Genomic DNA, 115,343 nt, shown 5'->3' with positions numbered 1-115,343 from the left:
TAAATGTTAGTTGCATGGGAATGGATATTACGGTCAACTTATATGAATTGTGTAAATAAAAATCCTACTCTCATGCAACATTGTATAATTATTTTATGAAAAATTCAAGTCATCATACAGCATATTATACAGCTTTATTGACCCAAATAGAAATAAATCAATTGGCTGATTCAAATTCATTAAGGAAGCGTACGTCATTTTCTGAGAACATTCTCAAATCCGCAACTTGGTATTTCAGGTTCGTTATGCGTTCTACGCCTAATCCGAATGCATAGCCACTGTAAACCTTGCTGTCTATGTTGCATGCTTCAAGTACATTGGGGTCAACCATTCCGCATCCGAGAATCTCAACCCATCCGGTGTGCTTGCAGAAGCCGCAGCCTTTACCTCCGCAGATATGACAAGATATATCCATTTCGGCGCTTGGCTCTGTGAACGGGAAGTAGCTCGGACGAAGACGGATACGCGTGTCGTTTCCAAACAGTTCTTTCGCAAATGTTAAGAGAACCTGTTTTAAATCAGTAAACGATACGTTCTTGTCAATATAAAGACCTTCTATCTGATGGAAAAAGCAATGTGCACGTGCTGATATCGCTTCATTGCGGTAAACCCGTCCCGGACATATCACACGAATCGGCGGTTGCTGATGTTCCATCACACGGCTTTGGTCGTTGGATGTGTGTGAACGAAGGATTATATTTTTTGTTACATCTTCTTTATTTGTTTCTATAAAGAACGTGTCCTGCATGTCGCGCGCCGGATGGTCTGCGGCAAAGTTCAGCTTTGTGAAAACGTGCAGGTCATCGTCTATTTCCGGTCCTTCTGCAATGCTGAATCCCATGCGCTGGAAAATATCTATGATTTTGTTCCTTGTAATTGTCAGCGGATGGCGCGCTCCGAGTTGTATCGGATAGGCGGAACGTGTCAGGTCTATATCATTTAATGTGTCATTGCCTGTATCTGCGTTATCTTTCAACTCATTGATTTTCTGTATGGCAAGTTGCTTAAGCTCGTTTATTTTTATTCCAACAGTCTTTTTATCTTCCGGTGCAACATTTCTGAAATCAGCCATAAGGTTGGTTATTTCACCTTTTTTGCCGAGATATTTCAGACGCAGAGATTCTATTTCTTCTGCGTTTTTTGCTGAAAGATTGCCTATCTCGATAATAAGTTGGTCTATTTTGTCCAATATCATAGTTATTGTGTTGATTGTGTATGTCGCTTATTGCAGACAGGCATTATGGCTCATAAAGGGTACTTTGGCTCATTATAATATCATGCCTGACTTTTTAAATCATTGCAAAGGTAATATTTTTAGCTTAGAATAAGAAATATATAGAAATAAAGTTGTACTTTTGCTAAAAATTTGAGGAATGGCAATGCCTGAACTATGTATATGAAAAGAAGTGTTGTTTTTATTATACTGACATTGATAGCCAGTGTAATATGTTTTTCTTCAATGGGCTGCTCTGAAAAAAAGAACATTATGGCAGATTCTGTTTCTATTGTTGATTCTTTGACTGTGGACACAACGGCGACAGATACGATGGAAACAATTATTGCGCAAACTCCAATGCCACGAGCTGCTGATGAGCTGTTTGACGACTTCTTTTTTAACTTTGCAGCCAACAGTAGATTGCAGAAGAAACGTATAAGATTCCCCCTGCCGGTAATCCGTAGAGATACAACTTTTATAAAGTCGAAGGCTTGGAAAACCGAACATTTCTTTATGCACCAGGATTATTATACGTTGATATTTGACGATTTGAGGCAGATGGATGTTGTGAAAGACACTACGATTCATCATGTGGTAGTGGAAAAGATATATCTTAAACGCAATATGGTTAAGCAGTATCTTTTTGACAAGATGCACGGACTTTGGACGATGACATCCATAAAGTATGAGGGAATACGGAAAAACCGGAATGCTTCATTCCTTCGCTTTTATGGAAAATTTGCGACCGATTCTGTTTTCCAGCTTAACAGTATAAATGACCCGTTGGATTTTTCCGCTCCAAGTTCTGATGACGAGTTTAATATAACAAGTGGCTTTCTTGCACCAGAACAATGGTTATCATTTGCTCCTGAACTTCCTGCCGGTGTGATTTATAACATTCAGTATGACTGTGAGGCAAGGGCTGACAGAAATCAGAGGATATTCGTTATACGTGGTATATCCAATGGACTTGAGACAGAACTTACTTTCCGTAAGAAAGACGGAAAGTGGATGCTAATAAAGCTGATAGTATGATAAAAGATTCTTGTAATTATAATCTGCTTAGACATAATACATTTGGCATGAATGTCAAATGTGCAAGGTTTTTGGAATTCAGCACAATTGATGACTTGCGCGAGATTACGTCACAAAGAGATATTGTTGACAAACCTATGCTTATTTTGGGCGGAGGCAGCAATGTCTTGTTTGTAGGCGACTTCCCAGGTACTATACTTCATTCAGGAATTAAAGGTATTGAGCTTATCCGAGATGAGGATACAGCCTGTCTGAGATGTGGCTCAGGAGAAGTGTGGGATGATGTTGTTGATTATGCAGTGTCAACAGGTTTGTATGGAGCTGAAAATCTTTCAGCCATACCTGGAGAAGTCGGTGCTTCAGCAGTACAGAATATAGGAGCTTATGGTTCTGAAGTGAAGGATCTTATTGTGAATGTTGAGGCTGTGGACGTTATGACGGGAGAGACGTGTGAGTTTTCTCCTGTTGATTGCTGTTATGGTTACAGAGACAGTAAATTTAAACATGAATGGAAAAACCGCTATATAATAACATATGTGACGTACAGATTTTCCAAGAAATTTGAACCTAAGTTGGACTATGGCAACATAAAGTCTTTTTTGTCGTCAAACGGGATAGACAATCCCACCGCAAGATGCCTTAGAGACGCCATAATTTCCATACGAAATGCTAAATTGCCAGATCCGGGCATTCTTGGAAATGCGGGCAGCTTCTTCGTTAATCCTATTATAAGCATGGAAAAATATTCAGCTTTAAGTGCGGAATATCAGAATATGCCTCATTATCTTTTGGATGACGGACGTGTTAAAGTACCTGCAGGGTGGCTTATCGAGCAATGCGGATGGAAAGGTCGTTCGCTTGGAAACGCAGGAGTCTATGAAAAGCAATCTCTGGTGCTTGTAAATAGAGGTGGAGCTACGGGAGAAGAGATTCTCGCTCTTTGCGAAAGAATATGTTCAGATGTAAATAAAAGATTTGGTATAGAGATTTTCCCGGAGGTTAATATTATACGGTAGTTTCAATTATTTGTAAAATTATGAAAGTCACACTGCTTGGAACCGGAACGTCAGGTGGAGTACCCTCATTGGGCTGTAATTGTAAGGTGTGCCGTAGTACTGACCCTCGTGACAGACATTTGCGCAGTGCTGCGCTGTTGGAGACATCTTCCACCCGAGTGCTTATTGATTGTGGTCCGGACATACGAGAGCAACTGCTCCCTTTCCCTTTTGGTCGTATAGATGCTGTACTGCTTACTCATTGTCATTATGATCATATCGCAGGCTTGGACGACTTGCGCCCGTTTTGTGTATTCGGAGCTATTAACATTTATGCTGACAATGCAACATCGGAATGCGTTAAGCGCATTATGCCATACTGTTTTGGTGATAATCTTTATCCTGGTGTGCCGTTAATAAATTTGCATGTAATAAAACCAGGCGATACTTTCAGAATAGGTGATATAAGTGTTCAGCCAATAAAGGTCATGCATGGTGAGATGCCGATATTAGGATATCGCTTTTCTGATTTTGCGTATATCACAGACATGAAAACAATAGATGATTCTGAGCTGGAAAAACTTATTGGTGTAAAGAAACTTGTTGTCAATGCCTTGCGGTTTTCAAAGGAACATCATTCACATCAGTTGGTGAAAGATGCTGTGAATTTTGCTAATAAAATAAGGGCAGAGGAAGTGTTTCTTACACATGTCTGCCATCATATAGGATTATATGCAGAGGCTTCTGCCATGCTTCCTGCCGGTGTATATCTTGCATACGATGGTATGACAATTAACGTCTCTTCTTTTTGAATAATAAAGGACGGTTGCCCTTGAACTTTCTGTATATTTTCCATCCAAGGATGATGCCGTCTATCAGTCCGGCTCCCATGTTAATCATGTTAGACATTCTTTGTACCGGAGTTGCCGGTTCCTGTGTTTCCTTTTTATAAAACAAATTACTCCATAAGGAGGATATCTTTTCTTCATCTGCATAAATCTCATTCCGCAGTTGGTCCTTTCTGGCACGTATGTCAGCCAAAGAACAGAATGTCTGTGTATTCTTATCTGTTACATTCATAGTATCATTCTTGCATTAATATACTTGCCAGAAATTTAACCAACGGACGCTCAATCCACTGCTTTCTGAAAGCGAAGCATAATATCAGTGCGATAAAATATGTTCCCGCAACAACACAGAATGCGGCTGCCGCACCTATGAAAGGCTGCAGGGCAAACGCAGCGGCAAACGATGCGTAGATAAGCATAAGCATAAGCAAAACAGCAAGTGTAATCATCATCACAAAAGCTGTAAGCAGCCGTACTATCTTTTCAATTACATCGAGCTTCGCGTATTTTGTCTGAAGCCCGATGTAATGACGTATCGCTTCAATAAGCTGTCCTATGGTTTCTATGTTCTTATCACTTGAAAACATACTGACAGTTTATCCGTTTGCCCTTTCTGTTGCATCCTTGATGTCGTCAACAAGATCCTCAACCTCGTTGCGGCTTAGCTTGATGTTGTGTTTCTTGCAGAAATCGTCTATTGCATCTCCTATTTTTGTACGAGTCTCACTGCCTTTTTCTGGTGCCATAAGAATTCCAAGCGCAGCTCCGGCAATTGCACCTCCTAAAAATGCGCCGATATAACCAAGTGTTTTCATTTTCGTAAGTTTTTAATTCAACAATATTATTCTAATTATGAGCAAATATAGAAAAAAGATGTGTAATATGCTATGTTTTAATTGCCATTTTTTGTTAAAAAGGCACGCTTTTGGGCATTTAACAAACTTTATGTGCCTAATCTTCTTATACTTATAATATATTTTGTAATTTCGCACAATATTAAGTCTTGACGAATTTATAATTAATAACTAATATGAAAATGAAAAAAAGTGTGGTTTTGTGTGCCGGGCTATGTGCCGCATTGGCGCTTACAGGATGTAAGTCGAGTGAGAGTGCTTATAAAAAAGCGTATCTGAAAGCGCAGGCACAGCAGGAAAACCAGCAGGCAGAAGTGGCTCAGACCGAGACACCAGTGGTAGCTCCTATCGTAGAAAAACCTGTTGCGCAGACAACTGTTGTAGACAACACAGATAATGCTCCGGTCCGTTCCGAGAACGTTACTCTTGTAAGTGGTGCCGGACTGAAGGCTTACAGCGTTGTTGTCGGCTCTTTCTCTCTCAAGGCAAATGCCGAAGGTTTGCAAAGCACTTTGAAACAGGCAGGATACGACGCACAGATAGTATATAATCCATCAAACAATTTCTACCGCGTGGTTTCCGCAACATTCAATCTGAAATCAGATGCGGTGAGCTCTCGCGACCAGTTCCGTGCAAAGTATCCGGACGCATGGTTGCTTTTTAAGAAATAAATTCATTGTGGCTCGCATATTATCCATAGATTATGGAAAAAAACGGACGGGGTTGGCAGTTACCGATCCATTACAAATAATACCTAATGGGTTGGCGACTGTTGACACTTCCGCTTTGTTTTCTTTTTTATCATCTTACGTAGGCCGTGAAGAAGTTGAGCGGATTGTAATAGGTGAACCGAAGCAGATGAACGGTGAGCCGAGTGAGAACCATGCGCGTGTCGTTCAGTTTGTTGAAAGATGGCGCAAGGCTTTTCCGAATATTCCGATAGAGCTATATGACGAGCGTTTCACCTCAGTGCTTGCCCACAGGACTATTATAGACAGTGGCATAGGCAGGAAGGCGCGGCGTAACAAAGCATTGGTCGACGAGATTAGTGCCACAATCATTTTACAGAGTTATTTGGACTACATACAGGATAAAAAGTGGTAAACGGTGTTCTGTTTATAACTGGTTTAATAAAATTCTATTTCTAAAGTTAGATGATTCTACCTATCTATATTTATGGTAATCCGGTGTTGAGAAAACAAGCGCAGGAAATAACACCTGACTATCCGGATTTGCAGACTCTTATAGAAAACATGTTCGAAACCCTTACTGAGAGTGACGGAGTGGGACTTGCCGCGCCTCAGATAGGACTTGACATTCGCCTTGTTGTTATAGATCTTGACGTACTGAGTGAGGATTTTCCGGAGTATAAGGACTTCAAAAAGGTTTATATAAATCCGAATATTGTGGAATATGATACCGAGGGTCCTAAGGACACGATGGAAGAAGGATGTCTCTCTCTTCCCGGAATACATGAGAACGTAACTCGTCCCAAACGCATACACGTCACATATCAGGATAAAGACTTCAATATGCACGATGAATGGGTGGATGGTTATCTTGCCCGTGTGATGCAACATGAGTTCGACCACCTTGACGGGACAATGTTTGTGGATCGCCTTTCTCCTATGCGTAAACAACTTATACGCAATAAGTTGAAGTCTTTGCTGCAGGGACGTTATCGTTGCGGATATCGTACAAAACCAGCAAAGAGATGAGAAAAGTACTGTTCTTCATATTGGTGATTCTGCCGCTGGGGTTATTTGCACAGTTCAATACCGATCGTCTGATGGTGACCGGCCGCAGTGCTCTTTTTTATGAAGACTATGTACTTTCCATACAGTATTTCAACCAGATTATCAATGTCAAGCCATATCTTTACGACGCATGGTTTTTCAGAGGGGTCGCTAAGTTCTATCTTGACGATTTTGTAGGAGCGGAAAAGGATGTGACGGAAGCAATAAATTTGAATCCGTACATATCTGATATATATGAGCTCCGGGGATTATGCCGCATCAACCAGAAAAATTTTAAGGGCGCGATAGCCGATTACGACAAATCTTTAGAGTTCAATCCTTGGAATTATAATGTATGGTACAACCGTACGTTGTGCCGTATTGAAGACAAGGAGTATGAGCGGGCGCAGGCAGATCTTGATACGATGGTGAACAGATGGAAAACCAACGCCAAGGCTTATTCGCTTAAGGCTGAAGTTTTCCTTATGCAAAAAGACACGACAAAAGCTGATGAATGGCTCGGTAAAAGTCTTGACATTGATCCCTACAATGCGGACGCATGGTCGGCAAAGGCGATGATAGGACTGTCGCGTTCGGAATGGAGCGAAGCTGCGGCATGTCTGGACAAGGCAATACACCTGAAGCCCCAGAATGTCCCTAATTATGTCAATCGTGGTTTGGCAAGATACAATCTGAATAATCTGCGAGGAGCAATGGCTGATTATGACAAGGCTATAGATCTTGACCCTAACAATTTCATGGCAAGATATAATCGTGGATTGCTCGGCATGCAGCTTGGAGATGACAACAGGGCTATAACAGATTTTGATTATGTCATCAGGATGGAGCCGGACAATGTGATGGCTATTTTCAACAGAGCTTTGCTGCACGACCGTACAGGTGATCTCAAATCTGCCATAAAAGACTACACCACTGTCATCAATCAGTTTCCTAACTTCTGGACAGGTCTTGCGCGGCGTGCCGCTTGCTACCGGCGTTTGGGGATGACGGCAAAGGCTGAACTCGACGAGTTCAAAATATTGAAGGCGCAGATGGACAAGCATCAGGGCAAGCAGCCGCGCTGGAGTGCGTCAAAAACAAAACAGATGCGTAAGAGAAGTGACATCGATCCTGAAAAATACAATCAGATAGTCGTTGCCGATGAAAACAAGGTGGAGCATGAATACGAGAGCGATTATCGCGGACGTGTGCAGAACCGTTCTGTGGAGCAGTCGTTCAGACCGATGTATTTCCTTGCTATGTCGCCATACGATAATGGTGTGAAGAGCTATCAGGCTTTCTCTGCGGCAGTAGACCGGTTCAACAGCAATGCCCGTGACGTACGTCACATTTATGTCAATTGTATATCCCGCCAGCTCGATCAGAAAACGTCGCAAGGTTATTTTGAATATGTGGACAGTCTGTCTGCCGGCATTGACGCCTCACGCAACATCTCTGATGTCAAGGCAGATGTGCTGGTTCGTTCGGTTGTCTATTCTGCGTTACAGAACTATGATGCTGCCGTATCAGATCTCACAACATACTTGTCCATAGACTCTCTGTCACCGCTCGGCTATTGGCAGCGTGCCTTCTGTCTTTCCAAGATGAATGAGTTCAATGCGTCCGGAGGTACCGATGTGCGTATTGCAGCCGAGAGGGCAATGGCTGACATGAATCAAGCCATCAGACTCGATTCGGACAATCAATATCTGTTTTATAACCGTGGCAACATGTATGCGGCTGGCAAAATTTACGATAAAGCCATTGCCGATTATACCGAAGCCATACGTCTCGACGCGAATCTGGCTGAAGCATATTACAACCGTGGACTGGCACATATAAACAATAAGAACGTCAGCGCAGGTATAGCCGATTTGAGCAAAGCCGGTGAACTCGGTCTGTATGATGCCTATAGTCTGATAAAGAAATATCAGCAGGCAAACAAGAAGACAGGTTGATAAAAATCATGCTGTAATTGTGCTTTATTGAAAGAATATATATTAATTTTGCAATATAAAAAGATTAAATACTAATTTGTTATGGTAAAAATCACTTTTCCGGACGGTGTTGTTCATGAATACGAACAAGGCGTGACCGGTTTGCAGATTGCAGAGAGCATTTCGCCTGCTCTTGCCCGTGATGTGGTATCTTGTGGTGTAAACGGCGAAACAGTGGAACTCAACCGTCCTATTTTGGAGGACGCTGATTTTGTTCTTTATAAATTTGAAGACGAAGAGGGTAAACATACTTTCTGGCATACATCGGCTCATCTGCTCGCAGAAGCCCTCCAGGAACTGTATCCGGGCATACAGTTCGGTTTCGGACCGGCTGTAGAGAACGGTTTCTTTTACGATGTAATGCCTCCTAAGGGTGTTACAATAAGCGAGAACGATTTCCCCGCCATCGAGGCAAAGATGAAGGAACTGGCAAAGAAAGACGAGCCGGTGGTACGCAAGGATGTCACAAAGGCTGACGCATTGGCTGAATTCAATGCCGACGGGCAGACTTATAAGTGCGAACATATTGATCAGGATCTTGAGGATGGCACAATCTCCACTTACACACAAGGCTCATTCACTGACCTGTGCCGTGGTCCGCACCTCATGAGCACCGGTGCCATAAAGGCCATTAAGCTTACGAGTGTGGCTGGAGCATTCTGGCGCGGTGACGCGAAGCGCGAGCAGATGACTCGTATATACGGCATAACGTTTCCGAAGAAGAAGATGCTTGACGAGTATCTTCTCATGCTTGAGGAGGCAAAGAAGCGCGACCATCGTAAGATCGGACGTGAGATGGAGCTTTTCATGTTTTCGGAGCGTGTGGGCAAGGGACTTCCAATATGGCTTCCGAAAGGAACGGAGCTGCGCCTGCGTTTGCAGGACATGCTGCGTAAGATACAGAAAAACTATGGATATATGGAGGTCATCACTCCTCACATAGGAAGCAAGAACCTGTATGTCACGTCCGGTCACTACGCACATTATGGTAAGGATTCGTTCCAGCCTATACATACTCCGGAGGAAGACGAGGAATATATGCTGAAACCGATGAACTGCCCGCATCACTGTGAGGTGTTCGCGTGGAAGCCGCGTTCTTATAAGGATCTGCCCTTACGTATCGCTGAGTTCGGAACAGTTTATCGCTACGAGATGAGCGGCGAGCTTCACGGTCTTACACGTGTGCGCTCGTTTACACAGGACGACGCGCACATCTTCTGCCGTCCTGATCAGGTGAAGGACGAGTTCCTTAGAGTGATAGACATTATCCAGACTGTTTTCTCAACATTCAACTTCACCGATGACAACGTGGAGGCACAGATATCTCTGCGCGATCCTGACGACCATGAGAAGTACATCGGTTCCGATGAGGTATGGGCATCTGCCGAACAGGCTATAATTGAAGCATGCCGTGAAAGAGGGCTTAAGGCAAAGGTTGAGTATGGCGAGGCTGCGTTCTATGGTCCGAAACTCGATTTCATGGTCAAGGATGCCATAGGCCGCCGTTGGCAGCTCGGTACGATACAGGTGGACTACAATCTGCCGCAGCGTTTCAAGCTTGAGTACACTGATGAGGACAATACGAAGAAGACTCCGGTCATGATTCACCGTGCGCCGTTCGGATCAATGGAACGCTTCTGTGCTGTACTCATAGAGCATACGGCTGGACATTTCCCGTTATGGCTTACACCCGACCAGGTGGCTGTGCTGCCAATCTCCGAGAAATACAATGACTACGCAAAGAAGGTTTGCAGGTATCTTGACAATCAGGGCGTGCGTGCTACTGTCGACAGCCGTAATGAGAAGATAGGACGCAAGATACGCGACAACGAGATGAAACGCATTCCTTACATGCTTGTTGTAGGCGAGAAGGAACAGGCAGACGGAACTGTAGCCGTGCGCAAGCAGGGTGGGGGCGAGCAGAGCGTGATGTCTATGGAGGATTTTGCCGCCAAGATTAATGCCGATGTGGCAGAGATGCTGAAGGCAACAGAGATTCGCCCGGAATAAGAGTATTGTAATTATTCAATATACAATTAAGAAAAGCGATGCAGGATGACGTGCTGTTCATTTCCCGCATCGCTTTTTTTCAATGTCTGCTGTCATGATTCGCTTTAGCTTTCTTTTTCCTGTTTAACCTGACGCGGTCATTATATTTCATATGTATTTTCGTACTGCTGTCAGTCATATCGTTTTCTGCTTTTATCGAAGATGTTGCGTACTGCACTTGGAGAATGTGTAAGGCAAAAGGACGGCATCAGTGTGTAATATGGATGAAGAAGTCAGTAGTCAGGTAAATAAAAAGTTTTTACGGACCAATTACCGCTTAATGTTTGATCCGAATCGCTGTCATCCGGTATTAACATATTGGAAGTTTACAGGTCTGTTGCAGTCCATGGTCATTATGAAATGAATGTCCGTTCCAATGCCCGTTCTTCCGTTAGAAAACAGTGGCGTCGGGCGCAATGAGATGTTTCTCCAGTATTGTCTGGCGCGGTCTCTTTTCACATAAGAACATTGTGTCAGAACCGGCTGTCACTCGTCCGATAGGTCGGATACCATTTTCCTGTACATGCTGAAAACTCTTGTCCGTGAGATGAATCCGATGAGCTGGTTGTTTATGTCTACAACAGGCAGATAACTGGTGTTTTCCTTTTCAAAGGTCTTCATGACGTTTCCCATCGAGTCGTTCAGAAGCAGTTTTGCCTCCACTGGTGTCATTATCTGACTGACGGTGAATCTGTTGTACAGTTCTGTACGGAACATGATATGCCTTATCTTGGTGATGTCAATCTCACCGAGCAATATCCCGGCATTGTCGAGCACCGGTATGAAACTCGTGTTGCTCTTGCTTATGACGTTGACAAGCTGTCCGAGCGACATGTCCGCATTCACCGACACAAAGTCCCTCTCAATCACGCTGTCAAGGCTCATGAGCGTCAGTGCCGCCTTGTCTGTGTGATGGGTTATCAGTTTGCCTTCTTTTGCGAGACGCATTGCATAGATGCTGTGCGGCTCGAATATGCTGATTGTCATTACCGCGCATATGCCTACAATGATAAGCGGCATGAACAGGCTGTAGCCGTTTGTTATCTCGGCAATGAGGAAAATGCCGGTGAGCGGAGCGTGCATCACTCCTGCCATCACTCCAGCCATGCCGAGGAGAGTGAAGTTCTTCTCAGGCAGATGAACACCTATGCCGTTGATGTTCCACAGTCGCGCGAAAAGGAATCCGCTGAATCCTCCGATGAACAGTGACGGTGCGAATGTTCCTCCGCATCCTCCCGCACCGTTTGTGGCGGATGTGGCAAACACCTTGGTCAGTATCACGAGGGCTATGTAGAGTATCAGCAGATTGCCATGACCGTAGAACAGCGAGTTGTTGAGCAGTTTTTCCCAGTCTGCGCCTGTCTCTCCGTTGAGAAGTATGTTTATGGCGTTGTTTCCTTCACCGTATAATACCGGAAAGAGAAATATCAGCGAGCTGAGTATCACCCCTCCTGTCAGCAGCCGTGTGTATGGCTTGTCTTTCATGCGGCTGAACATGTTCTCGCACATTCCCATGGCACGTATGAAGTACAGGCTCACCAGTCCGCATGCCACTCCAAGCAGTATGCACGCCGGTATGCGTTCTATTGTCCATTTGTCGTCAAGGAAGAATGTGAAAAGCGAGTCGCTTCCGACGAATATGTATGTGAAGCAGGTTGCCGTGACACACGAGATGAGTATGGGCAGCAGTGAAGCCATGCTGAGGTCTACCATGAGCACCTCGAGCGTGAACACGAGACCTGCGATGGGAGCCTTGAATATTCCCGCGATGGCGGCTGCCGCACCGCATCCCACAAGCAGCATGAGCGTCTTGTTGTCCATCCGGAAGAGTTGCCCGAGATTAGAGCCTATAGCCGAGCCCGTGAGCACGATAGGAGCTTCTGCTCCTACAGAACCTCCGAACCCTATGGTTATGGCGGAGGCAATCACCGATGACCAGCAGTTGTGGGCTTTAAGGTGTGAGCGTTTGGTGGAGATGGCGTATAGTATGCGGGTGATACCGTGTGAGATGTTGTCTTTCACGACATACTTCACGAACAGCATCGTGATGAGTATACCGATGACAGGAAACAGAAGGTAAAGCCAGTTGTACGACTCCAATGTGAATTTAGATGTCAGCAGCCATTGTATCTCTTTGATTATGGAATGCAGTATGAAAGCAGCCACAGACGCGAAGAATCCTATGAGGAAGGCAAGTATCAGAGTCATCTGCCTCTCTGATACGTGGTTGTTCCAGTTGTGAAGTATGTTTGTGGTTATTCTTAATGTTTGTGCTTTTATTGCTTTCATTTTTCGTGTTGGCTTATTCTGTTATCCTCTGTAGGAGTGTGTGGCGGTATGGTCAAGGTCTTATTATTGTGACGACACCTTCGTTTGTCAGTTTTATGATGCTGCTCGGTGTGTGCGGCTTGTGTTCCTGACGGCGTGTGTGGCACACATAGTCCACGGCGTCGATCAGCTCTGGCGACAGGTCACAGTAGTTTTGAGCTGCCGGTTCACCGCTTATGTTGGCGCTTGTGCTTACAATTGGTTTCTGGAATCTGTAGCACAGCATCTTTGAGAACGGTTCTTTTGTGATGCGCATGGCAATGCTTCCGTCCTCAGCTATGAGGTTAGGGGCGAGGTTGACAGCCTGATCAAATATTATTGTTGTGGGTTTGGTTGCAAGTTCCATTAAGTCCCACGCCACGTTCGGCACGTTTCTGACATACCGCTGAAGGCGCGCGTCGGAGTCTACGAGGCAAATGAGAGCCTTCGAATCGTTGCGTTTCTTTATCTCATAAACTCTCGCCACAGCTTTCTCGTCTGTAGCGTCACATCCTATTCCCCAAACAGTGTCCGTAGGATATAGAATCACTCCGCCTTTGCGCATTACGTCAATGGCGTTTTTAATGTCATCTTCCTGTGTCATTTTTATTGTAATTATGTTTTTTGTTTGACAAAGATATTGCAAACGAGCGGCAAGAGAGCTTGCTCTTATTTGTCCGAGTGCAGTTTATCTTATACAAAGATATTGCAAGGCTAGTGCAACAGCAAGGCGGGAAAACAGAGTTTTCCCAGACTTGATACTGCCGAGCCGTAGCTTATCTTATACAAAGATATTGCAAACGAGCGGCAAGAGAGCTTGCTCTTATTTGCCCGAGTGCAGTTTATCTTATACAAAAATAATAAAAAATGTAGAATGTAGCAAAAGGTTCCTGTATTCATAATCATTTTTTTGTGTTACTCTGTTTGAATAATTGTAAGTTTATGCAAATTTACATATGGCGGGATGCATCCTTATTAAGGATAACTTCGTATATATGCTTTATTTCCGGACGAAAGTAAATATGAACGCAAATCCATGAATTTTCAGAGGCTTTAATAATGCTCTGGCTACCAGTGATTTATGTTTTGCAGTTAATAAATTTTACGTGTTCCGGCTTGTTGAAAAGCCTTTTCTGTCTGCCCGAAAAGCCTCTTCCGCATTCTGATGCATGCTATTCTGTTGCATGAAAAAGGCTGTATTGCATCCCGGCAAAGGCTTTATCGCATGTTTCATTAATGTGTTGTGACACATCCGATGGTTGGTTTTTCTTGTAGGTTTATATATTTATACCGCTTCACTCTCTGTTTCATCAAAAACGGTTGTAAAGATTTTTTACTGTCATGGATGAATAATTATACATGAACAATGGCTGATGGGATTTCTTTCACAAAGGTTGTCTGCGTATGTTTATTTATAATGAGAATTTAAAAAGTGGCTATATATATTCGTTTAATAGTGTTATTTGAAGTATCTTTGTCAAAGATATGCTGCACTCGGGACATGAAGAGCAAGCTCTCTTTCCCTCCCGCCTTGCGTTATCTCGGCATGTATGCCTCATATTTAATGTCACTGTCTGTTCTCTGAAAAAGCGTATGGCATGGCAGGACGAGGTTGGTGTATTTACAAAAACAAACGGTTTTGATATGGATAAAAAAGATTTGCGTATAGTGTTTATGGGTACTCCGGAGTTTGCGGTGGAGTCTCTAAAATGTCTCGTGGAGGGCGGATACAATGTTGTGGCAGTGGTGACACAGCCCGACAAGCCTGTTGGCAGGCACGGCTCTGTGCTCTGTCCGCCAGAGGTGAAGAAATATGCCTTGTCTGTGGGACTGCCTGTGCTGCAACCGGTAAAGATGAAGGACCCTGCGTTTGTTGAGAGCCTTGCCGCATATAAAGCCGACCTGCAGGTGGTGGTGGCTTACCGCATGCTGCCTGAGATAGTCTGGGCTATGCCGAGATTCGGCACGTTCAACGTGCATGCGTCACTGCTCCCCAAATACCGGGGCGCCGCGCCTATAAACTGGGCGGTGATAAACGGAGAGACGGAGACGGGTGTCACCACATTCTTTCTTGACCATGAGATTGACACGGGACGTATAATAATGCAGAAAAGGTTTCATATTCCGGATGACGCGGATGTGGAATATGTGTACGACGGACTTATGAGACTTGGAGCCGAGATATGCAGGGAAACTGTTGATATGGTCATTTCGACTGAAGGAAATGTCGCTTCCCAGCCTCAGGACGAGACGCTGGGGCTTTGTCCGGCTCCGAAGATATTCAAGGAGACATGTGAGATTGACTGGAGTAAGACGGCGAAGAGGGTCTATGACTTCGTGCGCGGTCTTAGTCCTTATCCTGGAGCCTGGTCTGCTTTGGAGGTGGATGGGCAGAAGCCATTGACCGTGAAAGTGTACGGAACGCAGCGTACCGGCACTGCTTGTCAGGAGCCATTCGGGCATGTGTCTGTAGACCACGGCAGACTGTATGTAGCCGCTGCTGACGAGTGGGTGGAGATAACTGAGCTGCAGATAGCCGGAAAGAAGCGTATGGATGCGCGGAGTTTTCTTAACGGATTCAAAGCTGCCAATGGCGGTGAGCTGAGAATGGTGGGCTCCGGTAAGCAGTCTGTCTGATTTGCCGGTGCCGGACAGGCGGACGATATGCATGCCTTTAACCCCAATATGCCATTAGAACTCTGATTATGCATTTAAGTTTTATAGTCAGCTCTTTATATTTCTTCCGCACTGCTGCCGTCATTTTTTATAGCGGTTTTTCCGGCATATTCCGCCATATCTATGTAAGTAGTGGGAACAAACAGGCTGACAGCTGTGCGGGATGCGTATTAAGGCTTACGGCATATTCAGGTGGAAGATAAGAGACGGCTGTCTTTCAGATGTGTATAATGGCAATATCGTTATGAAAACACATGTTTTATGCCGATAATAAAAAAGATGCGGAAACTGAAGTTTCCGCATCTTTTTTTGCTTGTCACCAGACCGTTGACCGTCTGAATCACCGCAACGGTCGGCGCGTATTACGTATAAAGGTGAATTGATTATTCGCCTTTTTCCATTTTAGCTTTCAGTTCTGCCAAAGCGTCAAGGTCGCCAAGAGTTGTGCTTGCGGCAATATTGTTTATTGCAGGAGCAGTCTCTTTCTTTGCTGAATGCTTGCGTGACGGCTTTGTATCTTCCTTAGCCTGCTCGAAAGTACGGCTGTGAGAAAGGATGATGCGCTTTGTATCCTTAACGAACTCGATAACCTTGAATGGGAGCTCCTCGCCAAGCTGTGCCTGTGTGCCGTCTTCCTTAACAAGGTGCTTAGGTGTGGCAAAGCCCTCACCGCCCTCATCAAGTGTGATGACTGCGCCTTTGTCCATCATCTCGGTAATCTTTCCGTTGTGTACAGAACCCGGTGTATAGATTGACTCGTAAGCGTCCCAAGGATTGTCTTCGAGCTGCTTATGACCGAGGCTGAGACGACGGTTCTCCTTGTCTATTTCGAGAACTACAACATCAATCTCGGCACCTACCTGTGTGAACTCTGACGGATGTTTTACTTTCTTTGTCCAAGAGAGGTCGCTGATGTGAATCAGACCGTCAACACCTTCCTCAAGTTCAACGAAGATACCGAAGTTTGTGAAGTTGCGTACTTTTGCTGTATGCTTGCTGCCAACAGGATATTTAACCTCGATTGTCTCCCACGGATCTTCCTTAAGCTGCTTGATGCCGAGAGACATCTTGCGCTCGTCTCTGTCGAGAGTAAGGATGACTGCCTCTACCTCGTCGCCTACGTGCAGGAATTCCTGTGCACTGCGCAGGTGCTGGCTCCAGCTCATTTCTGATACGTGAATGAGTCCTTCTACGCCCGGAGCGATTTCAACGAATGCGCCGTAGTCTGCTATCACTACAACCTTACCCTTGACACGGTCGCCAACCTTCAGGTCTGCGTCGAGTGCATCCCATGGGTGCGGAGTGAGCTGCTTGAGACCAAGAGCTATGCGCTTCTTCTCATCATCGAAGTCGAGAATAACGACATTGATTTTCTGGTCGAGGGCTACTACCTCGTGCGGATCGCTTACGCGGCTCCAAGAAAGGTCTGTGATGTGGATGAGTCCGTCAACACCGCCGAGGTCAACGAATACACCGTATGAAGTGATGTTCTTGACGGTACCTTCGAGAATCTGACCTTTTTCGAGCTTGCTGATGATTTCTTTCTTCTGTGCTTCAAGCTCGGCTTCGATGAGAGCCTTGTGTGAAACAACCACATTGCGGAATTCCTGATTGATCTTGACAACCTTGAACTCCATTGTCTTGCCTACGAATACGTCGTAGTCGCGTATAGGATGAACGTCTATCTGGCTTCCCGGCAGGAATGCTTCGATGCCGAATACGTCAACAATCATACCACCCTTAGTGCGGCACTTGATGTAACCCTGGATAACCTCTTCGTTGTCGAGGGCTGCGTTGACGCGCTCCCAGCTCTTGCTCAGGCGTGCCTTCTTGTGTGAGAGAATCAGCTGACCTCTTTTGTCCTCCTGGTTTTCAACGTAAACCTCAACGACGTCGCCAACCTTGAGGTCCGGATTGTAGCGGAATTCAGAAGCCGGGATGATACCGTCGCTCTTGTAACCGATGTTAACAACAACTTCTTTCTTGTCAACAGAGATTACTTTTCCTTCTACGACCTGCTGCTCTGACACTTTGTTCAGTGTCTCGTCATAGGCTTTCTCAAGTTCCTGCTTGCTGACGTTTGCACTGTTGCCATTCTCAAACTCGTCCCAATTAAAGTCTGCCAATGGCTGTACGTTCTTTAAATCTGACATAAAATTAATAATAAGTGTTTTGAATTAATAAAGTTAGACTTTATGTAAATAATTAAAAATCGTGCAAATTTACTAATTTGTAATGATATACTCACTTTGAGAGAAAGGAAACTTGCCGGTTCCCTTGTTTTTTAACAATATTTATAAAGTCGGCATGCCGGACTTGAATATAAACTGTCTGTCAGCAGACTTTTAACCAAAATGACATCGTGCTTCATAAGTCCCAAATGCCGTTGTCACACGGATGGGTAGACGCTTCTCTCGTAAATGTGGCGTTCCAAACAGCATAAAGCGGGAAAACGGAATTGTGCAGGCAGTACAGAATGGAGATGACGGGCATCCGGTCAGACATGAAAGCGGTATGTGCGGAATGTTGACCGGTTGTGCTTAAAACGGCAGACCTACCGCGAAGTGAAATGACACGTCACGTCTGAAGTTTGGATCTATTATAGGGTAATGCTCCTTTTTCGTTGTATATGCCGGGTTTATTGCCTTGACTCCCATGTCTAATCTCATTATGAAATAATCGAGATTGAGCCTTATGCCAAGACCGTATGAAACGGCTATCTGCTTGTAGAATTCGTCAAACTTAAACTGTCCTCCAGGTTGCTCGGCATATGAGCGTAGTGTCCATATATTACCTGCGTCAATGAAGAACGCTCCGTTGAATTTCCAAAACAATGCGGTACGGTATTCAATATTGAAGTCAAGTTTCATGTCACCGGTCTGGTTTATGAAGTCAATGCGTCCGTCAGTGCCCTTGAACTTTCCGGGTCCGAGCTCTCTGACATTCCATCCTCTTACTGAATTGGCGCCTCCGGAGAAGTAACGTTTCTCAAATGGCAGTATTTTACTGTTTCCGTACGGATATGCTATGCCGAAATCGAAGTGCAGGGCAAGTGAGTTGCGCCAGTCGAATGTGAAAAGACGGGTGTAGTCGAAATCAGCCTTCACATATTGTGCGAATGCTATATTAAATAAGGTGTATTGTCCATCGCCGTTTTTTTTGAAGTCTGATATGCCGGATATTGCGCCCAACAGGTTTCCGGCAGTCTCGATGTTTGCCTTTATGGCATGCACACCGTTGTTGTAAGTCATGCCGAATCCCATCTTCATTATGAAAAGGTCCTCATAGTTGTATCTGAGGATGGCGTTTCTGTTTGAGTCGTCATCAAGATAGTCTTCCTTGAATTTTTCCGATATCCATGGCATGTACACATAGTTGAGATCAATGAGATCGAAACGGTAGGTGGAGTTATGCTTCGGAGCGTTCCAATGATATGTCCATGCGGATGTGAAGACTCTCCGGTGGAATTCGGGGCGGTTCTGAAGATTGTAGCTCACAGACAGCTCGGAGTGTGCGTTGCTGTTCTTTCTGAAGTTGTCGGAAAGGAACGGTGCGATAAAGCGCGGAAACATAAGTTTTCCTTCAATATTATACTCCTCGTAGTCTTCTGCCTTGTAGCCTTCCAGACCGGTTATTGCCTCGAATGCGGCGCGCAGCTGTATGCTGAGCAGTTCGCTGCCGCGGAAAAGGTTACGGTTCTCATATGTCAGTGATGCCGCGGCTCCCAGATTGCCTGCGGTGTTGGTGCCTTCCGGTTGGAATGATATTGTGTTAGGTTTGTTGGTACTCAGCTGTATGTTGCAGTTCAATAGAGATGTGTCCGGAAGTTCCTCAAACTGTATGTTTGTGTATTTCACAGCTTGAAGTCTTGCAAAATTGCTGTAGGTCTTCTGCAGGTCGTGTTCGCTGAACGGTGTTCCTTCCCTTATTGCGAGATTGTCATCGAGGACGCTGCGTCTCAGTTTTATGTTTCCTCCATCAGCTCCTGTGAATGTCACCTTGTTGATGTAATAGCGGTTGTGGTTCTTTTCAGGACTCTTGCTGTCAGCCCTGTATTTCATCAGTTTCAGTTTAACGTCAATTGAGTCGTTGCCTTTGGTGGAATCAGCCTCGTAAATGATATAGTCCTTGTTGAACTTATAGTATCCGCTGTCAGATAATATTTTTGTTATCTTTTTGCGTTCGTTCTCCAGATTGTCTATTGAAAATAGCATGCCGCTTTTTAGTCCCCGGTTAGCCTCATTGTCCATATCAAGAATGTCTGCGATGTCTCTGTCGAGGATGTCATACTCGATGTTTCCGATGAAATATGGTTTGCCGGGGTACAATGTGTAGATGGCTTTTATCTTTTTGTCCTTTACTGTAGTCGTCAATTTCGCATCAGCCTGCAGATATCCCATGTTCTGCATTGCAGTGCGAAGGTTTTTGAGTGACATGTCTGCTTTTAGCGTATCGAATAGTACCGGCTTTTCTCCAAGTCTTCTCAGTATCTTATTAATCCATTTTGTGGTGTCACGCCCTGACAGGTTGTATGTGCCAAGTGGAATCTCAAACAATGAGAACCATTTTGTGTTGGCCTGCTGGCTTACGTAAGGTTCCATCTGGGATGTGTTGATGCTGTTGTCATCGCTTTCTATCTTGACGTCTGTAAGCAGATATTTGCCATCAGGTACGAACTTTGTGGACGAGCATGATGCACACATGAGGATAGCTGCCGCGCTGAAAAAAAACAGGGCGCATACGTGTGTGTGTATGAGTCGGGATGATATGTGTTTAATTATATTCAATATGCTTTAATTTGTCTGCAAAGTTACGAAATAATTGATAAATATTGCTATCTTTGCATAAGATAAGGCTGCACTCAGGAAATAGAAGGCAAGCATTCCTTTCCTCCCGTTTGCATTGTCTTTGTCTGAGATCGCGTCTGTGCCCATGGTAATATTGTTTATATTAATATCCGTGTATAAAGAGGCGTGGACTTGTTGTATGTAAAATAATGATAAGCAAATCAAGAATAAAATATATCAAGTCGCTTGGACTCAAGAAAAACCGCAATAGCGAAAATGCATTTGTTGCGGAAGGTCCTAAGGTGGTGGGCGATTTACTTGAGCGCATGCCGGCGAGGATGATTGTGGCTACAACAGAATGGTTGAAGGTCAACCGGCACAGTTGTGAGAATACGGGAAGCGAGATTATTGAGGTGAGCGATGAGGAACTCCGTAAGGTGAGCTTCCTGCAACATCCTCAGGAGGTTCTGGCTGTATTCAAAAAGATGGAAAACCTTTTCAGAACCGATGATGTCGGGCGGAACCTTGCATTGGCTTTGGATGATGTTCAGGATCCTGGTAATCTCGGTACAATAATACGTATAGCGGACTGGTTCGGAATAACGGACGTAATATGCAGTCGCGGTACGGCGGATGTCTATAATCCGAAAGTAGTTCAGGCTACTATGGGATGCATTGCAAGAGTAAATGTATTATATACGGATCTTTGCGAATTCATCGACAGTTTACCGTCTGATATTCCTGTGTATGGAACCTTTCTTGACGGTGACAGTATATACGGACAGAAACTCTCCGGATACGGACTGATAGTCATGGGTAACGAGGGCAATGGAATATCGCGGGTACTAAGTGAAAAAATAAGCAACAGGCTGCTTATTCCTAACTATCCTCCAGAGAGAGCTGCGACAGACAGTCTTAATGTCGCGGTTGCAACGGCAATAATATGTTCTGAATTCAGAAGGAAACAACTTAAATTCGACTTATGATAGAGAACTTTTTATATAAGGATCGCAGTTACTCAAGCTGTATACATTCAGCTTATGAACTGATGTTTAATAATTTTGCAACAATATTCCGCAGAACATGGCTGGCAGCTTTGGTATGTTCGGCAGTAATCAGTGTTTCTGTATTCTTTGACGCATTGCCATGGATGCAGCTTGTGCTTTTGATTCCATCAATATTTGCCGTAAGCTGGCTTGGAACATCCGTTATGTCACTACTTAATGAAGAATCACGCAAACGCAATTATATATATTGTTTGCAGGCTGTCTTGTCGATGACTATTCTGGCTTTCATTTTTGCGGTTATAATGATTGTTGCAGGGACAGTAATACTTTTATTGCTCGGGAACGGGAAGTCTCCGGAGCATATTGATACAGTTTATGCCATCTGCATGGGAGTGCTCACGGTGTTGGCTGTTGTTGCAGCCATTCCGCTATGTTATTCTGTGATGAAATATCTGTTTGAGTCAAAATCAAGAATATGGTCTGTCTTTGGTGCTGCATATCGTAACGGATGGAGATATTGGGGATTTATTGCTCTGGTTCTGGTATTATGTGCCATTATAGTTGCGGTGTTATATGTGGTGATAGGAATGCCCCGTTCTGTAATGTACATTGCGTTTCAGAATAACGCATATGGCTTGACTATAGGAGACCCGAACGGTCTGCCTGAATACTTCAATATATTGGACTATATTGTGAGTGTCGTGGTTTATTTTATTGCATTATACATCAGTATGTGGATGTTTTTTGTAATGTATTATGTATATGGACGTATAGAAGTACGAATAAGAACAAAACAGAATAACATTGAATTGAATGAAACCGCAAAGACTCTTGTTCATAGATCGTGACGGAACATTGATAGAAGAGCCGGCAGATGAACAGATAGATTCATTTGACAAGTTGAAATTTGTAAAAGGAGCATTAGGTAATCTTTCTTTTATATGCAGCAGGCTTGATTTCCGGTTGGTTATGGTAAGCAATCAGGACGGATTGGGAACCGATTCCTTTCCAGAAGAGACGTTCTGGCCTGTACACAACTTCATTATGAAAACTATGGAAGGGGAGGGAATTGTATTTGACGAGCAGCTGATTGACCGGCATTTCCCTGAGGACAACTCTCCTATGCGCAAGCCCGGAACAGGGATGTTGGCAAAGTATATGCACAACCCGGAGTATGACTTGGGCAACAGTTATGTAATAGGTGACCGTGATACCGACAGGATGCTTGCAGAGAATTTGGGATGTAAGGCTCTTATATTGGGCAATAATGGTATAACGTGGGATAAAATCGCGGAAATTCTGTTTGCAGGAGAAAGAATTGCGGAATACAGACGAAAGACGCGTGAAACAGACATTTATGTGAGTGTTAATGTTGATGGAACCGGAAAGTGTGACATAACGACAGGCTTAGGTTTTTTCGACCATATGCTGGAGCAAATAGGCAAGCATGGTATGATGAATCTTACCGTACATACTCACGGAGATTTGAATGTTGACGAACATCATACAATTGAGGATACGGCAATTGCCATAGGGGAATGTCTGCTTAAGGCTTTGGGGGATAAGCGTGGAATAGAGAGATATGGATATTGTCTTCCAATGGACGACTGCATGTGTCTTGTAACCTTGGATTTCGGAGGAAGACCTTGGATAAACTGGCACGTCGACTTCCATAGAGAGAAGATTGGTGATGTGCCTACAGAGATGTTCTTTCATTTCTTTAAGAGTCTTAGCGATACTGCGAAGATGAATCTTGAAATACGTGCGGAGGGTATAAATGAACATCACAAGATAGAAGGTGTATTTAAGGCTTTTGCAAGAGCTGTAAGGATGGCTGTAAGACGTGACATATTCCATTACGAACTTCCAAGTACAAAGGGATTGTTATGACGATTCCATATGTTGTTAATTTTCTCATTACTGTAAATTCAATTACTCAATAGAAACGCTAACAGGTTTTGTCTACCAGCTGTGGATTTATGTTGCAGAGACGTGCTTTACGTGCGGTTTTGTCGCGGTCATGCCTGCCGTCGTCTGTGAGAAAGGCTGTGTGGCGTAAGGAATGTATGGGGATACGGTGGGAAAGCGAAGTCCGGCAAGACTGTATATATTGCAATCCGAGGCTGTGGGGTCTTGATTTGAATCGGTGGTGAAGGCTATGTGTGAAGTAAAAAATATTGACAAAATTTTTCAACAAAACAGATGTAATGCACTGATACATCCATCCCGTTCATGCTGTATTTTCTATTACGGATATCACAACAAACCGCATATGATACGGTGTTGTTCATACAGAACGCACGGATTCTGTTCTTTTCGTGAACAGTCGGGTGCTGTTTCCTCTGTCATAGATGAAATATACCGGCTCGGAAAAGACTGTTCCGGCATGCCATATGGGCTTTTTCACGCGCTCATAGAGCCTTTCCTGTGCGACGGAAGAGCCTTTTCTGTAGCGCGGAAAGTTGACTTTACTGATACTGTTCGTGTAATTCGCTGATATTCAGTGTGCTGTGCTGTTGCTTTAAAACCCGTGTATCGTTGCTTTAAAACTCGCGTATAAGCAGTCAGTCGGATGTGTGTCTGCTTCTGCACGATTCTCAGCCATTTGACGCTATACGTATATTCCTTTCCGTTCATACATATTGTGCGGAGCGGCTATTTTGTCTCCGCCACTTGAGAATCCTCTTTTTTATACGTTTTCTCAGGCGGATACCGTCTCTTTTAATGTGATAAACGCATGTTGTTTTTTCGAGAACATAACTGTGGCAAAGACAGTAAATCTTGGGTGAAACGCGCAAATGCAGCTTTTCTGATTGGTTTCTTATCCATAAGCGGAGTCTTTTTTTAAGAATAATGCCAATGTTTTTCATATGTATAATTGCGTTTATCTCGATTTTTTTCACTAATCTTGCAATACTATTATAAATGATATGTATTTCTGATTAAAATTATGTTCCAGCAGAAAACAGGCTGCACTCGGCAATCAGCGAGCAAGCTCCCATTGCGCTCGCTGGCACTGTTTTTTTACTAAAAGAGCATAACAACGCGTAAATAAGTATTTATATATGATGACATTATTAGAAGCAATATACGCGCGCCACAGCGTGCGACGTTACATCAGCAGACCATTGGAGCGTGAGGCCGTTGACTGTCTGCGGGCTAAGATAGACGAGTGCAACAGTAAGGGCAACCTCCACATACAGCTTGTGCTCAATGAGAGGAAAGGGTTCAGCGGCATGTTGGCTTACGGTTCGTTCTCGGGTGTAGAGAATTATATTGTAATGGCGGGACGCAGGGCAGACGATTTGGATGAGCGTGTTGGCTATTACGGTGAGCAGATTGTGCTGCTGGCTCAGCAGCTTGGACTTGGTACATGCTGGGCTGGTCTGTCATACAGGAAGGTGAAAGGAGCTTACGCTCTGGATTCCGAAGAGAAGGTGGCATGCATGATTTCGCTCGGTTATCCTGACGATGCGGGCAGGAAACATAAATGCAAAAGCGTGGAGGATGTAAGCAACGCGGGTGTTTCCACGCCCGAATGGTTTGAGCAAGGAGTGCGCGCGGCACTGAAGGCTCCTACGGCTGTGAATCAGCAGAAGTTCTACATTGAATATGCGGGAGTGAAAGACGGCAGGCATTGTGTATGTGCCAGACGCCTTTTTTCTATGGTGGGCTATACCAGTATGGATTTGGGTATTGTGAAACTGCATTTCGAAATAGGGGCAGGTAAGGATAATTTTGAGTGGGTGTGACGACATCGCACTGTCGTTCTTGTCCATAGGTTATAAGTTATCATTGTTTTATTTTCGTCTTTTCAGTGTTTCAATTGTTAACGTTTTAAAATACGTCCCGTTTATCGTTAAATAACGATAAATATCCTCAGTATTTTCAACAAAAAGCCCGGGATTGTTTTTATACATATATATGTCGTTTTTTATTTACTAAATTACTAATATGAAAAGGGCTTTACATACTTTATTACTATTTGGTGTCCCGTTATTGTTATCAGCCTCTTATGTTCCTGTAGGATTAAAAGGGTATAATGCGGACATTGTACTGACACCGTACGAGGACGGCAATGACTCGTTTCTTGATGACGGATGGTGTTTTTATTCCGATAATAGGACTGCGAGGGGAGGTCTGCCGGAAAAAATCAGGGGACTGTTTTCTGATGTGCCGTATAGGTTTAATGACTTCAATGATAAGTGCGCGTTTTGCCTGTCATCGATAGTAAACGACCAGACAGCGTTGAAATATGGAAGAAGCATAACCATAGATTTCAACGAGCCGCAATCTGCAAGAAGTTTGTGGATTCTCGGCACCTCCGGTGTCGGAAACGCCGAGCTCTCAGTTACAGTAAACTATTCTGATGGGACGTCTGACGACACACAGCGTCTGACGATAAGCAATTGTGAGACTGCGGACTGCAACGGCACGGCTTTCTGGCAATTGGGAAGAATAGACAAATCGGGAAACATCGACCAAAATTACAACCACGCTTTGTACGAGAATTCGGTATCTGTCACTGGCACGGATAAGGCAGTGTCGTCCATTACAGCAGAATTGCTGAGCGAAGATGCGTCGGTTGCGATAATGGCTGTTACCGCAAGTGACGAGCCCGTACCCGCAGAAGTGGCTGACAGGAAGTTGTTCTTCATATCAAACTCACATCTGGACACGCAATGGAACTGGACCGTTAAGGAGACGATAGGCGAGTATATAAAGAATACGCTGGAGCAGACTTTCGATCGGTTTGAGGACAAGGCGTCGCCCAATTTCGAGTTCAATTTTGAGGGAGCCATAAAATACATGTGGGCAAAGGAATATTATCCTGACAGTTATGACCGTCTGAAGGAATATATAAAGAACGGCAAGTGGCATGTGGCTGGAGGCTCTGTCGATGCCAATGATGTAAACATCGGGTCGGCAGAGTCGCTGATAAGGAATTTCCTGTATGGACAGACTTTCTTCCGCAACGAGTTCGGAGTGAGAGGAGGACGCGACATAATGCTTCCTGACTGTTTCGGTTTCCCGTGGTCTCTGCCTACGGTCGCGTCGCACTGCGGCATGAAGTATTTCCATAGCCAGAAGCTTTCATGGAACTCGGCTTACGCATACAATAAACTGCCGCGGTTCGCAAGATGGATAGGAACCGACGGCTCAGAATTGCTTTCTGTGCTGAAACTTAATCCTTATGACGCGCATGAGGAGTTCAGAAAGGATATGTCTTATGACACACAGATGCAGAATGAGGTTTCTGACAACATTGACTCTTACGGCATTCCTGCGACTATAAAATATGTAGGTCCGAGGAGCGACAGGGGAGGAGGGCTTGACAAAGAGACTGCCGACTGGCTGTCAAAAAGTGTGGACAGTGACGGTCCGTTAAGTGTCTCGCTCGGTTCGACAACTGAAATGCTCGACCAGATCTTTCATATGGGATATGACAAGATTCCCACGATAGAACACGGATTGCCCATGAGGGCTCATGGAGTGGGAGGATATACGTCGCGCACCATGTTGAAATATTGGATGCGAAAGGGTGAGCTGCTTGCCGACGCGACGGAAAAGGCTTCGGTCATGGCTGACTGGCTCGGCACGTTGCCTTATCAGAAGAAAACCATAGACGACGCCTGGGTGCGTCTATTATGGCATCAGTTTCATGACGACATCCCGGGAACGTGCATAAACCAGGCATACAAATACTCTGTAAACGACCAGGTGCTTAACCAGCTTGACTTCTCACGTACGCTTAACAATGCGGTTGGCGGTGTCGCCTCATGTCTGAACACGAGCTGGTGTGAGAATACGCCGTTGGTGGTTTACAACCCGCTTTCGCAGGACCGCACTGATATTGTTGAGGCTACGATGTCTGTAGCCGATGACGTTTCGTGTCTGAAAGTCACAGATTCGGAAGGAAACACCGTACCGTCGCAGATATTGGAGAACGGAAACGGGACTGTAAGGTTCATTTTCCTGGCTACCGTTCCTTCGCTCGGGTATGCCACATACAATGTCGCACCGTCCGTATCTGACAGTGAGCCGGAAACCGGTCTTGTGATAAACGAGAAAGGAATGGAGAACGACCGGTACAGACTTTCAATTGACAGCAACGGAGACGTAAGTTCTATCATTGACAAGAAACTCGGTAACAAGGAACTCCTGTCGGCTCCGATACGCCTCGCTATGCTGTACGACGAATCATTGTCGTGGCCATCATGGGAGATACATGGTGACCAGTTGCAGAAAGCTCCAAGGGAATATGTAGACAATGAAGGCATCAATGTTGAGGTGGCGGAAAACGGACCGTTGCGTGTGAGTCTGAAAATCACACGGACGAAAAACGGTTCCACATTCTGCCAGTACATACGTCTTTCGTCCGCAGGAAGCAATAACAGGATTGATTTTGTGAATGAGGTGGACTGGCAGACACGCGAACGGTTGCTGAAAGCCACATTCCCGCTTACCGCGTCCAATCCGTTGGCAACATATGACTTGAGCATAGGCGCTGATGTGAACAGTAACAGTACCTCATACAGTACGGATGCAAACAACACTGACGCACATTGCGAATTCCTCGGACACAGATGGGCTGATGTGACGGATGAGGACGGGACGTTCGGTGTATCGATTCTCAACGACTGCAAATACGGATGGGACAAGCAGAAGGATAATGAGATAAGACTGACGCTAATACACACTCCTAAAGTGGGCAGCAACTATACATACCAGGGACGTCAGGATTTGGGGCTTAACAAGTTTACGTATTCGTTCTTCTCACATTCCGGCAAATGGAGCGCGGACACGCAGTGGGAGGCTGACAAACTTAACCAGCCTATGCTTGTCTATCAGACAACACGGCATGACGGAGCGTTGGGCAAGGAGTTTTGCTTTGCCAGCGTAAACAACGGGAATGTGGCGGTGAAGGCACTCAAAAAGGCGGAACAGTCAGACAAGACCATCATCAGGTTTTACGAACTTACGAATGAAGGTCAGGATGTGGAGGTGGAATTCGCGTCCGACATCCTTTCGGCAGAAGAGGTGAACGGTGTGGAGGAACATCTTGGAAATGCGGATTTCTCTGGTAAGAAACTCAGATTCCATATAGACAGATTCCACCCCAAGACATTTGCCTTGCAGTTTGCGGGCAACTCTGTCGCTTCAGGGCAGAGCAGTTCTCCGTCGTCTGTCGCTGTGGAAATGGCATATAACATAGACGTAATGAGTACGAACAGTGATAGGGCTGACGCCGATACTGAATATGCATATCCCGCGGAGCTTATTGAGGACAACATAACGGCTGACGGCATAACGTTCTGTATGGGAAGCAGGGATGACGGTCAGAAGAATGCGGTAAGGTGCGACGGACAGTCCATAGAGCTCCCGTCGTTGCCAAACGGCAGGAAACTGTATGTTCTCGCATCGTCGTTGAACAAGGACGGAAGTATGGCGGACTTTCTCGTCGACGGCAAAAAACATACGCTGAGAATAGAAAGCAACAGCGGAAATGTAGGAGTATGGAGCAACAGCAGTGACATAAAAAAGGAATACAGATTGGAAAACACGGCATTCACTGCCACTCACTCTCATGTCACCGGTGAAAACAGAGACGGTATATACGAGTTCTTATATATGTATAAGTATGTTATCAATGTCGACGCCGGGTGCAAGACGCTCACCCTTCCGACCGATTCTGACATTATCATATATGCCATAACATTGTCTGATAATGTAAATGATGACACACGTCCGTTGTCAGAGGTTATAAAGGTTCTGAATCATACGGATACTGAAGATACATATAAAGAGGTGGAACACGCGGATCCTGTGATTACGCCAGTTGCCATAAAAGCATCTTCATATACAAACAACTCCGAGAGACCTGAGATGGCTGCTGACGGTGATGAATATACAAAATGGTGTGACAACAGTTCACAGGTGAAATGGATAGAATACAGGTTTGATGCTCCGAAGGCTGTCACAGGATGGCGCGTTATGAATGCCGGAATGGAGTCTGAAGATTACATCACGTCTGAATATTACTTGCAGAGATATGTGAATAACGGATGGGTTGATGTTGAAGGTGTGTCCGAAAACATTACAAACACCACCGACATAGTGCTTGACCGTCCTTTCGTCACGACAGCAGTGAGACTTCGGATTGTATCTGCTGAACAGAATAAAGGCGGAGCAGCCAGAATATACGAATTCAGTGTGTACGGTCATGAACCCACAGAAGAGGATGAGAGTCTCACGCAAATAATCAGCAGGCGTCCGACTTATGGCTACGGAAAGCAGGTTGCGGGAATATATGGGTCGAGTGGAATGGTGAATGAGTCTGAGTCACCGTACAATATACTTGACTCGGACCGTACAACAAAATGGTGTTATAACGGCAGCACCTCCAAGCCGTATGTCATTGTTGAACTTACTGATATATATAATGTGGACCGTTTCGATATTTATGATTCGAGGACAATGGAGGATTTTGATAACTCCGATGAATATTCGATATCTGTAAGTATGGACGGAAGTGTGTTCACAACTGTGGGATATGAGAGCGGTGTCGCGTCTGAGTCTTGCCATACGTGTATATTGCCGGAACCGGTCAGTGCAAAGTATGTCAAGCTGGAGATTGGCAAAGGAGGCGGCAACGCTGTGAGAGTGTATGGATTCGACATATGGGGAATATTGGCGGAAAAGGACGAATCTCATAATGCCCGGATTCCCGTAAGTCGCAAAAAGACTATTCTCGGTTCGTATAACATCAAAAACTTCAAGGAAACTGCGCTTAATCTGATTGACGGAATAAAGGACAATACCGCACTGACGTGGAATTTCAATAATAACGGCGCGTCTAATCCGACAAATTGGATGGTGCTTGATCTCGAAAAAACATATAACATCAGAAGGTTCGTTATTTATGATTCGCGGACATATGGTGTGACTGACAACATAAGTGGATATCGCATTTATGTGTCTGATGAGGCTCCTACGGATGATGAAATGGCAACTTTCCATAAAACAACGGGCGGAGCGAAATGGACAAAAGTCACGGCTGTAACATCTGACGACAGCAATATTAAAACGTATGAGCCTGACGTTCCTGTCACGGCACGTTATGTTAAGCTTGAGATTCCTTATTCATGCGTGACCGACTCCGCACAGCTATACGAGTTCGAGGTTTATGGCGAGCCCGTCTCTACAGGGATTTCAGATGTCAATGAGGATGATGGCATTAGTGTCTATCCGAATGTGGTTGACCGTGGCGACGACATAAATGTTATTGCTCCTTCAGGTTCCACTTATATGATATGCAATCTTGGAGGCAGCGTAGTCGGTCGTGGAAATACGGATAACGGGCGAATCTCAACATCTGCTATGCCGTCAGGGATATATATTATAACAGTAAAATCGGAGGCTGAAAACAAATGTGAGAAGATTGTCGTGAGATGACTTCGGTCGCATAATCCAATTTTTACAAGTATATGTTCTGAATTGATTGCCGTCAGATGGTGCGCTGTCCGGACTGCGCATTCAAAAGTCAGAAGAGGAAATGAAACTGGTTGTACGAACGATGAGACTTTTGAATGCTGCCGGAAAGGCAATGCAAGCGAGGGTAAGGACAACTTCCCATCGCTTTGCGGAGCGCAACCGGCTTTATCCAAAAAGCGTTCGGGATGATGACATCGGCACAGATGGCATATGAGTGATTTTATTGTATAGTTTATTTTGAATATCCGCTTATATTATATTATTGGTGTCCGTAAATGCAGACGGACACCAATAATTGTTTCCGGAGGCTGCGTTAAAATATACAAAAAAGTCCGTATCTCCTTTTTTTTATATACTTTTGTAGGTATATGGTGCACGCTTGCATTTTAGTTATAAACTAAGTATATTTTCCTGTTATAATTTTCAGTTGGTAATAAATGAAAAGATTGTCTCTATTCATCATTATATATACAGTGCCATTTGTCGCTGTGTTTTCACAGATACGTCGGAATTCAGTCTATCAGACTTATATAGATTTGTATAAGGATCTTGCTATTGAAGAGATGGTCCGGCATAAAATACCTGCCAGTATAACGCTTGCGCAAGGACTGCTTGAAAGCGCAGCCGGGCGTAGTGAGCTTGCGCGTAAGGGCAACAACCATTTTGGCATAAAGTGTCATGGCTGGACCGGGCGTCGGGTATATTACGATGATGATGAGAGAAACGAGTGTTTCAGAGCCTATGACAATGTGTCTCAAAGTTTTGAGGACCATAGTATGTTCTTGTCAAAACAGAACCGTTACTCCAGATTGTTCAGACTTTCAATGACCGATTATAAGGGATGGGCGCGTGGATTAAAGGCATGCGGATATGCCACAAATCCAAGATATGCTGACAAGTTGATAGAAATTATCGAACTGTATGAGCTGTATAAGTTTGATAACAAGAAGCATTATGACAAGTTTATCTCAAAACACAGAGCGGAAAGCGATGTATCTGAACGGTTGCATCCTATATACAAATATAATAAGAATTATTATGTTATAGCCCGTGCCGGCGACACGTTCAAATCAATCGGTAAAGAGATAAATATTTCATACAAGAAAATCGCAAAGTATAATGAGCGTGATCGGGATGACAAACTTGTACCCGGAGAGGTCATATTTTTGAAAGAGAAACAGAAAAGGGCGGACAAAGCCTTTAAAAACCGTTTCCATATAGTCAAGGCAGGAGAAAGTATGTATTCTATTTCACAGTACTATGGCATCAGGCTTAAATATCTGTACAAGAAAAATAATCTTACAGATGATTATGAGATTAAGGTAGGCGACAAATTGCTTGTCTATTGATTTTAATACAACCTTGCCATTGTCTGATACTTGAACGGCGTGTCTGGCGGATTGATGGAGACGGTTCTGTGGGGTGTCGGATAATCAGACATGGATTGTCTGTGCCTGTAACTGGTGACCGGTGAAACTTTTTCTTATAAAAATAATGCCAATGCTTCATACAGGCATGGAGTTTGCTATATGGTAATAGAATTGACAGTTAAATTGACAAAAAGGAGGATTGATTATGGCATTCATTGATTATTATAAAATATTGGGTGTCGATAAAAATATTGATCAAAAGGATGTGAGAGAGGCTTACCGTAAAAGGGCAAAGCAATTTCATCCTGATTTGCACCCTAATGACCCTAAGGCAAAGGCAAAGTTCCAAGCTCTTAATGAAGCCTATGATGTGATAGGAGATCCGGAAAAGAGGAAGAAATACGATCAGTATGGAGAGAAATGGAAGGAGGCGGATGCCTTTAACAGAAGTGGAGGCGATAGTGGAAAAGGTGGGTTCTATTGGGATAATGATGTGAATTCGCCTTTCGGAGACTTCAACTTCAGCTCTTTCGGTAACGGACAGAGGTTCTCCGACTTTTTCCAGGACCTTTTCGGACAGGGCTCACGTACAAGAAGGACTTCAAAAAGTACGCAGCATTCTGGAGAGATGAACGCAACTGTTAATATTGACCTTTATACCGCGCTTTTGGGTGGAGAGGTCATAATACAGCTCGGTAACGGAGATAAGGTTAAGTTGAAGGTTAAACCCGAGACTCAGAATAACACGAAAGTGCGTCTAAGGGGAAAAGGATATAGTAGGGGAGACGGCTCTTTTGGAGACCTTATCATTACATATAATGTCGTTTTACCACAAAATCTCAGCGAACATCAAAAGGATCTTATAAAACAGATGCGTGACAACCGGATATAAGCCAATGACCGGTCTCCGATGTAATATATGACTTACAATATTCATTTCATAACAGCTGGTATTAGCTAAAAGGCTTTTACAGGTTTGTAATTACCGGATACCGGTAAACTGTTGAAAGGCATCTTGGCTGACGCCATAAGTGTAAATGGATGTTAAATAGTGTAATATTTACAATTATGTTTTGCTTTTAAATGGAAATAAATTACTTTTGCAGAAAAATAAAATATGTTTGAAAAAGAGGCATACAACAGATTGGTGCGGAATGGAGTCAAGCCTTCTGTACAGCGTATGGCGATAATGCAGTATCTGCTGGATCACAGAACGCATCCTACGGTGGAAGATGTCTACAAGGATTTGTACCAGAAAATTCCTACACTGAGTCGCACTACGGTGTATAATACATTGCGTTTGTTGTCAGAAAACAATGCGGCTCAGATGATAACCATAGACGAGCACCGGGTATGTTATGACGGTGAGACAAAGCCTCACGTCCATTTCTACTGCAAGAAGTGTAAGTCTATCATGGATTTGGAATCTCAGGATATGGCTGAATTCAAGGCAGAAACTTGTGGACATCGGGTCGACAGCGTTCAGGTGTATTATAAAGGCGTATGTTCCGAATGTTTGAGAAAAGAAGACAATGATTGATTACAATAACATTAACAGAATTTAAAAAGCAGTATTAATTATGAAGAAAAAATTTGTTTGTACGGTTTGTGGATATATCCATGAAGGTACTGAGGCTCCTGAAGTTTGTCCGTTATGCAAGGCTCCAAAATCAAAATTCAAGGAGTTGGATGAGTCTGACAAGGCTGAATTCGCAACAGTTCACACATTAGGAGCAGCCCGTAAGGAAGACGCCAACGAGGAAATGATAAAGGATTTGAACAATCATTTCAACGGAGAATGCTGTGAGGTGGGCATGTATCTGGCTATGAGCCGTCAGGCTGACAGGGAAGGTTATCCTGAGATAGCTGAAGCGTTCAAGCGTTACGCATTTGAGGAGGCTGAGCACGCAAGTAAATTCGCAGAGTTGTTGGGCGATGTTCTGAAAGACACAAAGAGCAATCTTGAGGCTCGTATAGCAGCTGAGCGTGGAGCATGCGAAGACAAGTTCCGCATTGCCAAGAATGCTAAAGCAGCCGGAATGGATGCAACTCATGACACAGTACATGAGATGGCAAAGGACGAAGCACGCCACTGCGCCGGATTCATGGGACTGTATAAGAGATATTTCGAGAAATAAATATTTGTCAGATTTATTACTGTCCGCAAATAAATCTTTTCAAGTGAAATAATAATGGCTGGTTTCCGGTAATGGAAATCAGCCTTTTTTATGGGTCAGTAGAAATTTAGTGGGGATAAATTTGTAAGAAAATCGAAAAGTCCTTTACTTTGCAGTATGGAAAAAGATTATTTGAATATGTTGGCCGGTATCGTACTGCCCACACAGATATTGGATTACTTTTCGATAGTTGGCATTGAGCAAACCACCGGAGAGATACACATNGGGTCAGTAGAAATTTAGTGGGGATAAATTTGTAAGAAAATCGAAAAGTCCTTTACTTTGCAGTATGGAAAAAGATTATTTGAATATGTTGGCCGGTATCGTACTGCCCACACAGATATTGGATTACTTTTCGATAGTTGGCATTGAGCAAACCACCGGAGAGATACACATCAGCCTGGACGAGAAGATGAATCCGGAACTAGGCAATGACGCGCACTTTGAGTCCAAAGGTTTTATGGAAGCCGTCAGCGTGACGGATTTCCCGATACGGGACCATAAAGTAATTCTGAAAATCCGTCGCAGGCGGTGGACAGACACACGTACGGGCAAGAGTTTCAGCATTCCGATAGACCTTGACGTTGTGGCCAGGGGCACCCGTTACTCCAAGGAATTTGGAGCTTTTTTAAAAGAGACGTATGGAGACGTCCCCTGTGACCTGCCATACGCTTGAGGAGTTCTATCACATAGACGGGCATACGTTCGAGAAGCAATACAAGGAAGTGCTGAGCGGTTTCCGACAGTGGGAGCAGTTGGAACATGCGGATGAATGGCTGCTGTTTCCGGACAATATCGGCCCTTGTCTGGCCATCGACGAATCCTCGCTTTCCAATGGTGAGCTGTACACGTTTGTAACCAACCGTGAGGCTCGCACGCGGGAGCAATCCCTGGTCGCCGTCGTTGCGGGAACAAAAGCCGAGGACGTGATTGCCGTCCTGCAACGGATTGACGAAGAGCGTCGTAATGCCGTCGAGGAGGTTACGCTTGACTTGTCGGACTCCATGCGCAAGATTGTCCGGACGGCATTCCCCAAGGCCAGCCGTGTCATCGACCGCTTCCACATCCAGAGACTGGCTTGCGATGCCGTACAGGAGCTGCGCATCAAACACCGTTGGGATGCCATACAGCAGGCTAACGATGAAATGGAGGAAGCCCGACAAAACGGCAAGGAGTACATCCCGTACCGCTATCCCAATGGAGACACACGCAAGGAGCTGCTTATACGCTCCCGATACCTGTTGTTCAAGTCTGCCGACAAATGGACAGACAGACAAAAGCAGAGGGCTGCGATTCTGTTTGAAGAATACCCAGACATCAAGACGGCATACGGACTGTGCCATTCCCTACGGATGATCTTCGCCAAAAACACAATCAAGGATGCCGCACGCCTGTCCATGGCACGATGGTACAACAAAGTGGAGGAAGTAGGATTCCACTCATTTGATGTTATCGCAGCCACCTTCTATGAGCATTATGATGAAATCCTCAACTTCTACAACAACCGTTCATCAAATGCGCTCGCTGAATCATTCAACGCTAAAATCAAACTCTTCAGAGCGAATCTCAGGGGAGTTGTTGACAAGAAGTTTTTCTTATTCCGTATTGCTAAACTGTATGCCTATCCCCACTAAAAATCTACTGACCCNGAAGTAGGATTCCACTCATTTGATGTTATCGCAGCCACCTTCTATGAGCATTATGATGAAATCCTCAACTTCTACAACAACCGTTCATCAAATGCGCTCGCTGAATCATTCAACGCTAAAATCAAACTCTTCAGAGCGAATCTCAGGGGAGTTGTTGACAAGAAGTTTTTCTTATTCCGTATTGCTAAACTGTATGCCTATCCCCACTAAAAATCTACTGACCCTTTTTTATTGTTGCAAACGTACACCGATGGTTTTGTTTTCCACCATTATATCAATCCCATGTGTATAATTTGACATAAAAAAATATGCGACCATAAAATATTATGAGTCGCATATTATCTATTATTTTACATTTTCTTATGTTATGCTTCAGCCGGAGTTTCTTCCGTTGCAGCTTCAGCCTCAGCCTTTGCAGCTGCCTGAGCGGCTTTCTTCTCTGCCACTTTCTTTGCTATAGCCTCATTCACTTTCTTTTCTGCGTCAAGCTCTTTTGCTGCTGCGTCCTTCTTGCTCTGCTCCTCTTTCTGACGTATAGCATCGTTTGTCTTCTGTTTGTCAGCTTTCCAAGCTTCAAATTTTGCCTGTGCTGCAGCCTCGTCGAAAGCACCTTTCTTAACGCCGCCACGAAGGTGTTTCATAAGATACACTCCTTCTGACTTCAAGATATTGCGTACAGTGTCTGTCGGCTGTGCTCCAACCTCAACCCAATAAAGTGCGCGATCGAAATCCAAATCAACTGTAGCCGGATTGGTGTTAGGGTTGTAAGTACCAATTTTCTCAGTAAATCTACCATCACGTGGTGCTCTTGAATCAGCGATGACGATGCGGTAGAAAGCATAACTCTTGCGTCCGCCACGCTGCAATCTGATTTTTGTTGCCATTATAATTATTTTTATGTTTGTACTAATGCTATCAGCTCGTGATAGCGGCTGCAAATTTACACCATTTATATTTAACATTGCAGTATGCAATGCCAATTTTATAAATTATTAACTATACCGTTTCAAAAAGTGTTAGAATAAATAAAAAGAAAACAGTGCTCCTGTAAGCCGGGTTCTGTTCCGTTCGTAAAAACGGCATCTGTCATTTATCTAGTCCATAAGTCGCCTCATGGATCAAGCGTTCTACCCTCCGTCGCCAAAATAACTTTGTCAGACGGGCAATCTTCAAACGACGGTATACGCGAACTTGCAGTTTCCAGGAGGCACAGCCCGATAGTCACCCATCGGCTGGTAGTCTCTTACACTACCTTCTCACCCTTGCCTTATGATAATTAATCATCTGTCAGGCGGTTATTTTCTTCTGCCTTACCCTGCTGTTGCCAACAGCTTCTATTTTCAGAAGTGGAATGCCCTACACTGTCCGGACTTTCCTCCCGCATCGAGTTGATGCCGGCGACAGACCGGAGCACTGTTTTCATTCTGCAAAGTTAACAAATAAGTGTGTTATTATAAAAGAAAATGTCACAAAGTTTCATAGCCGATGTCATCGGAGTGGCTGTAAGCACTGTTTCGTGCGGGATTCCGTTCACTGTCATTTTTCTTGCGTGTCCCTCATCGGCAGGCTGCTCTTTCATCATTCACGTCGATAAGAAGCCCTCACCTTACAGTCTACGTTAGCTGAAAAAATCAGTCCGCATTGTCTGTTTAAAGACATTGCGGACTGTTCTTAGCTTCCATATGCCTGCAATAAAAGACCTATGGAAATAATTTTAGTACCTTATAATATATGATTAATTCCGAGGATGTAAAGCATCAGGTATCCTAACGACATACCAATCACACCTATTGTAAGTCCTATTTTTACCATTTCATTTTGTTTTACGAGTCCCGTTGAGTGGGCAATTGCATTAGGTGGAGTGCTTATCGGGAGTGACATTGCCATGGATGCTGCGATTGCAATACCTATAAGTACGGTTGGAGTTCCGCCAATACTGTCAAGAGACGGTCCCATACCTTTGCATACTACAGCCAGAATAGGTACAAGAAGAGCTGCCGTGGCTGTATTTGAAATGAAGTTGGATAAGATGTAGCATATCAGTCCCGATGTAATCAATATTGCGACAGCAGACCATGAACCGAACGGAATGCTTTTGATTACGTTTTCAGCTAAGCCGGACTCATTAAGTGCAAGTCCAAGAGCGAAACCTCCGGCAACCATCCAAATAACACTCCAGTTTATTTCCTGTAAGTCGCGTGCTTTCACTACTCCGGTGAATGCAAATATTGCAATAGGAACCATTGCTACCGTATTGGCTCCGACGCCCGTCCATCTGTCAAGAACCCACAGCAAGACTGTCAGGATAAAAGTAACGGCGACGACCGTCGTGCGCCAGTTGTGTTTCACTTCTCCTTCTATTTCCAGATGGATGGTTTTCTTTTTGAAAGGGAAGAATGTTTTCAGTAAGTACCATCCGATTACAAGAAGTATAAGTGCAAACGGCGTCATTACCATCATCCAGTCTCCGAAGCCTAATCCCATGTTAAGTCCGTTCGGGTCATTCAGATACTTTATTGCAATGGCGTTCGGAGGTGTTCCTATTATTGTTCCCATGCCACCGATATTTGCCGCCACAGGAATGGCAAGAGTCAGTGCTACACGTCCTTTGCCTTCAGGAGGAAGAGCTTTGAATACAGGAGTCAGAAATGTAAGCATCATTGCTGCTGTTGCAGTATTGCTGACAAACATGGAAAATATACCTGTTATGAGCACAAAGCCCAATAACACGTTTTCGCTCTTTGTGCCGAACGGTTTTAACAGTGTGCGTGCCAGCAAAACATCAAGTCCTGATTTTGTGGCGGCAATGGCAAGAATGAATCCGCCCAAGAACAGTATTATTATCGGGTCTGCAAACGTTGCCATAAGTGCTTTGTGATCCAATAATTCACTTTTGTCTATATCTGATATGAGAAACCTGAATGCGTTGTCTGATGTTGTCAAAAGGAGGATGCCTATTAATGAAACGGACGTCGCCCACGACGATATCGCCTCCGTTACCCACATAATGGTCGCGAATGCAAAGATTGCGATTATACGTCTTTGAATTACGGTCAGACCGTCAATGCCGAAGGCATCGAGCGGCATGTTCCATATTATTACCGTTACTATGACGGCGATTGCAAACAATATAGCTTTCTTGATTCTAAAGCTACCGTCAAGAGTGTACCTTTTTTCTACTGCCATGTTGTTGGTTTTTTAATTAGGTTTAAAAATATATTTATAGACTACACAAAGGTATACAAAAAAGCCATTATAAAAAATTTTTTTCACCTTATTTTTGATATTGTCATATTATAATGCCTTATTGCCTCGCAAACAGTATAAACAAAAGCATTTCATGCCACTCAGGCAGTAAGAATGAAAGGAAGTATGTAAAATGAAAGCAGGAAGAAAACCTCTATCGTTCCCTTCCTGCTTTCATTGACATTTTATTTTATATCTGTTGATTGTCTCCTTACTCTATTTAAACAGTTGCCTGTTTCTTTTTTCTGATATATTTCACTATAAGATATATTATTACCGCCGCAATGAATATGGAGACAGTTACCCATGAAATGACATTACCGTATTCATTTATCTTCTCGTTCAGCTGCTCTTCCGGAACTATTGCATGAAGATACCATCCTAAAGTTGCGAGCACGCAGTTCCAGCAGCCTGCTCCTATTGTAGTGTACAATAAGAATTTCCAGAAGTTCATCTTTGCCAGTCCGGCAGGAAGTGAAATCAGCTGTCTTATCACGGGAAGCATGCGCCCGGTAAGTGTCGCCACCGCACCGTGGTCGGCAAAATATTTTTCGCTCCTCTCCATTTTCTCCTTACTGAGCATGCAAAGTTTTCCCCATCTGCTTTCTACAAATCGGTATATTATAGGACGTCCCAGATAATAAGCCAGGACATAGTTCGCAATGGCTCCCAAGTCTGCTCCAATGGTTGCAAACAAGATGACGAGAACAATATTCAATTCACCTGCGGCGGCGTGATATGCGGCTGGTGCGACAACGATTTCTGAAGGAAAAGGAATAAAGGTACTTTCTATAAACATTAGAAAAAGAATCGCACCGTAATTGAGATTGTCCAATAGTGTGGAGATAATGTTCATTTTCTTCTTTCATTTAAGTTTGTTATACATATAATTATAATACTCGTTTACATCAAGTTCTTTTGGGAACAGAAAGCCAAGTACATTACGTGCCTCGTCCGCCTCCTCGTCGCATGCTTTCTTAAGGTTTTCAAGAAACTCCTTCTTTTTGTCCAGCTGATGGCAGCAAAGCGCAAGATAAGATAATCCCTTCTTATCCGTATCGGCTCTGAAAGACGGTGCCGCCTTGAACATTTTGTATGCTATGTTTATATATCCACAGTCAAATGCGGACATTGCAATGTAAAGAAAGATTCTTCTTGAGAAGTCCGAGCCATGTATTGCGGCACGGAAGCAAGCCTGAGCCTCAGGCAGACAGTCATGCTCAAGATATATGTGTCCGCGTAGAACTTTTGTCTCATTCTTGTCGGAAAAAGGATTGTTCTCGGCTTTCTTTACATATTCCAGAGCTTCTTCCTTTTTCCCTATGGAAGAAAGAGTGAGCGCAAGTTCCTGAAATATTTCTATTATGTCAGACTCATTATTCCCGATTTTGCTCTCCGCCTGTCTGTATGCGGCTATGGCTTCCTCGGGGCGTGCGAGATTTATGAGTGTATTTCCCTGAAGGATGTACCCGCTGTGGTTCTCCGGACAAAGATGTGTGAATCGTCTGTAATATTCAAGTGCCTCGTCGTATTTGCCCAACCTGAAAAGCGCATTCGCTTTATTCAGCAGAGCCTCATCGTCATCAGGATTTATAGCTATGGCATATTCGCTGCTCGTTATTGAGTCGTCTATCTTTTCGTGCATCATCTGCGCTGAGGCAAGCCTGTTCCACAAATGGTTGGAATAAGGGTCCTCATTCAGCATGTTTTCAAAAATGAGCTCGCTCGTATCGTAATTGCCTTGCCCTAAGGCAATGCGTCCTTTCAGTTCTTTATAGTCCGGCAGATCCTCATCGTCAGACATTTCCATCCATTTCTCAGCCAGATCGTATTTCTCATAGTCTACAAATATTGTAGCCACATCGAGTATGAAGTCGGCTATGTCGTCCTCGTCCACATGTGTCATGCGTTCCCTCAGGTAGTTGTCTGCCTGTGAAGCCCTGCCGTCAACAATCATTATCTCGGCAATAAGATAGAAATAGTCAAGGTCGCTTTTGTCACATACCATATCGGCATACTTCTCTGCGAGTGCGCAGTCATGTTCCTCAAGCAATGCTATTCTGGCACGGAATATGACAGGCATTGTTGAGTTCGGGAAGAGTTTTATGGCATATTCCACAGCTTCGATAGCCTGAGAGATATTGCCTTTCTCATAATAGAACTCGGCAATATCTGTCAGTTCCTCAGGTTCCATATATATGTCTTCATTTACGAGTCTGGCTTCCTCGTATTTCTTTATGATGTTTCTGAAGCTTATGCTGTCAAAGTCCTTTTCGCCGTATGCCATCATTTGTTCTGTTTGGCCCAGGTGTCTTTTAGTCCTACAGTCTTGTTGAACACTGGTGTGTCTGCTGTAGATTCAGGGTCAGCCATGAAATATCCGATGCGCTGGAACTGGAGATACTCTCCCGGCTTGCGCTCGGCAGCATAGTTCTCAACGAAACAGTTTGCGTTGATTTTCATGCTCTCAGGATTAAGCAGTTCTCTGAAGTCACGCTCGTCAGCCGATGGGTTCTCCACGCTGAACAGTCTGTCGTATATGCGTACGGTAGCTTTCTTGCAATGGTCGGCAGACACCCAATGCAGAGTGCCTTTCACTTTGCGGTTTGCCCCTTCGCGTCCGCTTTTCGATTCCGGGTCATATTCTGCCTGTATCTCGACGATATTGCCGTCTGCATCCTTTGTGCATCCGGTGCATTTTACGATGTATGCGTTTTTGAGTCTTACTTCCTTGCCCGGTGACATTCTGAAGAATTTCTTCGGAGCGTCCTCCATGAAGTCGTCGCGTTCTATCCACAGATGCTTCGAGAAAGTGATGCTGTGTGTGCCGTCTGCCTCATTTTCCGGATTGTTTATGGCAGTCATTTCCTCTGTCATGCCGTCCGGATAATTGGTTATGACGAGTTTTACGGGATTGACCACAGCCGAAACCCTTATCGCGCGTCTGTTGAGGTCTTCACGTACGGCAGCCTCAAGCAGCGCCATGTCGTTCAGGGCGTCAAACTTTGTGTATCCTATGGAGTCGATGAACTTGCGTATGCTCTCCGGAGAATATCCCCTGCGTCTCATTCCGCACAGAGTGGGCATGCGCGGATCGTCCCATCCGCTCACCTTCTTCTCGTTGACCAGAGCGAGCAGCTTGCGCTTGCTCATCACTGTATAGGTAAGGTTCAGACGGTTGAACTCAATCTGTCTTGGTCTGAAATCGTTGATATTTTCAGTCTCACCGTTCATTTCTTTCAGAAAATCTATGAACTTGTCATAGAGCGGGCGGTGCGGCACGAATTCCAGTGTACAGATGGAGTGGGTTACACCTTCAAAATAGTCGCTTTGTCCGTGTGCGAAATCATACATCGGATATGCATGCCATTTTGTTCCCGTACGGTGGTGCGGCGTATGTATTATGCGATACATTATCGGGTCGCGGAAGTGCATGTTCGGGTTAGCCATGTCGAGTTTTGCCCTTAACACCATGCTTCCCTCGTCAGCCTCGGGTGTGTTCATTTTCTCAAACAGAGCCAGACTCTCCTCTATCGGGCGGTCTCTGTAGGGTGACGGTCTGCCCGGTGTGGTAGGCGTGCCTTTCTGTTCGGCAATCTGTTCGGATGTCTGCTCGTCTATATATGCATGACCGTTCTTTATCATCCATACGGCAAATTCCCACAGCTTGTCAAAATAGTCTGAGGCGTAGAAAATCTTTCCCCATTTGAATCCGAGCCATGTTATGTCGTTGAGAATGTTTTCCACGTATTCGTTGTTCTCCTTTGTAGGGTTTGTGTCGTCGAAACGCAGGTTACATACCCCGTTATATTTTTCGGCTACTCCGAAATCCATGCAGATGGCTTTCGCGTGTCCTATATGCAGGTATCCGTTCGGTTCCGGCGGGAAACGTGTCTGTATTCGTCTTGCGTTTTTGCCTTCTGCAAGGTCGTTTTCTACAATCTGTTCAACAAAGCTTATGTTTTTTTTCTCCAGAGATGTATCTTTCTCTTTGATTGTCATATTCTTCTCTTCTATTGATTATGCTGCAAAATTAAGAAAAAAATCAGTTATAAGCAGTTATGTAAAATAAATTTTGCCGACGGGAAATAATGTACTGACAATTTTTAACAAATAGTATGCTTGAAGATTGATATATGTCAGTAATGTGATGACATTGAAATTGTGGTCCGTCAGTCGTTGAAATGCATCATGATAAAGAATATTTGTGTAAAAAAAGCTAATAAAATGAAAAAATATGCTTTATGACACGTGGTCGATTTTAACCTTATCTAAAATTATGTTACCTTTGTTTCGTTATCCTGAATACAATCTTTTTACCTTAAGAGAAAGGCTAATACCTATTGAAATAAATGCAGGCTCCTGTGAAGAAGTCTGCATTTTTAATTTTATGGCATGCTGTCGCCTTTTCGTCGGCAAAGCGTCTTTCAGCGATTGTCAGTTTATTTTATCCCCCTTTTGTTCAGAGCCTGTGCATATCTTCGTGCGTTGGCCATATGTTCTTCATATGTGCGTGCAAAGTTGTGAGTGCCGCTGAAGTCCTCTTTGGCGCACATGTACAGATAGTCGTGCTGTGTGCGGTTGAGCACAGCCTCTATGCCCGCTACCGACGGTATTCTTATAGGTCCGGGCGGGAGTCCGGTGCGCCGGTAAGTGTTATATGGGCTGTCAATGTTCAGCAGTTTGTTGTATATCCTGCGCAGGTCAAATCTTTTCCACGCGAATTTGATGGTAGGGTCTGCCTGTAGCGGCATTCCTTCCGGATATTCGCTGTTGCGCAGTCTCAGTCTGTTGCAGTACATGCCGGCAACCATGGGCTTTTCCCCGTCGTTGGCTGTTTCCTCGTCCACTATGCTTGCAAGTGTCATTACCTCTATGGGGTCCATTCCTATGTTTTTCGCCCTTTCCATGCGTTCCTCGTCCCAGAATCTGTCGTACTCCTTCTTCATTCTTTTCAGAAGGTTTCCGGCACTCGTGTTCCAGTATATGTCGTAGGTGTTGGGTATGAACATGCATATCACCGTTGTCGTGTCGAATCCCAGTTCTTCGCATGTCTTTTCGTCTTTAAGAGCCTTGCATATCGATGCGCTGTCTGTCATAAGCTTCTCCGACAGGATGGCTGACAGTCTTTCTACCGTCCTTACCGACGGTATGGTGAGGTTGACCGGTGTCTGCATGCCGTTCTTCAGACGTCTGAATATCACTGCCGCACCCTCACCCGGCTCTACGGCATAGCGTCCGGTACGTATGTTTGCTGCATAGCTGCTGTTTCGGGCAAGCAGTCTGAATGCGGAGATGGCATGAGGCTTTGCCACTTTCTCCAGTTTCACTGTCACCGAGTCCAGGTCGTCGTCAGCGTCGATGTAGACATATTCGGCAGTGTCCTTGGCGGACATGGACGAGAAGAAATAATAATATGTGATTCCACATATTATAAGTATGCATATTGCCGCAATAACAAGAATGTTCCTTCTGGATTTCATCGCTGTTTATTTTTGGTGCAAAGGTAATGTATTTTTGTTCTAAATACAAAATTAATCTGCTTAAAAACATGTGTGTAAAATGCATCCTTTTGACATTATATGTCAACAGACTGTCCGGTATGTGTTCTTTGCGGTTTTGTGCCTGGAGAAAGTCTGTAGGCACGCGGCATGTGTTCTTTCTGCCGGATGGTTGTGATGCGGACGACTGTTGTATACTGTTTTTTTCATAATCGGGCGTTCAAAATCAACCGATATTGTAAAATTCTCGGATGTTATCTATATCTTTGCCGGCAGATTGCGTACTTTTTTAATAATGCAAGCTGCGCTCGGCAAAATGTGAGCAAGCTCCCTTTGCCCTCGCTGGCATTGCCTTTGAATAAGTCAAGCTGCGCTCGGCAAAACGTGAGCAAGCTCCCTTTGCCCTCGCTGGCATTGCCTTTAAATAATGCAAGCTGCGCTCGGCAAAATGTGAGCAAGCTCCCTTTGCCCTCGCTGGCATTGCCTTTAAATAATGCAAGCTGCGCCCGGCAAACTGAGCGCAAGCTCTTGCTGCGGCTTGAAAGCCGCGATGATGACATAAAACGTAAATAAGATGAGACTGACATATATATTCCATAGCGGTTTCGCAGTAGAGACACGCAGCTGCATATTGGTATTCGACTATTGGATGGATCCTGCCTCTGCCATGCCTGCCCTGCTTGCGTCAGGCAAGCCTTTGTATGTCTTCGCAAGCCATTTTCATGAGGATCATTTCACTCGTGAGATATTCTCGTGGAGAAAGGGTGGGGCTGATGTCAGATACATCCTTTCAAAGGACATACTCAGACGACACAGGGCATCCATCGGAGATGCCGATGTTTGGCTTGCGAAGGGCGGGGCATGGCGCGACCGCAACCTCAGTGTCGCGGCTGCCGGAAGCAATGACAGCGGTGTGTCGTGGATTGTTGAGACGGAGGGCAGGCGTATTTTCCATGCCGGAGACCTCAACAACTGGTATGCGCGTTTCCTCACTGAGAACGGCGGCGGCATAAAGCCGGAGTGCGCTGACATGTGTCAGGGGGTTGATCCGGTGAGAGAAGAGCGGCTGTTTCTGGGTGAGCTGAAGGATATAAGAAAGATTGCGGACCGTTTCGACGTTGTTATGTTTCCGGTGGACGGGCGTATAGGCAACGGATATACGCGAGGCGGCAGACAGTTCATTGAACGGTTCGGGGTGGGGCTTTTTGTGCCTATGCATTTTGTGGCAAGCGGCTTCGAGTCAGCATGGCGCATGAAGGAATTCACCGATGAGCGCGGAGTGGATTTCTGGAAGATAGGCAGAGAGGGCGAATGTTTGGATATAGAGTGAGAGTTGTCTGCCTGGTGGCGGTGCGCTGTACGGGTAAAAGCTGTGCCAGACGGGTGTGTGCGTAACAACATCATCATGCTGCATAAATATGCATAAATGTGTGTTGCGTGCCGCATGAATATCTGTTCCAACCTCAGAATAAGACGGTTTTTCAGCGCGAAGTGATTCCCTGATGGAAATACGCGGATTTTCAGACGTTTGCGCATGTGTCTGTCGGTCAGCGTTTTAGCTGTTTTGTCCTTCACAAACGGTTGTCTCTGTCTGCCAGGAAAGGCTTTTCCGTATTGCCGAAAAGGCTTTCCGGTGGCACGATAAGGTGTCTTTCATATGTCCGGACGGTGCTTTCCGTATTGTGAAACAGGCTTTTCCGCACTCCGGAATGTAAAGTACGGACATGCTGTTGTGTGAAAGTGGGACTGTATGTCCGTTTTTTATGTCTGTTTGTCACCTTTATACCGGCTTGCTGTTTTCTGTTTCGCAAATTTCAGTTGTCAAAATTTTTTACCTCGGAAATGAATATATATGCGGTTTTGTGTATGAAAAAAGGAAACCGTAAATCTTATTTGCAATCTGAATCGGACACCATACGTCATTCGTATTCCGTGCTGATGCCGGTCTGATTGTTTTCCGCCTTTGTTGGGGATGTGGGTGCCTGCACCTGGTAGAAGCGGAATACAGGTTGACGGCGGCAGTGCGGAAGACAGTCGGTCACGGTCTGTACGTCTCTTGCCTTCTCGTCATAAAGTATGCATATAAAGTGTTTTACACCTATATATACATGTCATTCATCCTTTTCCTGATATCCGTCATCATTTCCTCCTGTATGTCTTCCGGCAGGCAGGCAAGTCTGTTCACGCATCCCAGCATCGCGGCTCCGCCAAAGTGAAGGGACTTCAGGTAGTCTGTCCTGTCTGGTGTGACGCCGCCGAGAGCTACCACCTTGTTGTCTATGATGCCTCTGGCGGAAGCGTCTTTCAGGGTGTTGTCGTTAAAGGCTGATGCATATCCGTGTTTGGATATGCTGTCGAATATGGGGCTCAGAAAAACATAGTCGCAGGCATGCTTGTATTTCACTACATCTTCAAGTGAGTGGCACGACCTGCTTATGTGTCCGTGATAGCCTTCCGGTATGTGACTGCAACGTGAGTTCAGGTGTATTCCGTGCAGACCGTATTGCCCGGAAAGCTCAAAGAAGTCATGTGTTATTATGTGTCTCAAGTCCTCTCCGTGCATCCTGTCGAGCAGTCTTGAGCAGTCGTCTTTTGTGGCTCCGGGTTTACGAAGGTGTATATAATCCGCCCCGCATGCTATCAGCCGGTGCAGAAACCCAGCCTCGCCGCTGAAGAAAGAGGGGGAGGTGACAACAATCCAAAGCATCTGATGTATTGTGAAAATGATTTTACGTAAAAACTCCGGACACCGGCATGTGCTGCCGGAGCCGGAGTACAGTCCGTCTTATTTCAGTTTTTTGATAATGAGCTCAGCCACTTTCTTTCCTGACATGAGCATTCCCCCGAATATCGGTCCCATGCGCGGAGTGCCGCTGACGGCTGAGGCAGCCATGCCGCAGACATAAAGTCCGGGATATATCTCTTTTGTCCCGTTTACGACTTCCTGCTCTCCGGCTACAACGTCAAGAGAGCGTTCGCCTATGACATCGCCCGTGTCGGTGGCAAGCCTGATTCCGTTCTTGCGCGCTACTGTCTTGCACATCTCGCTGTCGTGCCCCGTTCCGTCTATCACGCATTTCGCCATGATGTTCAGAGGATCTACGTGCAGCCCCTCGCGAAGCACCGGAGTCCAGTTCACCACAACACCGCTGACAACATTGTTCTTGAACACTACATCCTCCACCGAATAGCAGTTGAATATTGTCGCGCCGGCGTGCACCGCTTTGTAGAGCAGCGCAGAGGTGCTTTCTACAGAATCCATTACGTACAGTCCGTCACCATACGGTCTGTGGTTTATCTCAAACTCCTTCACTATGTCTATCGCCTCTTGCTGCACTACAATCTGGTTGAACATCATGGCTCCTCCCCACATTCCGCCGCCTGGCGACAGTTTGCGGTCGAACTGCGCCACCTTCAGCCCCGCCTTTGCGAGATAATAGGCGGCGACAATGCCTGAAGGACCTCCGCCGACAATGGCGACATCGATGTCGAGATTTCTCTCCAATTTCTCAAAATAGGTATTTATGATACCATGTGAAACGTTTTTTTCTATCATTTCTGTCTGTATTTTGTTTATGTATAGTTCTGTTTATCCGTCATTTACTCGCCTGTCCCGTCACATTCCTTTATGGTCTGGCTTATGCGCATCGCGCAGAAATCGGGTCCGCACATCGTACAGTATTTGCCTCCCACATGGTTTGCCGTCTTGTAATATTCGAGTGCGCGTTCCGGGTCGAGGCTCAGATTGAACTGGTCTTTCCATCTGAACTCGTATCTTGCCTTGCTCAGAGCGTTGTCGCGTACAACCGCTCCGGGGTGCATTTTGGCGATGTCGGCGGCATGTGCCGCAAGTTTGTAAGTCACCACTCCGGTGCGCACATCCTCACGGTCGGGCAGGGCAAGATGCTCCTTCGGCGTCACGTAGCACAGCATTGCCGTGCCGAGCCATCCTATCTGGGCTGCCCCTATAGCGCTTGTTATGTGGTCGTAGCCCGGAGCGATGTCTGTCACGATGGGACCGAGAGTGTAGAACGGTGCGTTATGGCATTTCTCTATCTGCCGCTGCATGTTCTCCTGAATCTTGTGCATGGGCACGTGTCCGGGTCCTTCGATAAATGCCTGCACGTTCTTTGCCCATGCCCGCTCCACGAGTTCTCCCATAGTGTCGAGCTCGGCGAATTGCGCGCGGTCGTTGGCGTCGTATATGCTGCCGGGGCGCAGTCCGTCGCCAAGAGATAAGGCGACGTCATACCGGGCGCATAAGTCGCATATGTCATCGAAGTGCTCGTAGAGGAAACTCTCTTTATTATGCATCTGACACCATTTTGATATGATGCTTCCTCCGCGGCTTACCATGCCTGTCATGCGGTTGTCGGCAAGATGTATGTTCTGGAGACGTATTCCGCAGTGAATCGTGAAATAGTCAACCCCCTGCTCGCACTGCTCTACAAGTGTGTCGCGGAACAGTTCCCACGTAAGTTCCTCAGCATGCCCCTTGACTTTCTCCATAGCCTGATACATCGGTACGGTGCCTACCGGCACAGGACAGTTGCGTATTATCCACTCACGTGTTTCGTGGATGTTTGCTCCTGTAGACAGGTCCATCAGCGTGTCGCCTCCCCACTTACAGCTCCATACAGCTTTTTCCACTTCCTCCTCTATGCCTGAGGTTGTGGCGGAGTTGCCTATGTTTGTGTTGATTTTCACCAGAAAGTTAGTTCCTATAATCATCGGCTCGGATTCTGGATGATTGATGTTTGCCGGTATCACGGCACGTCCTGCGGCGACTTCGTCGCGTACGAATTCCGGGGTGATGTGGGTGTTGATGCCAAGCTCGGCACAGTTCATGTTCTCGCGGATGGCTACATATTCCATTTCCGGTGTCACAATACCCTGTCTGGCATAATACATCTGGCTGATCTCGCATCCTCGCTTCGCCCTCAGCGGCAGGGTGATGTGTTCAATGCGCAGGCTGTCAAGCGAGCGGTCATCACGGCGCATACGCCCATATTCGGACGATATCTCCTTCAGACGTTCCACGCCTCCGCGCTCCATAATCCATGGCTCGCGCAAGCGTGGGAGTCCTTTTCTCACGTCGGTCTTTATGCTCGGATCGCTGTATGGTCCGCTTGTGTCGTATATATAGACTGACGGATTTTTGCGCTCGATGCGTTTCCCGTTTTCTATCGATACTGTCGGCATCTGCTTTACGACACGCATTCCGACTTTGATTTCCGGATGGAGAGAGCCTTTGATATAGACTTTCTCAGAACCGGGATAGGTTATTTTTATGTTATTCTCCATTAATTTATGGTTTTTATTAAAGGTCTGTTATTAATAGGACGCAGGCTCTCCGATTGTTTTATAGGCATTCGCCTGTGGTTTTATTGTTCAGTCTCCGTATTACGTTCTTCATCTCTTCAACAGGGTGGTCTGAGCGTAATATGCTTCCGCTGAGAGCTATGCCTGACACTCCGGTCTGCATAAGGTCAGGAATGTCACCGATTGTTATGCCTCCGATTGCCACCAACGGCAGGCTGATGCCGGTTTTCCTCATCTGCGAAATAATGTTCTCATAGCCGTCCGCACCAAGCACCGGTGCAAGATTCTTTTTGGTTGTGGTGAATCTGAACGGTCCGCATCCGATATAGTCGGCACCTTCACGGGCTATGCGCTGTATGTCTTCAAATGTGTTGGCTGTGCCTCCTATTATGAAGTCGGGACCTGCCATCCTGCGCGCATCGGCGACAGACATGTCGTTCTTTCCGAGATGCACACCGTCGGCACCTGTCTTTATAGCCAGCTCTACATGGTCGTCTATTATGAATATGGCTCCTCTGCGCCTGCATTCCGGAATAAGCCTGAGAGCGGTCCGCTCTATTTCGCTTTCACCGGCGTCTTTCATGCGCAGCTGGATCCACCGGCAACCGCCTTCAAGAGCCATCATCGCAGAGTCGGTGTAAGAGTATTTCTCTGTGAAATGAGTTATGAACTGAAGGCTGACAGGCGCAGGACCGAAGGCTGTGCCTGAGAAAGCTTTTCTCTTAATGCCAGCACTTCCGTACGATACTCTTATGTCTTTGTCTGCCGTTATGTATGCCTCAGGTCTGTAAAAATGATTTACCGGACCGTGTCCGTTGCCGGTATGTATGTCCGCACCTGCCTTAAGAGCCTCCGTGATGTATTTTTTCGCATTCCTCACAGCTTGCTCAAGCTTCATCCCACGTGCGGCAAACGCAGTGATTGCGGACGAAAGAGTGCATCCTGTGCCATGGGTGTTGGCGGTTTCTACTGTTTCTGATGACAGGCATATACGCCTTATGTCGTTGTCCTCTTTAATGTACAGACAGTCTTTTTTCGTTTTCCCGTCAATGTGTCCTCCCTTTATCAGCAATGCCTTTACGCCTGAATGCATTATAGTCCCGGCATTCTCGTCAATCTCGCTGTAAATGTTGTCATCGCCGGTACTTGTTTTTCTGCCAGCCAGGACAAATGCTTCGTGGATGTTGGGAGTCACAATGTCAGCCAATGGAAGCAGACTCTCTTTTATTATATCCAGAGCGTCGGGTTGTATAAGCGGGCATCCGCTCGTCGATACCATGACCGGATCGACTGCAAGGAATTTTGGTCTGTGCCTTTTCAACGCGTCGACAATGGCGGTGAGAGTGGCGGCATCGTTGACCATTCCTATTTTTACCGCATCTATGTTTATGTCTTCCAGTACGGTGACAATCTGGTCATAAACAACTTGCGGAGGCAGTGCCTGCACGTATTTCACCCCCATGGTGTTCTGTACTGTTACTGCTGTGATGGCAGTCGCGCCATATACGCCCAATGCGGAAAAGGTCTTTAGGTCTGCCTGTATTCCGGCACCGCCTGACGAATCGGAACCGGCAATGGTAAGGGCTGAAATATATCTTTCCATCATCTGTTGTTTTTTGTAATATATTAATGTACATGTAAGATGGAATCAGTAGAAATGCATTAATGTGTTAATGCATGAAAGACATAATGTTACCAAAATCCCAGCGTCAGCATTATCTGTACTGGTGCAATGTGTATCATCTCAGCCATTGACGGAATGATTCCGTCTGGCACCACCTTTTGTGTACGTCTGCAAAGTTAAAGCAATAAAGTTTAAGTACAAAATTTTTGCGTCGTTTTATTCGTTCTTTCCGTTTGATTGTACTGTTTGTGCTTTACTCTGAATCGGTCATAAGAACGCCGATTCTACATTAAAGATTTATTGTCGGCTCTTCATCCCTCTTCCGCACTGCTGCCGTCATCTTGTATTCAGCTTTTTGCAGGTGTAGCGGTTATTTCAAAGGGCAAAAAGACACCATGGGTGACATTCACCGCTTACATGTAATCTGTGTATGTTATACATATTATATATGTGTGTTGTCTTGTAATCGGCATATTTCAAATAGAAAAATAAAGTGTTTCACAATAGGAAAAATTATTTTTGTTTATGTTGTATTTATCTTAGTTTTATGCTATCTTTGCGTTTGTGATTTAAATTTTTTGACTATGAGTTTGAAGGTAAGGCTTGTTGTGATGAACTTTTTGGAGTTCGCTGTGTGGGGAGCATATCTGACCTGTATGGGAAACTATCTCGGAACGGCAGGTCTCGGGTCGCATATTTCCTGGTTCTATGCCATACAGGGAATTGTTTCCATATTCATGCCGACATTGATAGGGATTGTTGGTGACAAATACATACAGCCTCAGAAACTGTTGGGATATTGTCACTTGCTGGCTGGTTTGGCAATGATGGGGTGCTGGTATATGGGTATGTCTGCCGGATTCGGTAATGAAATAAGCGACAAGGCGTCTTTCATAATGATGTATACACTGAGTGTGGCTTTTTATATGCCTACTCTCGCACTGTCGAACACGACGGCATTCAATCTTCTGAAAAGTCACGGGATGGACACAGTGAAGGATTTCCCGCCTATAAGAGTGTTCGGAACTATAGGTTTCATTGTTTCAATGTGGTTTGTCAATTGTGCCACATGGGATGACGGCTCTTTCTTCTTCTCGCTGGACGAGAACGCGCATAAGTTCCAGTACACATATATGCAGTTTCTTGTCTCAGGATTGTTGAGCATAGTGTTGTTTGCATATTGCATGACGCTGCCACAGTGCCGGATTGTAAAGAAAAAGTCGGTGTCGCTGATAGAAACGTTCGGACTGGACGCCTTCCGGCTTTTCAAGTCGAGGCGTATGGCATTGTTTTTCATATTCTCGACCCTTCTTGGCATGTCTCTTCAGGTGACCAACAGCTTTGCGGGACCGTTTATCACAAGTTTCAAGGGCAGTGAGATTGAGGAGATAAGGATGTCGTTTGCCGCCAATAATGCCACACTGCTGACATCTCTGTCACAGGTCAGCGAGGCATTGTGTATATTGATGATACCGTTTTTCATGAAACGTTTCGGCATAAAGACCGTGATGCTTATAGCAATGTTCGCATGGGTGTTGCGCTTCGGCTTCTTCGGGCTCGGCAATCCGGCTATGCCCGGAGTGATACTCTTTGTGCTCTCATGCATAGTTTATGGCGTTGCTTTCGATTTCTTCAATGTTTCCGGTGCAATGTTTGTAGACCAGAAGTGCGATGACTCTATAAAGGCTTCGGCACAGGGCTTGTTCATGCTTATGACAAACGGTCTTGGAGCGACAATCGGTACACTTGCTGCCGGTGAGGTCGTCAACCGTTACTGTACTTGGCAGGGTGCCTATTTGTTGGGTGACTGGCAGTCTTGCTGGCTCATATTTGCGGGATTCGCGCTTGTTGTCGGTGTCTTGTTTGCATTAGTGTTCAGGTCGGAATGATTTTTGTTGTTGAGTAGCGGATGGACAGGACGAGATTAATCTACAAAGGCATTTCGGGAATAGTCGGTACAGATAAAGTGTGTCTTGTGGTATTGACCGACGAGTCTGAAAGCAGGCAGATAACAATAGTGTGCGATTCGAATACGGAATTTCAACTTGGTATAAGAACAGGCAAAACGGTTCAGACAGACCGGTTGCTTCCTGAGATACTGCTGAAGCTTATAGACGTAAGTGTCAAAACATCTTTGGAAATGGTAATAGATGATATAGTGGACGGACAGTATAGCGTATCGTTGCATAATATCCGGACCGGAGCCGCGATGTCAATCAGAGCAAGCGACGCTGTGCTTTTGTCGTATATAAGCGATATCCCGTTATACATTGAAAAAGAAATGATGTACAGACAGAGCGTCGCCTACCGCAAGAACGCAGGAAACATGCCTATTCCTATAAACACGATAAGCAACGATATGCTTGATAAGGCAATGCAGAAGGCTATCACTGACGAAAACTACGAGCTGGCTTCGTTGTTGAGGGATGAGCGTCAGCGTAGGATAAACAATAATGAAAACAAACCAAGGTGAAGGAAACAAGATATTTTTATGTGCCCGATGCCGGGCTTTCTTCTGAACTTCCGGCAGATGAGGCTACACATGCCATACGTGTATTGAGGCTTAAGGAGGGTGACGAGATATTCCTCATGGACGGGTGTGGACACTATTTTACGGCGGAGGTGTCAGTCGCCTCATCCAAGCACTGTATGTACAGGATAAAGGAGGCCGTGGAAAAGAACAAAGACTGGAGCGGATACATACATCTGGCAATTGCTCCTACGAAGATGTCTGATCGTATGGAATGGATGTTGGAGAAAGCTACTGAAGTGGGATTTGATGAAGTGACGTTTCTCAATTGCAGGTTTTCTGAACGCAGGACGTTGCGGACTGACCGTCTTGACAGGATAATAGTATCTGCCATGAAGCAGAGTCGCAAACCATGGAAGCCGGTAATCAACCCGATGATGGATTTCTCGGAATTTGTTAAAAGAAATGATGACGGGCAGAAATATATAGCACATTGTTATAATGAAATAGCACGGAAAGATTTTTTCGAAGAGATTTCAAGACCTCAAACGTCAGACCGCATTACGGTGATGATTGGTCCGGAGGGTGATTTTTCTATAGATGAGGTGAGACAGGCTATGGAAAACGGCTATGCTCCTGTGTCACTCGGACGAAGTCGTTTGCGTACCGAGACAGCCGGACTCAGTGCTGTTATGATGTCACAAATAATATTAAGCAGAAGGTAGCTCTTCTAAGGTGCCGGTGTCTTGGCCGTCTCAACCAAGGCGGAATCTGTCTTTATGGAAACATTCACTTATATGTATTGTAGATGGAAATGTAGTCCGCTCTTTTTGCATATAGTTTCTGCTTTATTGACATTTTTGTTGTAACTTTGCAAAATAACAGTTATAATTCATATGTAGAAAATCATATCGTCATGAAAGAAGTCGTTATAAGAGAAACAGACATCGTTTCTGCTGCAAATGAAGGAATGGACAGTTTCCTTTCATTGTTTGTAAAATCAATAAAGGATTCTGTCGGTGGTGAGTTGAATGCAGAGAACATGGTGGAACTCAATGTTAACCAGATAACATTGCTGGCATACGACATCCTTCATGAGGAAGTTATGGATGGAGGTTTCGTCCAGCTCATACATAACGGGTACGGAGGCTTTATTTTTCAGAATCCTTTCGCAAAAGTGCTGAAGCTATGGGGACTTAGAGACTTGTCGAAACTTGTTTATAGTGGGAGAGCCCTGTATTTTGAACATAAGGACGAATTGGAAAAGGACTGTACGGACGAGGAATTTATGGCACTGTTTGAACGGTTTCCCGCGTTCGATGATTTGGATGATGACTTTGTTGAACATGAGGAAGAATGGACAGAACAGATTGCCATGTATGTGGACGTGCATATAAATGATTTCGCAAAAATAGAAAGATAAAGGGAAAGAACTGTCAGATGAACAAGGAAGATGAACTTATAAGGAAGAAAAGTCCTGTAAATATAAGAAACAAGAAAGCAGCATTTGAGTATTTCTTTATTGATATATATACAGCTGGAATTGTACTTACCGGTACGGAAATAAAATCCATTCGTTTGGGTAAGGCAAGTCTTGTTGATACGTTCTGTTATATAAACAACGGTGAGATATGGATCAAAGGCATGAACATTTCACCATATTTTTATGGCTCGTATAATAATCATGACAGTAAGCGTGACAGAAAACTTCTGTTGAATAAGAAGGAAATATACAAACTGCAAAGTGCTACAAAGCAGACAGGATTCACCATAATCCCCATACTTGTCTTCATAGACGGGAACGGACGGGCTAAAGTTGATATCGCGCTTTGTAAGGGAAAGAAGGAATATGATAAGCGTCAGACCTTGAAAGAAAAGGAAGATCGCAGGGAAATGGATCGTGCAATGAAAAATTATTGATTATGAATATAGAGGATGTCATTAAAGATCGGATTCTGGTTTTGGACGGTGCTATGGGTACGATGATTCAGAGCTATTCGCTTGAAGAGCATGATTTCCGTGGCAGCCGTTTCGTGAATGTGCCCGGAATAATGAAAGGCAATAATGACATGCTCAACATAACACGTCCTGACATAATATCCGATATCCACAGAAGATATCTGGATGCAGGTGCTGATATAATTACAACCAACACATTCAATAGTCAGGTCATTTCGCAAGAAGATTATCATTTGCAGGCTGATGCGCAGGAAATGGCATACGAGGGAGCGAGAATTGCGAGAGCGATGGCAGACAAATACTCCACACAAGATAAGACACGGTTTGTCGCAGGTTCGGTCGGTCCGACCAATAAGACGTGCTCAATAAGTCCTGATGCCGACAATCCGGCGGCAAGAAACATTACATATGACGAACTGTTCGATGCTTATTCCAGTCAGATTGATGCTTTGATTGAAGGCGGTGTGGATGCGATTCTGATAGAAACGATATTTGATACGCTAAACGCTAAAGCCGCAATCGCTGCCGCTGTAGACACAATGGACAAATCGTCCTGCCGTCTTCCTATTATGTTAAGTGTGACAATCAACGATCTTGGAGGAAGGACTCTGAGCGGACAGACGCTTGACGCATTCTTGGCAAGCATAAGTACGTTTCCTATATTTTCTGTAGGTGTGAACTGTTCTTTTGGAGCCGGACAAATGAAACCGTATGTCCGGGATTTAGCAAGACGTTCACCTTATTATATAAGTATGCATCCCAATGCCGGTATACCGGACAGTTTTGGTAATTATGACGACACACCTGAGAATATGGCATTGGAGATTTCCGAACTGGTAGATGATGAAATCGTGAATATTGTAGGTGGGTGTTGTGGTACGACAGATGCTTATATCTCAGAAATCGCATCTGTCGTGAAAGGTCATAAACCCCATATTCCGGCACCGCCCTGTAATAATCTTATTCTGAGCGGTCTTGATCGTCTGGAGCTTAACAATGAGGTTAAGTTCATTAATGTGGGAGAACGCTGCAATGTTTCCGGCTCGCGTAAGTTTCTGAGGCTTATAAAGGAAAAGAATTATGATGAGGCTTTGAATATAGCAAGGAAACAAGTGGCGGACGGCGCGCTTGTGATTGATGTCAATATGGATGATGCTTTATTGGACGCCTCTGCTGAGATGACAACGTTTCTTAATCTGATAGCGACAGAGCCGGATATTGCAAAAGTCCCCGTTATGATAGACTCATCCAACTGGGATGTTATAAAGGCTGGGTTGAGGTGCGTTCAAGGAAAGAGTATTGTCAATTCTATTTCATTGAAAGACGGTGAGACAAAATTTGTCAGACGGGCAATTGAAGCGAAGAAATATGGTGCGGCTGTAATCGTAATGTGCTTTGATGAAGAAGGACAGGCAACCGGATACAAGCGCAAAATAGATATTGCCGCTCGGGCTTACCGTCTTCTTGTAGACAAGGTGAAGATGTCTCCGTATGATATTATATTTGACCCCAACGTCCTTACGATTGGTACCGGAATGCCGGAGCACGACAATTATGCGGTAGATTTCATAAGGGCAACCAAATGGATACGTGAGAATCTGCCAGGAAGCCATGTGTGTGGAGGAATAAGTAACCTGTCATTCTCTTTCCGTGGCAATAATTATATAAGGGAGGCAATGCACGCCGCATTTTTATACCATGCCATAAATAACGGTCTGGATTTATGCATTATGAACCCGTCTGCCAATATCACATACTCTGATATCCTGCCGGAGCATCTGGAGATATTTGAGGATGTCATATTAAACAGACGCGATGGGGCGGCAGACAGGCTGATAGGCTTGGCAGAGAACATTGCTGGGGCAAATGCGTTGAAGCAAGGAACATGCGATGGGAAAGACAAAGCGAGTGTGCCGGAATGGAGAACAGGCGATGTAAACTCCCGTCTGGTGTATGCCATGACAAAAGGAATATCAGATTATCTGAATGATGATCTGACCGAGGCTATGGAGAAATATGACAAAGCCATTGATATAATAGAAGGACCGTTGTTGGAAGGTATGAATGTCGTGGGAGAACGTTTTGCAAGCGGTAAGATGTTTCTTCCTCAGGTGATAAAAACTGCCAGAACAATGAAAAAGGCTGTCTCGGTTTTGCGTCCTTATCTTGAGAAAAGCGGATCGGAACAATCGAGGAAATCAGGAAAGGTCCTGTTGGCGACAGTGAAAGGCGATGTCCATGATATAGGTAAAAACATAGCATCTTTGGTTTTGACCTGCAATAATTATGATGTAGTTGATCTGGGCGTTATGGTGCCTGCCGACAGAATAGCGAAAAAAGCCAAAGAAGATAACGTTGATGCTGTAGGTCTCAGCGGTTTGATTACTCCAAGCCTTGAAGAGATGCGGAATGTGGTCAACGAACTGAACAAATACGACGTACGGGTTCCTCTTCTTATTGGTGGAGCCGCAACCAACGAATTGTATGTAGCTATAAAAATAGCACCTATATACAAAGGATCGGTGGTCTGGGTTCACGACGCATCACAGAACCCGGTGTATTTGTCGAATCTGTTTAATGATGAGAAAAAGAACAGATTTATAAAAGACTTGAATGATAAGTATATGAAATTGCGTGAGGAATACGAAAACCGTAACACATGCAATAATATGTCTATCGATGACGCAAGACATAATAGACTTAATTTGTTTGATTAATATTATTTGTAACAGGTATGGTATTTGGTAAGAAAAAAATATGGCACTGTTTGCCCGGACAGGAACCGACAGAACTTGACAAGAAAGTGATGTATTGGGAGAACAAGGGCAAGGAAGTTCCGTCAAGAGACTTGATAAAGACACCGGAACAAATAGAAGGTATCCGACAAAGCGGAGTTATAAATACCGGTGTTTTGGATGAGGTCGCCAAGAACATTCATGCGGGAATGAGTACTCTTGAGATTGACAAGATATGCTATGATTATTGTGTGTCTCACGGAGGCGTCCCGGCATGCTTGGGATATGAAGGTTTTCCTAAGAGTGTATGTACAAGCATTAACGAGGTGGTATGTCATGGCATTCCCAAAGAAGAAGATGTGTTGCAGGAGGGGGATATAATAAATGTTGACTTTACCACGATTTATAACGGATATTACGCTGACGCATCGCGTATGTTCATAATTGGAAAGACATCTCCGGAAAAGGAACAGCTTGTCCGTGTGGCAAAAGAATGTCTGGAGATAGGGGCTGAGGCTGCAAAACCATATGGATTTGTGGGAGACATAGGACATGCGATAAAGAAGCATGCCGACAAGTATCATTATGGAATAGTACGTGATTTATGCGGTCATGGAGTAGGACTGAAATTTCATGAGAAGCCGGATGTGATGCATGTTGGACATATCGGTCAGGGCATGCTGCTTGTTCCGGGAATGGTGTTCACAATAGAACCGATGGTTAACATGGGCACATGGAAGGTCTTTATAGATGCTGACGACGAATACGGCTGGGAGGTCATCACCGGTGATGAGTTGCCGAGTGCCCAATGGGAACATACATTTGTCATGACGGAACACGGTGTTGAGATATTGACAAAATAAAAGACATACATTCATTAATATAATCAGAAGATGAGTAACGATATATATATATTAGGTATAGAGAGCAGTTGCGACGATACCTCAGCGGCTGTATTGCGTAACGATGTGCTGCTGAGCAACGTTACGGCATCGCAAAATGTTCATGAAGAGTACGGAGGCGTTGTACCCGAGCTTGCTTCAAGAGCCCACATGCAGAATGTCGTACCTGTGGTAAACCAGGCTTTGGTACGCGCAAATGTGTCCAAAGAACAACTGTCCGCCATCGCATTCACACGCGGTCCGGGCCTTATGGGCTCTTTGCTTGTAGGTGTCAGCTTTACGAAAGGGCTCGCCCGAAGTCTGGGAATTCCTCTCATTGACGTCAATCACCTGCAAGGACATGTGATGGCACACTTCATAAAAGAGAATCCTCAGGACGAGACTCATCCCCCGTTTCCGTTTTTATGCCTGCTGGTAAGTGGAGGAAACTCTCAGATTGTGAAGGTCAATGCATATAACGACATGGAGGTTCTCGGGCAGACAATAGACGATGCTGCCGGTGAGGCTATAGACAAATGTTCCAAAGTCATGGGGTTGGGGTATCCTGGCGGTCCGATAATCGACAGACTGGCAAGAAAGGGCGATCCTACGTCATTCAAGTTTTCAGAGCCGCATATAAAAGGTCTCGATTACAGCTTCAGCGGCTTGAAGACATCCTTCCTGTACAGTTTGAAGAAATGGATAGCCGAAGATCCTGATTTTATAGAAAAAAACAAGGAGAACCTTGCCGCAAGTTTAGAATACACAATCGTTGACATCCTGATGAAGAAACTGCGCATGGCAGTCAAGGAAACAGGAATCAAGCATGTTGCCGTGGCTGGTGGAGTGTCCGCTAACAACGGATTAAGAAACGCTTTCCATGAACATGCGGAGAAATATGGTTGGAATATCTACATCCCGAAATTCAGCTATACAACTGATAATGCGGCAATGATAGGCATTGTAGGATATTATAAATATCTGGACAAGGAATTTTGTTCAATAGACAAGCCGGCTTTTAGTAAGGTAACATTTCAATAAACAACATATTATGGAATTTGAGAAAAAAGTATTGAGCAGGGAGATTCAGCAATATCTTTATGAGTCTGGCTTGACATTGGGTACGGCGGAGAGCTGTACAGGTGGACGCATAGCGGAAGCGATTATATCGGTTCCCGGAGCTTCAGCTTATTTCAAAGGAGGAATAATATCATACACGAATGATGTCAAGGAGAATGTCCTTGGTGTGGATTCCCGGTTGTTGGAGGAAAAGACAGCTGTTTGCGAGGAGGTCGCAATAGCGATGGTTAAAGGCGCGCTAAATACGTTGAATGTCGATTTTGCAATATCGACGACAGGCGTAGCCGGACCTGGAGGCGGGACACACGATATTCCTGTAGGTACGATATGGATTGCTTGTGGTAACAAGGATAACATAGTCACAATGAAACTGGAGGAAGACTATGGACGTGACATAAACCTTGCGATAGCTACAAGCAAGGCGCTTCAGCTGTTCCTGAAGTATATGGAAGACAATAAAGACTTGTTTGAGGAGAAAGACTGATTTGTTTTCAGCTATCCTGCTCCGACTCATCTGCATTGTTTTTCCGGCATATTTACGGTGCCTCATGTGAAGTGCACTTGTTCTTTTCTTTGTCACTTTGCAGTCCTCTTTGTTTCCATGCTTTTATAGATGTGGTTCGCCATGTTGATGAGGCAGATGGAGACTGTGGGCTGTAAGGTGACAAAAAATTCTGGCTTCTAACAATATGCCGGTTTCCTGCTTTTATTCCGAATCATTCGTCAGACTTCATCCGTGTTTCATGAAGACCTCCGGCACGTTGTTGCCCTTTTTTATTGATGGCGAAATTTAACCGTACCGATAAGAAGTGGAAGACAAGACGACGGCTGCGGTGTGGTAGAGTGGAGGAGAGTATTAGCTTAAGTGCAAATGCGTGACAGACTCTATATCTGCCTATTCTAATTTAAGTGAATATTCCGATATACGGTTGAGAAATGCGGATAATTAATGTAGCGTTAAGTCGCTGAGATTCGCTCAAAGGCAAACTGTAAATAATCAGCCACGGTATGCGCGATTTTTTGGCTGGAACAATAATGTCTTAGATATCAGTATGTTGCGCTGATAACTTTCCAATATGGTTTTCTATAATATGTGGAAAAGGCTTTTTCAGCGTGCGGAAAAGCCCGTATCGGCATACAGGAAAGGCTTTATGGGAGTATGACAAAGGCTTTTCGATGTCGTGATTTGCATTCCGCAAGGTGCATGATGACATAAACTGTGGAAACGAACAGTAAAAAAGTGGAAATGGCGGATGCGTGTCATGATGTATTATTGGCGATATGATGAAATAATGAGAGGACCGGGCGTGATTATAGTACTGTATTTGTGCCTCCGCCGTTTCTGTTTTATGAAAATATTTTGTCAATATTTTTTACTTCCGGTCATGTTGGAATATTCGCCCTGAAAAAGGCGTGACATATCCGTACTGTATGAATATCTGCCGGTGATTCCCGATTCCGGTTTATGCCATAGAGCGGCATTTGTAGAAAGGCATCCGTAATTTTGGGGCTGGATTTCATTGGGATTCTTTCTCGCCAGAGCGCATTTACCTGTTTTCTGTATGTGAAGCCACGAATCATAATGAATATGTGGACTGATGATTGGTAGAGTGGTACGGTAGGTACGAGAATACCTCGTACAGAATGTTTGCGCAAGTGAAAATGAAAAAATAACTTAAATATACTGTTTTATTCATGTAAATATTTGGCTGATTATAAAAAAAATAATAATTTTGCAAGCTGTTTGGAATAGGTATCAAAAGAAACAAAAAAAGCAAATCAGCAATGTCGAAAATTTGTCAGATTACTGGGAAGAAAGCCCAGATAGGAAATAATGTTTCACATTCAAAGCATCGTACGAAACGTACTTTCGATGTAAACTTATTTAAGAAGAAGTTCTTCTATGTAGAAGAGAACTGTTGGATAAGCCTGAAGATTAGTGCAGCCGGATTGCGTCTTATCAATAAAGTCGGACTTGATGCCGCTCTTAAACAGGCTGTTGCTAAGGGATATTGTGACTGGAGTGATATAAAAGTTATAGGAGATTAATCAGATGGCATCAAAGAAAGCAAAAGGCAACAGAGTTCAGGTGATACTTGAATGTACTGAAATGAAGGAGAGCGGTATGCCCGGTACAAGTCGCTATGTGACTACCAAAAACCGCAAGAATACTCCAGACCGTATGGAATTAATGAAGTATAATCCTATCCTGAAGAAGATGACTCTTCACAAAGAGATAAAATAATATAATTAAGATATGGCAAAGAAAGCGGTTGCGACCCTCCATGAAGGTTCTACGGACGGGCGTGCATATACAAAGGTTATAAAGATGGTAAAGAGTCCCAAGACAGGTGCGTATGTTTTTGATGAGCGTATGATACCTAATGAGGATGTGAAAGATTATTTCAAGAAATAAATCAATTCGAATTTAAATAAAGGGGATTATGTCAGCGGACTGATATAATCCCCTTTTCTATATCAGGCTTGGTCTTACATGGATATGGCGTTTGTGTTTTTCCTGATGCCGCATATGTACGCGAAATGCACATGGTGGCGGAGTTCCGCCGGAAGCCGGTTACGCATATAAGTAACCGATGGCGTGGCGATATTTATCATTTATAATTTTTTTATTAAATCGGTTTCAAGGTTTCGTTTTTATATAGTATCTTTGCAGATAAATCGAAAGTATATAAAAATATGGCACGAAATATCTTCAAAGGTTTAGGAGTTGCCTTAATAACACCTTTTAAAGAGAACGGTGATGTTGATTACACTTCGTTGAAAAGACTGGTGGAATATCAGATACAGAATGGAGCGGATTTCCTGTGCATTCTTGCAACAACAAGTGAGGCTCCTTGCCTGTCGAAGGAGGAAAAACAGACAATAAAGGACTTTATTATAGATATAAACGCTAAACGTGTCCCGATATTAATGGGTTGTGGCGGATATAACACCAAGGCTGTTGTCGAGGATCTTAAGACGATGGACCTTACCGGAGTCGATGGAATTTTAAGTGTGTGCCCGTATTACAACAAACCGTCGCAGGAGGGACTGTACCGTCATTTTATGGCTATTGCGGAAGCAAGTCCGTTACCTGTTGTTCTCTATAATGTACCGGGACGTACAGGCGTGAACATGAAGCCGGAAACCACCGTCCGGCTTGCCAACGACAGCAAAAACATTGTGGCGATAAAGGAAGCGTCGGGAAATCTGGAGCAGGTTGACGAGATAATAAAAAACAAACCTTCCGATTTTGATGTCCTGAGTGGCGACGACGCCCTTACATTTTCCATGGTGGCGAGCGGTGCGGCAGGTGCGATATCCGTTATCGGCAACGCACTGCCCAAGGAGTTCTCCAGAATGATAAGGTTGGAGTTCAAGGGCGAATATGAGCCAGCCAGAAAGATACACCACAGCTTTACGGAACTTTACTCGTTGCTTTTTGTTGACGGCAACCCTGCGGGCGTGAAAGCCCTTCTTCATGAGATGGGATTTATAGAGAACGTGTTAAGGCTGCCGCTTGTGCCGACACGTCTTACCACGTTGCAAAAGATAACCCGCATTCTGAAAGCCCTGAAATTATGACATCAGTTCGTGCTGTCTGTTATTTATGGTTTACTGTTCTGATTTGTCAATAATATTTAAACTGTTCTATATATAAATATGAAAGATGACATCCCGATTCAGTTAATTGCTATCCTTTCAAAACTTTGACGAACGAGGTATGAAGGGAAACAATTTGTCGGTTCTTTTATTGGTTACCGGTATAATGGTAATGCTTGCCGTTAACCTTTTTATAGGATCTGTGAACATTCCTGCCGGGGAGGTCTGTGACATTTTAATTGGTAAAGAGGATGTGAAGTCCAGCTGGAGATTCATTGTCATGGAGTCTCGTTTGCCTCAGGCGATTACCGCAATCTTGTGTGGGGCGGCGCTTTCTTTAAGCGGATTGCTGCTTCAGACAGTTTTCCGCAATCCATTGGCAGACCCGTCTGTCTTCGGAATAAGTAGCGGTGCCGGATTGGGTGTCGCTGTCGTGACACTTTTGTTTGGCGGCAGCATAGTGACTTCCTCATTCAGCCTGTCCGGTTTTATGGCTGTTTCTCTTGCGGCTTTTCTTGGCGCCGCGCTCGTGACATTTATCATCTTGTTTGTTTCATCTAAAGTAAGAAACAGCATATTGCTTGTTATCATAGGCATAATGATAGGATATATTGCTTCGTCTGCCATCACTATGCTGAATTTCTTTGCAACAGAAGAAGGTGTAAAGTCGTATGTGGTGTGGGGCATGGGCAACTTCAGCAGTGTCTCTTCCGGCTATATGCCAATATTCTCCATTATAATAATACTGTCCGTAATCTCTTCTGCGCTATTGATAAAGCCTCTCAATGTTTTTATGCTTGGAGACGAATATGCGGAGAATCTTGGCATCAATACAATGAGATTGCGTAATGTTGTATTATTAATTACCGGAGTGCTTGTTGCTGTCTCTACGGCTTTTTGCGGACCTATAGCCTTTATCGGGCTGTCAGTGCCGCACATATCACGCATTCTTATGCGCACCGATGATTACAGGCGGATTTTGCCCGCGACGGTATTGACAGGAAGCCTGATGGCTCTTGTTTGTAATTTTGTGTGCAATCTTCCAGGAAACAGGGGCGTCATTCCGCTAAATGCAATCACACCGCTTATGGGGGCACCGGTTGTGATCTATGTCATAACACGCAGGAACAAGCTGAATTTAAATCAGAATATATATTGAAAAAGAAGTTATAGAAATATGAGTGAAGTGTTTATTATTATCGGACTGATTATTTTGAACGGAATTTTTGCAATGTCGGAGATTGCTCTGATATCTGCCCGTAAGTCGAAACTTGGTGCTGATTCGAAAAAAGGCAACCGCTCGGCTGAGATGGCTTTACAGCTTGCGGAGCAACCCGACAGATTTCTTTCCACCATACAGATTGGCATAACTCTGATTGGCATTCTGACAGGTATATACTCGGGAAATCAGATTGCACTGATAGTTAAAGAATGGTTCATATCTTTAGGCATGTCACCGGGTTATGCTCCGGCTGTCGCACAGACTTTAATAGTTATCCTTGTGACATATCTCACACTTATATTCGGTGAACTCCTGCCAAAGCGTATCGGTCTGTGCATGGCGGAGAATGTGGCAAAAGTCGTTGCCCGTCCGATGTATATGCTCTCGCGTATCGCGTCACCGTTTGTATGGCTGCTTTCAGGCAGCACTGCGTTTCTGTTCCGCGTATTGGGACTCAAGAGCAAGGAGTCTAAAGTTACGGAGGAAGAGATAAAATCAATAGTGAAAGAGGGGACGGAAGACGGAGAGGTACAGCCTGTTGAGCATGACATTGTTGAGAGAGTGTTTTTGCTTGGTGACCTTGAGGTGGATGCCATCATGACTCCGAGGAATGACATGGTGTGGCTGAACAACACCATGACATCCGAGCAGGTTAAGAAAATAATTGCAGATGACATGTTTGCCGTATATCCTGTTGCAGAGGGAGACCTGGATCATGTCAAGGGAGTCGTTTCTTTGAAAAAACTGTTTTTCGCTCTTGACAAACCGGATTTCAATCTTGACAATATCATTTCAGAACCGACATTCATATATGAGAACATGGATGTGTATAAGGCTTTGGAACTGATGAAATCACAGCATACGGCTTTCGCCCTTGTCTGTGACGAGTTCGGCTCGTGTGTCGGAGTGATTACACTGAAAGACATACTTGAAGGTCTTGTCGGAAATATGCCCGGCGAGCATGACAGTGAGCAGCAGATCGTGCCACGTGCCAACGGTGACGGATGGCTGGTTGACGGACAATGTCCGATGTTTGACTTCCTTAAATATTTCAATGAGGAGGAGCAGTACGAGAATGAGGATTATAAGACCGTAGCGGGATTATGCATCAGTACATTGGAACATATCCCTGTTTGTGGGGAACAGTTCGATTGGAAGATGTTCAGTTTTGAAATAGTTGATATGGACGGTGCCCGTATTGACAAATTACTTGTAAAGAAGAATGGATAATATGAATGATAAAGAGCGTATAGAAGAACTCAGACGCTTGTTGCATGAACATAACAGAAGATATTATATACAGAATGACCCTATAATAAGCGATCAGGAGTTTGACGCTCTGATGAACGAACTTCAGACTCTTGAACAACGTCATCCTGAATTATACGACGCCAATTCGCCTACACAGCGAGTTGGCAGTGATTTGAACGGTAATTTCGAACAGGTAGAGCACAAATATCCCATGCTGTCGTTGTCTAATACGTACAATGAGCATGATGTCGCTTCATGGTATGACAGCGTGAAGCGTGGGCTTAAAGGCGAGACGTTCGAGATATGTTGTGAGATTAAGTTCGACGGTTTGTCCATCTCACTTATTTATGTTGATGGAAGATTGATAAGAGGTGTGACCAGGGGTGACGGCATACATGGTGATGATGTGACAGCAAACGTACGTACGATACGCAGCATACCGTTGGTATTACAGCCTGGAGGTGACTATCCTAAGGAATTTGAGATACGTGGTGAGGTGCTCATGCCATGGAGTGTGTTTGAGAGGCTCAACTTAGAGCGCGAGAAAGCCGAAGAGCCTTTATTTGCCAATCCACGGAATGCGGCGAGTGGAACATTGAAAAGTCTTAGCTCAAAATTGGTTGCAAGCCGCAATCTTGACAGTTATCTTTATTATCTGCTTGGCGACGACGTTCCGTGTGACGGGCATTACGAGAATATGCAAAAGGCTGCGGAATGGGGCTTCAAGATAAGTGATGCCATGCGTAAGGTTGGTTCTTTAAGCGAGATATTCGATTATATAAGATATTGGGATGTGGAACGCAAGAATCTGCCGGTTGCGACAGACGGTATTGTATTGAAGGTAAACTCTCTCAGACAACAACGCATATTAGGGTATACGGCTAAAAGTCCCAGATGGGCAATTGCCTATAAATTCAAGGCGGAACGCGCTTGCACGAAACTTACTGACATAAAGTATCAGGTAGGGCGTACAGGACAGATAACTCCTGTGGCGTGCCTTGATGAAGTGCAGATTTCAGGAACTTCAGTGAGACGTGCGACATTGAACAATGAAGATTTCATGAAAAAAATGGATCTTCATATAGGAGATTATGTGTACGTGGAAAAAGGAGGTGAGATAATTCCCAAGATTGTCGGTGTGGCTTACGATAAGCGTGATGACAACATTAAGCCTGCAACCTTCATTACTCACTGTCCTGAATGCGGTTCAGAACTCGTGAGATATGAGGGAGAAGCCGCTTATTACTGCCCCAATGATTCAGGATGTCCTCCTCAGATAAAAGGACGTATCGAGCATTTCATTGCGCGTAAGGCGATGAATATAGATTCCATAGGTCCTGAAACAGTGGATGAATATTACAGACGCGGGCTCATCAGCAATTTCGCCGATTTGTATGAAATAAAGATAGAGGATATTAACGGTGATGGAAACAGGGAACGGTCGGCAAGAAAAGTGTTGAACGGTATAAATGCATCAAAGACTGTTCCGTTTGAAAGAGTGGTTTTCGCATTGGGAATCAGGTTCGTAGGTGAGACTTCTGCAAAACTTATCGCCCGCCATTTTAAGAATATGGACGCTCTGATGGAAGCTACAGAAGAAGAGCTGAAGGATGTTGACGGTGTAGGCGATGTGATAGCCAGAAGTGTTGTGGACTATTTCGCTTCTGAAAAAAACAGGATGATTGTGGAGCGTTTGAAGAAATATGGTCTGCAAATGAGTGTCGTGAGCTCTTCAGAAGATAATGGTTCAGATAAACTTGCAGGAATGAACATCGTGATAAGCGGTGTCTTCGCAAATCATACTCGTGATGAATATAAGGCGATGATAGAGAAGCATGGAGGGAAAAATGTATCTTCCATAAGCTCGAAGACAACATTTGTGCTTGCCGGTGAAAAGATGGGACCGTCAAAACTTCAGAAGGCGGAAAGTCTCGGAGTTAAGATTGTAGACGAAGATACATTCCTAAAGATGTTGATGTAATTGATTCGTATTTATTATGAGAATAATCGTATCTGAAGACATTAAAAACATATGCCCCGTTTTCGTAGGCTCATGTATCACGGCTACGGTGTGCAACACATCTTATAGTGATGCCTTGTGGGAAGAGATAAAGGAAACGTGCAGGATTATAAAAGAACGCTTTACGTTGGATGCTGTGAAAGAGATTCCTGCCATCGCTGCCACACGCGAGATATATAAAATGTGCGGAAAGGATCCTTCACGATACCGTCCTGCGGCGGAGGCTCTCATGCGCAGGGTCATTCAAGGCAAAAGCCTGTATCAATGTGATACGCTGGTTGACCTGACCAATATGGCAAGCATGATTTCCGGCTATAGTTTGGGAGCTTTTGATTCTGATAAGTTTCACGATGACACTTTGGTTTTGGGGATAGGACGCGCAGGCGAACCATATGAAGGCATTGGTCGCGGTATGCTCAATATATCGGGATTGCCTGTTTATCGTGACAGTGAAGGCGGAGTAGGGACACCGACAAGTGACAGTGAAAGAACTAAGGTCGGACTTGAAACAAGTCATTTGACTGTGCTTGTGAATGGATATGATGGAAACGAAAGCCATATATCAGAGACTTCAGAGCTTATAATCAGATTGCTTAAACAATATTGTAATGCGGGCAATGCAGATTATTATATATATAAATGTAATAAAGGTTAGATTTCCTTATTAAAGCAAACACGTAAATGTGATATGAAAATAGTTATTGGAATTGATGTAGGTATAAGTACGACAAAAATAATCGGAATAAACGAGGAAGGGCGTGTCTTGTCTCCTATTCGGATTAAGGCAACAGACCCGGTTACATCTCTCTATGGCGCGTTCGGCAAATACTTATACGACAATAAGATTCAGTTGGGTGATGTTGAGAAGGTTATGCTTACTGGAGTTGGGGCTGCATATATTGATAAGGCTGTTTATGGGTTGCCTACAGGTAAATCGGAGGAATTCATAGCCAATGGCTTGGGCGCACGATATGAGACGGGGCTTGAACGGATGATGGTTGTAAGTATGGGCACCGGAACATCTATTGTCAAGTGTGACCATGACGAGATTTTGCATTTAGGAGGTATCGGAATAGGTGGCGGAACCTTACAGGGACTGTCCAGACTGCTTCTGAATACGGATGACATTAAACAGGTTGCAACTCTTGCCGAGCATGGTGATTTGTCGCATATCAATGTTCTGATTGGAGATATCAGCAGGAATCCGCTGCCAGGATTGCCAATGAACGCAATCGCATCTTTATTTGGTAATGCCAAAAGTGATGCTTCACGTGAGGATCTCGCAATCGGTCTGATATGGATGGTTTTACAGTCAATATGCAGCGCATCTATCTTGTCTTCTTTGGAAAGCGGGATAAAGGAGTTTGTGATGATTGGTAATCTCACACTTCTCCCACAATGTAAATTGGTGTTTCCGGCTACTGAGAAATTATATGGGGTCAATTTTAGGATACCAAAATATTCGGAGTTCTGTACTGCCATAGGGGCTGCTTTATGCTATATTAATGAAAGGAAATAGCTTTTCCGGTAATTATACATTTGACCGCAACATGTTTTGTATGTCCAAAATTTAATTACTTCATCAAACATGAAAATATGACAGGTATAAAATAAATGTATGCGAGATTCATGGTATAGTATGCATAAATTGTTAGGTGGGTTAGACTGTTATCAATGAATTATACATGAAGTCACTTGTTTGTTTAAGTTGTATTCTTATTTTAGCTTTTCTCATATCCTGCAAAAGGACGGTATTAGTGAATGATACTTCACAATGTGATACTGTAGTGTTTAAATATGCTGACCATATCAGTATTGTTAAATATTCTGACTACTCTATTGTTGAATTGAAGGATCCGTGGAAAAAGGATAGGATATTGCACAGATATGTTTTAGTAAATAGGGAGGATTCTGCAAATATAAGGAATATACCGGAAGGCACACTTGTCTATATTCCTGTGATATCCGGTGTGGTATCTAATTCCCCACATTGTCAACTGTTATATTGGCTTGGTGTCGGAGACGCGATAAAAGGGGTTTGTGATAAGTCTTTTATTAGATTGGAGGAAGTGCGGGAAGGTTTGAAAAATGGTGATATCGCGGATTGCGGGAGTTCCATGATTCCTGCGATAGAACGTGTGATAGAACTTAATCCTCAAGTAATAATGCTTTCCCCTTTTGAAAACGCGGGTTATGGTCAGATAGAGAAAATTGGAATACCGATTATAGAGTGTGCTGAGTATATGGAGACATCTGCACTCGGACGTGCTGAATGGATGAAATTTTATGGATTGCTTTTTGGCTGTGAGGAAAGGGCAGACTCGTTGTTCAATGTCGTAGATAGCTGTTATAATGAGCTGATGGTATCTGCCGGGCACACAAGGTCGTATGGTCAGATTCTTACGGAACGCAAGACTGGCAGTGTGTGGTATTGCCCTGGAGGACGAAGTTCTATGGGAAAATTATTCCGAGATGCGAATATTGAATACGCTTTTTCTGATGATATACATAGTGGGTCTTTATCTTTATCACCGGAAGTGGTCATTGACAAGGCTGGAGGGTCTGACGCATGGCTTATAATGTCAGGTTCCGACAGACCGATAACACGTAGGGATTTATTGAAGGAATATCCCGGTTATGCGGAGATTAAGGCTTTTCGTAAAGGGGAAATATATGTATGCTATACTTCCAAGGAAAAATATTTTGAAGAAATATCATTCAGACCGGATTTCCTTTTATCAGATTTAATAAATATATTCCATCCGGACGTGCACTTGACTCAAGGCTTGAGATATTATGAACGTTTAAACGCAGGAGAACAATAGCCGACAATAGTTCTTGTCTATAAGTGTAAATACATACTGTATCACTATGCTCCGTATATTGTATGTATGACATTCATCCGTTTACTGATATTTATAACCCCGAATCGGTCATTAGACCGTCAAAATGTTTTTTTAATTGATTGCAACCCTCTTTATCCATCTTCCGCACTGCTGCCGTCATCTTGTCTCACGCTTTTTCTCGATGTAGCCCGCTACATCTTCGATAAAAGCAAGAACCAATCTGAATGACAGCAGTACGAAATAAGGATGAAGTCTAATAACCGATTCGGGATAAAACAAAATATGGCGGATAAAAGTCAATCCTGTTTCCGTCATATCCTGTTTGTATGCCGGTTGACTACCGGTTGCGTCTGTTTCTGCCTTTTGTAGTGCGTCCCTGTCGTCTGTCCTGTCCGGATGGTTCTTTTGCCTGCTTCCGCTCAGGTCTGTATGACGGTCTGCCACCGTATAATCTGCTTATGAGGTCGGGGCGACCTATCCGTCTAAGCTCGCTCTCTATGTTGCGTCGCTCCTCCGGTTTATACCAGAAGAAGAACATGCGCTGTGCCAGTTTTTCACGCGGTGACTTGGCACTGAACACCGGTTCGAGTGTGTATGGGTCGTATCCGGTGTACCATGCTTCGGTGCTTACAGTCATAGGTGTGGGAGTGAAGTCCTGCACCTGTTCCAGATGGAAGTCGAGCTGCTTGGTTTTTACGGCAAGTTCCGCCATGTCCTCCTCACGGCATCCGGGGTGGCTGCTTATAAAATAAGGTATAATCTGCTGGTTGAGTCCCTTCTCACGGTTTATGCGGTCGAATATCTGTTTGAACTTCTCGAACTGTGCAAATGACGGTTTCCGCATGTGTTGCAGCACGTGGTCGCACGTGTGTTCAGGCGCAACCTTCAGTCTGCCGCTCACGTGATTGCATATAAGTTCGCGTGTATACTGCTGTGCAGCGTGGTTGGTCTTCTCATCCTTGCTCTCATGCAGAAGAAGGTCGTAGCGCACTCCGCTGCCTATGAAGCTTTTCTTTATCTGTGGCAGGGCGTCGACTGCATGATATATGTCGAGCAGCGGCGTATGGTCGGTGTTGAGATTGGGGCATATCTGTGGGTGTATGCACGACGGACGCCTGCACTTCTCACACGCCTTATGGTTGCGCCCTTGCATGCCATACATGTTTGCCGACGGTCCGCCGAGGTCAGACAGATAGCCCTTGAAGCCGGGCATGGCGCATACCTGTCTCACTTCTTTCAGAATGCTTTCCTTGCTGCGGCACACGATGAACTTGCCCTGATGCGCGCTTATAGTGCAGAAGGCGCAACCTCCGAAACATCCGCGATGGATGTTAACAGAGAATTTTATCATTTCGTATGCCGGAATACGTTTGTTCTTATATTTTGGATGAGGCATGCGTGTGTATGGAAGGTCGAACGACGAGTCCAGTTCCTCGGTGGTCATGGGAGGGAACGGAGGGTTTACAACAGCGTAGAGTTTGCCTACCGCCTGCAGCAGACGGTGGGCATGCATCATGTTAGACTCCTCCTCGATGTGTCTGAAATTCTCTGCCTGTGCCTTCTTGCTGTTGAGACACTCCTCGTGGCTGTGCAATACTATGTCAACGTCGGTAATGCCTCCCGGTATGTCTTTCTCCCGGCTGAGATACACTGTCTGCGGAATGTCGCGTATGTCATCAATGCGTAAGCCGCTGTCGAGCCGTTCGCACAGCTGCAATACAGGTTTCTCGCCCATGCCATAGATTATCATGTCGGCTCCGGAGTCGCACAATATGCACCGCATGAGCTTGTCCTGCCAGTAATCGTAATGTGTGAGACGGCGCAGCGAAGCCTCTATTCCTCCGAGCACTACGGGTACGTCGGGAAACAGTTTTTTGAGAATCTGCGTGTAGACTATCGTAGGATATTCCGGTCTGCAGTCGTGGCGGCCGTCGGGACTGTAGGCGTCTTCCGACCGCAGACGGCGGCTGGCGGTATATTTGTTTACCATGGAGTCCATGCATCCCGGTGCGATGCCGAAGAACAGACGGGGACGCCCGAGTTTGCGGAAGTCGCGGAAATCTCCGTGCCAGTCGGGTTGTGGCACTATTGCCACGCGATAGCCGGCTGCTTCTAATGTGCGTCCGATGACGGCTGCACCGAACGACGGATGGTCCACATAGGCATCGCCGGAAAACAGTATTACGTCAAGTCCGTCCCACTTCCGCAGTTCCACCTCTTTTTTTGTGGTAGGCAGCCAGTCTGTGAGTTGATATTCTTTCATTATGGTTCTTGTTGTATGTAAGTGAGGGCAGGGTATGAGCTGCAATGGCTCACTCTGTCTCAGGGTGCGACTTCTCCCACTCTTTGTAGAGGGCGTACAGTTCGCGCAGTCCGAAAACCTTCATGTAGCTGTTATAAATAACATCGAGGCACAGGTCGAGAAGGCTTTTGTCGCCCGATTGTGATTCGAGTATTGACCTTGCGTTTAGCTTCAGCTTCTCGAGTGCCAGTCCGTCCACGAAGCCGCTGCTGTCTATAAGGTCTTTGAACAGAGCGTATTTCCTGATTGCCTCAAGGTGTGCGTCGCTCACTTCTATGCTCCTTGTTCCGGAGGCGTTGGCTTGAATCTTATACATAGTTGTCATGTTTTTATTTCATTAGAAAACCCAGTAAACCTTTCATTATCATCCGACGGTCCTGCCGGTTCTTTATGCACTCGAACGGGAAACCCATGCTGATGCATTTGTAGTCGGCACCGTCGTAAGCCACGGCTGCGCTCACACCGTCAGTATACTGCATTACGCAAAATGCCGGAGAGCGTGGCGAGAGAATGTCGGCAGACGAGGCTGCATAGTGCGTCTTGTTCAGATTGCGGTATATGTCGAAGCTCATTCCGAGCCCGCTGACCGTCTCTGCGCGTGTCGTGTCGCTTGCTGCATAGTCCAGATGGAGCACGTCGGCAAGGAAAGCACGTTCGTTCACGTCCTTCATGTCCTGTCCTATATATGCGCCGCTTACAAGAAGCCGTCCTCCTCCGGATGCATATGCTGTCAGCTTGGAGCGCATTGCCGGGGTGAATGTCTTGTAATACACGAGTGAGTGACCGTCGTTTTTCTCAAGTCCGAGTATCAGGTCTACACAGTCGTATGCCTTCAGGTCGACAATGCCTGTCTCCACAGCTTTTGATGAACAGCTTGCCACGTTGTAGCCGGATGATGCGGATATGGCGTCAGCATGAGTGCGCACGTAGTTGAACTCGTTTCCCATGAAGAATCTGCCAGCCATCTCGTTGCCGCTGTATCCCATACCCTCAGGACCTTCCAGTCCGATGTTGTATTTGTCAAAGTTTACCTGTCTACCGTTCCATCCTGTACTGAGACCGGCTGTAACACCCGGATCTGCGTCGATGTCAAATCCTTGCTGTGTGTCGGTGTTCACTACTTCCGGTGACGACAGACGGTGAAATCCGTTGACTACGAGCACCGTTTTCTGTGCTCCCGGGGCACAGTATGCCGACAGTATCTCAGTAGGGAAACTCTCGCCGCCGCGGTTCACGGCTGTAACCTTGAAGTTATAGAGCATCCCCGGTTCTGCGTCTATTACACAGCTTGTTGATTTTATTTCCGTCCCATTGTCAAATCCGCTGCCGTTCATGGATGTATATACGTTGTATGACGTCGGTGTGGCAGTCGGTTCCAGTCTGTCTTCTACGGGAGTCCACGACAGACGTATCTTGCTGTCTTCCGTTATCTCCACGCGGAAATTGTCGGGTGCCAGAGGCTGTACGATGCACGGCACGCCATGCTGGTGGCTTATGAAGCGCAGTATGCTCTTGTATATGGAACGCGCGATTGTGAATTTGAAGTTCGGGTCGTGCCCCATGCGCATGTCAGCGAAGTTCTGGTGTGACAGCGTCTCTATTATCGACGACGGCACTTCAGGTATGCGCGTCTCCGAATAATTGCGGTCAAAGAGGAAGCGTCTGTTCCAGTTTTTGTATTTGGTTCGCAGGTCGCGTGTTATGCCGGTGAGTAGCGAGTCGGCGAAGTCGCGCGACATCATACGTGAGACACCGCTGTTCAGCCGCCCGCCATTGAAGTTTGTGGTGCATATGGAAAGCGATCCGATGATGGAGTCGCTGATGCTTGTGTATCCCGCATCGCTGTGGACGGCAAGGCTCAGTTCTATCGGCACCTTCTTGCCTGTGAGTGACGGCAGGAACACCGAGCCCCCGGCAAGCCAGTTTGTCATCAGAGAGCGCACGTTGATGTCTTCAGAATAGTCGTCGTTACCGTTCTTTCCGGAGTATACGCTGTATGGCGCGCCTGCCCACTGTGCGCTGTATCGCGCCCCTTCAAGACATCTCGGCATGCCGCTTGTTGTACCACCGCGCATGACGTTGCCCATTCCTCCTCCGAAGCGAACGGCATCGGCTGTTACGAAACCTTTCTCAGAGGAATTATTGGTTATCACAACACGGTTGTATGGACTGCAGCCTTTGTCAAAGAGGAACGTCCCGAGATAAACCCACGTTGAGCCGCCCATGGTCTGGTTTACCCTGAATTTTGTCTCCTGACCTTTATGATATACTATGTATTCCGCATCCGGAACGCTCTTCTTTATGGTCTGATAGCTCACGTATACGGCGTAGCTTCCTTCTTCCGGAAAGTCGGGCTGATAGGCTATGGCAGACACCTTGTTTTTCTTTGACGTGGCTTTTACCATTCTCGCCGTACCTTTCTCGAACGGATTCTCGCTATTGTTGTATGTACCGTTGTGATATGCGAATCCTTTCAGCGGAGCATCTTCCCATCTGCCTCTGTCCTCGTATTCTATGTAGTATGGTGCTTTTGAGTTGTTGTTGTCAATTATTATCTCGTGCGTCTGATAGTCTCTTTCGCGTGGAGTGAATACTGTCGCTCCGGCATTCTCGAGCATAGGTATGAGGTAAGGTACTACAATGGTCTGTGTGAAAAGGTCCTCTGTAGTACCGAAGATGTTGGGACGCTGCCATTTCCATCTGTTTTTTTTCTGGTCGAAATACATTCCGTGGCTTGCCCATAGAGACAGATGCCTGTTGGCAAGTCCGTGGGTAATGGTGTTTGGTCTTGACACGTTGCGCGTCCAGGGCTCACCGTCATATTCTATTTCTCCCCACATTCCGGACACTTCGTTCTCAGGATATCTCATTCCCGGGACGAGTTCTTCTATAGACATTCCGCCTGTGATTACTTTTATATTATATTTATTGTATGGCTTAGGAAGCGTTTTTGCTATTTTCCGGTATATCTTCTTGACTTTTGACTTAGTGAATTCCTGAGCGGCAAAATTGTTGCTTGACGTTATGCTAACGGTTTTGTTCCTGTCGTCAATGCTGTATTTCAGAAGCCGCGCCTGTCCTGCAGAGATGTCCTCGTCGCTTTCGTAGTTTAGGAAAAACGTGCTGAGACGTGATTTTATCTTTTCGTTATCGCCTTTTGACTGGCTGTATGCGTCTGACGGGAGCGCGGTTGCCAGTGATATGGAAAATAAAAAAAACAGAAGTATTCTTGTCATTATAAATTACCGATAGTAAATAAATCGGGGTGTTTGCCCTTGAAGTCCTTATAATAAAGTTTTACGGTCCGCATGTCCTGATCAACGTCTCCTGACGGCATCAGCTGCTTTGTGCACTTTATGACTTTCTTTTCGTAATCCACGCCATAAAGGAGTATGGGTATCTGAGCCTTGAGTGCGATGAAATAAAAACCTTTCTTCCAGTCCGGATTAAGCGAGCGTGTACCTTCAGGAGTTATGCAAAGACTGAATGTTTCAGACTTTATGGCTGTCTCAGCCAGAAAGTCTGTCATGCTCGTATGTTTTCCCCGGTCTACCGGTATTCCTCCAAGTTTGCGGAAAACACATCCTAACGGCCAGAAAAACCACTCTTTCTTCATAAGAAAGTTTATACTCACGCCTTCAGCGTGTGAGTATATCTGACCCATAATGAAATCCCAGTTGCTGGTGTGTGGGGCAAGGCATAGAATGTATTTCTTGGGATGTTCTATGCTTATTTCTTTTTTCCAGCCCCAGTGCTTATACAAAAGCCATCGGCATAGTGTGCTCAGCATGTCGTTTAATTGAGGTTTGCAATCTGGTCGCTGATTTCCTGTATCTGCTTGTTGAAACTGGCTATGAGCTCATTATAATATTTTTTAGCCGACATGCCTGGTTCCGGATGAGACACTCTCTTTATCATATCATTGTTTATCGTGAGAATTGTCCTTAACAGGGCATTCACATTCTCGTTGTCGGGATTGCTGCTATATTGTGATACTGCAATACATTCTGCGAACAGTTCGCCGCATACATAGTTTATAGTATGCTTAAGATTTCTCTTGTTTGCCATAGTCGTTATTTTTTAATACACTCCAAAGATATGAAAAAATCAGTAAATATAATATTTAAATAAAAAAAATGTTTCAAAATAATGTTTTCTTTTTCTTTTCTTTCATCATGTCATGGAAAAAGACTACTTTTGCACAAACAAAAAACAATAGCAATACAATAATAATTCAATTATGGAAAAGAGTGCATTACAGAAAGAAAGAGCTGCTTACAAACCGAAACTTCCGAAAGCACTTCAGGGTGCGGTAAAGGTTGTGGAAGGAGCTCCTACGCAAAGTGTCGACAATCAGGAGGAAATCAAGAAACTTTTCCCTAATACTTATGGCATGCCTCTCGTAGAGTTTGTTACAGCCGAGAATGCTTTGCAGAAAGAGATGAATGTGGGCGTGATTCTTAGCGGAGGACAGGCTCCCGGCGGACATAACGTCATATCCGGACTTTTTGATGAAATAAAGAAACTCAACCCTAACAACCGTCTTTATGGCTTCCTTATGGGACCGAGCGGTCTGGTTGATCATAAATATATAGAGATAACCGAAGAGCTTATAGCTGATTATCGTAATACAGGAGGCTTTGACCTTATAGGCAGCGGTCGCACCAAACTCGAGAAAGTCGAGCAGTTCGAGAAAGGGCTTGAGGTCATCCGTGAGCTTAATATCAAGGCAGTAGTTATAATAGGTGGTGACGATTCCAACACAAACGCATGTGTTTTGGCTGAATATTATGCTGCAAAGAACTATGGCGTGCAGGTTATCGGCTGTCCGAAGACAATTGACGGTGACCTTAAGAACGAGCAGATTGAGACTTCATTCGGATTCGACACTGCCACAAAGACATATAGCGAGGTTATCGGAAACATTGAGCGTGACTGTAACTCTGCTCGCAAATATTGGCATTTCATCAAGCTTATGGGTCGCTCCGCTTCACATATCGCTCTTGAATGCGCATTGCAGACGCAGCCGAACATCTGCCTTATATCTGAGGAGATAGAGGCTAAGGATCTTACGCTTAATGACATTGTCGAGCAGATTGCGTCGACTGTGGCTTACCGTGCAAGCCAGGGCAACAACTTCGGTGTCGTTCTCATTCCGGAGGGACTTATCGAGTTTATTCCTGCAATCGGCCGTCTGATACAGGAACTCAACGACCTTCTCGCCGCACACGGACAGGATTATAAGGATCTGGATAAGGATGCACAGCGTGAATACATACTTTCTCATCTGAGTGAAGCCAATAAGGCGACATTCGAGACTCTGCCGGAAGGTGTCGCACGCCAGCTCTCTCTCGACCGCGATCCGCACGGAAACGTTCAGGTTTCGCTTATCGAGACAGAGAAACTCATTTCTGAAATGGTCGGCGCTAAACTCGACCAGTGGGCTAAGGAAGGCAAGTATAACGGCAAGTTCTCTGCTTTGCATCATTTCTTCGGGTATGAGGGACGTTGCGCTGCTCCTTCAAATTTCGATGCAGACTATTGCTACGCGCTCGGTGCAAGTGCCGCACAGCTTATTGCCAACGGCAAGACCGGTTATATGGCAATCGTGAAGAACACCACAGCCGGCACTGAGGAGTGGAAAGCCGGAGGTGTGCCAATCACAATGATGATGAACATGGAGAAGCGTAACGGTGAGATGAAGCCTGTCATCCGCAAGGCTCTTGTCGATCTGAACGGCAAGCCTTTCAAGACTTTTGCTGCTCAGCGCGACCAGTGGGCTAAGGAAACCTGCTACGTATATCCGGGTCCGATACAGTATTGGGGACCTGCAAGTGTGTGCGATCTGCCGACAAAGACTCTTGCTCTTGAGCAGGAATGACAATGCAGAACAAATACTTAATATAATAATGAGAGCAGGTCTGTCGTGCCTGCTCTCATTTTCCTATATTATAATATGGGTGTCAGAAAAGTGCCGGAAGTGAAGCGTAAACGCTCATCAAATACGAGAAGACGCCGTAAAACGGTATCTTCAGCCGTGCCGTATTTTCTCAGAAAATATCCACGTTGGACATGGTGGGTCGGTGGCATAGGCGTCGTTTCGGTGTATATCTGGCTCTTTTATTATTTTTTCGTAAGCCCCACAGGGTTCAGATGGCGTGCTTTGTATGGTGAGGCAAACTACCCCGACGGGTATGAGATTCACGGTGTTGACATATCACATTATCAGGGAGACATTGATTGGGATGATTTGCGGAATGCCATGATTGAGGGTTGTCCTATAAGATTTATAATGATAAAGGCTACGGAAGGCTCGTCACGAGTGGACGAGAAGTTCAATGACAACTTCTATATGGCGCGCGAATACGGTTATATAAGAGGGGCTTATCACTTCTGGAGCAATAAGTCAACCGCACGCGAACAGGCTTATTTCTTTTTGGATAAGGTGCGTCTGGAGGACGGCGACCTGCCTCCTGTCCTTGATGTGGAGCATAAGCCGAAAGACCAGTCGGTAGAGGATTTCCAGCGCGACATACTTACGTGGCTTCATGTGGTTGAGGATAAATACCACGTCAAGCCTATTATCTATACTTATTATAAGTTTAAGGAGAAATACCTTAACGCTCCCGTGTTTGATGATTACCCTTATTGGATAGCCCATTATTATGTAGACAAGGTGGAATATAAGGGTGAATGGAAATTCTGGCAGCACACGGACGTCGGCAGACTGCCGGGAATCAAGGGCTACGTTGATTTCAATATATACAACGGCTCATACTATGACCTGAAGAAACTGACTATCGGCAGTCAGGATTGATGGATTGTAAGGTGCTTACACACAGCTTCTAAGGACAAGGCAAGCCCATCCGTCTTCGGTCATTCTGTCTGTTTCCCGCAGGTTCAGTTCCGATGCCTTATCTGTAAGTATTGGGATGTCTGTTTCGTAGAAACCGCTCAAAATGAGTACTGCCCCGTTGTTCATTTTCCCGCAGAAACGCGGCATGTCACCGAGAAGGATGTTTCTGTTTATGTTTGCAGCCACGACATCGAATTTGCCGCTTATGCTTCCAAGCACCTCAGAGTCACCGTGGAATATTCTGATTTTATCCTGTTCACCGTTCAGCACGGCGTTATGTCTGGAGTTGTTGACGCTCCATTCGTCAACGTCATAGCCAATGATGCTTACGGCTCCGAGCTTTGCGGCGGCTATGGACAGTATTCCCGTTCCGCATCCGCAGTCGAGCATGCGCCCTTTTTCCAGGAGTTGCCTGTGCTTCATCAGTTCTGCGATAACCATTCTTGTTGTCTGGTGCGTGCCCGTTCCGAATGCCTGCTTTGCCTCAATGCCGATAGTCATCACGCCGGGAGCATCCAGCTGTGCCAGCTCTTCGTTGCCGGTGTGCCGCGCGTCGTATATTACCATCTTGCCGTTTATGCTTATCGGCTCAAATCCTGAGTCTTCCCAAGCCGAGTTCCAGTCCGCATCCTCTATGTCGTTTTCTGTATACGATATGCTTATTCCGCTCAGTGGAAATGATTTTATCTCCATTTCCAGCGCCTCATTACTGTATATGTCTTTTCTGATATATCCTATAACATTCTCGTCTACAGTCTCAAACGACTCGAAGCCTACAGCCGACACCGCATCCACGAGCAAGTCGTTGGCTGTCTGTATAAGGCTTTCGTCGGCTCCGGTTATATTGAATTTAACAGCAACATATTCCATTCTATATATTAATTATTGTTTATTGTAAATAAGTATATATGCAAAAATAATAAATAATAGGGATTTCCCTACTTATTTTAGGGTTTTTCTTTATTCTGCAAGGAATAAAATATTTATTTTTGTAATGTGAAATAGAATAGGTTTAACAGGCAAATATAAGGAGGTATAATGAAACGAATAATATTTATCTTAGTTCTCGTTGGAGCTATACCGCTGTCACTATTGGCTCAGGATGACGACATGTATTATGTTCCCGGCAAGTCGCAGCAAAGTGAAAAGGCAGACAAGCCGGACGAGTCAGAGCAGCCGACTTACTACTGTGGCAGCGACCGTGATGTCGACGAGTATAACCGTCGTGGACGTGTGAGGAGTTATTATCAGAAGATAGGAAGCGATTCTTTAGGAAACGACATTATAGAGTTTCATGAAGGAGACGGCACCTACGGCTCTTCCGGGATGAACGACACGGTGTATGTCTATCCGGGTTCGGAGCAGTATTATGACGATTCCGATTTCGATTATACCTACAGCCGCTATCTCGGACGGTTCGACGGATTCTACGGATGGTACGACCCTTACTTCAGTTTTTATTGGAGAGGACCTTACTGGTGGGGATATGATTATTACTGGTACGACCCGTTGTATTACGGCTATTACTCTCCGTGGTACTGGTACGGATGGCACTCGCCGTATTATTACGGATGGCACGGATGGCACGGATGGCGTCCCTCTTATTATTACAGCTACTCCAGACCTACCGGAACAACAAACCATTCAACCGGAAGCTGGCATTCGTCCGGACGCCGTACTTCAGGTTTTTCCGGCTATCGCGGCTCTTACAGCAACACATCAAGTTCTTTCGGAAACCGTAATAACGGCTACAGGCGACCGTCGGGCAACACAAACTCCAGATTCGGATTCGGCGGTCAGCGTCGCACAAACAACTCCAGCACAGTGTCGCGTCCGGCTTCACGTCCGCAGTCTACACCGTCGTCGGTGACTAGAGGCTCGTTCGGCGGCAGTCGTGGAGGCGGTTCGTTCGGTGGCAGCCGAGGCGGAGGCGGACGCTCCGGTGGCGGAGGCTTTGGAGGCAGAAGATAAAAACAATAACAAACAGAAAGGAATATTATGAACAAAATACTATTCATGACGCTCGTCACAGTGTCTTCCCTGACGGTCTCGGCACAAGAGACTTATGAAAATGCGATACTTGCAAACGAGGATCTTAACGGAACAGCGCGTTACGTGGGAATGGGAGGCGCCTTGGAAGCTTTAGGCGCAGACATATCGACCATCGGCTCAAACCCTGCCGGTATAGGTCTTTTCCGCAAGAGTTCGATAAGCACTTCTTTCGGTCTTGTGTCTCAGGACGGTGTCAAGTCATTCCGTAACGCGGACAAGACAAATATGAGTTTCGACCAGATAGGACTTGTCTATTCCACGAAGCTGGACAGAAATTCAATATTGAACTTCGGATTCAACTATCACAAAAGCAAGAACTTCAACCAGATACTGTCCGCCGCCGGACGGCTGGAGAACGCTTCGCAGAACAAGCTGTCTTATCTTAAAGGTCTGAACGGCATATTCGATATAGGACAGAATAGCGATGGTGCTCTTGTAGGATATAACGGTAACGATTATTCTCTTGCCTATAACCAGATAGATTATCTATATTACAATGCGCTGCTTTTCAACGATAAGGACAATAAGTCTTATTATAACAATGCCAACGGATATATGTTCAACCGTGGCAGCAGCGGCTACATTGGAGAATACGACTTTAATGTCAGCGGCAACGTCAATGACCGTTTCTACTGGGGTGTCACCTTCGGCATACATGATGTGCACTATAAGGGCGAAAGCATGTACACCGAGACACTTGTCGACGAGAACAAGGCTGCAATAGGCGATGTGACAATCAACGACACGAGAGAGATAACAGGAAAAGGTTTCGACGTGAAAGCGGGCATCATCTTCCGCCCTGTCGAGAACTCGCCTTTCCGTGTGGGACTCTATGTTCACACCCCTGTGTGGTATGATCTTAAAACAAGCAACTACACTACATTGCTCAATGGAACGAGTGTTGGAATGTATGATGACGGACACATTGCCGAAACTTACGAGTTCAAGTTCTGCACTCCATGGAAGTTCGGTGTGAGTCTCGGACACACAGTGGGCAACTATCTTGCCATCGGTGCGACATACGAGTATGCTGACTATGGCAGTTCGAAAATGCGTGTCAACGACGGCGGATACTATGACGCTTATTGGGGAGACTATTACGAGACAAGTTCAAACGACGCGGTGATGAACCATCATATAGGCGAGACGCTTAAGGGCGTATCCACTTTGAAGGTCGGCGCAGAGTATAAGGTCGCTCCCGGATTCTCCGTAAGACTCGGTTACAACTACGTTTCGCCTATGTACAAAAAGAGCGGATTCAAGGATGGGACGCTGCCTTCCTACGGGTCATACTACAGTTCGGCTACCGATTACACCAATTGGGACGCTACCAATCGTATAACGGCAGGTTTCGGATACAGCTACGGCAAATGGAACTTCGACCTCGCTTATGCTTACAGCGAGACCAAAGGCGATTTCTATCCGTTCATGAGCAATTATCCTGTTGAGGGTGAGGATGCGTCTAACGCCAACGTTGCGCCGGGAGCTAAGGTGAACAACAAGCGCAACCAGCTGCTCGTCACAGTGGGCTACCGGTTCTGACATAACCGTTTACAGATATGACAGGCGTCTGAGTCCACCGTTTTATAGTCTGGTTCGGTGACTTGTGACGGCTGTTTTATCCGTAAGCAACATAAATATTATACAATAACAGTCCATATCCGGCATACCGATATGGACTGTTATTTTTTTTATTGTCGTTTTCTTCAGTTGCGGAACATCATGAGAATGTTTTACCAAAGAGAGTGTTTCACACCGGATTGTTTCAGATAGCAGGATGGTAAGAAAATGTGCATGCAGTGTGAGAATTATACCAACGTTAAGTCGCTGAGAATCGCTTGTATGCAAACGGTATAAGAAGTGGCGCGGTATACGCGAGTTTTGAGAGGTAAATACAATGTGTTGAATATCAGTGTGTTGTGTGAAATGCTGCCGGAAATCTCACTTTTTTGATGCATGAAAAAGACTTTTTCGGGATGCGGAAAAGCACGTATGGGCATGCGGAAAAGCCTGTTCGGACACACGAAACGGGCTTTTCCGCATCATGACATTACGGTTGGAGGGTGACCGACATGATTAAGACAGCCGGCAAAATGACAAAAACCGGGAAACAGAAGAGTATTTATTGGTGTAGAGAGTGGGGGATAGTGTATATCTGACAATGGAAAACGCGTATAGGAGTGTGGCTGATGTGTTGTCGCGTTCCTGCTTTGATAAAAAACATTGTAAAGATTTTTTACTTTCGGTATTGTTGTAATGTTCATTTCTTTAACCCGAATCTGTCATCAGACTTCCATTCATATTTTGTGCTGCTGTCAGTCATCTTGTATTCAACTTTATCGAAGATGTAGCGGGCTACATAGAGAAAAAGCTGAATACAAGATGATGGCAGCAGTACGGAAGAAGGATGAATAGCTGACAATAAAGCTTAAATGTCTAATCGGCGTTCTAATGACCGACTCGGGTTTAAGATGCTGTTGACGTAGCACATCTTGAGAGCAAGGCGTCCATAATGTCCTGTTCGGCTTTTATACGGATGACTGTTGCGGGTGTAATCGCAGTTTAATCCCAGTTGGTCATCAAACTTCTGTACATGTGTTTATATACACCTGTCAGCTCTTCATGTCTCTTCCGTAAGGCATCCGGAGTCTTGCGTTCCTGCTTTTCAGGAAACGGCGCGCCGCAGATTTTATATAACCTGAATACTGTCTGCCTTGCCTCAGCTCGGAACATGGGAGAGGTATAAAGCCCGGTTCGGGTTGAATAGTGTGGTTGTGCCACTGTTTCATAAAATGCTTCTGTATAATCAAATGACGTATTATTGTGACATGAAAATGCCGTCTGATGTATTTGTCATGCCGAAAAAGTGGCTGAATAATGCGCATATATCACAAAAAAGCACCTTTTCATGCCTTTTTAAATTTAAAAATACATTTGTGTGACACGCTTTCAGATATTTTATGTAATTTTATGGGTGCAAACATCAGTTGCTGAAACCGGCATGTCGTGTGCGTCGTTTCTTTGAGTACGGCATGAAGACGTGCGGTGGAATACAAGCCGTAGAACCTTTATATTAAAACATTACTACAAACACAAGTCATTATGAACAGATTTACAAGCCTTCTGTGCGGTGGAGTCATGTGGGCATTTGTATTGCCTTGCGCAAGTCAGTCCACCTTCAACAATCCGGTACTCAGGTCGGATGTGCCCGACCCTTCGGTAATCAGAGTCGGGAACTATTACTTTCTTTCCGGTACGTCGGGCAATGCCACTCCGGTTTATCCGGTGTATTACTCTCCCGATCTGGTGAATTGGTTTCAGACCGGAGCCGTGTTCGAGACACCGCCTGCATGGACTTCGGGTGATTTCTGGGCTCCGGAACTATATTGTCATAATGGAAAGTACTATTGTTATTACACGGCAAGGGCAAAGTCTGACGGCATCACGTGTATAGGAGTGGCTGTTGCCGATTCGCCGGAAGGACCTTACACCGATCACGGCCCGCTTATCCGATGGACCAATGAGGCAATAGACGCATTCGTATACGATGACAACGGACAGCTCTACATAACCTGGAAAGCCTACGGACTTGACGGCGGTCGTCCGATAGAACTGTTGGGATGCCGTCTGTCCTCAGACGGTCTGCATCTGAAGGGCAAGCCTTTCACAATGCTTGTGGATACGGAGGAGATAGGCATGGAGGGGCAGTGTCTGTTTAAGAAGGGCGGATATTATTACATGCTTTACTCCACACGCGACTGTTGCAGCGAGCGTAGCGATTATGAGGTGTACGTGGCTCGGGCTGAGAAGATAACCGGTCCGTATGAGAAGTATTCGGATAATCCGATATTGAAGGGCGACAGCATTAAGGTGCAGTCGTGCGGTCACGGCACAATGACAGAAACTCCGGACGGCAGGATGTTCTACATCTGCCATGCGTTTATGAAAGGTCCGGAGTTCTATCTCGGCAGACAGCCGGTGATGCATGAGCTTGTACAGACCGATGACGGATGGGTACGGTTCAAGACAGGAAGTAAGACAAAGATAACGCAGGATACTCCTTTCGGTACAATAGAAGTGGTGGATTATAGTTATTATGACGCCTTCGACGGTATTGGACTCGACCCGGGATGGACTGGAGACATAAAGTCGCACAGTCAGCGTCCCGTTCCTTCAGACGGAGTACTGCTGTTGCCGCCGGCTGCCGACGATGCCGGAGAATACAGTTCCACGCTCTGTCGCCGTCCGTCGTATGCCGATTATGAATACAGTACGCATGTGTCGTGCGGAAAAGACAATCTCTTCGGGCTTACATACATGAACAATGCGGACAATCAGGTGGTGTTCGGCACTGAAGGAGGCAGACTTGTCATACGTCTGCTGAAGGGCGGTCATGCCGACAATCTTTATTCCGCAGCCTATGATGGCGGTGACATCTGGCTCAAGATATGCGTTGACGATGTGAGTAAACTGCGTTTCTTCTACAGACGCGACGGAAAGGTGTGGCAGCAGGCAGGAGACGTTGAGGTCGATGTTTTTGCTTCGTTACGCAGAGGACACTACAAGCCGGGACTGATAAATGCCGGGCGTGGCGCTTCTGACGCCGCATTCCGCAAATTCATGATGTCACGCAAATAGAGGCTGTGGTCCGTGTCTCCACATTCCGTGAGGCACGGACCGCAATACTTCCGGCAGTGTCTTATCTCACATGTTTGCACTTGCCGCTGAACACGTCGAACCTTATCTTTAGTATGGCGACGCGGTGAAAGCTTTTTTCCGAGTATTTCGCGCCGAGCGTCTCATACTCCGGCGAGAACTTCTTCACGAGCAGTCGCAGTGCCTCACGCCTTTCTTCGTCTGACTCCACAACCGATGCCTCACCGCGCAGCACAACACTTTCGTATGCTGTTGTGAACAGTTGTGGCTTCAGCGACACGTTTCCTACAATGCAGAAAGAGACGTTTCTGTTCTCGGAAATCATTCTCAGCTTGCGTCCTTCAGGCGCACAGTGCACGTAGAAACAGTCATTCCCGTCCCAGACAAAATTGAGAGGAATGCCGTAGGGCATGCCTGTCGCGTCCGCCATCGACAATATTCCATATTCCGCCGTGGTGATAATCTCTCTTGCCCGTGCCTCATCGAGCAGCCGGTCCTGACGCCGCACGTCTTTGTTTATGTATTCCATATGCGTTAATGAGTGTTTTTTATGTTTGTCATTACAATGATTCTGATATTATGAAAACGCATCCGTCTTCCGCTTATTGTTTTCTTTAGCATCATTTTATTTATAAAACGTTTATCTGAAAATGGCATGCCCAGATGCTTTCTCATGCCTGTACAATGGGCTGTAAGTGCCTTTTAACAATCTTTACGTTGACATACATCATGTTTTCCGTATAAAAATGAGAGCCAAACGATTATTGTCGTATATTTGCGAAAGTATGAACTATATACATAAGAATAAATGAAAAAGAACATCTTGACGGTAATCATTGCCATCGGTATGATTATCTCCGGGCATCAGCACACGGCTGCATGCACCGGCATCACTCTTAAATCGGGAGACAGCGCGCGCATCGTTGCGCGTACAATAGAATGGGGAGGAAGTGAGCTTAACAGCAGATATGTCATAGTTCCGCGCGGATATACGCAACGCTCGTACGTCCCCGGATACACGAAAGACGGTATGCCGTTTACCGCCAAGTACGGTTATGTTGGGCTTTCGGTGGAACAGAAAGAGTTTGTGGTTGAAGGATTGAACGAAGCCGGACTGTCTGCCGGACTCTTTTATTTCCCCGGTTATGGCAAGTATGAGGACTATAATGCCGGTCAGAAGAACAGCACCATCACCGATTTCCAGCTTGTATCATGGCTGCTCGGCAGTTGCAGGACCACTGACGAGGTGAAGGAGGCTGTGAGAAATGTGCATGTCGTGGCTATCGACCCGCGCGCCTCAACCGTGCACTGGCGTTTTGCCGACGCGACGGGCAGGCAGATCGTGCTCGAGATAGTGGACGGCAAGCCGCATTTTTTCGACAATAAGCTGGGCGTGCTTACCAATTCTCCCGGTTTTGAATGGCAGATGACGAATCTCAACAATTATGTCAATCTGTATTCGGGTACAGCCGGAGCCCATGCGTTCGGTGACGTTCAGTTGGCTTCGTTCGGGGCTGGCAGCGGTTTTCTTGGTATACCCGGTGATGTGACTCCTCCTTCGAGATTTGTGCGTGCGGCTTTTTTCCAGACAACGGCTCCCGTGCAGTCCACCGCGGCGGCGGCTGTAAGGCAGGCTTTCCAGATACTTAACAACTTCGACATACCTGTAGGTATCGAGTTCCCGGCGGGCGAGGTGCATGCCGATATTCCGAGTGCCACGCAATGGACTACAGCCACCGATATGACAAACAGGGTGATATATTACCGCACCATGTACGACAGTTCGATAAGGAGCATTGCTCTTGACAGGATTGATTTCGCAAAGTGCGGATACTATGACGCTCCGCTCGACGAGACTAAAGAACAGCCTTTCGTTCCTGTAAAGACGCGTTGATGCGGCAGACAGCGCATTTATGCTGGTTATATAAAAGCAGGTCTCATTACAGTTAAGGATGTGATGGGACCTGTCTTTCGTTTTATATACCGCTATGAATGCATTCAGTGACACTCCGCATGCGCCATAAAGGCAGACGGCTGACATTGCTTATGGCTATGCCGGTGAAGAACGGACTTCTTGGTTCTTATTTTATAATATACTGTTTCATATTTATCCGGGCGGCGCAATGTCACAGACGCTCCCTGTATTTCTGCGGAGACATTCCAGTCTGTTTCCTGAAAAACGTGCCGAAACTCGACGGATTGGGGAATCGGAACTTGTCGGCTATCTCGGCGACGGTCATGTTTGTGCTGTCGAGCAGAGACATTGCTTTGCGCGTGATTGCCTTGAACACCAGTTGCTGGACGGTGTATCCGCACATCGACTTGGACAGTTCGGAGAGATACTTGGGCGAAAGAAACAGCTGACCGGCATAAAATGCCACTCCACGTTCAGTCATGTAATGCCGTCCGATGAGCTGTATGAGTTTGAGAAACACCTCAGTCCGACGTGCGTTGGACGAGCCTTCCGCGAAGAACTTGTTGCTGAAGATTCTGCACAAGCGGTATGTGAGCGACATGAGAAGCATCTTCTGCTCGCTTGCGGCAAACATGTTTTCAGGCTGAGGAGCATCATTTCCTATAAGTGAAATGTATCGGGAGATGTCGTTTTCACACCCGGTGGACCATACACATGGCAGCTCGGGCGACATTCTTGCGTATATCTGTACAGACTGTACGATTGTTCCTATGACGTAGCGTATGGGTTCTGTCTTGTAGATTATGATACTTGCCTGCAACTGCCGCGACTTTCTGACGATGCGGAAATAGGTGTGTTCTGTCATGAATACGGTCTCGCCGTGTTTTGCCGTATACGTTTTGTCTGACAGGATGAAGTCAAAATCACCCTCATGACATACTATCAGACCAATGCCGAAGTTGATGAAACCGTCGTACATGCGCTGCGGGAAGTCGGATACCACGCCTCCCGACGAGCATACGTCGGCTCTGTTTTCCATACATTCATGCAGTCGTGCCAGTCGTGTGGCATCGTTCAAGTAAGGTATATTGTCCATGGCGGCTGATGTTTTGCATAAGATAAGCTGCACTCGGGAAAACAAGAGCAAGCTCTTTTTCCGCTCGTTTGCATTATCTTTGTATAAGATAAGCTTCGGCTCGGCAGTATCAAGACCTGTAAAACTCGGTTTTCCCGTCTTGCTGTTGCACTCGCCTTGCATTCTCTTTGTATAAGATAAGCTGCGGCTCGGCAGTATCAAGTCTGGTAAAACTCTGTTTTCCCGCCTTGCTGTTGCACTCGCCTTGCATTCTCTTTGTATAAGATAAGCTGCGGCTCGGCAGTATCAAGACCGGTAAAACTCTGTTTTCCCGTCTTGCTGTTGCACTCGCCTTGCATTCTCTTTGTTGCCGCTAAGATAATAAATTTATCTGACTTGGCAGACCTTTAACCCGAATATGTCATTAAACTTCCATTCTTGTTTCGTGCTGATGTCAGTCAAATTGTATTCTGCTTTATCGAAGATGTAGCGGGCTACACCGGTAAAAAGCGGGACGACAAGATGACGGCAGCAGTGCGGAAGAAGGATGATGAGCTGACAATAAACCTGAAATCTTTTATCGGCGTTTTAATGACCGATTCGGGTTTGAGTCATGCCAAGCAGATAAATTCCTCTTTCTGTATGGATAAATGAGTACGAAGAGCATTGAAATCATACAGCCATAGAATGTCCATCCCGACATTTCCTTTATGGCGGACAGTGTTGCCTGCACCTGTACTTTGCCTTTTACAGACATGGCAGCCACGTTCTCGGCGTCGGTCCCGCTGCTTCCCTGCATGCGCATACCGTATGCCGTACGGTCGTAGTCGGCTGCCGTCTGTGTGTCTGTGCGGTCGAAATCCTGTGCAAGCATCGTCACATAATGTTGCTGCCGATGCTGCATCACGTTGGAATAAAGCGCAGATCCTATGCCCGGACCGACAACCATGCGTACGCTGAGCATTATGCATATCCATGTGGACAGATATTTGTATGGCATGCGTTGGTTGGCGTATACGGCTGCGAGAGAATATATCAGCATCATACCTGCCGAACGTATGATGACCGGATACTTCATCCTTTCGTACAGACCAGCCGTCTGCACCTCGAAATACATGAATATTGAGGAGGCTCCGATGAGCAGGAAACCTATGGCGAAGAGATATTTCAGCTTCACGTTCTTCGAACCGAGAGCTATGGCTATGACGGCTCCGGTGAAGTATCCGGCAATGCTCCAGTTGCCCAGTGAGGCGTTCTGCCAGTTGTCTACGGACATTCCCACACCGGTGAACATACTGACAAACATAGAGCTTGTATTGAACACCATGAGCAGAAGAAACAGTATGATGCCGACGTTGATGGTGCGCAGACGGAACACTTCCATAATGAAGTAGGGCGAACGGCGCGACATTTCCATATAGACGAACACTGCGGCAAAGACGATTGTAAGTATCGTGGAGCGAACTATCGTCGGGTCGGCAAACCAGTCGAGTGTCTTTCCATAGACGAGTACGTATATTCCGCATGTCATCATCGAACAGAACACTGCCACATTGCCGAACTTGCTGAACGTTATAGGGACGCGCCGGCTGTTGTAGGTGTGGTGAGGCATAGTCACGAACACGGTGAGTAAGGCGACGAGTGTCATGCCCATCATGTAGAAGTAAACGTCTTGCCACCGGTATCTGTATGCAAGCCATGCCGTGAGTGACGTGCCCAGCTGACCGAGAATCATGAAGAACAGATAGATTATCGGCATGCTTTTGCCTTTCTCAGAGTCCAGACGATCCCATCCTTCCTCATCGGCAGGCTCGTTGCCAGGCGTTATGTTCTGTGTCGCTTCCATGCCGAAGGCATACCGTATGAGCGTGAACAGGTTGACCATCATAAGAGTCATGCGCAGAAAACCCATCACAAGGCTGCACAGGGCAATGACGAATATGCTGTCGGTGACGGCACACACGTAGCTCAGAACGTACATTATGGAGAATCCTATGACGCATGTCATCTTCTCGCGACGTATGCACACCACCTGATAGAAGAAAGGTGAGAATGCCGCCATGCCTATTGATGTGGCGAATCCGGCAAACTGTATGTGCTCCGACTGTATTCCCAACCCGCTCATCATCTCGCCGCTGTTGGCTGTGTATACACCTCCGACGGTAAGGATAGGTATGAACAGCAGTATGAGAATGGTTATTCCGAGCGGTTTCGGCATCCAGTCATAGAACGGATAGTTCCTGTATCTGGCCCCACAGTTGACGCTTATTGCATTTTGTTTCATTTCTTATTGTTTTTAGCAGGCTGTCTGCCTTATTCCGATATTTTGTTTATGACGTGCCGTAATGTCAGTCAATCCTTGCTTTCACCACCACCATCATTCCGGCGGCAAGGCGTGCGTTGTCCTTCGCCGACAGGTTGTCGAAGTCAATTCTTACCGGTACGCGCTGGCGGATTTTCACGAAGTTTCCGGCTGAATTGTCCGTCGGGACGAGTGAGTATTTAGAACCGGTGGCTCCGGAGATTGCCGTTACACGTCCTTTGAACTCACGTCCGTCCAGAGCGTCCACCGTTACCGCCACCTCCTGTCCTACGTGCAGGTTCTCTATCTGTGTCTCCTTAAAGTTGGCTATCACCCATTTTTGTGTGTCAGGCATGATGTATGTCAGAGTCTGTCCGGCAGGGACGTATTGTCCTTCCTCCACTGTCCGGCGACCGAGCTTGCCGTCGCACGGAGCGGTAACAACCGTATAGGAGAGGTTGAGACGTGCCATCTCGAGAGCGGCACGCGCACGCTCTATCGCCGCTTCCGAACTCTTGCGGCGTACCGACACCTCGCTTACACCAGACATGGCTGCCTTCCGCTGTCTCACGAGTCCGTCGAGCTTTTTCTTCGTAGCCTCATATTCGGTCTCTATCTGTTCCAGCTGTATGGGAGTGGCGGCGTTGCGGTCGAGCAGGTTCTGATAGCGTGTGCGGTCTTTCTCAAGTTTCGCCAGACGAATCTTCACCTCATCTATTGACGACTCATACACCGATGCCGACGCCTCCGATGTCTGAAGCGACTGTCCTATTGCCGACGCGCCAGCCAGAGCGTCCTTCAGCGCAGCCTCTGCCTCCATTACCCGTATGCGGTATTCGCGGTTGTCGAGAATCAGAAGTGTGTCGCCTTTCTTCACGTTCTGATGCTCCGTGAAACACACCTTCTTTATATAGCCGGATGCGCGCAGGTTAACCGGTGATATGTATTGCTCTATCTGCGCATCGTCGCTTGTCTCCGTGCTTTTGTAGTTAATGAAAACCGTGGCGGTCTTCACTATTCCGCACATGATGATTATTATTCCGAATGCGCTTGCCAGACGCTGACGCATGCGCTGCTTTCTCAGTTTTGCTGCTTTCTGTTTCAGAGTGTCGGAGTGCTGTATGTTGTTGTTTTTGGTTTCCATTGTTTTGTTTTTTGGGATTGTCGGTTTATTATCTTATTTTATGTTGAATAAAATCACTGCTGTGACATGTTCATTTTAGGAGCGAGTCGAGACGCCCTGTGAGTTTCAGCAACGACAGACTGGTTATGCGGTAGTTGTAGTGAGCAGTCACGTAGTTGTTCTGCGCCTCACTCATACGCATCTCGTCCTGCAGCACCTCGGTCATTGAGGCGATGCCTTCGCGGTAGCGGTCGGTCGTGACAGCATACACATCCTCGGCAAGACGGTAGTTGTCGCGCTGCTTGGTGAGATTGCGCCGACTGTTCGTAAGCTCGTCGGCGGCATTGAGATATTGCATGCGCAGACCTTTCAGAGCATCGTCGTAGGCTATGCGGGCGTTCTCCGTGTCGAGCTTTGCCTTACGTATCTTCGAGCGTTTCTCGAGTCCGTCGAATATCGGTACGTTCAGAGTGATGCCCAGTCCCGAAGAGTTGTACCAATGATTCGACGGTCCGGAGTGAAACCAATTGCTGAATCTGTCAGTAAAAGCGGAGTAGGAGAAGTTGCCGGTCAGTGTGAGTGATGGCAGATAACCTTGACTGATAAGCTTCTGCTGGCGTGCGGCAAGTTCGCTCTTCTCCCTCAGTTGCTGTAGCTCGGGCAACGACTCGTCGAGTCCGCCAGGCTCCACCTGTTCCACTGTTTCTGTGTTTACGGTTGTCAGAGTGATGTCGTTGCCGGCAGGATAGTCCATGACATACTTCAGCATGTTGAGTTGTTGGGAGAGCATGGTCTTGGCGTTATCGTGCTGCACCAGCAGATTCTCGAGGTTGATGTTGACGCGCTTCACGTCCACCTCCATAGCCATGCCGTTGTCGAAGAATGCCGTTGTGATGTTCTTCAGCTCCTTCAGGCGCTCTATGTTGGCTTTTACTATTTCTATCTGTTCGGCAGTGCTCTGTGCAAGATAGTATATACTGGTTATCTGTTCTATGAGGTCGTTGCGCGCCTTGTCGTATGACAGCCGGTTGATACGTGCCGTCATCTTTGTTATGTCAAGTGCTGTGAGCAGAGTCTGATTATAGAGAGGCATCTGCAGCTTTATTCCCGCCGAGGCGTTATATTGCAGAGTCTTTGTCACATTATACTTGTTGCCGTAGGCTGAACCGTCTGTGACAGACACCGGCGGATTGAAGTTGTCGCTCATAGACACTACCGCGTTGATTTGCGGCAGCAGCCGTGCGCGGTTCTCGGAGATGCTGTGCTTACCTTTCATTACATCGTTGCGCTTTGTTCGCAGCGACAGGTTGTTCTCAATGCCAATGCGGATGCATTGTTCCAGCGTCAGTGTGTCCTGTGCTTTAATGGTGAAAAGCGTACAGGCGAACGCAAGTGTTGATAATAGTCTCTTCATGTTTTTTATTTCATTTATCCGCTGCAAAGGTAGGCTGTTTCGTGCTTATGAGCGTTATGACATTTTCGCACTGTATGTTCATATTTTCCGTTTCTGTATATAAGGGATATATTATGGGTGTAATGTTGTGTAAATACGGATATATAGCGCAATGTGTGTGATATTATGAAGAGGCGTAAGCAGAGGCGATGTGATGATGATACAGTATATCAGAACAGTTGCGCGTCTGCAGTGTATGACATCTTCTTACATCAGTGAATGACGGTTGTGAATGAACGGCAGATACTTCAATAATATGTGTCATCTCTTGTTGTGTCCCGCCTGAGAACATGCCGCACACCTGCACTTCTACTGATTGAATATTTATGCAATTCCAAATTGGCTTTGCATAATCATACATCGACAACTCCGCGAGAGCGCGGTTTTCTGACGGCGATGCTTATTCTGCCACAAATACGCGAGTTTTGAGGGAATGTTGCAATGCTTTGACAGTCAGTGCTTTGCCTGTCTCAGTACCGGAATATGTGTGTTATGATAATGTGAAACGGGCTCTTTCATGACACAGGAAAGGCTTTTCCGCATCATGAAAAAGCCTGTTCCGCAGGACGGGAACGCCTTTGTGACGTGACGATAAAGGCTTTTCTGTAAACAGATGGTGTAGGGAATGGACTGTAAAACGGTGTTTTTAACGTTGTAAAAGACCGGAAGTGAAGAGGAAATATGGTTTACGGTGGTCAGCAGAACCTATTTCTCTGATTTCAAATGTCAAAATATTTTACTGACAGAAACGCATAAATATGCATTTAGGGCTGTATTGCCTGACGGCATGTACTTGCTGTCGTGTGCAGACAGATGCCATGAATCGTGTTGTATGCGGTGTGCTGTCACGTATTGGTGCCAAACTGATCCGGACATAAAAAAGCCCGGACTGTCGTGTGGTGAAGACAGTCCGGGGGTTATGTCTGTATGCGCCAGTGGCATTACCGCCGCGCACAATGTCTGTTCATAAGGTGCAATCAGCCGATAAGGTCGACCGAACGTTTGAGGAACGAGTCGAGAGCCGCGCCCTTGAGCATGCCGTTCTGAAGCAGCGCAAGGTCTATGAGCTGATGCACTATTCTGTTGTCCTTTGCGTAGTCGGCAATAATCTGCTTCTTCTTGTCGCGCTGCTCGGCAACCGACTTCTCCGTGTTCTTGACATCGTCTTTCTCCTCCTGGGTTATTTCCTCTGGCTTTTTGCCGTTCTGTGTCTGACGGAGCGCGGCGAGACGAGCCTCAAGTCCCTTTATCTCGCTGTCGACGGGCTTGAGCTGTTCGGCGCATTTTGCCTTCTCATCCTCAAGTATGCTCTTTATGAGCTTGTGGTCGCTGTTGAGCACTATGGTGTAAGAGTCAGGCATCTGAGCATAGAATGCCATGCCCGTCTGATACTGGCTGATGTCTTTCATACGCCTCATGTATTCGCTCTGTGTAATGAGCACCGGCAGCGTCTGGTCGCCGAGAGCCTGAACTTCGATGTTGAACTCGGTCTTGTCGAGCTTAGGCATCTGCGACCGGAACACCTGTGACAGATTGTCGCTGCTGTCAGAATCGAGGTCGGAGTCCTTGTTCTCATCCTTTATTATCAGACGGTCGATGGTGTCGCTGTCCACACGTGTGAAGCGGCTCTTCTCAAATTTCTGCTCCAGCATGGATATCATAGGCACGTCAAGCTGTCCGTCGAGCAGCAGCACACTGTATCCCTTAGCCTTCGCAGCTTCGATGTAGCTGTACTGACCTTCCTTGTCGTTGGCATACAGATATACTGTCTGACCGTCCTTGTCGGTCTGGTTTTCCTTGATGAGCGTCTTGTATTCGTCGTAAGTGAAGTACTTTCCGTCGGTATCCTTGAACAGTGCGAAGTCCTTCGCGCGGTCGTAGAAGTCGTCCTTGGAGAGCATACCGTAGTTTATGAATATCTTCAGTGAGTCCCATTTCTCCTCATATTCCTTGCGGTTTTCCTGGAAGATGCTGTTCAGACGGTCGGCAACCTTCTTTGTGATATAGGTTGATATCTTCTTCACGTTGGCATCGCTCTGCAGATAAGAACGGCTTACGTTGAGCGGAATGTCCGGAGAGTCGATCACTCCGTGGAGCAGTGTGAGGAACTCAGGAACTATGCCTTCCACCTGATCGGTGACGAAAACCTGATTGCAGTAGAGCTGTATCTTGTTGCGCTGCAGTTCGAGATTGGAGTGTATTCGGGGGAAATACAGTATTCCGGTGAGGTTGAACGGATAGTCAACGTTGAGGTGTATCCAGAACAACGGTTCGTCCTGCATTGGATATAGAGTGCGGTAGAACGACTTGTAGTCCTCGTCTTTCAGTGTGCTCGGGGCTTTTGTCCACAACGGTTCCACGCTGTTGATGATGTTGTCCTCGGCAGTATCCACCTGTTTTCCGTCTTTCCACTCGGTCTTTTTACCGAATGCCACTGGCACAGGCATGAATTTGCAGTACTTGTTGAGCAGTTCCTGAATCTTGTATTTGTCGAGGAACTCCTTGCAGTCGTCATCTATGTATAGTATGATGTCTGAGCCGCGGGTCTCTTTCTCGGCATCTGTGATTTCAAACTCAGGGCTTCCGTCGCAGCTCCATTTCACTGCCTTGGAGCCTTCCTTGTAGCTCTTCGTGACAATCTCCACCTTCTTGCTCACCATGAACGACGAGTAGAAGCCGAGGCCGAAGTGTCCTATTATGGCGTTGGCATTATCCTTATATTTGTCGAGGAAATCGTTTACGCCGGAGAAGGCTATCTGATTGATGTATTTGTCTATCTCCTCTTCGGTCATACCGATGCCGTTGTCGCTGAATGTCAGTGTGCCTTTGTCGGCGTCGAGACTTATCCGTACGGTCAGATCTCCGAGCTCTCCGCTGAAGTCACCGCGCTCTGCCAGTGTCTTGATTTTCTGTGTCGCGTCTACAGCGTTTGACACCATCTCGCGCAGGAATATCTCATGATCGGAATAGAGAAACTTTTTTATCACGGGGAAGATGTTCTCTGTCGTAACCCCTATATTTCCTTTCTGCATAATGTGAATATGTTTTTTAACTGATTTCTTCTGCCGTTGATTATGCAAATATTGTGCCAAACGAAATACAGGCATCAATGTCTTGCCTTGTTATAAAACAGTGCCAACGAGCGCAATGAAAGCTTGCTTTCAGATTGTCGGGTGCAGCCTGTTTTATTTAAAAGCAGTGCCAATGAGCACAATGAAAGCTTGCTTTCAGATTGTCGAGTGCAGCCTGTTTTATTTAAAAGCAGTGTCAACGAGCACAATGAAAGCTTGCTTTCAGATTGCCGAGTGCAGCCTGTTTTATTAAAAAATAAAAAACATTGGTAAGAAACAAATGTGTTTCTTTGATGAAATCAGAATCTGGGGACGTGAAAAAATGTCCGGCTGCAGCTACAGGCGTGTCATGTGCACGTCCTGTATCCGTAGCCGGACATATGTGAGTTACGGTCAGCCGAGACACATGTCGCAAAGTATCTCGGAGAGAGTGGGGTGGATGTGTATTATTTCAGCAAGGCGGCTGGTCGTGACACCAGCGTTCATAAGTGCCGTTATCTCCTGAACCATGTCGGAAGCGTGCGCTCCGAACATGTGACATCCTATTATCCTGCCGTCGGAATCGCTTATGAGTTTCACCATTCCGTCAGTCTCGTTCATGGCGAGAGCCTTTCCGTTTGACCTGAAGAAGCCCTTCTTGCATGTGTATTCCAGTCCGAGCTCTTTGCACCGGTCCTCGCTCAGTCCTACGGATGCGGCTTCAGGATTGGTGAATATAGCCGAAGGCATTATGTCCGGACGTATCCCGTCTGGTGTTCCGAGTATGTGGTTCACAACATGTATGCCTTGAAACGTGGCGGCATGGGCAAGCATGCACTTCCCGTTAACGTCGCCTATGGCATATATGTGAGGCACGTTGGTGGCGAAATCATCATCTGTATGTATGCCTTTGGAGTCGTACTCGATGCCTGCCTCCTCGAGTCCGAGGCCGTCGGTGTTTGCCGAGCGTCCCGTGGCTATGAGCACTGTGTCCGCCTCCACTTCAAGAGTTTTGCCCTTTTTGTCTGTTATCACGTTGAGGACCCGTGCTCCGCAGCTGTCTGTTTTCTCCTCTATCTCTTTCACGGCAGTCTGCATGTGGAAGGTCACTCCGCGCTTGCCTATTGTCTGGCGCAGACGTTTGGCTATGTCGCTGTCGAGTGTCGGAAGTGCCTCTTTCATAAACTCCACTACCGTAACCTCACTCCCGAAACTGCTGAAAGCTGAGGCGAACTCCATGCCTATCACTCCTGCGCCTACTATGCACAGACGTTTGGGAACGGAGGGGATGTCGAGCAGTTCGGTGGAAGTGACGACTCCTTGGAGCTGCGCGCCCTTTATCGGTGGAATCTTTGCGTGCGAGCCCGTGGCGATTATGATGTCACCGGCAGTGTATTCTTCCTCATCCGTGACCACAGTGTGTCCGGATGTCAGTTTGGCTTTCTTGTTGACAAACGTTATTCCCGGTGTCCTCATGATTGTCTCGACACCGTTGCGCAGCTGCGCTACTACAGAGTTCTTACGCTCCATTATCTTTCCGAAGTCGAGAGAGTAGCTCAGCGATTCGAGTCCTAAAGCGGATGCGTCGCGCAGAGTGTCTATAACCTCGGCGTTGCGGCACAGTGATTTTGTCGGTATACAGCCGCAGTTGAGACATGTTCCGCCTGCCTCTGCCGATTCAAATACAGTGACCGACAGTCCGCGTGCGGCGGCATAGCATGCCGAACGGTATCCGCCCGGACCGCTACCTATTATTATAAGATCAGTTTTAACCATTGTCCTGTGTATCTGAAATCATCTGCTTGTATGTCAGTATCGGATGTTTTGCAGCCAAGACATCATCAACACGCCCTATAGGAGTGTTGTGCGGGGCGGTCTTGACAATATCCGGCGTCTCCGCGGCTTCCCTTGCTATGCGGTGCATGACGTCGATGAAGCAGTCGAGCGTGTCGATACTCTCGTTCTCGGTCGGCTCTATCATCATTGCCTCATGGAAGAGAAGAGGGAAGTAGATGGTCGGTGCGTGGTATCCATAGTCGAGCAGACGTTTTGCCACATCCATTGTAGTTACGCCCGTGCTCTTGTCTTTAAGACCGTTGAACACAAATTCGTGTTTGCAGACTCCTGTGATAGGCAGTTCGTATGCGTCCTTGAGCGATTCCTTGATGTAGTTTGCGTTGAGTGTAGCGAGCGGTCCTACCATAGGCAGGTTCTCCTTGCCGAGCGACAGGATGTATGTGTATGCGCGCAGCATTGTTGCGAAGTTGCCGAGAAACTCTCCCACGCTGATGCCGGCATATTCTGTGTCCATTTTGTATTCAGAGCCGTCCTTAACCACTCTCGGACGTGGCAGGAACTGCTCGAGACCCTTGCCTACGCCCACAGGACCGGAGCCCGGACCGCCTCCTCCGTGAGGGGTGGAGAATGTCTTGTGAAGGTTTATGTGCATGACGTCGAATCCCATGTCACCCGGACGACATGCTCCAAGCATAGGATTGAGGTTGGCTCCGTCGTAATACATTAGTGCTCCGCACTCGTGTACGAGACGTGCTATCTCTGGAATATCGCTTTCGAACAGACCGAGGGTGTTGGGGTTGGTCATCATCATTGCAGCGATGGTGTCATCAAGATGTGTTTTCAGGTCGTCCACATCTACAAGTCCGTCTGGCGTGCTTTTCACTTCCACCACTTCCAGACCGCACACTGCGGCAGATGCGGGGTTGGTGCCGTGGGCTGAGTCGGGCACGAGAACCTTCGTGCGCTTATGGTCTTTGTTGTGCTGATGGTAGGCACGGATAATCATAAGACCTGTCAGCTCACCGTGTGCTCCGGCAAACGGATTGAGAGTGAACTCGCTCAGACCTGTTATGTCGGACAGTGCCTTCTGCATGTTGTAGTAAGCCTCAAGCGCGCCTTGGCATGTCTCTGCCGGCTGAAGCGGGTGGAGCGCGGCGAATCCGGGCATTGCGGCAGTCTCTTCATTGACTATCGGATTGTATTTCATTGTGCAGCTGCCCAGCGGATAGAATCCGTTGTTCACACCGAAATTGTTTTCGCTGTGGTTTGTGTAATGCCGCACCACTGTGAGCTCGTCGCATTGCGGAAGCTCCGCGTCGGTTTTTCTGCGTGCGCATAATGGCAATTCGTAATTGCCGAACGTGTTCTCAGGCAGCGAGTAACCTTTACGTCCTTCGTGTGACAACTCAAAAATCAGGTTTCCATATAGCTTGTTGTTCATAGTGTTGCCTCCTTTGCTGTTTTAACGAATGAGTCGATTTCTTCCTTTGTTCGTTTCTCCGTAACGGCAAACATCAGTGTGTCGTCGCTGACTTTTACGCCTCCGAGAAATCCGTTTTTTATGAAGTGCTTTTGCAGTTTGTCTATGTCACCGTCATATTTCACACAGAACTCATTGAAGAAAGGCTGGTCGTATGCAAGTGAGAAATGTCCTGTGGCGATGAGTTTCTCAAAGAGATAATGTGCTCCGGAGTAAGAAAGCTGTGCGGCTTCCTTCACTCCTTCCTTGCCCATAAGCGACATGTAGATTGTCACGAACAGTGCCATGAGGCTTTCGTTAGAGCATATGTTTGATGTGGCTTTCTGACGGCGGATGTGCTGTTCGCGTGCCTGAAGAGTGAGAACAAAGGCGCGCTGTCCGTTGCTGTCTACCGTTTTGCCGACTATCCTGCCCGGCATCTTGCGCATGAGCTTCTCTGTACAGCACATGTAACCTACTGAAGGACCGCCGAAACTCATCGGTATGCCGAGCGACTGACCGTCGCCTACGGCTATGTCCGCTCCCCATTCGCCCGGAGTCTTAAGCAGGGCAAGGTCAGCGGCGACACTGTTCATGATGAAAAGAGCCTTGCTGCTGTGGCATGACTCGGCGTATCCGGAATAGTCCTCTATTATTCCATAGTAATTAGGCTGTTGCACTACGACACCCGCAACGCCTCCTTCTGCCAGAAAGGCATCCATGTCTGCTTTGTCTGTAACGCCGTCCTTCTGGCTTATCATCTTTATTTCTATGCCGTGAAAGTGGGCATATGTGCGCACTACATTTAGTATTTTGGGGTCTATGGTCGATGAAACGAGCACCTTATCCGTCTTTTTGGTGGACGCTTTAGCCATCAGTACGGCTTCTGCGGTTGCGGTGCTGCCGTCATACATAGATGCGTTTGAGATATCCATTCCCGTGAGTTCTGCCATCATACTCTGATATTCGAATATATAATGCAGTGTTCCTTGCGACACTTCAGCCTGATAGGGAGTGTAGCTTGTCAGATATTCCGAACGGCTGATGATGCTTGGTATTACAGCCGGAGTGTAATGGTCGTATGAGCCGGCACCGGCAAACACTGTGAGCAACTTGTTCTTTTCGCACAGCTGTTTGAAATAGTTTCTGATTTCGATTTCGCTCTTGGCTTCATCGATATTATATTCGCCTTTGAACATGATGCTGTCTGGAACATCGGCGTAAAGCTCTTTCAGTGAGCTTATCCCGATTTTTTCCAGCATTGTGGCTATATCTTTTTCTGTATGTGGAAAATATTTGTATGCCATATTTTCTGATATTAGGGATGACTGAAAAAAAGAAATGCACTGGAGTTATTTCTTACAGTGCATTTCGGTTTGGTTAATCTTGTTTGTCGCATAATGCGCTGTAAGCCGCAGCGTCCATAAGGTTTTCAAGCTCGCTCTTGTCTGACAGGCTTATCTTTATTATCCAGTTGGCGAACGCGTCTTTGTTTATGAGTTCGGGATTGTCCTCCAGAGCCTCGTTAATCTCTACCACGGTACCTGATACCGGAGAAATCAGATCGCTGGCGGCTTTTACACTTTCCACCGCTCCGAAGTCCTCGCCGGCTTCCACTTCGTCGTCAACCTCAGGCATATCAACATAAACTATGTTGCCCAACGCGTGCTGCGCATAGTCTGTTATACCGATATAGCCATAATCGCCATCTACCTTAACATATTCGTGTGACTCTGCATAGTAAAGTCCTTCAATTACTTTTGACATATTGTTTTAAGTTTATTAATTTGTTATTACTTTATTGTTGTATCTCAGTTTACAATATACTACGGGATGCCCATAGTATCTTTACGATGTCGGTGACCGGTTATTTCTTGTAGTGTTTGTCGTAGAATCTCTTTCTTACAACTTTTCCCGCGAATGTCTTCTTGCGTATCTGTACAGAGACTTCGGTATCAAGCTTTGAGAACTCGGTGTCGATAAGAGCCATGCACACGCTTTTATCTGTAGAGATTGTGTGATAGCCGGTTGTCACGACACCTATTTCCTTGCCGTCATGAAGCACTGCGTAACCGTGGCGCGGTATGGCGCGGTCGTTCAGTTCTATGCCTACCAGTTTCCGGCTGACGCCTTCTGCCTTTTGTCTGGCTATGGCGTCTTTGCCTATGAACTCCTGTTTGTCAAGTTTGCAGAACATGCCCAGACCTGCCATTATCGGAGAGATGTTCTCTGAAAGCTCGTCGCCGTATAGAGGCAGACCCACCTCAAAGCGCAGAGTGTCACGACAACCGAGCCCGCATGGCTTGCATTTGCCGCTTTTCATGAGCATGTCCCATTGCTGGCGGATGAAGTTTTGACTTCCGTATATCTCAAATCCGTCCTCACCGGTATATCCTGTCCGGCTGACAATAATAGTTTCACCGTCTTTCTCTACTGTTTTTGCGGTATAGAAGACAAGTTCCTTGCACGGTATGCCAAGTACTGTCTCAACCACGTTCTCTGATTCCGGTCCCTGCACGGCAAGTTGTCCGTAATCGTCCGAAACGTTCTTTAATTCGATGTCAAAACCACTTGCGTTTTTTGTCATCCATTCAAAGTCCTTTTCTATATTTGCGGCATTTATCACAAGGAAGAAATCGTTTTCTCCCATTTTATATACGAGAAGGTCGTCCACTGTACCACCGTTTTCATACAACATCATGCCATAATATATCTGTCCTTTGGGAGCGTTGGCTATGTCGTTTGTGAAAATGTGGTTGACGTATTTCTCCGCATCGGGTCCTTTAACAACGACTTCACCCATGTGAGAGACGTCAAACACACCGCAATGGTTGCGTACTGCGTTATGCTCTTCAATGATCGTGGAATATTGTATAGGCATTTCAAATCCGCCGAACGGTTGCATCAGTGCTCCCATGGCTACATGTTTGTCATACAGACAGGTCTTTTTATTTTCCATGATTATATTGTTTTATGAGTTTAAGTTTTGTTCTTTAGATTGCAGTATGAGACTTATGAAATCCTCTTTTTCAAGATTATGGATGACATCGTTCAGCGTTTCGGGCAGTGCTTCAGATATTCTTGCTCTTTCAAGCGGTGTGTTCATCAGCGGTTTAATGATTTTTGCATCGATGTCTCCGGTAATGAAAAAGTCGCCCATCAGGTTTATCGACTTTATGATATCGTTTTTCATCTCAATGCGTATTTCCATATCCCCCACATTATCAATACGCCGTTTGCTGATGATGTTGTATTTCGGATTGTTGCCGTATATAAAATCGTGCGACAGATATTCCTGTTCCAGAGCCTTGATTTCCTCAATGTCTTTTTCTGTCAGAGTGATTTCCTCGTCACACAACTGCCTCTTCATGAATGCCTTGAAATCCTCAAGAGACAGGTCTATGTAGTTTTTCAGCAAAGTGATGTGCTGTCTAACGCTTTTGATACCCTTGCTTACGAGTTTCGCATCTGACGGTGTTATGCTGCCGACCATGTTCTGCATGTCTGTATCATAAAGCATAGTGCCGTGTACGATGTTGCGTCTTGGCGTATGATAAAATGCGTTTCCCGACACTTTACGCCCGTCTATCATTATGTCATTCCTCCCGCTTGCAGTGGCGTTCACACCGAGTTTGCGGAGCATGAGCACAATCATGTTTATGTATTTGTTGAATGTGAAGTTCACATTGTTCTCGTCTGTTATGTACGAAAGCATTACATTGCTCATGTCTGCATACACGCATCCGCCTCCGCTCTTGCGTCTGAACGTTCTGATATTGTGTGTTCTGCAGTATTCCAGATTCACTTCGTTCTCGATAAGTTGGTTCCGTCCGAATATGACAGTCGGGTACACCTGCCACATAAAAAAGTATTCCTTATCGTCAAACTTATTTGCGACATACTCTTCAGTGGCAAGATAGAAAGATAGTAATCGATTCTTGTCTTCTGGTATGTTTAAATATACCATATCAGTTGTTATTATGTTTCTGCAAATATAATAAATATTTATTTATCAAAACAAATAATCCGGAATATTTTGCATATCCGGATTATTGTTTGTCTACTATGTCTTTTCAATGTCATTTTCCCATCAGGAAAGCCTTGAAATCAGAAAAACTGTTTGTCATATTCACGCTTTCTTTTGTTCCTTTCATAAATTCGGCAAGTCTTGGAGGAATGTCTGTCTCCGCGTTTATGGCATTCTCGACAGTCTCTTTGAACTTTGCAGGATGAGCTGTCTCGCAGAACACTCCAGTCTCTCCGTCTTCCAGCATATCCTTGAGAGCCTGATAGCCGCACGCACCGTGCGGATCGAGCACATATCCGTTCTCGTTATAACAGCGTCTCATGGTATCCCTGATATGCTGGTCGCTGTAAGTGGCACCGCCAATCAGGGATTTTATCCTGTCGTAAGAGCCTTTATACAAATCGTATATGCGTGCGAAGTTGCTCGGGTCTCCCACATCCATGGCGTTTGCTATGGTCTGTTTGCTCGGCATCGGCTTGTATTCTCCGGTCTGTAGATATTTGAAGAATATGTCGTTTGCATTGTTGGCGGCAATGAATCTGTGTATTGGCAGACCCATCTCGTGACCGAACAGTGCTGCCGTGATGTTTCCGAAGTTTCCGCTCGGCACGCATACAACCAGTTTGTCTGCCTTTCCCAACTGTCTCATTCTCGCATATGCGTTGAAGTAATAGAACGACTGCGGCAGGAATCTTGCAACGTTTATCGAGTTGGCTGATGTAAGGTTCATGTGCCTGTTCAGCTCTTCGTCCATGAATGCAGACTTCACCAGCCGCTGGCAGTCGTCAAAGACACCGTCCACTTCAATTGCCGTGATGTTGTTCCCGAGTGTGGTGAACTGGCATTCCTGAATCTTGCTGACCTTCCCTTTGGGGTATAACACATATACATTTATACCGTCAACGCCAAGAAAACCGTTTGCGACAGCTGACCCTGTATCACCGCTTGTCGCCACAAGTACATTCACTTCTCTTTTGTTTTCTTTCTTTATGAAATACTGTAGAAGCCGTGCCATGAATCTTGCTCCTACATCCTTGAACGCAAGAGTGGGTCCGTGAAACAGTTCAAGAGAGTATATGCTGTCCGTCACTCTCACTACCGGACAGTCAAAAGAGAGCGTATCGCGCACTATTTCCTCAAGAGCCTCACGCTCAATGTCCTCTCCGAAGAATGCATCGGCAACTTTTATTGCTATTTCATGAAACGACATGTCCGCTATGTTGTCGTAAAACTCACGCGGAAGACGTTTTATTTTTTCCGGCATATACAGTCCGCGGTCTCCCGCCAGTCCTTTTACCACCGCTTCCTCAAGTGTCGCGAGGGGCGCTTTGCCGTTGGTGCTGTAATACATCATAGTTCCATAAATTTATTCATAAACTCTTCAAGCCGCAACAATCCGTAGCTGCCGCTGACACAACTCACTTCATCATAAGTCTCCACACCGTCCGGAGTGATGCCCGGATGCCATATAATAAAAGGTACCGGCTCTGCCACATGAATGCGCAACTCCACCGGTGTGGGATGGTCGGGAAGTATGGCTATGCATACAGGGGTGTCTGTCCAAGTGCTCACTTCCTCATAAACCGGTTTCACAATTCGTCTGTCAAGATTCTCTATTGTCTTCAGTTTCAGTTCCAGATCACCGTCGTGTCCAGCCTCATCGCTTGCTTCCACATGCAGATACACGAAGTCGTGCTGTCTCAACATGTCTATCGCAGCCTGCGCCTTGTTCTCGTAATTAGTGTCGGCAAGCCCTGTCATGCCCTCCACTGTCACCCGGTTGAGCCCTGCATAACGTCCTATACCTCTTATCAGGTCTACCGCTGAGATTACGTCGCCTTCCTTTATTTGCGGATACATCTGTTGCAGTGTGTCCATCTTGGGTCGGTATCCGCCGCTCCACGGCCATATGCTGTTGGCTGCGTCTTTCTGTTGTGCGGCACGCTCCTTGTTGAACGGGTGCTGCTCCAGAAGCTGCTGCGACTTCAATATAAGCGTGTTTATTATGTCGGCAGTCTGCTGTGCAGTCATTCTGTCACCGTCCCTGCGGTTTTCCCATCCGTGCTCAGGTCTTACCATCAGCTGCCTCCATTCTTCCTCCGGATGGTCGTGCGGAGGAGCGCATACAATGTGTTTGTTGCCACCTCTTATTATTAAAAGATGTCTGTATTGTATTCCTGTGATGAACTTTATATCCTCATTGCCGAGTTGTCTGTCAAGATATTTTATGAGAATATCGCTTTGCTCCGTGGTAAGATGCCCTCCGTGGTGGTTTTTTATTCTCCCGTCTGCCAGAGTGATGATGTTGCAACGCATTGCCATATCGTCTGCCCTCATGTCATATCCTATTGACGCAGCCTCGAGAGGTCCGCGTCCCTCGTACACCTCATTGAGGTCATAGCCGAGAATAGCCGTGTTAGCCACCTCGCTGCCCGGCTGGAATCCCTCCGGGATTGTTATGAGACGACCGGTGCGTCCGTTCTTTGCCAGCATGTCCATATACGGAGTGTCGGCATACTGTAAAAGAGTCTTTCCGCCAAGACGTTCAACCGGATGGTCTGCCATACCGTCTCCTAATATTATAATGTGTTTCATAGTCGTCAGATGTTAGCTATAGACATGATGTTTGCGAACACTCCTGCTGCGGTCACGCTTGCTCCCGCTCCATATCCTTGTATGAGCATAGGATATTCCTTATACCGTTCTGTTGTGAGCAGGACGATGTTGTTGCTGCCCTCAAGATTGTAGAACGGATGGTTGCGGTCCACTTCCTTCAGGCTGACGTTGGTCTTTCCGTGATCCATTGTCGCCACAAAGCGCCAGTGCCGTCCTTCTTCCTCGAGTTTCTTGCGGTGTTCCTCAAACTCCGTGTCAAGCATCGGCAGTCTTTCCCAGAAATCCTCCACCGAGCCATTGAAGTAAGAAGACGGAATGAACAGATTCTTCTCCACATCGTCCTGTTCCACCCTGTATCCTGCCTCACGTGCAAGAATCACGAGCTTTCTTATAACATCGGTGCCGCTCAGGTCTATACGCGGGTCAGGCTCGCTGTAGCCCTGTTCCTTTGCCCTTCGCACCGTTTCGGAGAACGGTACGTCGGCTGCAATCTCGTTGAATATGAAATTGAGAGTGCCGCTCAGCACTGCCTCTATCTTCAATATTTTATCTCCGGAGTTTATAAGGTCGTTTATTGTTCCGATGATAGGCAGTCCTGCACCCACGTTTGTCTCGAAAAGGAACTTCACGCCACGTGCCAGAGCCGTCCTCTTCAGTTTTATATAACTCTGGTAGTCTGACGAGGCGGCTATCTTGTTTGCAGCCACCACCGATACGTTGTGTTCGAGCAGGAGCTGGTAGAACGACGCCACCTCTTTGCTTGCCGTACAGTCCACAAACACGCTGTTGAATATATTCATGCCTATGACTTCCTTCAGCAGTTGCGAGTTGTTGCTGTCTTTAGCCCTGTAAAGTTCGTCACGGTAAGTGTCAAGATTGATTCCGTCGCGGTTGAATATTGCTTTCTTGGAGCTTGCTATGCCCACAACGTTCAGTTTGAGTCCCCGGTCTGTCTTCAGTTTCTCATACTGGTCTCTTATCTGTTCTATCAGTTTGCCTCCTACGGTGCCCACACCGCATATGAAAAGGTTGAGCACCTTGTACTCGGAAAGGAAGAAAGAGTCGTGTATCACGTTGAGTGCCTTTCGCAGGAACCGTCCGTCTACCACGAAAGAAATGTTTGTCTCCGACGCTCCCTGTGCGCATGCTATCACGCTGATGCCGCTTCGTCCGAGCGTTCCGAACAGTTTTCCGGCAATGCCCGGAGTGTGTTTCATGTTTTCCCCGACCACTGCTATTGTCGCCAGACCGCTCTCCGCGTGCATCGGAAACATCGCTCCGGTCTCAATCTCCTTGGCAAATTCCCTGTCGAGCACGCTTACCGCCGACCGTGCGTCTTCGTCTCTCACACCTATGGACGTGGAGTTCTCCGACGACGCCTGTGACACCATGAACACGCTTATGCCGTTGTCGGCGAGCGCGGTGAATATTCTCCGGTTCACACCAATGACTCCCACCATTGACAAACCGGTCACAGTGATGAGTGTGGTTCCGCTGATGCTCGATATTCCTTTTATCGGTTTGCTGTCGTTGGCAATCTTGTTCTTTATTGTAGTCCCCTCGCTTGACGGGTTGAATGTGTTCTTTACTTTTATCGGTATGTTTCTTACGCACACCGGATATATTGTCGGCGGATATATCACTTTGGCACCGAAGTTGCACAGCTCCATGGCTTCTATATAGCTCAGCTCGTTTATGGTGTATGCTGTTTTTATCACTCTCGGGTCGGCGGTCATGAATCCGTCCACGTCGGTCCATATCTCCAGAATCGATGCGTCGAGCGCGGCGGCGATGATGGCTGCGGTGTAGTCGCTTCCGCCCCTGCCGAGATTGGTTGTCTCTCCCGACGACTTGTCGCGGCTGATGAATCCCGGTACGAGCGATATGCGCGGCAGGTCGTGGAACGCCTTGCGCACAAGTCTCGCCGTGACCTCGCTGTCCAGCGTGTGCTTTCCGTTTTTACGTTCGGTCATTATGAAGTCTCTCGCGTCAAACCATCTGGCTTTGCTTATCAGCGTCGCAACTATATTGGAACTCAGACGCTCCCCGTAGCTTACGATGGCATCAAGGGTTTTCTCGCTCAGATCGTGAATGAGGAACACTCCGTAGTATATGCTGCGCAGCTGTTCGAACATCCCGTCCACGGTGTTGAATAAGTCTTCGCGTTTTTTGGTGTCGGTGATGATGGTGTCAATCATCTTGTGATGGCGGTCTACCATTGCCTCAAACTCGTTCCGCCATCCCTCGTCGCCCTGCAGCGCGAGTCTTGCCGTCACAATAAGCTTGTCTGTTATTCCGCCGAGAGCGCTTACAACTACTATCACCGGCTGGCTTTCGGCTTCTTTCTCTACAATGCGTTTAAGGCTCAGAATGCTTTTTACGGAACCTACAGATGTTCCGCCAAACTTCAATACTTTCATTTTCCTGTAAATTGATTTTATGCCACTGAACAAAAGTGGAGTTCGTGAATAACTTTGTTAAGGAAGCGGTACATGCCTTACGCCACCCGTTTCATTGCTCTCGATACAAAGGAGAGCCGGTCTGCGGATTTCTCGTCCGACGTGTATTTTCCGAAATGTGATTATGTCACACAATGCTGGCAAAGTTAAAAATAATTATAAATATCACCAACGAAATTAGACAATAATTGATTATTTTTGCAGGATTAATGACATCATAAAAGTCAAACTTAACATTATCAGCATACATATGACACATGAATTCCAGATACGTGTGCTGCCGCAGCAGGCAGCATCGGAACAGACAATAAAGGACTATATAGCCCGCGACCGGGGCATCGACATACGCACCATATACGGAGTGCGGGTCTTGCGCAGGAGCATTGACGCGCGGCAGCGCACAGTGTATGTCAATCTGACGGTGCGCGTGTATGTCAACGAGATGCCTCAGGACGACGTGTACAGGCACACCGAATACCGCGATGTGTCGGGGCGTCCGCAGGTGATTGTGGTGGGGGAGGGACCGGGAGGACTGTTCGCCTCGCTCAGACTGATAGAATTAGGATTGCGCCCTGTGGTGATAGAGCGCGGAAAGAATGTGCGCGAGCGCAAGACAGACCTCTCGCTCATCACCAGAACGCATAAGGTGGACGGTGAGAGCAACTATTGTTTCGGTGAGGGAGGTGCCGGAGCCTACTCCGACGGAAAGCTTTATACACGCTCGAAGAAACGTGGCAACACAGAGAAGATTCTCAACGTGTTCTGCCAGCATGGAGCTTCGCCGTCGATACTCGCGGACGCTCATCCGCACATAGGCACCGACAAGCTGCCGCGAGTGATAGAGAACATGCGCAACACCATACTCGGATGTGGTGGAGAAGTGCACTTCAGCACAAAGATGACCGGTCTTCTCGTAAGCGGTGACACAGTGGACGGGATTGAGGCTGTAGACCTGACTACAGGCAGAGAGCTCACTTTCCGCGGTCCGGTGATTCTTGCCACGGGTCACTCCGCGCGCGATGTCTACCGCTATCTCGACCGGACAGGCATAGAGATGGAGCCGAAGGGCTTAGCCGTAGGGGTGCGTCTGGAGCATCCTGCGGCACTTATAGACCGCATACAGTATCACAATAAGAACGGTCGGGGAAAGTATCTGCCGGCTGCCGAGTACAGTTTCGTCACACAGGTTGACGGTCGTGGTGTGTATTCGTTCTGTATGTGTCCGGGCGGATTTGTCATTCCTGCCGCCACGGGTCCGCAACAGATTGTTGTAAACGGCATGAGTCCGAGCAACCGGGGCACACAGTGGTCTAACAGCGGAATGGTGGTGGAGACTCGTCCTGAGGATGTCGAGGGCTACGGACGGCTGAAGATGATGCTCTTTCAGGAAGAACTGGAGCGCGTGTGCTGGCAGCAGGGCAACATGAGGCAGACGGCTCCGTCGCAGCGCATGGCAGACTTTGTTGGTGGACGGCTGTCTTACGATCTGCCTAAAAGCAGTTATGCTCCGGGGCTTATATCCTCACCTCTACATTTCTGGCTGCCGCCTCATGTTGGCAGACGTCTGCAGGAAGGATTCAGAAAGTTCGGACAGACAAGCCACGGTTTCCTCACCAACGATGCGGTGCTCATAGCCGTGGAGACCCGTACGTCGTCACCGGTGCGCATACTCCGGTCTGCCGACACACTGCAGCATGTCAGACTGAAAGGTCTTTTCCCCTGCGGTGAGGGGGCAGGGTATGCAGGAGGCATCGTGTCGGCGGGTGTGGACGGTGAGCGTTGCGCCGACATGTGCGCCTCGTATGTGGGCAGCACGGTTGCCGGATGATGTACGTATGCCGGACTGAATCACTATTCCGGACTGGCATATGGCTTTTGCATGGATGGCGCAAGCCGGTCTTCAGACATTTATCAGAAGGCGGGCTTGCGCTGTTTGTTTATGACTTGCAGTGTAAGGGAGAAGCCGGGAAGCGACATGCGTAAACGTCTGATGATGCCGGTTGTGGGTCTTGAGTTGTCGTATACGGTGCATGCAGGGGCTGTAAGTGTCGGTAGAAAATGAATATTCATACGTTTCTGACGGTAAAATAATTTGACAAAATAAAATCGGAAAATAGAAACCGTAACTCCAGAAAGATGTATAAATGGCGCATGAAAATACATGTTGCGTGCCGACAGTACTCACCGTCGCGTGCCGGACGGGCTCTTTGGCGGTGCCGGAAGCGTGTTTCCGTGTGATGACAACGGCTCTCCCATGATGCGGAAAAGCCTTTTCCACACCCCGAAAGAGGCTTTCCAGCAAGACGTGAAGAGCCGTGCAGAACCGTGGCTCGTGCTTATCGCGCTGATGTCCAGTGCATTGCGCTGATGCCGCCATAATCGGAGTATTTGCGTAAAAATATTATTCTGCGGCAAATAACGCGCTTATCTGAAGTCTTGTTCACTCTGCACCGTATATTCTTACAGGTGTTTTTGTATAAATATACAGCGTTGCTTTTTTATAAACATTATTTTGTTCAACTGCCTGAAATTTATTAATTTTGCGTCGAATTTGAGTATACTTAAAAATCATTATAATGAATATTTCTTACAAATGGCTTAAAGAATACGTCGATTTTGACCTTTCTCCGCAGCAGACAGCGGATGCTCTGACATCCTGCGGACTCGAAGTCGATGCTCTGGAAGAAGTACAGACCATAAAGGGAGGACTGAAAGGACTGTATGTGGGCAAGGTTCTCACATGCGAGATGCATCCCAATTCGGACCACCTTCACGTGACTACGGTGGACCTTGGACGTGAGACGCCGCAGCAGATAGTGTGCGGCGCGCCTAACGTTGCAGCCGGTCAGAAGGTGATAGTTGCCGATTTGGGCTGCGTGCTCTATGACGGCGACAAGGAATTCGTCATCAAGAAGTCGAAGCTGAGAGGAGTGGAGAGCAACGGCATGATATGCGCCGAGGACGAGATAGGTGTCGGCACAAGCCATGACGGCATCATTGTCCTGCCTGAAGACGCCCCTGTGGGACAGCCCGCCGCCGAATATTATAATCTGGAGAGCGACTGGATAATAGAAATAGACATTACCGCCAACCGTGCCGACGCGCTCAGTCACTGGGGTGTGGCACGCGACCTGTATGCGTGGCTCGTACAGAACGGGCACAAGACTGCGCTCCACCGTCCTGACTGCAGCGCATTCTCGGTTGACGACAACTCCATGCCTATTGAGGTGGAGATAGAGAACACAGAGGCGTGCAAGCGTTATGCGTGTGTGAGCATCACCGGATGTGAGGTGAAGGAGAGTCCGGAGTGGCTGCAGAACAAACTGAAAGTGATAGGTCTGCGACCGATAAACAACATCGTGGACATAACAAATTATATAATGATGGCATACGGACAGCCGATGCACTGTTTCGATGCCGACATGGTGAAGGGACACAGGATTGTTGTGCGCACGCAGCCGGAAGGTACTAAATTCGTGACTCTCGACGGAGAGGAGCACACCCTTGGAGAACACGACCTGAGCATATGCAACGCCGAGGAGCCTATGTGCATAGCCGGAATATTCGGAGGAAAGGGAAGCGGAACATACGACACTACACGCAATGTGGTGCTTGAGAGTGCTTATTTCCATCCTACATGGATAAGGAAAAGCGCGCGCCGCCACGGTCTGAGCACCGACTCGAGCTACCGTTTTGAGCGTGGCATAGACCCCAACGGTGTGATTTACGCTCTTAAACAGGCAGCCATACTCTGCCGCGAACTGGCAGGAGGAAAGGTGAGCATGGAGATAAAGGACGTATATCCCACACTTGTGCCTGACTCAAAGGTGACACTTGAATACAGCTACGTGGACAACCTCATTGGCAAGAAAATAGGCAAGGACACGATAAAGAGCATCGTGAAGAGCCTTGACATGACAATAGACGGAGAGAGCGACACTGCTCTTGAGCTTACGGTACCGGCATACAGGGTTGACGTGCAGCGTCCTTGCGACGTGGTGGAGGACATCCTGAGAATATACGGATATAATAATGTGGAGATTCCCACGCAGCTCAAGAGCTCGCTTACGAATATAGGCGAGGCTGACCATGACCATCGTCTGCAGGACATTGTGAGTGAGCAGCTTGTGGGATGCGGCTTCAACGAGATAATGAACAACTCGTTCTCGAAGGCAGCATACTATACGGACCTTAACTGCTATCCTGACGCAAACACCGTGAAACTTATGAATCCGCTGAGCAG

At 46.1% G+C, this 115,343-nt stretch carries 88 protein-coding genes, 1 other RNA gene and 2 pseudogenes (1 of these 91 only partly in view); 50 read left to right on the top strand and 41 right to left on the bottom strand.

What is annotated here, in order from left to right; all coding sequences use genetic code 11:
* Positions 1-157: 157 nt before the first annotated feature.
* On the bottom strand, positions 158-1,195 hold the full coding sequence (pheS, locus tag BN4609_RS02150) for a phenylalanine--tRNA ligase subunit alpha (protein WP_021994286.1): 1,038 nt from the start codon (positions 1,193-1,195) through the stop codon (positions 158-160).
* A gap of 201 nt (positions 1,196-1,396) precedes the next feature.
* On the opposite strand from pheS, the gene BN4609_RS02145 reads away from it, so the two are divergent.
* Genes BN4609_RS02145 through BN4609_RS02135 form a run of 3 tightly spaced genes read left to right on the top strand, consistent with a single transcriptional unit; the run spans position 1,397 to position 4,058 of the window.
* Positions 1,397-2,251 (top strand): DUF4348 domain-containing protein, encoded by an 855-nt coding sequence (locus BN4609_RS02145; protein WP_068855259.1) that lies wholly within the window; start codon positions 1,397-1,399, stop codon positions 2,249-2,251.
* Positions 2,251-3,267, top strand: coding sequence for a UDP-N-acetylmuramate dehydrogenase (murB, locus tag BN4609_RS02140; protein WP_068855258.1), 1,017 nt, complete (start codon positions 2,251-2,253; stop codon positions 3,265-3,267). The genes BN4609_RS02145 and murB overlap by 1 nt, the downstream gene beginning before the upstream one ends.
* Before the next feature lie 20 nt (positions 3,268-3,287).
* Entirely contained in the window at positions 3,288-4,058 is a 771-nt protein-coding gene (locus BN4609_RS02135) for an MBL fold metallo-hydrolase (RefSeq protein ID WP_068855127.1), read from the top strand.
* A 272-nt stretch (positions 4,059-4,330) separates the two neighbouring features.
* Here the strand turns inward: BN4609_RS02135 and BN4609_RS02125 are convergent, their stop codons facing one another.
* Together BN4609_RS02125 and BN4609_RS02120 are read right to left on the bottom strand one after the other, a co-directional pair.
* On the bottom strand, positions 4,331-4,681 hold the full coding sequence (locus BN4609_RS02125) for a phage holin family protein (RefSeq protein WP_021994281.1): 351 nt from the start codon (positions 4,679-4,681) through the stop codon (positions 4,331-4,333).
* A gap of 9 nt (positions 4,682-4,690) precedes the next feature.
* Entirely contained in the window at positions 4,691-4,909 is a 219-nt protein-coding gene (locus BN4609_RS02120) for a YtxH domain-containing protein (RefSeq protein ID WP_068855126.1), read from the bottom strand.
* Between the two features lie 221 nt (positions 4,910-5,130).
* Between BN4609_RS02120 and BN4609_RS02115 the strand changes: the two genes are divergently transcribed.
* The 5 genes from BN4609_RS02115 to thrS all read left to right on the top strand — a co-directional run bounded on the left by BN4609_RS02115 (position 5,131) and on the right by thrS (position 10,691).
* A complete protein-coding gene (locus BN4609_RS02115) occupies positions 5,131-5,619 on the top strand; it encodes an SPOR domain-containing protein (RefSeq protein ID WP_068855257.1) in 489 nt (162 codons plus the stop codon).
* A gap of 7 nt (positions 5,620-5,626) precedes the next feature.
* A complete protein-coding gene (gene ruvX, locus BN4609_RS02110; protein WP_068855125.1) occupies positions 5,627-6,052 on the top strand; it encodes a Holliday junction resolvase RuvX in 426 nt (141 codons plus the stop codon).
* A 50-nt stretch (positions 6,053-6,102) separates the two neighbouring features.
* Positions 6,103-6,666 carry a peptide deformylase gene (def, locus tag BN4609_RS02105; RefSeq protein ID WP_068855124.1) on the top strand — a complete coding sequence of 188 codons (564 nt, stop codon included), beginning with the start codon at positions 6,103-6,105 and terminating at the stop codon, positions 6,664-6,666.
* The gene (locus BN4609_RS02100; protein ID WP_068855123.1) at positions 6,663-8,642 is read left to right on the top strand and encodes a tetratricopeptide repeat protein; all 1,980 of its coding nucleotides are present in this window, start codon (positions 6,663-6,665) and stop codon (positions 8,640-8,642) included. The genes def and BN4609_RS02100 overlap by 4 nt, the downstream gene beginning before the upstream one ends.
* 81 nt (positions 8,643-8,723) lie before the next feature.
* Positions 8,724-10,691, top strand: a complete 1,968-nt coding sequence (gene thrS / locus BN4609_RS02095; protein WP_068855122.1) for a threonine--tRNA ligase — start codon at positions 8,724-8,726, stop codon at positions 10,689-10,691.
* A gap of 525 nt (positions 10,692-11,216) precedes the next feature.
* Here the strand turns inward: thrS and BN4609_RS02090 are convergent.
* Positions 11,217-12,938, bottom strand: a complete 1,722-nt coding sequence (locus BN4609_RS02090) for a chloride channel protein (protein ID WP_068855256.1) — start codon at positions 12,936-12,938, stop codon at positions 11,217-11,219.
* 133 nt (positions 12,939-13,071) lie between these two features.
* Complete coding sequence (locus BN4609_RS02085) at positions 13,072-13,641, bottom strand: L-threonylcarbamoyladenylate synthase (RefSeq protein ID WP_068855121.1); 570 nt, start codon at positions 13,639-13,641, stop codon at positions 13,072-13,074.
* A 1,040-nt stretch (positions 13,642-14,681) separates the two neighbouring features.
* On the opposite strand from BN4609_RS02085, the gene fmt reads away from it, so the two are divergent.
* On the top strand, positions 14,682-15,674 hold the full coding sequence (fmt, locus tag BN4609_RS02080; RefSeq protein ID WP_068855255.1) for a methionyl-tRNA formyltransferase: 993 nt from the start codon (positions 14,682-14,684) through the stop codon (positions 15,672-15,674).
* Between the two features lie 422 nt (positions 15,675-16,096).
* Here fmt and rpsA read toward each other — a convergent pair whose 3' ends face one another.
* Together rpsA and tamL are read right to left on the bottom strand one after the other, a co-directional pair.
* Positions 16,097-17,866 carry a 30S ribosomal protein S1 gene (gene rpsA, locus BN4609_RS02075; RefSeq protein WP_068855120.1) on the bottom strand — a complete coding sequence of 590 codons (1,770 nt, stop codon included), beginning with the start codon at positions 17,864-17,866 and terminating at the stop codon, positions 16,097-16,099.
* A gap of 387 nt (positions 17,867-18,253) precedes the next feature.
* Positions 18,254-20,416 (bottom strand): translocation and assembly module lipoprotein TamL, encoded by a 2,163-nt coding sequence (gene tamL / locus BN4609_RS02070; RefSeq protein ID WP_084791323.1) that lies wholly within the window; start codon positions 20,414-20,416, stop codon positions 18,254-18,256.
* Between the two features lie 293 nt (positions 20,417-20,709).
* Between tamL and BN4609_RS02065 the strand changes: the two genes are divergently transcribed.
* From BN4609_RS02065 to BN4609_RS15545, 12 genes and pseudogenes are all read left to right on the top strand, one after another.
* Entirely contained in the window at positions 20,710-21,486 is a 777-nt protein-coding gene (locus BN4609_RS02065; protein ID WP_068855119.1) for a TrmH family RNA methyltransferase, read from the top strand.
* Positions 21,483-22,355, top strand: coding sequence for a hypothetical protein (locus tag BN4609_RS02060; protein ID WP_068855118.1), 873 nt, complete (start codon positions 21,483-21,485; stop codon positions 22,353-22,355). Before BN4609_RS02065 ends, BN4609_RS02060 begins: the two co-directional genes overlap by 4 nt.
* Complete coding sequence (gene hisB, locus BN4609_RS02055; protein ID WP_068855117.1) at positions 22,321-23,397, top strand: bifunctional histidinol-phosphatase/imidazoleglycerol-phosphate dehydratase HisB; 1,077 nt, start codon at positions 22,321-22,323, stop codon at positions 23,395-23,397. The genes BN4609_RS02060 and hisB overlap by 35 nt, the downstream gene beginning before the upstream one ends.
* A 1,175-nt stretch (positions 23,398-24,572) precedes the next feature.
* Complete coding sequence (locus BN4609_RS02050) at positions 24,573-25,259, top strand: nitroreductase family protein (protein ID WP_241033170.1); 687 nt, start codon at positions 24,573-24,575, stop codon at positions 25,257-25,259.
* A 202-nt stretch (positions 25,260-25,461) separates the two neighbouring features.
* Positions 25,462-30,963 carry a beta-sandwich domain-containing protein gene (locus tag BN4609_RS02045; RefSeq protein ID WP_084791322.1) on the top strand — a complete coding sequence of 1,834 codons (5,502 nt, stop codon included), beginning with the start codon at positions 25,462-25,464 and terminating at the stop codon, positions 30,961-30,963.
* Positions 30,964-31,439: 476 nt separating this feature from the next.
* The gene (locus tag BN4609_RS02040) at positions 31,440-32,351 is read left to right on the top strand and encodes a glucosaminidase domain-containing protein (RefSeq protein WP_068855115.1); all 912 of its coding nucleotides are present in this window, start codon (positions 31,440-31,442) and stop codon (positions 32,349-32,351) included.
* Positions 32,352-32,577: 226 nt separating this feature from the next.
* On the top strand, positions 32,578-33,264 hold the full coding sequence (locus BN4609_RS02035; protein ID WP_021994256.1) for a DnaJ domain-containing protein: 687 nt from the start codon (positions 32,578-32,580) through the stop codon (positions 33,262-33,264).
* Between the two features lie 225 nt (positions 33,265-33,489).
* Positions 33,490-33,912 carry a Fur family transcriptional regulator gene (locus BN4609_RS02030; RefSeq protein WP_068855114.1) on the top strand — a complete coding sequence of 141 codons (423 nt, stop codon included), beginning with the start codon at positions 33,490-33,492 and terminating at the stop codon, positions 33,910-33,912.
* A 40-nt stretch (positions 33,913-33,952) separates the two neighbouring features.
* The gene (locus BN4609_RS02025) at positions 33,953-34,510 is read left to right on the top strand and encodes an NADH peroxidase (RefSeq protein WP_021994254.1); all 558 of its coding nucleotides are present in this window, start codon (positions 33,953-33,955) and stop codon (positions 34,508-34,510) included.
* Between the two features lie 328 nt (positions 34,511-34,838).
* Positions 34,839-35,225: an ISAon1 family transposase N-terminal region protein gene (locus tag BN4609_RS02020; protein ID WP_068855113.1), complete on the top strand. Its 387-nt coding sequence runs from the start codon at positions 34,839-34,841 to the stop codon at positions 35,223-35,225.
* On the top strand, positions 35,191-36,183 hold the full coding sequence (locus BN4609_RS02015; protein ID WP_206196530.1) for an ISAon1 family transposase: 993 nt from the start codon (positions 35,191-35,193) through the stop codon (positions 36,181-36,183). The genes BN4609_RS02020 and BN4609_RS02015 overlap by 35 nt, the downstream gene beginning before the upstream one ends.
* 15 nt (positions 36,184-36,198) lie before the next feature.
* Positions 36,199-36,408: pseudogene (locus BN4609_RS15545) on the top strand (transposase); the annotation flags it as partial.
* Positions 36,409-36,563: 155 nt separating this feature from the next.
* Here the strand turns inward: BN4609_RS15545 and BN4609_RS02010 are convergent.
* From BN4609_RS02010 to mltG, 7 genes are all read right to left on the bottom strand, one after another.
* Positions 36,564-37,082 carry a 30S ribosomal protein S16 gene (locus tag BN4609_RS02010; protein ID WP_021994253.1) on the bottom strand — a complete coding sequence of 173 codons (519 nt, stop codon included), beginning with the start codon at positions 37,080-37,082 and terminating at the stop codon, positions 36,564-36,566.
* Positions 37,083-37,230: 148 nt separating this feature from the next.
* An RNA gene (gene rnpB, locus BN4609_RS02005) (RNase P RNA component class A) lies at positions 37,231-37,615 on the bottom strand.
* A gap of 305 nt (positions 37,616-37,920) precedes the next feature.
* Positions 37,921-39,384, bottom strand: a complete 1,464-nt coding sequence (locus BN4609_RS02000; RefSeq protein WP_068855112.1) for an SLC13 family permease — start codon at positions 39,382-39,384, stop codon at positions 37,921-37,923.
* A 280-nt stretch (positions 39,385-39,664) separates the two neighbouring features.
* A complete protein-coding gene (locus tag BN4609_RS01995) occupies positions 39,665-40,300 on the bottom strand; it encodes a DedA family protein (protein WP_021994251.1) in 636 nt (211 codons plus the stop codon).
* Positions 40,301-40,309: 9 nt separating this feature from the next.
* Positions 40,310-41,734, bottom strand: coding sequence for a tetratricopeptide repeat protein (locus BN4609_RS01990; RefSeq protein ID WP_084791321.1), 1,425 nt, complete (start codon positions 41,732-41,734; stop codon positions 40,310-40,312).
* A complete protein-coding gene (locus BN4609_RS01985) occupies positions 41,731-43,446 on the bottom strand; it encodes a glutamine--tRNA ligase/YqeY domain fusion protein (protein WP_068855111.1) in 1,716 nt (571 codons plus the stop codon). Before BN4609_RS01985 ends, BN4609_RS01990 begins: the two co-directional genes overlap by 4 nt.
* Positions 43,447-43,886: 440 nt before the next feature.
* A complete protein-coding gene (mltG, locus tag BN4609_RS01980) occupies positions 43,887-44,927 on the bottom strand; it encodes an endolytic transglycosylase MltG (RefSeq protein ID WP_068855110.1) in 1,041 nt (346 codons plus the stop codon).
* Between the two features lie 592 nt (positions 44,928-45,519).
* On the opposite strand from mltG, the gene BN4609_RS01975 reads away from it, so the two are divergent.
* On the top strand, positions 45,520-46,275 hold the full coding sequence (locus BN4609_RS01975) for an MBL fold metallo-hydrolase (RefSeq protein WP_021994246.1): 756 nt from the start codon (positions 45,520-45,522) through the stop codon (positions 46,273-46,275).
* Positions 46,276-47,043: 768 nt separating this feature from the next.
* Here BN4609_RS01975 and BN4609_RS01965 read toward each other — a convergent pair.
* The 5 genes and pseudogenes from BN4609_RS01965 to thiD form a co-directional block, all read right to left on the bottom strand.
* Positions 47,044-47,652 (bottom strand): thiamine phosphate synthase, encoded by a 609-nt coding sequence (locus tag BN4609_RS01965; protein WP_068855108.1) that lies wholly within the window; start codon positions 47,650-47,652, stop codon positions 47,044-47,046.
* A 78-nt stretch (positions 47,653-47,730) separates the two neighbouring features.
* On the bottom strand, positions 47,731-48,501 hold the full coding sequence (locus BN4609_RS01960) for a sulfide-dependent adenosine diphosphate thiazole synthase (protein ID WP_021994243.1): 771 nt from the start codon (positions 48,499-48,501) through the stop codon (positions 47,731-47,733).
* Between the two features lie 44 nt (positions 48,502-48,545).
* Complete coding sequence (gene thiC, locus BN4609_RS01955; RefSeq protein ID WP_068855107.1) at positions 48,546-50,249, bottom strand: phosphomethylpyrimidine synthase ThiC; 1,704 nt, start codon at positions 50,247-50,249, stop codon at positions 48,546-48,548.
* Between the two features lie 58 nt (positions 50,250-50,307).
* On the bottom strand, positions 50,308-50,994 hold the full coding sequence (locus BN4609_RS01950; RefSeq protein ID WP_084791336.1) for a thiamine phosphate synthase: 687 nt from the start codon (positions 50,992-50,994) through the stop codon (positions 50,308-50,310).
* A gap of 48 nt (positions 50,995-51,042) precedes the next feature.
* Positions 51,043-51,870, bottom strand: a pseudogene (thiD, locus tag BN4609_RS15535) (bifunctional hydroxymethylpyrimidine kinase/phosphomethylpyrimidine kinase); the annotation flags it as partial.
* A 605-nt stretch (positions 51,871-52,475) separates the two neighbouring features.
* Here thiD and BN4609_RS01945 point away from each other — a divergent pair.
* The 19 genes from BN4609_RS01945 (at position 52,476) to BN4609_RS01860 (ending at position 71,937) form a co-directional block, all read left to right on the top strand.
* Complete coding sequence (locus BN4609_RS01945; RefSeq protein WP_021994240.1) at positions 52,476-53,780, top strand: MFS transporter; 1,305 nt, start codon at positions 52,476-52,478, stop codon at positions 53,778-53,780.
* A 20-nt stretch (positions 53,781-53,800) separates the two neighbouring features.
* Entirely contained in the window at positions 53,801-54,364 is a 564-nt protein-coding gene (locus BN4609_RS01940; RefSeq protein WP_068855106.1) for a bifunctional nuclease domain-containing protein, read from the top strand.
* Positions 54,361-55,086, top strand: coding sequence for a 16S rRNA (uracil(1498)-N(3))-methyltransferase (locus BN4609_RS01935; protein ID WP_068855105.1), 726 nt, complete (start codon positions 54,361-54,363; stop codon positions 55,084-55,086). The genes BN4609_RS01940 and BN4609_RS01935 overlap by 4 nt, the downstream gene beginning before the upstream one ends.
* A gap of 191 nt (positions 55,087-55,277) precedes the next feature.
* Complete coding sequence (locus BN4609_RS01930) at positions 55,278-55,784, top strand: DMP19 family protein (protein ID WP_068855104.1); 507 nt, start codon at positions 55,278-55,280, stop codon at positions 55,782-55,784.
* 17 nt (positions 55,785-55,801) lie between these two features.
* The gene (smpB, locus tag BN4609_RS01925) at positions 55,802-56,281 is read left to right on the top strand and encodes an SsrA-binding protein SmpB (RefSeq protein ID WP_021994236.1); all 480 of its coding nucleotides are present in this window, start codon (positions 55,802-55,804) and stop codon (positions 56,279-56,281) included.
* A gap of 2 nt (positions 56,282-56,283) precedes the next feature.
* A complete protein-coding gene (gene metH / locus BN4609_RS01920; protein ID WP_068855103.1) occupies positions 56,284-59,037 on the top strand; it encodes a methionine synthase in 2,754 nt (917 codons plus the stop codon).
* Between the two features lie 17 nt (positions 59,038-59,054).
* Positions 59,055-59,918, top strand: a complete 864-nt coding sequence (gene map, locus BN4609_RS01915) for a type I methionyl aminopeptidase (RefSeq protein ID WP_021994234.1) — start codon at positions 59,055-59,057, stop codon at positions 59,916-59,918.
* Positions 59,919-59,948: 30 nt separating this feature from the next.
* Positions 59,949-60,977, top strand: a complete 1,029-nt coding sequence (tsaD, locus tag BN4609_RS01910; protein ID WP_068855102.1) for a tRNA (adenosine(37)-N6)-threonylcarbamoyltransferase complex transferase subunit TsaD — start codon at positions 59,949-59,951, stop codon at positions 60,975-60,977.
* A gap of 10 nt (positions 60,978-60,987) precedes the next feature.
* On the top strand, positions 60,988-61,500 hold the full coding sequence (locus BN4609_RS01905; RefSeq protein ID WP_021994232.1) for a CinA family protein: 513 nt from the start codon (positions 60,988-60,990) through the stop codon (positions 61,498-61,500).
* Positions 61,501-62,801: 1,301 nt separating this feature from the next.
* On the top strand, positions 62,802-63,065 hold the full coding sequence (rpmB, locus tag BN4609_RS01900; RefSeq protein WP_021994230.1) for a 50S ribosomal protein L28: 264 nt from the start codon (positions 62,802-62,804) through the stop codon (positions 63,063-63,065).
* Positions 63,066-63,069: 4 nt separating this feature from the next.
* Entirely contained in the window at positions 63,070-63,261 is a 192-nt protein-coding gene (rpmG, locus tag BN4609_RS01895) for a 50S ribosomal protein L33 (RefSeq protein WP_021994229.1), read from the top strand.
* Positions 63,262-63,273: 12 nt separating this feature from the next.
* Entirely contained in the window at positions 63,274-63,432 is a 159-nt protein-coding gene (locus BN4609_RS15530) for a DUF4295 domain-containing protein (RefSeq protein ID WP_021994228.1), read from the top strand.
* Positions 63,433-63,713: 281 nt separating this feature from the next.
* Positions 63,714-64,601, top strand: a complete 888-nt coding sequence (dapA, locus tag BN4609_RS01890; RefSeq protein WP_021994226.1) for a 4-hydroxy-tetrahydrodipicolinate synthase — start codon at positions 63,714-63,716, stop codon at positions 64,599-64,601.
* Positions 64,602-64,740: 139 nt separating this feature from the next.
* The gene (locus BN4609_RS01885) at positions 64,741-65,778 is read left to right on the top strand and encodes an iron chelate uptake ABC transporter family permease subunit (protein ID WP_068855249.1); all 1,038 of its coding nucleotides are present in this window, start codon (positions 64,741-64,743) and stop codon (positions 65,776-65,778) included.
* Between the two features lie 18 nt (positions 65,779-65,796).
* Positions 65,797-67,071: a hemolysin family protein gene (locus BN4609_RS01880; protein ID WP_021994224.1), complete on the top strand. Its 1,275-nt coding sequence runs from the start codon at positions 65,797-65,799 to the stop codon at positions 67,069-67,071.
* Between the two features lies 1 nt (position 67,072).
* Positions 67,073-69,073: an NAD-dependent DNA ligase LigA gene (ligA, locus tag BN4609_RS01875; protein ID WP_068855101.1), complete on the top strand. Its 2,001-nt coding sequence runs from the start codon at positions 67,073-67,075 to the stop codon at positions 69,071-69,073.
* Between the two features lie 16 nt (positions 69,074-69,089).
* Positions 69,090-69,767, top strand: coding sequence for a B3/B4 domain-containing protein (locus BN4609_RS01870; protein ID WP_068855100.1), 678 nt, complete (start codon positions 69,090-69,092; stop codon positions 69,765-69,767).
* A gap of 33 nt (positions 69,768-69,800) precedes the next feature.
* Positions 69,801-70,631: a type II pantothenate kinase gene (gene coaW / locus BN4609_RS01865; RefSeq protein WP_021994221.1), complete on the top strand. Its 831-nt coding sequence runs from the start codon at positions 69,801-69,803 to the stop codon at positions 70,629-70,631.
* Between the two features lie 238 nt (positions 70,632-70,869).
* Positions 70,870-71,937, top strand: coding sequence for an ABC transporter substrate-binding protein (locus BN4609_RS01860; RefSeq protein WP_241033169.1), 1,068 nt, complete (start codon positions 70,870-70,872; stop codon positions 71,935-71,937).
* 358 nt (positions 71,938-72,295) lie between these two features.
* Here BN4609_RS01860 and BN4609_RS01855 read toward each other — a convergent pair whose 3' ends face one another.
* From BN4609_RS01855 to BN4609_RS01835, 5 genes are read right to left on the bottom strand one after another with little or no spacing between them, the layout of a single operon-like run.
* Positions 72,296-74,221, bottom strand: a complete 1,926-nt coding sequence (locus BN4609_RS01855) for a YgiQ family radical SAM protein (protein ID WP_068855098.1) — start codon at positions 74,219-74,221, stop codon at positions 72,296-72,298.
* A 49-nt stretch (positions 74,222-74,270) separates the two neighbouring features.
* On the bottom strand, positions 74,271-74,576 hold the full coding sequence (locus BN4609_RS01850) for a DUF8442 family protein (RefSeq protein ID WP_068855097.1): 306 nt from the start codon (positions 74,574-74,576) through the stop codon (positions 74,271-74,273).
* 13 nt (positions 74,577-74,589) lie between these two features.
* Positions 74,590-77,496, bottom strand: a complete 2,907-nt coding sequence (locus tag BN4609_RS01845) for a golvesin C-terminal-like domain-containing protein (RefSeq protein ID WP_068855096.1) — start codon at positions 77,494-77,496, stop codon at positions 74,590-74,592.
* Positions 77,496-78,050 (bottom strand): 1-acyl-sn-glycerol-3-phosphate acyltransferase, encoded by a 555-nt coding sequence (locus tag BN4609_RS01840; protein ID WP_068855095.1) that lies wholly within the window; start codon positions 78,048-78,050, stop codon positions 77,496-77,498. Before BN4609_RS01840 ends, BN4609_RS01845 begins: the two co-directional genes overlap by 1 nt.
* Positions 78,051-78,055: 5 nt before the next feature.
* Positions 78,056-78,328 (bottom strand): hypothetical protein, encoded by a 273-nt coding sequence (locus BN4609_RS01835; RefSeq protein ID WP_021994215.1) that lies wholly within the window; start codon positions 78,326-78,328, stop codon positions 78,056-78,058.
* A gap of 172 nt (positions 78,329-78,500) precedes the next feature.
* Between BN4609_RS01835 and BN4609_RS01830 the strand changes: the two genes are divergently transcribed.
* Together BN4609_RS01830 and BN4609_RS01825 are read left to right on the top strand one after the other, a co-directional pair.
* Complete coding sequence (locus BN4609_RS01830; protein WP_068855094.1) at positions 78,501-80,141, top strand: diphosphate--fructose-6-phosphate 1-phosphotransferase; 1,641 nt, start codon at positions 78,501-78,503, stop codon at positions 80,139-80,141.
* A gap of 75 nt (positions 80,142-80,216) precedes the next feature.
* The gene (locus BN4609_RS01825) at positions 80,217-81,077 is read left to right on the top strand and encodes a glycoside hydrolase family 25 protein (RefSeq protein ID WP_068855248.1); all 861 of its coding nucleotides are present in this window, start codon (positions 80,217-80,219) and stop codon (positions 81,075-81,077) included.
* Positions 81,078-81,092: 15 nt separating this feature from the next.
* On the opposite strand, the gene prmA is transcribed toward BN4609_RS01825, so the two are convergent.
* A complete protein-coding gene (gene prmA, locus BN4609_RS01820) occupies positions 81,093-81,986 on the bottom strand; it encodes a 50S ribosomal protein L11 methyltransferase (RefSeq protein ID WP_068855093.1) in 894 nt (297 codons plus the stop codon).
* Between the two features lie 168 nt (positions 81,987-82,154).
* On the opposite strand from prmA, the gene BN4609_RS01815 reads away from it, so the two are divergent.
* From BN4609_RS01815 to BN4609_RS01805, 3 genes are all read left to right on the top strand, one after another.
* Positions 82,155-83,087 (top strand): hypothetical protein, encoded by a 933-nt coding sequence (locus BN4609_RS01815; protein ID WP_068855092.1) that lies wholly within the window; start codon positions 82,155-82,157, stop codon positions 83,085-83,087.
* A 27-nt stretch (positions 83,088-83,114) separates the two neighbouring features.
* Positions 83,115-84,710: an OmpP1/FadL family transporter gene (locus tag BN4609_RS01810; RefSeq protein ID WP_068855091.1), complete on the top strand. Its 1,596-nt coding sequence runs from the start codon at positions 83,115-83,117 to the stop codon at positions 84,708-84,710.
* A gap of 1,560 nt (positions 84,711-86,270) precedes the next feature.
* Positions 86,271-87,806, top strand: a complete 1,536-nt coding sequence (locus BN4609_RS01805; RefSeq protein WP_068855090.1) for a glycoside hydrolase family 43 protein — start codon at positions 86,271-86,273, stop codon at positions 87,804-87,806.
* Between the two features lie 61 nt (positions 87,807-87,867).
* On the opposite strand, the gene BN4609_RS01800 is transcribed toward BN4609_RS01805, so the two are convergent.
* Entirely contained in the window at positions 87,868-88,353 is a 486-nt protein-coding gene (locus BN4609_RS01800; protein ID WP_021994206.1) for a pyridoxamine 5'-phosphate oxidase family protein, read from the bottom strand.
* A 279-nt stretch (positions 88,354-88,632) separates the two neighbouring features.
* On the opposite strand from BN4609_RS01800, the gene BN4609_RS01795 reads away from it, so the two are divergent.
* Positions 88,633-89,718, top strand: coding sequence for a linear amide C-N hydrolase (locus BN4609_RS01795; protein WP_068855089.1), 1,086 nt, complete (start codon positions 88,633-88,635; stop codon positions 89,716-89,718).
* A 232-nt stretch (positions 89,719-89,950) separates the two neighbouring features.
* Here the strand turns inward: BN4609_RS01795 and BN4609_RS01790 are convergent, their stop codons facing one another.
* The 14 genes from BN4609_RS01790 to thrA form a co-directional block, all read right to left on the bottom strand.
* Positions 89,951-90,835: a helix-turn-helix domain-containing protein gene (locus BN4609_RS01790; protein ID WP_068855247.1), complete on the bottom strand. Its 885-nt coding sequence runs from the start codon at positions 90,833-90,835 to the stop codon at positions 89,951-89,953.
* 556 nt (positions 90,836-91,391) lie between these two features.
* Positions 91,392-93,032, bottom strand: a complete 1,641-nt coding sequence (locus BN4609_RS01785; protein ID WP_068855246.1) for an efflux MFS transporter permease — start codon at positions 93,030-93,032, stop codon at positions 91,392-91,394.
* 130 nt (positions 93,033-93,162) lie between these two features.
* Entirely contained in the window at positions 93,163-94,260 is a 1,098-nt protein-coding gene (locus tag BN4609_RS01780) for an HlyD family secretion protein (RefSeq protein ID WP_068855088.1), read from the bottom strand.
* Between the two features lie 70 nt (positions 94,261-94,330).
* Positions 94,331-95,653 carry a TolC family protein gene (locus BN4609_RS01775; RefSeq protein ID WP_068855087.1) on the bottom strand — a complete coding sequence of 441 codons (1,323 nt, stop codon included), beginning with the start codon at positions 95,651-95,653 and terminating at the stop codon, positions 94,331-94,333.
* Between the two features lie 1,016 nt (positions 95,654-96,669).
* The gene (gene htpG / locus BN4609_RS01770; RefSeq protein WP_068855086.1) at positions 96,670-98,724 is read right to left on the bottom strand and encodes a molecular chaperone HtpG; all 2,055 of its coding nucleotides are present in this window, start codon (positions 98,722-98,724) and stop codon (positions 96,670-96,672) included.
* Positions 98,725-99,156: 432 nt separating this feature from the next.
* Positions 99,157-100,518: a dihydrolipoyl dehydrogenase gene (lpdA, locus tag BN4609_RS01765; protein ID WP_068855085.1), complete on the bottom strand. Its 1,362-nt coding sequence runs from the start codon at positions 100,516-100,518 to the stop codon at positions 99,157-99,159.
* The gene (gene gcvPB / locus BN4609_RS01760) at positions 100,511-101,980 is read right to left on the bottom strand and encodes an aminomethyl-transferring glycine dehydrogenase subunit GcvPB (protein ID WP_068855084.1); all 1,470 of its coding nucleotides are present in this window, start codon (positions 101,978-101,980) and stop codon (positions 100,511-100,513) included. The genes lpdA and gcvPB overlap by 8 nt, the downstream gene beginning before the upstream one ends.
* Positions 101,977-103,305: an aminomethyl-transferring glycine dehydrogenase subunit GcvPA gene (gene gcvPA / locus BN4609_RS01755; protein ID WP_068855083.1), complete on the bottom strand. Its 1,329-nt coding sequence runs from the start codon at positions 103,303-103,305 to the stop codon at positions 101,977-101,979. The genes gcvPB and gcvPA overlap by 4 nt, the downstream gene beginning before the upstream one ends.
* Before the next feature lie 73 nt (positions 103,306-103,378).
* Positions 103,379-103,765, bottom strand: a complete 387-nt coding sequence (gcvH, locus tag BN4609_RS01750) for a glycine cleavage system protein GcvH (protein WP_068855082.1) — start codon at positions 103,763-103,765, stop codon at positions 103,379-103,381.
* A gap of 100 nt (positions 103,766-103,865) precedes the next feature.
* Entirely contained in the window at positions 103,866-104,957 is a 1,092-nt protein-coding gene (gene gcvT / locus BN4609_RS01745; protein WP_068855081.1) for a glycine cleavage system aminomethyltransferase GcvT, read from the bottom strand.
* A 12-nt stretch (positions 104,958-104,969) separates the two neighbouring features.
* A complete protein-coding gene (gene lplA / locus BN4609_RS01740) occupies positions 104,970-105,965 on the bottom strand; it encodes a lipoate--protein ligase (RefSeq protein WP_068855080.1) in 996 nt (331 codons plus the stop codon).
* Positions 105,966-106,077: 112 nt separating this feature from the next.
* Positions 106,078-107,379, bottom strand: coding sequence for a threonine synthase (gene thrC, locus BN4609_RS01735; RefSeq protein ID WP_068855079.1), 1,302 nt, complete (start codon positions 107,377-107,379; stop codon positions 106,078-106,080).
* Positions 107,376-108,620, bottom strand: coding sequence for a cofactor-independent phosphoglycerate mutase (locus BN4609_RS01730; RefSeq protein ID WP_068855078.1), 1,245 nt, complete (start codon positions 108,618-108,620; stop codon positions 107,376-107,378). Before BN4609_RS01730 ends, thrC begins: the two co-directional genes overlap by 4 nt.
* A 5-nt stretch (positions 108,621-108,625) precedes the next feature.
* On the bottom strand, positions 108,626-111,061 hold the full coding sequence (thrA, locus tag BN4609_RS01725) for a bifunctional aspartate kinase/homoserine dehydrogenase I (RefSeq protein WP_068855077.1): 2,436 nt from the start codon (positions 111,059-111,061) through the stop codon (positions 108,626-108,628).
* A 289-nt stretch (positions 111,062-111,350) separates the two neighbouring features.
* Here thrA and BN4609_RS01720 point away from each other — a divergent pair, with 289 nt between their 5' ends.
* Positions 111,351-112,928: an NAD(P)/FAD-dependent oxidoreductase gene (locus BN4609_RS01720; RefSeq protein ID WP_068855076.1), complete on the top strand. Its 1,578-nt coding sequence runs from the start codon at positions 111,351-111,353 to the stop codon at positions 112,926-112,928.
* Positions 112,929-113,011: 83 nt separating this feature from the next.
* Here BN4609_RS01720 and BN4609_RS16370 read toward each other — a convergent pair whose 3' ends face one another.
* The gene (locus BN4609_RS16370) at positions 113,012-113,170 is read right to left on the bottom strand and encodes a hypothetical protein (protein WP_164071547.1); all 159 of its coding nucleotides are present in this window, start codon (positions 113,168-113,170) and stop codon (positions 113,012-113,014) included.
* 91 nt (positions 113,171-113,261) lie between these two features.
* Here BN4609_RS16370 and BN4609_RS01715 point away from each other — a divergent pair, with 91 nt between their 5' ends.
* Together BN4609_RS01715 and pheT are read left to right on the top strand one after the other, a co-directional pair.
* Positions 113,262-113,468, top strand: coding sequence for a hypothetical protein (locus tag BN4609_RS01715; RefSeq protein ID WP_068855075.1), 207 nt, complete (start codon positions 113,262-113,264; stop codon positions 113,466-113,468).
* 208 nt (positions 113,469-113,676) lie between these two features.
* A protein-coding gene (gene pheT / locus BN4609_RS01710) for a phenylalanine--tRNA ligase subunit beta (protein ID WP_068855074.1) crosses the window boundary here: on the top strand, positions 113,677-115,343 show its 5' portion. The gene runs 796 nt beyond the window's last position; 1,667 of the gene's 2,463 nt are visible here — the first part of the coding sequence; the start codon lies at positions 113,677-113,679; the stop codon falls past the right edge of the window.

The sequence above is a fragment of the Leyella lascolaii genome, from assembly GCF_900079775.1.
Lineage (GTDB): Bacteria > Bacteroidota > Bacteroidia > Bacteroidales > Bacteroidaceae > Prevotella > Prevotella lascolaii.
Note: the sequence above shows the minus strand (reverse complement) of the source record. Positions and strands in the feature narration are given on the sequence as shown.

Excerpts from the sequence above, each read along its gene's own strand:
- pheS (WP_021994286.1), bottom strand. The coding sequence starts at position 1,195 with ATGATATTGGACAAAATAGACCAACTTATTATCGAGATAGGCAATCTT.
- BN4609_RS02145 (WP_068855259.1), top strand. The coding sequence starts at position 1,397 with ATGAAAAGAAGTGTTGTTTTTATTATACTGACATTGATAGCCAGTGTA.
- BN4609_RS02135 (WP_068855127.1), top strand. The coding sequence starts at position 3,288 with ATGAAAGTCACACTGCTTGGAACCGGAACGTCAGGTGGAGTACCCTCA.
- BN4609_RS02125 (WP_021994281.1), bottom strand. The coding sequence starts at position 4,681 with ATGTTTTCAAGTGATAAGAACATAGAAACCATAGGACAGCTTATTGAA.
- BN4609_RS02120 (WP_068855126.1), bottom strand. The coding sequence starts at position 4,909 with ATGAAAACACTTGGTTATATCGGCGCATTTTTAGGAGGTGCAATTGCC.
- BN4609_RS02115 (WP_068855257.1), top strand. The coding sequence starts at position 5,131 with ATGAAAAAAAGTGTGGTTTTGTGTGCCGGGCTATGTGCCGCATTGGCG.
- def (WP_068855124.1), top strand. The coding sequence starts at position 6,103 with ATGATTCTACCTATCTATATTTATGGTAATCCGGTGTTGAGAAAACAA.
- BN4609_RS02100 (WP_068855123.1), top strand. The coding sequence starts at position 6,663 with ATGAGAAAAGTACTGTTCTTCATATTGGTGATTCTGCCGCTGGGGTTA.
- thrS (WP_068855122.1), top strand. The coding sequence starts at position 8,724 with ATGGTAAAAATCACTTTTCCGGACGGTGTTGTTCATGAATACGAACAA.
- BN4609_RS02090 (WP_068855256.1), bottom strand. The coding sequence starts at position 12,938 with ATGACTCTGATACTTGCCTTCCTCATAGGATTCTTCGCGTCTGTGGCT.
- BN4609_RS02085 (WP_068855121.1), bottom strand. The coding sequence starts at position 13,641 with ATGACACAGGAAGATGACATTAAAAACGCCATTGACGTAATGCGCAAA.
- fmt (WP_068855255.1), top strand. The coding sequence starts at position 14,682 with ATGGATAAAAAAGATTTGCGTATAGTGTTTATGGGTACTCCGGAGTTT.
- rpsA (WP_068855120.1), bottom strand. The coding sequence starts at position 17,866 with ATGTCAGATTTAAAGAACGTACAGCCATTGGCAGACTTTAATTGGGAC.
- tamL (WP_084791323.1), bottom strand. The coding sequence starts at position 20,416 with ATGTGTGCATCATGCTCGTCCACAAAGTTCGTACCTGATGGCAAATAT.
- BN4609_RS02065 (WP_068855119.1), top strand. The coding sequence starts at position 20,710 with ATGATAAGCAAATCAAGAATAAAATATATCAAGTCGCTTGGACTCAAG.
- BN4609_RS02060 (WP_068855118.1), top strand. The coding sequence starts at position 21,483 with ATGATAGAGAACTTTTTATATAAGGATCGCAGTTACTCAAGCTGTATA.
- hisB (WP_068855117.1), top strand. The coding sequence starts at position 22,321 with ATGAAACCGCAAAGACTCTTGTTCATAGATCGTGACGGAACATTGATA.
- BN4609_RS02050 (WP_241033170.1), top strand. The coding sequence starts at position 24,573 with ATGATGACATTATTAGAAGCAATATACGCGCGCCACAGCGTGCGACGT.
- BN4609_RS02045 (WP_084791322.1), top strand. The coding sequence starts at position 25,462 with ATGAAAAGGGCTTTACATACTTTATTACTATTTGGTGTCCCGTTATTG.
- BN4609_RS02040 (WP_068855115.1), top strand. The coding sequence starts at position 31,440 with ATGAAAAGATTGTCTCTATTCATCATTATATATACAGTGCCATTTGTC.
- BN4609_RS02035 (WP_021994256.1), top strand. The coding sequence starts at position 32,578 with ATGGCATTCATTGATTATTATAAAATATTGGGTGTCGATAAAAATATT.
- BN4609_RS02030 (WP_068855114.1), top strand. The coding sequence starts at position 33,490 with ATGTTTGAAAAAGAGGCATACAACAGATTGGTGCGGAATGGAGTCAAG.
- BN4609_RS02025 (WP_021994254.1), top strand. The coding sequence starts at position 33,953 with ATGAAGAAAAAATTTGTTTGTACGGTTTGTGGATATATCCATGAAGGT.
- BN4609_RS02020 (WP_068855113.1), top strand. The coding sequence starts at position 34,839 with ATGGAAAAAGATTATTTGAATATGTTGGCCGGTATCGTACTGCCCACA.
- BN4609_RS02015 (WP_206196530.1), top strand. The coding sequence starts at position 35,191 with ATGGAGACGTCCCCTGTGACCTGCCATACGCTTGAGGAGTTCTATCAC.
- BN4609_RS02010 (WP_021994253.1), bottom strand. The coding sequence starts at position 37,082 with ATGGCAACAAAAATCAGATTGCAGCGTGGCGGACGCAAGAGTTATGCT.
- BN4609_RS02000 (WP_068855112.1), bottom strand. The coding sequence starts at position 39,384 with ATGGCAGTAGAAAAAAGGTACACTCTTGACGGTAGCTTTAGAATCAAG.
- BN4609_RS01995 (WP_021994251.1), bottom strand. The coding sequence starts at position 40,300 with ATGAACATTATCTCCACACTATTGGACAATCTCAATTACGGTGCGATT.
- BN4609_RS01990 (WP_084791321.1), bottom strand. The coding sequence starts at position 41,734 with ATGATGGCATACGGCGAAAAGGACTTTGACAGCATAAGCTTCAGAAAC.
- BN4609_RS01985 (WP_068855111.1), bottom strand. The coding sequence starts at position 43,446 with ATGACAATCAAAGAGAAAGATACATCTCTGGAGAAAAAAAACATAAGC.
- mltG (WP_068855110.1), bottom strand. The coding sequence starts at position 44,927 with ATGAAATCCAGAAGGAACATTCTTGTTATTGCGGCAATATGCATACTT.
- BN4609_RS01975 (WP_021994246.1), top strand. The coding sequence starts at position 45,520 with ATGAGACTGACATATATATTCCATAGCGGTTTCGCAGTAGAGACACGC.
- BN4609_RS01965 (WP_068855108.1), bottom strand. The coding sequence starts at position 47,652 with ATGCTTTGGATTGTTGTCACCTCCCCCTCTTTCTTCAGCGGCGAGGCT.
- BN4609_RS01960 (WP_021994243.1), bottom strand. The coding sequence starts at position 48,501 with ATGATAGAAAAAAACGTTTCACATGGTATCATAAATACCTATTTTGAG.
- thiC (WP_068855107.1), bottom strand. The coding sequence starts at position 50,249 with ATGGAGAATAACATAAAAATAACCTATCCCGGTTCTGAGAAAGTCTAT.
- BN4609_RS01945 (WP_021994240.1), top strand. The coding sequence starts at position 52,476 with ATGAGTTTGAAGGTAAGGCTTGTTGTGATGAACTTTTTGGAGTTCGCT.
- BN4609_RS01940 (WP_068855106.1), top strand. The coding sequence starts at position 53,801 with ATGGACAGGACGAGATTAATCTACAAAGGCATTTCGGGAATAGTCGGT.
- BN4609_RS01930 (WP_068855104.1), top strand. The coding sequence starts at position 55,278 with ATGAAAGAAGTCGTTATAAGAGAAACAGACATCGTTTCTGCTGCAAAT.
- smpB (WP_021994236.1), top strand. The coding sequence starts at position 55,802 with ATGAACAAGGAAGATGAACTTATAAGGAAGAAAAGTCCTGTAAATATA.
- metH (WP_068855103.1), top strand. The coding sequence starts at position 56,284 with ATGAATATAGAGGATGTCATTAAAGATCGGATTCTGGTTTTGGACGGT.
- map (WP_021994234.1), top strand. The coding sequence starts at position 59,055 with ATGGTATTTGGTAAGAAAAAAATATGGCACTGTTTGCCCGGACAGGAA.
- tsaD (WP_068855102.1), top strand. The coding sequence starts at position 59,949 with ATGAGTAACGATATATATATATTAGGTATAGAGAGCAGTTGCGACGAT.
- BN4609_RS01905 (WP_021994232.1), top strand. The coding sequence starts at position 60,988 with ATGGAATTTGAGAAAAAAGTATTGAGCAGGGAGATTCAGCAATATCTT.
- rpmB (WP_021994230.1), top strand. The coding sequence starts at position 62,802 with ATGTCGAAAATTTGTCAGATTACTGGGAAGAAAGCCCAGATAGGAAAT.
- rpmG (WP_021994229.1), top strand. The coding sequence starts at position 63,070 with ATGGCATCAAAGAAAGCAAAAGGCAACAGAGTTCAGGTGATACTTGAA.
- BN4609_RS15530 (WP_021994228.1), top strand. The coding sequence starts at position 63,274 with ATGGCAAAGAAAGCGGTTGCGACCCTCCATGAAGGTTCTACGGACGGG.
- dapA (WP_021994226.1), top strand. The coding sequence starts at position 63,714 with ATGGCACGAAATATCTTCAAAGGTTTAGGAGTTGCCTTAATAACACCT.
- BN4609_RS01885 (WP_068855249.1), top strand. The coding sequence starts at position 64,741 with ATGAAGGGAAACAATTTGTCGGTTCTTTTATTGGTTACCGGTATAATG.
- BN4609_RS01880 (WP_021994224.1), top strand. The coding sequence starts at position 65,797 with ATGAGTGAAGTGTTTATTATTATCGGACTGATTATTTTGAACGGAATT.
- ligA (WP_068855101.1), top strand. The coding sequence starts at position 67,073 with ATGAATGATAAAGAGCGTATAGAAGAACTCAGACGCTTGTTGCATGAA.
- BN4609_RS01870 (WP_068855100.1), top strand. The coding sequence starts at position 69,090 with ATGAGAATAATCGTATCTGAAGACATTAAAAACATATGCCCCGTTTTC.
- coaW (WP_021994221.1), top strand. The coding sequence starts at position 69,801 with ATGAAAATAGTTATTGGAATTGATGTAGGTATAAGTACGACAAAAATA.
- BN4609_RS01855 (WP_068855098.1), bottom strand. The coding sequence starts at position 74,221 with ATGAAAGAATATCAACTCACAGACTGGCTGCCTACCACAAAAAAAGAG.
- BN4609_RS01850 (WP_068855097.1), bottom strand. The coding sequence starts at position 74,576 with ATGTATAAGATTCAAGCCAACGCCTCCGGAACAAGGAGCATAGAAGTG.
- BN4609_RS01845 (WP_068855096.1), bottom strand. The coding sequence starts at position 77,496 with ATGACAAGAATACTTCTGTTTTTTTTATTTTCCATATCACTGGCAACC.
- BN4609_RS01840 (WP_068855095.1), bottom strand. The coding sequence starts at position 78,050 with ATGCTGAGCACACTATGCCGATGGCTTTTGTATAAGCACTGGGGCTGG.
- BN4609_RS01835 (WP_021994215.1), bottom strand. The coding sequence starts at position 78,328 with ATGGCAAACAAGAGAAATCTTAAGCATACTATAAACTATGTATGCGGC.
- BN4609_RS01830 (WP_068855094.1), top strand. The coding sequence starts at position 78,501 with ATGGAAAAGAGTGCATTACAGAAAGAAAGAGCTGCTTACAAACCGAAA.
- BN4609_RS01825 (WP_068855248.1), top strand. The coding sequence starts at position 80,217 with ATGGGTGTCAGAAAAGTGCCGGAAGTGAAGCGTAAACGCTCATCAAAT.
- prmA (WP_068855093.1), bottom strand. The coding sequence starts at position 81,986 with ATGGAATATGTTGCTGTTAAATTCAATATAACCGGAGCCGACGAAAGC.
- BN4609_RS01815 (WP_068855092.1), top strand. The coding sequence starts at position 82,155 with ATGAAACGAATAATATTTATCTTAGTTCTCGTTGGAGCTATACCGCTG.
- BN4609_RS01810 (WP_068855091.1), top strand. The coding sequence starts at position 83,115 with ATGAACAAAATACTATTCATGACGCTCGTCACAGTGTCTTCCCTGACG.
- BN4609_RS01805 (WP_068855090.1), top strand. The coding sequence starts at position 86,271 with ATGAACAGATTTACAAGCCTTCTGTGCGGTGGAGTCATGTGGGCATTT.
- BN4609_RS01800 (WP_021994206.1), bottom strand. The coding sequence starts at position 88,353 with ATGGAATACATAAACAAAGACGTGCGGCGTCAGGACCGGCTGCTCGAT.
- BN4609_RS01795 (WP_068855089.1), top strand. The coding sequence starts at position 88,633 with ATGAAAAAGAACATCTTGACGGTAATCATTGCCATCGGTATGATTATC.
- BN4609_RS01790 (WP_068855247.1), bottom strand. The coding sequence starts at position 90,835 with ATGGACAATATACCTTACTTGAACGATGCCACACGACTGGCACGACTG.
- BN4609_RS01785 (WP_068855246.1), bottom strand. The coding sequence starts at position 93,032 with ATGCCGAAACCGCTCGGAATAACCATTCTCATACTGCTGTTCATACCT.
- BN4609_RS01780 (WP_068855088.1), bottom strand. The coding sequence starts at position 94,260 with ATGGAAACCAAAAACAACAACATACAGCACTCCGACACTCTGAAACAG.
- BN4609_RS01775 (WP_068855087.1), bottom strand. The coding sequence starts at position 95,653 with ATGAAGAGACTATTATCAACACTTGCGTTCGCCTGTACGCTTTTCACC.
- htpG (WP_068855086.1), bottom strand. The coding sequence starts at position 98,724 with ATGCAGAAAGGAAATATAGGGGTTACGACAGAGAACATCTTCCCCGTG.
- lpdA (WP_068855085.1), bottom strand. The coding sequence starts at position 100,518 with ATGGTTAAAACTGATCTTATAATAATAGGTAGCGGTCCGGGCGGATAC.
- gcvPB (WP_068855084.1), bottom strand. The coding sequence starts at position 101,980 with ATGAACAACAAGCTATATGGAAACCTGATTTTTGAGTTGTCACACGAA.
- gcvPA (WP_068855083.1), bottom strand. The coding sequence starts at position 103,305 with ATGGCATACAAATATTTTCCACATACAGAAAAAGATATAGCCACAATG.
- gcvH (WP_068855082.1), bottom strand. The coding sequence starts at position 103,765 with ATGTCAAAAGTAATTGAAGGACTTTACTATGCAGAGTCACACGAATAT.
- gcvT (WP_068855081.1), bottom strand. The coding sequence starts at position 104,957 with ATGGAAAATAAAAAGACCTGTCTGTATGACAAACATGTAGCCATGGGA.
- lplA (WP_068855080.1), bottom strand. The coding sequence starts at position 105,965 with ATGGTATATTTAAACATACCAGAAGACAAGAATCGATTACTATCTTTC.
- thrC (WP_068855079.1), bottom strand. The coding sequence starts at position 107,379 with ATGATGTATTACAGCACCAACGGCAAAGCGCCCCTCGCGACACTTGAG.
- BN4609_RS01730 (WP_068855078.1), bottom strand. The coding sequence starts at position 108,620 with ATGAAACACATTATAATATTAGGAGACGGTATGGCAGACCATCCGGTT.
- thrA (WP_068855077.1), bottom strand. The coding sequence starts at position 111,061 with ATGAAAGTATTGAAGTTTGGCGGAACATCTGTAGGTTCCGTAAAAAGC.
- BN4609_RS01720 (WP_068855076.1), top strand. The coding sequence starts at position 111,351 with ATGACACATGAATTCCAGATACGTGTGCTGCCGCAGCAGGCAGCATCG.
- BN4609_RS16370 (WP_164071547.1), bottom strand. The coding sequence starts at position 113,170 with ATGAATATTCATTTTCTACCGACACTTACAGCCCCTGCATGCACCGTA.
- BN4609_RS01715 (WP_068855075.1), top strand. The coding sequence starts at position 113,262 with ATGTTGCGTGCCGACAGTACTCACCGTCGCGTGCCGGACGGGCTCTTT.